At 41.9% G+C, this 115,343-nt stretch carries 109 protein-coding genes, 3 tRNA genes and 1 pseudogene (1 of these 113 running past the window's edge); 56 read left to right on the top strand and 57 right to left on the bottom strand.

Translation table 11 applies throughout. From position 1 onward, the window contains the following. Nucleotides 1-769 carry the 5' portion of a DUF4240 domain-containing protein gene (locus tag HMPREF9331_RS00545; RefSeq protein ID WP_016419250.1) on the bottom strand. Its footprint begins 86 nt before the window's first position, so the window shows 769 of its 855 coding nt (coding positions 1-769); its start codon is at nt 767-769; its stop codon lies off the left edge, out of view. Nucleotides 770-876: 107 nt separating this feature from the next. Next, entirely contained in the window at nt 877-1,326 is a 450-nt protein-coding gene (locus tag HMPREF9331_RS00540) for a hypothetical protein (RefSeq protein WP_115596308.1), read from the bottom strand. Between the two features lie 131 nt (nt 1,327-1,457). Between HMPREF9331_RS00540 and lysA the strand changes: the two genes are divergently transcribed. Next, a complete protein-coding gene (gene lysA, locus HMPREF9331_RS00535; RefSeq protein WP_016419248.1) occupies nt 1,458-2,663 on the top strand; it encodes a diaminopimelate decarboxylase in 1,206 nt (401 codons plus the stop codon). A 64-nt stretch (nt 2,664-2,727) separates the two neighbouring features. On the opposite strand, the gene rplT is transcribed toward lysA, so the two are convergent. From rplT to thrS, 4 genes are all read right to left on the bottom strand, one after another. Beyond that, nucleotides 2,728-3,072, bottom strand: a complete 345-nt coding sequence (gene rplT / locus HMPREF9331_RS00530) for a 50S ribosomal protein L20 (protein ID WP_016419247.1) — start codon at nt 3,070-3,072, stop codon at nt 2,728-2,730. Nucleotides 3,073-3,160: 88 nt separating this feature from the next. Then, the gene (gene rpmI, locus HMPREF9331_RS00525) at nt 3,161-3,358 is read right to left on the bottom strand and encodes a 50S ribosomal protein L35 (protein ID WP_009641953.1); all 198 of its coding nucleotides are present in this window, start codon (nt 3,356-3,358) and stop codon (nt 3,161-3,163) included. A 41-nt stretch (nt 3,359-3,399) separates the two neighbouring features. Then, nucleotides 3,400-3,951, bottom strand: coding sequence for a translation initiation factor IF-3 (gene infC / locus HMPREF9331_RS00520; RefSeq protein ID WP_074698849.1), 552 nt, complete (start codon nt 3,949-3,951; stop codon nt 3,400-3,402). Between the two features lie 17 nt (nt 3,952-3,968). Then, on the bottom strand, nt 3,969-5,918 hold the full coding sequence (gene thrS, locus HMPREF9331_RS00515; protein WP_016419246.1) for a threonine--tRNA ligase: 1,950 nt from the start codon (nt 5,916-5,918) through the stop codon (nt 3,969-3,971). Nucleotides 5,919-6,064: 146 nt separating this feature from the next. Here thrS and HMPREF9331_RS00510 point away from each other — a divergent pair, with 146 nt between their 5' ends. Further along, nucleotides 6,065-6,376, top strand: coding sequence for a DciA family protein (locus HMPREF9331_RS00510; protein WP_016419245.1), 312 nt, complete (start codon nt 6,065-6,067; stop codon nt 6,374-6,376). 16 nt (nt 6,377-6,392) lie between these two features. Then, on the top strand, nt 6,393-7,556 hold the full coding sequence (locus HMPREF9331_RS00505; protein WP_016419244.1) for a MalY/PatB family protein: 1,164 nt from the start codon (nt 6,393-6,395) through the stop codon (nt 7,554-7,556). Here HMPREF9331_RS00505 and mltG read toward each other — a convergent pair. The 4 genes from mltG to HMPREF9331_RS00490 form a co-directional block, all read right to left on the bottom strand. Then, nucleotides 7,546-8,589: an endolytic transglycosylase MltG gene (gene mltG / locus HMPREF9331_RS00500; RefSeq protein ID WP_016419243.1), complete on the bottom strand. Its 1,044-nt coding sequence runs from the start codon at nt 8,587-8,589 to the stop codon at nt 7,546-7,548. The genes HMPREF9331_RS00505 and mltG overlap by 11 nt on opposite strands. Next, complete coding sequence (locus tag HMPREF9331_RS12890; RefSeq protein WP_016419242.1) at nt 8,586-9,062, bottom strand: DUF4421 family protein; 477 nt, start codon at nt 9,060-9,062, stop codon at nt 8,586-8,588. The genes mltG and HMPREF9331_RS12890 overlap by 4 nt, the downstream gene beginning before the upstream one ends. Nucleotides 9,063-9,072: 10 nt before the next feature. Beyond that, nucleotides 9,073-9,237, bottom strand: coding sequence for a hypothetical protein (locus HMPREF9331_RS12885; RefSeq protein WP_155848668.1), 165 nt, complete (start codon nt 9,235-9,237; stop codon nt 9,073-9,075). Nucleotides 9,238-9,579: 342 nt separating this feature from the next. Then, nucleotides 9,580-11,178: a hypothetical protein gene (locus HMPREF9331_RS00490; protein ID WP_016419240.1), complete on the bottom strand. Its 1,599-nt coding sequence runs from the start codon at nt 11,176-11,178 to the stop codon at nt 9,580-9,582. A gap of 164 nt (nt 11,179-11,342) precedes the next feature. Between HMPREF9331_RS00490 and flxA the strand changes: the two genes are divergently transcribed. Next, on the top strand, nt 11,343-12,860 hold the full coding sequence (flxA, locus tag HMPREF9331_RS00485) for a flexirubin biosynthesis tyrosine ammonia-lyase FlxA (protein ID WP_016419239.1): 1,518 nt from the start codon (nt 11,343-11,345) through the stop codon (nt 12,858-12,860). 23 nt (nt 12,861-12,883) lie between these two features. Then, nucleotides 12,884-14,473 carry an apolipoprotein N-acyltransferase gene (gene lnt, locus HMPREF9331_RS00480; RefSeq protein WP_016419238.1) on the top strand — a complete coding sequence of 530 codons (1,590 nt, stop codon included), beginning with the start codon at nt 12,884-12,886 and terminating at the stop codon, nt 14,471-14,473. On the opposite strand, the gene HMPREF9331_RS00475 is transcribed toward lnt, so the two are convergent. The 7 genes from HMPREF9331_RS00475 to HMPREF9331_RS00445 form a co-directional block, all read right to left on the bottom strand. Beyond that, complete coding sequence (locus HMPREF9331_RS00475) at nt 14,474-15,193, bottom strand: head GIN domain-containing protein (protein ID WP_016419237.1); 720 nt, start codon at nt 15,191-15,193, stop codon at nt 14,474-14,476. Nucleotides 15,194-15,215: 22 nt separating this feature from the next. Then, on the bottom strand, nt 15,216-15,491 hold the full coding sequence (locus HMPREF9331_RS00470; protein WP_009641964.1) for a chaperone modulator CbpM: 276 nt from the start codon (nt 15,489-15,491) through the stop codon (nt 15,216-15,218). Further along, nucleotides 15,475-16,389 (bottom strand): DnaJ C-terminal domain-containing protein, encoded by a 915-nt coding sequence (locus tag HMPREF9331_RS00465; RefSeq protein WP_009641965.1) that lies wholly within the window; start codon nt 16,387-16,389, stop codon nt 15,475-15,477. Before HMPREF9331_RS00465 ends, HMPREF9331_RS00470 begins: the two co-directional genes overlap by 17 nt. A gap of 178 nt (nt 16,390-16,567) precedes the next feature. Further along, the gene (locus HMPREF9331_RS00460) at nt 16,568-17,407 is read right to left on the bottom strand and encodes a hypothetical protein (RefSeq protein ID WP_016419236.1); all 840 of its coding nucleotides are present in this window, start codon (nt 17,405-17,407) and stop codon (nt 16,568-16,570) included. 6 nt (nt 17,408-17,413) lie between these two features. Further along, on the bottom strand, nt 17,414-17,803 hold the full coding sequence (locus HMPREF9331_RS00455) for an ExbD/TolR family protein (RefSeq protein ID WP_040356808.1): 390 nt from the start codon (nt 17,801-17,803) through the stop codon (nt 17,414-17,416). A 4-nt stretch (nt 17,804-17,807) separates the two neighbouring features. Next, nucleotides 17,808-18,500, bottom strand: a complete 693-nt coding sequence (locus HMPREF9331_RS00450) for a MotA/TolQ/ExbB proton channel family protein (protein WP_016419234.1) — start codon at nt 18,498-18,500, stop codon at nt 17,808-17,810. A gap of 387 nt (nt 18,501-18,887) precedes the next feature. Continuing rightward, nucleotides 18,888-19,418 (bottom strand): hypothetical protein, encoded by a 531-nt coding sequence (locus HMPREF9331_RS00445; protein ID WP_016419233.1) that lies wholly within the window; start codon nt 19,416-19,418, stop codon nt 18,888-18,890. Nucleotides 19,419-19,638: 220 nt separating this feature from the next. On the opposite strand from HMPREF9331_RS00445, the gene HMPREF9331_RS00440 reads away from it, so the two are divergent. Further along, nucleotides 19,639-19,712: transfer RNA gene (locus tag HMPREF9331_RS00440), tRNA-Met, on the top strand. Nucleotides 19,713-19,872: 160 nt separating this feature from the next. On the opposite strand, the gene HMPREF9331_RS00435 is transcribed toward HMPREF9331_RS00440, so the two are convergent. The 4 genes from HMPREF9331_RS00435 to trpS all read right to left on the bottom strand — a co-directional run bounded on the left by HMPREF9331_RS00435 (nt 19,873) and on the right by trpS (nt 25,852). Continuing rightward, a complete protein-coding gene (locus HMPREF9331_RS00435; RefSeq protein WP_009641962.1) occupies nt 19,873-21,264 on the bottom strand; it encodes a type III PLP-dependent enzyme domain-containing protein in 1,392 nt (463 codons plus the stop codon). A gap of 369 nt (nt 21,265-21,633) precedes the next feature. Then, nucleotides 21,634-22,824, bottom strand: coding sequence for an OmpA family protein (locus tag HMPREF9331_RS00430; protein ID WP_016419231.1), 1,191 nt, complete (start codon nt 22,822-22,824; stop codon nt 21,634-21,636). A gap of 131 nt (nt 22,825-22,955) precedes the next feature. After that, complete coding sequence (locus HMPREF9331_RS00425; protein ID WP_016419230.1) at nt 22,956-24,869, bottom strand: LysM peptidoglycan-binding domain-containing protein; 1,914 nt, start codon at nt 24,867-24,869, stop codon at nt 22,956-22,958. Nucleotides 24,870-24,880: 11 nt separating this feature from the next. Then, complete coding sequence (trpS, locus tag HMPREF9331_RS00420) at nt 24,881-25,852, bottom strand: tryptophan--tRNA ligase (RefSeq protein WP_016419229.1); 972 nt, start codon at nt 25,850-25,852, stop codon at nt 24,881-24,883. A 148-nt stretch (nt 25,853-26,000) separates the two neighbouring features. On the opposite strand from trpS, the gene smpB reads away from it, so the two are divergent. From smpB to HMPREF9331_RS00405, 3 genes are all read left to right on the top strand, one after another. Then, nucleotides 26,001-26,459, top strand: a complete 459-nt coding sequence (gene smpB, locus HMPREF9331_RS00415; RefSeq protein ID WP_009641955.1) for an SsrA-binding protein SmpB — start codon at nt 26,001-26,003, stop codon at nt 26,457-26,459. A gap of 60 nt (nt 26,460-26,519) precedes the next feature. Further along, the gene (locus HMPREF9331_RS00410; protein ID WP_016419228.1) at nt 26,520-27,170 is read left to right on the top strand and encodes a tRNA1(Val) (adenine(37)-N6)-methyltransferase; all 651 of its coding nucleotides are present in this window, start codon (nt 26,520-26,522) and stop codon (nt 27,168-27,170) included. A 247-nt stretch (nt 27,171-27,417) separates the two neighbouring features. Beyond that, nucleotides 27,418-29,523: a TonB-dependent receptor gene (locus HMPREF9331_RS00405; protein WP_016419227.1), complete on the top strand. Its 2,106-nt coding sequence runs from the start codon at nt 27,418-27,420 to the stop codon at nt 29,521-29,523. A gap of 76 nt (nt 29,524-29,599) precedes the next feature. On the opposite strand, the gene HMPREF9331_RS00400 is transcribed toward HMPREF9331_RS00405, so the two are convergent. From HMPREF9331_RS00400 to greA, 3 genes are all read right to left on the bottom strand, one after another. Beyond that, nucleotides 29,600-31,414 (bottom strand): GNAT family N-acyltransferase, encoded by a 1,815-nt coding sequence (locus HMPREF9331_RS00400; protein ID WP_016419226.1) that lies wholly within the window; start codon nt 31,412-31,414, stop codon nt 29,600-29,602. A 194-nt stretch (nt 31,415-31,608) separates the two neighbouring features. After that, the gene (locus tag HMPREF9331_RS00395) at nt 31,609-31,998 is read right to left on the bottom strand and encodes an HIT family protein (RefSeq protein WP_016419225.1); all 390 of its coding nucleotides are present in this window, start codon (nt 31,996-31,998) and stop codon (nt 31,609-31,611) included. 10 nt (nt 31,999-32,008) lie between these two features. After that, nucleotides 32,009-32,479 carry a transcription elongation factor GreA gene (gene greA, locus HMPREF9331_RS00390; protein ID WP_009641959.1) on the bottom strand — a complete coding sequence of 157 codons (471 nt, stop codon included), beginning with the start codon at nt 32,477-32,479 and terminating at the stop codon, nt 32,009-32,011. A 361-nt stretch (nt 32,480-32,840) separates the two neighbouring features. Here greA and HMPREF9331_RS00385 point away from each other — a divergent pair, with 361 nt between their 5' ends. From HMPREF9331_RS00385 to HMPREF9331_RS00375, 3 genes are all read left to right on the top strand, one after another. Then, complete coding sequence (locus HMPREF9331_RS00385) at nt 32,841-33,506, top strand: porin family protein (RefSeq protein ID WP_040356968.1); 666 nt, start codon at nt 32,841-32,843, stop codon at nt 33,504-33,506. Nucleotides 33,507-33,569: 63 nt separating this feature from the next. Then, nucleotides 33,570-35,090, top strand: a complete 1,521-nt coding sequence (locus HMPREF9331_RS00380) for a carbohydrate-binding domain-containing protein (protein ID WP_016419223.1) — start codon at nt 33,570-33,572, stop codon at nt 35,088-35,090. Nucleotides 35,091-35,216: 126 nt separating this feature from the next. Beyond that, nucleotides 35,217-36,194, top strand: coding sequence for a DUF4837 family protein (locus tag HMPREF9331_RS00375; protein ID WP_016419222.1), 978 nt, complete (start codon nt 35,217-35,219; stop codon nt 36,192-36,194). Here HMPREF9331_RS00375 and HMPREF9331_RS00370 read toward each other — a convergent pair. The 5 genes from HMPREF9331_RS00370 to HMPREF9331_RS00350 all read right to left on the bottom strand — a co-directional run bounded on the left by HMPREF9331_RS00370 (nt 36,191) and on the right by HMPREF9331_RS00350 (nt 42,754). After that, nucleotides 36,191-36,868 (bottom strand): SDR family NAD(P)-dependent oxidoreductase, encoded by a 678-nt coding sequence (locus HMPREF9331_RS00370; protein ID WP_016419221.1) that lies wholly within the window; start codon nt 36,866-36,868, stop codon nt 36,191-36,193. The two genes, HMPREF9331_RS00375 and HMPREF9331_RS00370, sit on opposite strands and share 4 nt — an antisense overlap. Nucleotides 36,869-36,872: 4 nt before the next feature. After that, nucleotides 36,873-38,051: a serine hydrolase domain-containing protein gene (locus HMPREF9331_RS00365; RefSeq protein WP_016419220.1), complete on the bottom strand. Its 1,179-nt coding sequence runs from the start codon at nt 38,049-38,051 to the stop codon at nt 36,873-36,875. Between the two features lie 101 nt (nt 38,052-38,152). Next, the gene (locus tag HMPREF9331_RS00360; protein WP_016419219.1) at nt 38,153-40,252 is read right to left on the bottom strand and encodes a carboxy terminal-processing peptidase; all 2,100 of its coding nucleotides are present in this window, start codon (nt 40,250-40,252) and stop codon (nt 38,153-38,155) included. A gap of 361 nt (nt 40,253-40,613) precedes the next feature. Beyond that, entirely contained in the window at nt 40,614-41,384 is a 771-nt protein-coding gene (gene nadE / locus HMPREF9331_RS00355) for an NAD(+) synthase (RefSeq protein WP_016419218.1), read from the bottom strand. A 59-nt stretch (nt 41,385-41,443) separates the two neighbouring features. Further along, nucleotides 41,444-42,754 (bottom strand): class I SAM-dependent methyltransferase, encoded by a 1,311-nt coding sequence (locus tag HMPREF9331_RS00350; protein WP_016419217.1) that lies wholly within the window; start codon nt 42,752-42,754, stop codon nt 41,444-41,446. 156 nt (nt 42,755-42,910) lie between these two features. Here HMPREF9331_RS00350 and rpsU point away from each other — a divergent pair, with 156 nt between their 5' ends. The 3 genes from rpsU (at nt 42,911) to HMPREF9331_RS00335 (ending at nt 44,369) form a co-directional block, all read left to right on the top strand. Further along, nucleotides 42,911-43,105 (top strand): 30S ribosomal protein S21, encoded by a 195-nt coding sequence (rpsU, locus tag HMPREF9331_RS00345; RefSeq protein ID WP_009642001.1) that lies wholly within the window; start codon nt 42,911-42,913, stop codon nt 43,103-43,105. A 63-nt stretch (nt 43,106-43,168) separates the two neighbouring features. After that, on the top strand, nt 43,169-43,666 hold the full coding sequence (locus HMPREF9331_RS00340) for a DUF6452 family protein (RefSeq protein ID WP_016419216.1): 498 nt from the start codon (nt 43,169-43,171) through the stop codon (nt 43,664-43,666). After that, nucleotides 43,632-44,369: a DUF6048 family protein gene (locus HMPREF9331_RS00335; RefSeq protein WP_016419215.1), complete on the top strand. Its 738-nt coding sequence runs from the start codon at nt 43,632-43,634 to the stop codon at nt 44,367-44,369. Before HMPREF9331_RS00340 ends, HMPREF9331_RS00335 begins: the two co-directional genes overlap by 35 nt. A 43-nt stretch (nt 44,370-44,412) precedes the next feature. On the opposite strand, the gene HMPREF9331_RS00330 is transcribed toward HMPREF9331_RS00335, so the two are convergent. The 9 genes and pseudogenes from HMPREF9331_RS00330 to pheT all read right to left on the bottom strand — a co-directional run bounded on the left by HMPREF9331_RS00330 (nt 44,413) and on the right by pheT (nt 57,245). Next, nucleotides 44,413-45,018: a WbqC family protein gene (locus HMPREF9331_RS00330; protein ID WP_016419214.1), complete on the bottom strand. Its 606-nt coding sequence runs from the start codon at nt 45,016-45,018 to the stop codon at nt 44,413-44,415. Then, entirely contained in the window at nt 45,018-46,625 is a 1,608-nt protein-coding gene (lepB, locus tag HMPREF9331_RS00325; protein ID WP_016419213.1) for a signal peptidase I, read from the bottom strand. The genes HMPREF9331_RS00330 and lepB overlap by 1 nt, the downstream gene beginning before the upstream one ends. Before the next feature lie 112 nt (nt 46,626-46,737). Next, nucleotides 46,738-47,466, bottom strand: a complete 729-nt coding sequence (gene ric, locus HMPREF9331_RS00320; RefSeq protein ID WP_009642006.1) for an iron-sulfur cluster repair di-iron protein — start codon at nt 47,464-47,466, stop codon at nt 46,738-46,740. A gap of 349 nt (nt 47,467-47,815) precedes the next feature. Beyond that, nucleotides 47,816-50,602: a 2-oxoglutarate dehydrogenase E1 component gene (locus HMPREF9331_RS00315; RefSeq protein ID WP_016419212.1), complete on the bottom strand. Its 2,787-nt coding sequence runs from the start codon at nt 50,600-50,602 to the stop codon at nt 47,816-47,818. A 378-nt stretch (nt 50,603-50,980) separates the two neighbouring features. Next, the gene (locus tag HMPREF9331_RS00310) at nt 50,981-51,865 is read right to left on the bottom strand and encodes a lysophospholipid acyltransferase family protein (RefSeq protein ID WP_016419211.1); all 885 of its coding nucleotides are present in this window, start codon (nt 51,863-51,865) and stop codon (nt 50,981-50,983) included. A 3-nt stretch (nt 51,866-51,868) separates the two neighbouring features. Further along, nucleotides 51,869-53,326 carry a 2-oxo acid dehydrogenase subunit E2 gene (locus tag HMPREF9331_RS13520; RefSeq protein WP_394360015.1) on the bottom strand — a complete coding sequence of 486 codons (1,458 nt, stop codon included), beginning with the start codon at nt 53,324-53,326 and terminating at the stop codon, nt 51,869-51,871. 102 nt (nt 53,327-53,428) lie between these two features. Beyond that, a pseudogene (locus HMPREF9331_RS13245) lies at nt 53,429-54,040 on the bottom strand (biotin/lipoyl-containing protein); the annotation flags it as partial. 155 nt (nt 54,041-54,195) lie between these two features. Next, complete coding sequence (gene recR / locus HMPREF9331_RS00300) at nt 54,196-54,804, bottom strand: recombination mediator RecR (RefSeq protein ID WP_016419209.1); 609 nt, start codon at nt 54,802-54,804, stop codon at nt 54,196-54,198. Between the two features lie 14 nt (nt 54,805-54,818). Then, nucleotides 54,819-57,245 (bottom strand): phenylalanine--tRNA ligase subunit beta, encoded by a 2,427-nt coding sequence (gene pheT, locus HMPREF9331_RS00295; RefSeq protein WP_016419208.1) that lies wholly within the window; start codon nt 57,243-57,245, stop codon nt 54,819-54,821. Between the two features lie 254 nt (nt 57,246-57,499). Here pheT and dinB point away from each other — a divergent pair, with 254 nt between their 5' ends. From dinB to HMPREF9331_RS00275, 4 genes are all read left to right on the top strand, one after another. Beyond that, entirely contained in the window at nt 57,500-58,600 is a 1,101-nt protein-coding gene (gene dinB / locus HMPREF9331_RS00290; protein WP_016419207.1) for a DNA polymerase IV, read from the top strand. A 67-nt stretch (nt 58,601-58,667) separates the two neighbouring features. After that, the gene (locus HMPREF9331_RS00285; RefSeq protein WP_016419206.1) at nt 58,668-60,215 is read left to right on the top strand and encodes a glycine--tRNA ligase; all 1,548 of its coding nucleotides are present in this window, start codon (nt 58,668-58,670) and stop codon (nt 60,213-60,215) included. A 128-nt stretch (nt 60,216-60,343) separates the two neighbouring features. Beyond that, entirely contained in the window at nt 60,344-60,712 is a 369-nt protein-coding gene (locus HMPREF9331_RS00280) for a CidA/LrgA family protein (RefSeq protein ID WP_016419205.1), read from the top strand. Next, nucleotides 60,699-61,391, top strand: coding sequence for an LrgB family protein (locus HMPREF9331_RS00275; protein WP_040356800.1), 693 nt, complete (start codon nt 60,699-60,701; stop codon nt 61,389-61,391). The genes HMPREF9331_RS00280 and HMPREF9331_RS00275 overlap by 14 nt, the downstream gene beginning before the upstream one ends. Here the strand turns inward: HMPREF9331_RS00275 and lpxB are convergent. After that, nucleotides 61,359-62,495, bottom strand: a complete 1,137-nt coding sequence (gene lpxB / locus HMPREF9331_RS00270; RefSeq protein ID WP_016419203.1) for a lipid-A-disaccharide synthase — start codon at nt 62,493-62,495, stop codon at nt 61,359-61,361. The genes HMPREF9331_RS00275 and lpxB overlap by 33 nt on opposite strands. 180 nt (nt 62,496-62,675) lie before the next feature. On the opposite strand from lpxB, the gene HMPREF9331_RS00265 reads away from it, so the two are divergent. From HMPREF9331_RS00265 to HMPREF9331_RS00250, 4 genes are all read left to right on the top strand, one after another. Continuing rightward, the gene (locus HMPREF9331_RS00265) at nt 62,676-64,301 is read left to right on the top strand and encodes an OstA-like protein (RefSeq protein WP_040356796.1); all 1,626 of its coding nucleotides are present in this window, start codon (nt 62,676-62,678) and stop codon (nt 64,299-64,301) included. Further along, the gene (locus HMPREF9331_RS00260; protein ID WP_016419201.1) at nt 64,301-64,813 is read left to right on the top strand and encodes a hypothetical protein; all 513 of its coding nucleotides are present in this window, start codon (nt 64,301-64,303) and stop codon (nt 64,811-64,813) included. Before HMPREF9331_RS00265 ends, HMPREF9331_RS00260 begins: the two co-directional genes overlap by 1 nt. Nucleotides 64,814-65,120: 307 nt before the next feature. After that, the gene (gene pyrR / locus HMPREF9331_RS00255; protein WP_009642652.1) at nt 65,121-65,666 is read left to right on the top strand and encodes a bifunctional pyr operon transcriptional regulator/uracil phosphoribosyltransferase PyrR; all 546 of its coding nucleotides are present in this window, start codon (nt 65,121-65,123) and stop codon (nt 65,664-65,666) included. A gap of 27 nt (nt 65,667-65,693) precedes the next feature. After that, a complete protein-coding gene (locus HMPREF9331_RS00250; protein ID WP_009642642.1) occupies nt 65,694-66,626 on the top strand; it encodes an aspartate carbamoyltransferase catalytic subunit in 933 nt (310 codons plus the stop codon). Nucleotides 66,627-66,629: 3 nt separating this feature from the next. On the opposite strand, the gene dapA is transcribed toward HMPREF9331_RS00250, so the two are convergent. Continuing rightward, nucleotides 66,630-67,514: a 4-hydroxy-tetrahydrodipicolinate synthase gene (gene dapA, locus HMPREF9331_RS00245; protein ID WP_016419200.1), complete on the bottom strand. Its 885-nt coding sequence runs from the start codon at nt 67,512-67,514 to the stop codon at nt 66,630-66,632. Continuing rightward, nucleotides 67,511-68,023: a DUF6913 domain-containing protein gene (locus HMPREF9331_RS00240; protein WP_040356793.1), complete on the bottom strand. Its 513-nt coding sequence runs from the start codon at nt 68,021-68,023 to the stop codon at nt 67,511-67,513. The genes dapA and HMPREF9331_RS00240 overlap by 4 nt, the downstream gene beginning before the upstream one ends. A gap of 76 nt (nt 68,024-68,099) precedes the next feature. Between HMPREF9331_RS00240 and HMPREF9331_RS00235 the strand changes: the two genes are divergently transcribed. Together HMPREF9331_RS00235 and HMPREF9331_RS00230 are read left to right on the top strand one after the other, a co-directional pair. Next, nucleotides 68,100-68,873: a 5'-nucleotidase C-terminal domain-containing protein gene (locus tag HMPREF9331_RS00235; protein ID WP_016419198.1), complete on the top strand. Its 774-nt coding sequence runs from the start codon at nt 68,100-68,102 to the stop codon at nt 68,871-68,873. 27 nt (nt 68,874-68,900) lie between these two features. Then, the gene (locus HMPREF9331_RS00230; protein ID WP_009642653.1) at nt 68,901-69,824 is read left to right on the top strand and encodes a metallophosphatase; all 924 of its coding nucleotides are present in this window, start codon (nt 68,901-68,903) and stop codon (nt 69,822-69,824) included. Between the two features lie 69 nt (nt 69,825-69,893). Here HMPREF9331_RS00230 and HMPREF9331_RS00225 read toward each other — a convergent pair whose 3' ends face one another. The 4 genes from HMPREF9331_RS00225 to HMPREF9331_RS00210 are packed head-to-tail and all read right to left on the bottom strand — an operon-like array spanning nt 69,894 to nt 76,994. Further along, nucleotides 69,894-71,606 carry a TonB-dependent receptor gene (locus HMPREF9331_RS00225; RefSeq protein WP_016419197.1) on the bottom strand — a complete coding sequence of 571 codons (1,713 nt, stop codon included), beginning with the start codon at nt 71,604-71,606 and terminating at the stop codon, nt 69,894-69,896. Nucleotides 71,607-71,612: 6 nt separating this feature from the next. Next, nucleotides 71,613-74,603 (bottom strand): tetratricopeptide repeat protein, encoded by a 2,991-nt coding sequence (locus tag HMPREF9331_RS00220; protein ID WP_016419196.1) that lies wholly within the window; start codon nt 74,601-74,603, stop codon nt 71,613-71,615. A 10-nt stretch (nt 74,604-74,613) separates the two neighbouring features. After that, complete coding sequence (locus HMPREF9331_RS00215; RefSeq protein ID WP_016419195.1) at nt 74,614-75,639, bottom strand: ferredoxin--NADP reductase; 1,026 nt, start codon at nt 75,637-75,639, stop codon at nt 74,614-74,616. Between the two features lie 17 nt (nt 75,640-75,656). After that, nucleotides 75,657-76,994: a dihydroorotase gene (locus HMPREF9331_RS00210; protein WP_016419194.1), complete on the bottom strand. Its 1,338-nt coding sequence runs from the start codon at nt 76,992-76,994 to the stop codon at nt 75,657-75,659. A 205-nt stretch (nt 76,995-77,199) separates the two neighbouring features. Here HMPREF9331_RS00210 and HMPREF9331_RS00205 point away from each other — a divergent pair, with 205 nt between their 5' ends. The 25 genes from HMPREF9331_RS00205 (at nt 77,200) to HMPREF9331_RS00095 (ending at nt 93,007) form a co-directional block, all read left to right on the top strand. Next, nucleotides 77,200-78,180 carry an HlyD family secretion protein gene (locus HMPREF9331_RS00205; protein ID WP_009642639.1) on the top strand — a complete coding sequence of 327 codons (981 nt, stop codon included), beginning with the start codon at nt 77,200-77,202 and terminating at the stop codon, nt 78,178-78,180. Nucleotides 78,181-78,184: 4 nt separating this feature from the next. Beyond that, nucleotides 78,185-78,646 carry a GNAT family N-acetyltransferase gene (locus HMPREF9331_RS00200; protein WP_040356784.1) on the top strand — a complete coding sequence of 154 codons (462 nt, stop codon included), beginning with the start codon at nt 78,185-78,187 and terminating at the stop codon, nt 78,644-78,646. 32 nt (nt 78,647-78,678) lie between these two features. Further along, nucleotides 78,679-79,062 carry a VOC family protein gene (locus tag HMPREF9331_RS00195; RefSeq protein WP_016419192.1) on the top strand — a complete coding sequence of 128 codons (384 nt, stop codon included), beginning with the start codon at nt 78,679-78,681 and terminating at the stop codon, nt 79,060-79,062. Between the two features lie 49 nt (nt 79,063-79,111). Next, a complete protein-coding gene (locus HMPREF9331_RS00190) occupies nt 79,112-80,560 on the top strand; it encodes a Fic family protein (RefSeq protein WP_016419191.1) in 1,449 nt (482 codons plus the stop codon). A gap of 10 nt (nt 80,561-80,570) precedes the next feature. Then, a complete protein-coding gene (locus HMPREF9331_RS00185; protein ID WP_016419190.1) occupies nt 80,571-80,771 on the top strand; it encodes a hypothetical protein in 201 nt (66 codons plus the stop codon). 26 nt (nt 80,772-80,797) lie between these two features. Continuing rightward, the gene (locus HMPREF9331_RS00180) at nt 80,798-81,295 is read left to right on the top strand and encodes a hypothetical protein (protein WP_016419189.1); all 498 of its coding nucleotides are present in this window, start codon (nt 80,798-80,800) and stop codon (nt 81,293-81,295) included. A 24-nt stretch (nt 81,296-81,319) separates the two neighbouring features. After that, complete coding sequence (locus HMPREF9331_RS00175; RefSeq protein WP_016419188.1) at nt 81,320-81,670, top strand: DUF1016 N-terminal domain-containing protein; 351 nt, start codon at nt 81,320-81,322, stop codon at nt 81,668-81,670. Between the two features lie 135 nt (nt 81,671-81,805). Beyond that, nucleotides 81,806-82,147 (top strand): hypothetical protein, encoded by a 342-nt coding sequence (locus tag HMPREF9331_RS13240; protein WP_016419187.1) that lies wholly within the window; start codon nt 81,806-81,808, stop codon nt 82,145-82,147. A gap of 31 nt (nt 82,148-82,178) precedes the next feature. Then, complete coding sequence (locus tag HMPREF9331_RS13235) at nt 82,179-82,523, top strand: hypothetical protein (protein WP_016419186.1); 345 nt, start codon at nt 82,179-82,181, stop codon at nt 82,521-82,523. Nucleotides 82,524-82,544: 21 nt separating this feature from the next. Beyond that, on the top strand, nt 82,545-83,609 hold the full coding sequence (locus tag HMPREF9331_RS00165; protein WP_016419185.1) for an ankyrin repeat domain-containing protein: 1,065 nt from the start codon (nt 82,545-82,547) through the stop codon (nt 83,607-83,609). A 6-nt stretch (nt 83,610-83,615) separates the two neighbouring features. Then, nucleotides 83,616-84,476 carry a PQQ-binding-like beta-propeller repeat protein gene (locus tag HMPREF9331_RS00160; protein WP_016419184.1) on the top strand — a complete coding sequence of 287 codons (861 nt, stop codon included), beginning with the start codon at nt 83,616-83,618 and terminating at the stop codon, nt 84,474-84,476. 58 nt (nt 84,477-84,534) lie between these two features. Continuing rightward, on the top strand, nt 84,535-84,888 hold the full coding sequence (locus tag HMPREF9331_RS00155; RefSeq protein WP_016419183.1) for an MmcQ/YjbR family DNA-binding protein: 354 nt from the start codon (nt 84,535-84,537) through the stop codon (nt 84,886-84,888). 9 nt (nt 84,889-84,897) lie between these two features. Continuing rightward, nucleotides 84,898-85,392 (top strand): hypothetical protein, encoded by a 495-nt coding sequence (locus HMPREF9331_RS00150; RefSeq protein WP_016419182.1) that lies wholly within the window; start codon nt 84,898-84,900, stop codon nt 85,390-85,392. Nucleotides 85,393-85,408: 16 nt separating this feature from the next. After that, a complete protein-coding gene (locus HMPREF9331_RS00145) occupies nt 85,409-85,828 on the top strand; it encodes a VOC family protein (protein WP_016419181.1) in 420 nt (139 codons plus the stop codon). Nucleotides 85,829-85,833: 5 nt separating this feature from the next. Next, a complete protein-coding gene (locus HMPREF9331_RS00140; RefSeq protein WP_016419180.1) occupies nt 85,834-86,283 on the top strand; it encodes an NTF2 fold immunity protein in 450 nt (149 codons plus the stop codon). A gap of 28 nt (nt 86,284-86,311) precedes the next feature. Beyond that, nucleotides 86,312-87,373, top strand: a complete 1,062-nt coding sequence (locus HMPREF9331_RS00135) for a PDDEXK nuclease domain-containing protein (RefSeq protein WP_016419179.1) — start codon at nt 86,312-86,314, stop codon at nt 87,371-87,373. A gap of 19 nt (nt 87,374-87,392) precedes the next feature. Next, complete coding sequence (locus HMPREF9331_RS13410) at nt 87,393-87,527, top strand: hypothetical protein (RefSeq protein ID WP_016419178.1); 135 nt, start codon at nt 87,393-87,395, stop codon at nt 87,525-87,527. Nucleotides 87,528-87,621: 94 nt separating this feature from the next. Next, a complete protein-coding gene (locus HMPREF9331_RS00130) occupies nt 87,622-88,032 on the top strand; it encodes a hypothetical protein (RefSeq protein WP_016419177.1) in 411 nt (136 codons plus the stop codon). Beyond that, nucleotides 88,029-88,511 carry a hypothetical protein gene (locus HMPREF9331_RS00125; protein ID WP_016419176.1) on the top strand — a complete coding sequence of 161 codons (483 nt, stop codon included), beginning with the start codon at nt 88,029-88,031 and terminating at the stop codon, nt 88,509-88,511. The genes HMPREF9331_RS00130 and HMPREF9331_RS00125 overlap by 4 nt, the downstream gene beginning before the upstream one ends. A gap of 69 nt (nt 88,512-88,580) precedes the next feature. After that, the gene (locus tag HMPREF9331_RS00120; RefSeq protein ID WP_016419175.1) at nt 88,581-89,192 is read left to right on the top strand and encodes a DJ-1/PfpI family protein; all 612 of its coding nucleotides are present in this window, start codon (nt 88,581-88,583) and stop codon (nt 89,190-89,192) included. 15 nt (nt 89,193-89,207) lie between these two features. After that, nucleotides 89,208-90,359 carry an ABC transporter permease gene (locus HMPREF9331_RS00115; protein ID WP_016419174.1) on the top strand — a complete coding sequence of 384 codons (1,152 nt, stop codon included), beginning with the start codon at nt 89,208-89,210 and terminating at the stop codon, nt 90,357-90,359. Continuing rightward, nucleotides 90,346-91,530 (top strand): ABC transporter permease, encoded by a 1,185-nt coding sequence (locus HMPREF9331_RS00110; RefSeq protein WP_016419173.1) that lies wholly within the window; start codon nt 90,346-90,348, stop codon nt 91,528-91,530. Before HMPREF9331_RS00115 ends, HMPREF9331_RS00110 begins: the two co-directional genes overlap by 14 nt. 224 nt (nt 91,531-91,754) lie before the next feature. Continuing rightward, nucleotides 91,755-91,827: transfer RNA gene (locus tag HMPREF9331_RS00105), tRNA-Gly, on the top strand. Between the two features lie 26 nt (nt 91,828-91,853). Further along, nucleotides 91,854-91,939 (top strand) — tRNA-Leu (locus HMPREF9331_RS00100). A 258-nt stretch (nt 91,940-92,197) separates the two neighbouring features. Beyond that, nucleotides 92,198-93,007 (top strand): hypothetical protein, encoded by an 810-nt coding sequence (locus HMPREF9331_RS00095; RefSeq protein ID WP_016419172.1) that lies wholly within the window; start codon nt 92,198-92,200, stop codon nt 93,005-93,007. 46 nt (nt 93,008-93,053) lie between these two features. On the opposite strand, the gene HMPREF9331_RS00090 is transcribed toward HMPREF9331_RS00095, so the two are convergent. The 8 genes from HMPREF9331_RS00090 to HMPREF9331_RS00055 all read right to left on the bottom strand — a co-directional run bounded on the left by HMPREF9331_RS00090 (nt 93,054) and on the right by HMPREF9331_RS00055 (nt 106,961). Next, the gene (locus tag HMPREF9331_RS00090; protein WP_016419171.1) at nt 93,054-94,601 is read right to left on the bottom strand and encodes a RagB/SusD family nutrient uptake outer membrane protein; all 1,548 of its coding nucleotides are present in this window, start codon (nt 94,599-94,601) and stop codon (nt 93,054-93,056) included. Nucleotides 94,602-94,607: 6 nt separating this feature from the next. Continuing rightward, the gene (locus HMPREF9331_RS00085; protein ID WP_016419170.1) at nt 94,608-97,664 is read right to left on the bottom strand and encodes a SusC/RagA family TonB-linked outer membrane protein; all 3,057 of its coding nucleotides are present in this window, start codon (nt 97,662-97,664) and stop codon (nt 94,608-94,610) included. Between the two features lie 200 nt (nt 97,665-97,864). Continuing rightward, on the bottom strand, nt 97,865-98,437 hold the full coding sequence (locus tag HMPREF9331_RS00080) for a hypothetical protein (RefSeq protein ID WP_016419169.1): 573 nt from the start codon (nt 98,435-98,437) through the stop codon (nt 97,865-97,867). 738 nt (nt 98,438-99,175) lie between these two features. Next, the gene (locus HMPREF9331_RS00075; RefSeq protein WP_016419168.1) at nt 99,176-101,305 is read right to left on the bottom strand and encodes a TonB-dependent receptor; all 2,130 of its coding nucleotides are present in this window, start codon (nt 101,303-101,305) and stop codon (nt 99,176-99,178) included. Nucleotides 101,306-101,372: 67 nt separating this feature from the next. Beyond that, nucleotides 101,373-102,254: a hypothetical protein gene (locus HMPREF9331_RS00070; protein WP_016419167.1), complete on the bottom strand. Its 882-nt coding sequence runs from the start codon at nt 102,252-102,254 to the stop codon at nt 101,373-101,375. 24 nt (nt 102,255-102,278) lie between these two features. Further along, complete coding sequence (locus HMPREF9331_RS00065) at nt 102,279-103,964, bottom strand: DKNYY domain-containing protein (RefSeq protein ID WP_016419166.1); 1,686 nt, start codon at nt 103,962-103,964, stop codon at nt 102,279-102,281. Nucleotides 103,965-104,003: 39 nt separating this feature from the next. Then, nucleotides 104,004-105,713: a DKNYY domain-containing protein gene (locus tag HMPREF9331_RS00060; RefSeq protein WP_016419165.1), complete on the bottom strand. Its 1,710-nt coding sequence runs from the start codon at nt 105,711-105,713 to the stop codon at nt 104,004-104,006. A 75-nt stretch (nt 105,714-105,788) separates the two neighbouring features. Next, the gene (locus HMPREF9331_RS00055; protein WP_016419164.1) at nt 105,789-106,961 is read right to left on the bottom strand and encodes a DKNYY domain-containing protein; all 1,173 of its coding nucleotides are present in this window, start codon (nt 106,959-106,961) and stop codon (nt 105,789-105,791) included. A gap of 108 nt (nt 106,962-107,069) precedes the next feature. On the opposite strand from HMPREF9331_RS00055, the gene HMPREF9331_RS00050 reads away from it, so the two are divergent. Together HMPREF9331_RS00050 and HMPREF9331_RS00045 are read left to right on the top strand one after the other, a co-directional pair. Beyond that, nucleotides 107,070-107,894 carry an AraC family transcriptional regulator gene (locus tag HMPREF9331_RS00050; protein WP_016419163.1) on the top strand — a complete coding sequence of 275 codons (825 nt, stop codon included), beginning with the start codon at nt 107,070-107,072 and terminating at the stop codon, nt 107,892-107,894. Between the two features lie 80 nt (nt 107,895-107,974). Then, entirely contained in the window at nt 107,975-108,607 is a 633-nt protein-coding gene (locus HMPREF9331_RS00045) for a DUF417 family protein (protein WP_016419161.1), read from the top strand. A 70-nt stretch (nt 108,608-108,677) separates the two neighbouring features. Here the strand turns inward: HMPREF9331_RS00045 and HMPREF9331_RS00040 are convergent, their stop codons facing one another. From HMPREF9331_RS00040 to HMPREF9331_RS00025, 4 genes are all read right to left on the bottom strand, one after another. Further along, nucleotides 108,678-109,853: an alpha-hydroxy acid oxidase gene (locus HMPREF9331_RS00040; protein ID WP_016419160.1), complete on the bottom strand. Its 1,176-nt coding sequence runs from the start codon at nt 109,851-109,853 to the stop codon at nt 108,678-108,680. A 171-nt stretch (nt 109,854-110,024) separates the two neighbouring features. Further along, nucleotides 110,025-110,861: a hypothetical protein gene (locus HMPREF9331_RS00035; RefSeq protein WP_016419159.1), complete on the bottom strand. Its 837-nt coding sequence runs from the start codon at nt 110,859-110,861 to the stop codon at nt 110,025-110,027. A gap of 36 nt (nt 110,862-110,897) precedes the next feature. Then, nucleotides 110,898-111,848 carry a hypothetical protein gene (locus HMPREF9331_RS00030; RefSeq protein WP_016419158.1) on the bottom strand — a complete coding sequence of 317 codons (951 nt, stop codon included), beginning with the start codon at nt 111,846-111,848 and terminating at the stop codon, nt 110,898-110,900. Then, the gene (locus tag HMPREF9331_RS00025; protein ID WP_016419157.1) at nt 111,845-112,333 is read right to left on the bottom strand and encodes a hypothetical protein; all 489 of its coding nucleotides are present in this window, start codon (nt 112,331-112,333) and stop codon (nt 111,845-111,847) included. The genes HMPREF9331_RS00030 and HMPREF9331_RS00025 overlap by 4 nt, the downstream gene beginning before the upstream one ends. Before the next feature lie 413 nt (nt 112,334-112,746). Here HMPREF9331_RS00025 and HMPREF9331_RS13405 point away from each other — a divergent pair, with 413 nt between their 5' ends. From HMPREF9331_RS13405 to HMPREF9331_RS00005, 4 genes are all read left to right on the top strand, one after another. Then, nucleotides 112,747-113,286, top strand: a complete 540-nt coding sequence (locus HMPREF9331_RS13405; RefSeq protein ID WP_016419156.1) for an RteC domain-containing protein — start codon at nt 112,747-112,749, stop codon at nt 113,284-113,286. A 10-nt stretch (nt 113,287-113,296) separates the two neighbouring features. Then, nucleotides 113,297-113,572 carry an RteC domain-containing protein gene (locus HMPREF9331_RS13400; protein WP_016419155.1) on the top strand — a complete coding sequence of 92 codons (276 nt, stop codon included), beginning with the start codon at nt 113,297-113,299 and terminating at the stop codon, nt 113,570-113,572. Nucleotides 113,573-113,914: 342 nt separating this feature from the next. Continuing rightward, nucleotides 113,915-114,325, top strand: coding sequence for a helix-turn-helix domain-containing protein (locus HMPREF9331_RS00010; protein WP_016419154.1), 411 nt, complete (start codon nt 113,915-113,917; stop codon nt 114,323-114,325). Continuing rightward, nucleotides 114,297-115,343 (top strand): toprim domain-containing protein (locus HMPREF9331_RS00005; protein ID WP_016419153.1); only part of this gene is annotated, 1,047 nt, incomplete at its 3' end. The genes HMPREF9331_RS00010 and HMPREF9331_RS00005, both read left to right, overlap by 29 nt.

Genomic DNA, 115,343 nt, shown 5'->3' with positions numbered 1-115,343 from the left:
ATTCGCCAAAGTCATAATTTAGCTCAGGCCACTTTTCATTTGCTGTATCGCGAATGATATCCTCATCACTATCAGGGCGCGCTTCTTGATTGGCCGCATCGGCTACGTAGAGGAGATCCTCTGCCCAAGTCTCTGCTATATCAAAATGGTATTTGCCTGAGACAAAGGATTCTATATCCTTGGTGATATCCTCATAGAATTCTTTGCCCTTGAGTAGCAGCCAACAACGGAAATAGAGGAAACCATCGTCGGAGATAAAGCCATCAAAGCTATAGGTATCCCCCTCTTTCTCGTACTCGTTGCCAAGAATGATATAGAGTTCGGCTATAGGAGCGGTATAAAGGGAAATTAGTTTCTGTTCTAAGGTTTTTTGAAAGAAAAGTAACTTTTCCTCACTATATTTGGCCAGATAAGTGGTGAGTTTCTCTATATGTTCGTCCAAGTCATAGGCTTCCCAGTCTTTTTTGTTGTATTTGTAGCTCTTTTCTATAGCTTCCCAGAAGAAATAATCGGCTTTTTCTTCTTCGGAGTACTCTTTTCTCTCAGGAGCGGCTTCGCCCTCCTTGAGTTCGGTATAGCCTTTTTTGAGTTTTTGGAGGATTAGCTTTTCGCTTTCTTTGGTGCATTCGTCCGCTGTGGCAAATTCCTTTACGGCTTCTCGCCCTGCGGTACCTGTTTTCCCATAAACAACAGTTTGGGTAATACCCTCAAAATCAATATCCCAAAACTTATCCGATTTGGCATCTTGATAAATAAATCTTCTTTTCATTTGTATAAGTTATTAGTTGTTAGTGATTAGTGGTTAGTGGTTAGTCGTTAGTGGTTAGTGATTAGTGGTTAGTGATTAGTGGTTAGTGATTAGTGATTAGTCACTTGTCATTCGTCATTTGTCACTATTAAAAGGGTTCCTAATAGCAATGCTGTAAAAACAAACAGCCATATACCTTTTCCGCCTATTGTATAGAGAAATACGATCACTTGTGTTATCTCCATACAATAGCGCCTATCATCTTCAGGGCAGAGAACATAAGTAGCACACATCATTGTAAACCAAAAGGTAGTGATGTAAAAAACAAAAATAAGCACTATCCCTAAGATAAAGTTCTTGAGCCTGCTATAAAGATGGCACTTCAGCTTTTGCCCTATAAAATAAGCCAATACAAACGTAGGTATATAAAGGGCTGTAATGACCGAATAGGTACGTATAGCCCCCATTGCTGTAACGTAAGTATTTGACTTTGGGTTTATTACATAGTGCATAAAAAGACAAAAGAGCACAAACTCTACCAACAAAGACAGCAATATATACTTAGTAGAGGTCTTCATAATAGGACTAACTTTGTGCAAATATACGAAATAATGAGCAATGAGTGATGAATAATGATAAAAATTTGTCATTCATCATTTGTTATTATTTTTGTATCTTTGTCCCGATAAACCCATTAACCCCTATTCCTATGGAAGTCAAAGATTTACTTTCTGTAGTACATACCTATGGAAGTCCTGTGTATGTGTACGATGCTAACAAAATCAGCGCTCAGTATGAGCGACTTACCAAGGCTTTTGCCGCTGTGCCCAGCCTTAGAATCAACTATGCGATGAAAGCACTGTCCAATGTCTCTATTCTTAAGCTTATGCGAAAGCTAGGGGCGGGCTTGGATACGGTTTCTATACAGGAAGTCAAGCTAGGCCTCCATGCGGGTTTTGCCCCTGAACAGATTATCTTCACTCCCAATGGGGTCTCTATGGAGGAGATCGAGGAGGCTGCTTCTCTGGGAGTACAGCTCAATATAGACAATCTTTCCATCTTGGAACAATTCGGTAGTAAGCACCCACAGATACCTGTATGTATTCGTATCAATCCACATGTCATGGCTGGGGGCAACTCCAAGATTTCAGTAGGGCATATAGATAGTAAGTTCGGTATCAGTATTCACCAAATACCTCATATTCTGCGTATTGTGGAGAATACTAAGATGCACATCAATGGGATTCACATGCACACAGGTAGCGATATCTTGGATATAGATGTCTTCCTCTACGCTGCTGAAATCCTTTTTGATGCCGCCAAGCACTTTAGGGAACTGAAGTTTATTGACTTTGGTAGTGGCTTTAAGGTGCCCTACAAAGAAGGTGATATTCAGACAGATATAGAGGAACTGGGTGAGAAGCTCAGCCAGCGCTTCTTGGAGTTCTGCAAGCTCTATGGGAGGAACCTGACCTTGGCTTTTGAGCCTGGGAAATTTTTGGTCAGTGAAGCAGGCTTTTTCTTGGTGAAAGTCAATGTCGTCAAGCAAACTACCTCTACTGTTTTTGCACAAATTGATTCGGGTTTCAATCACCTGATTCGCCCTATGTTCTACGGGGCTACTCACTTTATAGAAAACATCTCTAACCCAGAGGGAAAGAAGCGTTTTTACTCGGTGGTGGGCTACATCTGTGAGACAGATACTTTTGCCTCCAACCGACAAATTGCCGAAATCTCTGAGGGGGATATCCTCTGTTTTAGGAATGCAGGCGCCTACTGCTACACTATGGCCAGTAACTACAACTCACGCCCTCGCCCTGCGGAAGTTCTCTGGATAGATGGGCAAGCCAAGCTCATCCGCAAAGCAGAAACCCTTGAGGACTTACTGCGCAACCAAGTAGAGATTGACCTATAATATTAAAAAGGCTATCCCACAAAAGGATAGCCTTTTACTAACAGATATTTCTTTGATTAAACGTTTATTTTACTTTTTCTACAATTGCTTTGAAAGCCTCTGGGTGGTTTAGGGCTAAGTCTGCAAGAACTTTACGATTAAGTTCTATATTATTAGCTTTAAGAGCTCCCATAAACTTAGAATAAGACAATCCATAAGGACGAACCCCAGCATTGATACGAACGATCCACAAGGCGCGGAAGGTTCTTTTCTTATTGCGACGGTCTCTGTAAGCATATACTAACGCTTTTTCAACCGCGTTCTTGGCAACTGTCCAAACGTTCTTTCTGCGGCCAAAGTAACCTTTGGCTTGTTTCATTATTTTTTTTCTACGCGCTCTACGCGCAACTGCGTTTACTGATCTTGGCATAAATTTCTAATTTTTTTTGTAGTAGGCGACTTTACGTTCTTTTTGAGCCATACTCCAAGGTGAGACAATTAATTTACCTTAGAAACAATTATTTTAAACCTAATTGTTTCTTTACGCTTGCCTCGTCATTGGTATGAACAAGGGTAGCGTGTGTAAGAGCTAACTTACGTTTTTTAGCTTTTTTAGTCAAGATGTGACTTTTGAAAGCGTGCTTTCTTTTGATTTTACCAGAGCCCGTTAGTTTGAAACGTTTTTTAGCGCTGGATTTAGTTTTAATCTTTGGCATTTGTTACTTAAAAATTAATGATGAAATATCTGTTATCTTTTTTATTTTTTCTTCACAGGAGCGATGAACATAGTCATACGCTTTCCTTCGAGTTTTGGCATCTGCTCTACCTTTCCGAACTCTTCCAAATCCACTGCCAAGCGTAGCAATAGCTCCTGACCTTGGTCTTTGTAGACGATAGAACGCCCCTTGAAGAACACATAAGCCTTCACCTTAGCCCCCTCTTTGAGGAACTTCTCACCATGTTTCTTTTTGAACTCATAATCATGGTCATCGGTTTGAGGGCCGAAGCGTATTTCCTTGATTTCCACTTTAGTAGCCTTGGCCTTTAACTCCTTGGCACGTTTTTTCTGTTCGTAGAGGAACTTTTTGTAATCTACGATTTTACATACAGGAGGTTGGGCATTGGGAGAGATTTCTACCAAATCCAATTCCAATTCTTCAGCCAGCTTTAAGGCTTCTTTTGTAGGATATACACCTGTTTCCACGTTATCTCCTACCAAACGCACTTCGGGAACGCGTATATCTCGGTTCACGCGGTGTGAGGTCTTTTCGTCACTTGTGCTCTTCGTGTTGGGTACTCTCGTATTAATGGCTATTGTGTTTTAAGTTAAACTTCTGTTGAGAAAGGTTTTATATTCTTGTTGATCTCTTCTTGTATTAGGGTGATGAAATCGGCTATTTTCATAGTACCCAAGTCCTCTCCCCCGTGGCGACGTACCGAAAGGGTGCCATTCTTTTCCTCTTCCTCCCCTACGATAAGCATATAAGGGTATTTTAGAGTTTCTGCTTCGCGTATCTTCTTACCGATGGTCTCGTTGCGGTTATCTACATGAGGACGTAAATCAGCTTCTTGCAAAAGTTGGGCTACCTTTTGGGCATAACCCTCGTATTTCTCGCTAAGAGAAAGGATATTGACCTGCTCTGGTACCAACCAAAGAGGCAAGTTACCAGCGGTGTGTTCGAGCAAAATGGCCACAAAGCGCTCCATACTACCGAATGGTGCTCGGTGAATCATCACAGGGCGGTGTAGCTCGTTATCAGCTCCCTTATACCACAAGTCAAACCGTTCAGGTAGGTTATAATCCACTTGGATGGTTCCTAGTTGCCAGCTTCTACCTATGGCATCCTTGACCATAAAGTCAAGCTTAGGCCCGTAGAAAGCCGCTTCGCCTGTTTCTATCACATAAGTAAGGTTCTTTTCCTTAGCAGCATTAATAATCGCATTCTCAGCCTTTGCCCAATTCTCATCGGAACCTATGTACTTGGAGAGGTTCTCTGGATCGCGCAAGGATACCTGAGCGGTAAAGTTGTCAAAGCCCAAGGAACCAAACACATAGAGTACTAAGTCTATCACATGCTTGAACTCAGCATCAAGCTGTTCTGGTGTACAGAAGATATGCGCATCGTCCTGAGTGAAGCAGCGCACACGAGTGAGTCCATGCAATTCCCCACTCTGCTCGTAGCGGTATACGGTACCAAACTCAGCAAAGCGCTTAGGCAAGTCCTTGTAGCTCCATGGGTGAGAGTTGTAGATCTCACAGTGGTGCGGACAGTTCATCGGTTTGAGCAAATATTCCTCACCTTCGTTCGGGGTAGCTATAGGTTGGAAACTATCCTTACCATATTTTTCCCAGTGGCCTGAAGTTACATATAAGTTCTTATGACCAATATGCGGAGTTACCACTTGCTCGTAACCTGCTTGTTTCTGTGCTTTGCGCAAAAAGGCTTCCAATCGCTCTCTCAGCGCTGCTCCTTTAGGCAACCACAAGGGTAATCCTTGTCCTACCTTGTTGGAGAAAGTAAAGAGTTCCAACTCCTTACCGAGCTTGCGGTGGTCGCGCTTTTTGGCCTCTTCCAAAAGAGTGAGGTATTCGGTCAGATCCTTTTGCTTAGGGAAGGAGATCCCATACACACGGGTCAGCTGTGGATTGTTCTCATTACCACGCCAGTAAGCTCCTGCTACGCTAAGGATTTTTACCGCTTTTACAAAGCCTGTATTGGGCAAGTGCCCTCCCCTACATAGGTCGGTGAAGGTACTATGATCACAGAAAGTGATAGTGCCGTCTTCTAAGGCTTCAATAAGTTCTGTTTTGTATTCGTTCTTTCCCTCATAGTAAGAGAGCGCTTCGGCCTTGCTCACAGGGCGCATCTTGAACTCATGCTTGCCACGAGCAATCTCCAGCATCTTGGCCTCTATGGCAGGGAAATCTTTGTCTGTTATTGTATTTCCGTTGAAATCCACATCATAATAGAACCCATTGGCAATAGCAGGCCCTATGGTAAGCTTGATATTAGGATAAAGTTCCTCCAAAGCTTGGGCTAAGATATGGGCGGAAGAGTGCCAGAAGGCCTTCTTTCCTTCGGGACTGTCCCAAGTATATAACACTAAACTACCATCCGTAGTAAGGGGCGTGGCTGTCTCAATTGTTTTACCATTGAAGCTGGCCGATATTACATTACGTGCCAAGCCTTCACTAATACTTTGAGCTACTTCAGCTGGGGTTGTTCCCTTCTTATATTCCTTGACAGAACCGTCAGGCAGTGTGATTTTTATCATTGGTGTAATAGTTGTTAAAAAACTCGGCAAAAATAAGGCTTTTTTTGGTAGTATCCAAATTTTTTCTCAGTTTTTTCTTGGGCTGTATTTTTCTGTTGTTTTCTTTCCCTTTATCAAAAAATATCACTACCTTTGTAAACAAAAAAATGAGCCATTATACTACAAGATATAATAGTGAAACTTCCTTGAAAGACGTCATCTTGGCGATCTTCAAGCGATACCGCCTGAACTATGGGATTGACAAAGTACGTGTCAAAGAGGCTTGGGTGGAGGTCGTAGGAGCGCCCATTGTGAAATATACCGTGAGTGTACGCCTACAAGGCAGCAAGCTATATGTTACCCTGAACAATACCGGCCTTCGGGAGGATTTAAACTATGGGAAAAGCAAACTGGTGACCATGCTTAACGAATACCTACAGAAGGAGGTAGTCAAGGATATTGTCTTTTTAGTAGCTTAGAAAACATCTTTAACCTATGAAATATAATTTTGATGAGCTTATTGACCGAAGAGGTACCGATGCGCTAAAATTGGAGGCGCTGCTCCCTCGCTGGGGGCGTGAGGACTTGATTCCTATGTGGGTGGCCGATATGGACTTTAGAACCCCGCCTTTCATTGTAGAGGTCATAAAGAAACGTATAGAATGTGAAATCTTTGGCTATACTGAAAAACCCCATGCTTGGTATCAGTCTATCATAGACTGGCAGCAAAGGCGTCACCAGTGGACAATTACCAAAGAGATGATTTCTTTCGTCCCTGGGGTGGTGCCTGCCATCGTAATGGCTGTGGAGGCTTTCACCCAAGTAGGTGACCCTGTACTTATCCAACCTCCTGTGTATTACCCTTTTGCAGCTGCGATCCGCAATACAGGGCGCAAGGTAGTTACCAATCCCCTACTGCTCAAGGACGAACAATATCAGATTGATTTTGAAGACTTTGAAGAAAAAGCAAAGACCTGCAAGCTCTTTATCCTCTGCAATTCTCACAACCCTGGAGGGCGTGTATGGACTAAGGACGAGTTAGAGCGATTGGCCTCTATTTGCCTAAAGCACAAGGTTTTGATGATTTCCGATGAGATTCATGCCGACCTGACACTTCCCCCCTACCAACATACACCTTTGGCGACCCTTTCCAAGGAAGTAGCCGAGAGTTGTGTTACTTTCTCTTCGGCCAGCAAAACTTTCAATATGGCGGGATTGGCCAGCGCTTATGCTGTTATCCCAAATGCTGAAGTAAGAAAGAAATTCTTGGACAAAACAGTAGGCTACATGCTCACCGACGGGAATATATTTGCTTTCCAAACCACGGTAGCAGCCTATGAACAAGGTGAAGAATGGCTCAGTCAGCTCTTGAGCTACATACAAGGAAATATCAACTACCTTACCCAATATATTGACCAACACCTGCCAAAGGTCAAATATATAGTCCCTCAGGCCTCTTACTTGGTGTTCTTGGATTTCAGAGAGTTAGGGCTTTCTCAAAAAGAATTGGTCTCCCTCTGTACCAATCAGGCACACTTGGCCTTGGTAGATGGTAGCGTCTTCGGCAAGGAAGGCACTGGCTTTATGCGTATCAACTTGGCCTCCCCTCGCTCTGTGATTGAAAAAGCAGCACAGCAGTTGTTAGCGGTTAGTCATTAGTCATTAATTTCTTGTCCAGCCACTTCCTATAGGCTTGGCGGTTCTTGTTGTGTTCTTGTAGGGTGCGGGCAAACTTGTGGTAGCCAATACGTGCCGTATCGGCTACAAAAAAAAGATACTCATGCTCCTTGGGGGATAGTACCGCCTCTATAGAGGAGATATCAGGCATAGCGATAGGTGCAGGCGGCAAGCCCTGAATCTGATAAGTGTTGTAGGGCGAGGCTATCTGTGTGTCCTTGATATACACCCGCTTGATGATGGTATCATAGTTGCCTGTAGTCTCCTTAATAGCATAAACCACGGTAGGGTCGGCCTGTAGGGGCATTCGCTCCTTTAGCCTATTGAGATACACCCCGGCTATGGTAGGCCTTTCATCAGTCATATAGGTTTCTTTCTGTACGATAGAGGCCAATATCATCACCTGCTCAGGGGTTAGCCCTTGAGCAGTTGCTTTTTCTCGTCTTTTTTCATTCCAAAAGGCTTTGTATTCCTTCTGCATTCGCTCAGCAAACGCCTTGGCCGAGGTATCCCAATAGAACTCATAGGTATTGGGTATAAAGTGCCCCAATATATTAAGAGAGTCTGTCCCACTTTCGGCAAGGAAAGAAGGATTGAGGAAAGCGTTCATAAGGGAAGTACTATCGGCCTCAATCTCCTTAGAGATACGTTGTGCTAAGAGAGGTAGGCGGTCTTGGTTATTGAAAGAAACTTTCACTGGCTGGCTCAGATTCCTAAGCATACGTACTAGCTGTAGGTTATTCATTCCCTTGCGAATCACATAGCGACCTGCACGTACATGCTCGGTGTATTTCATAGCGCGAGCTACACAATAAAAGGTCGTCGGGTTGGAAAGTCCTGTATAGAGTTTCTCAGAGATATAGGAATAATCACTCCCTGAAGGGATATAGAATACCCTTTGTTGCTCCTGAAAGGAAGTATTGGGGTAAAATAATATGTAATAACCCACTCCTGCAATGGCCAATATGCCTATAAGGAAAGTAATGGCTATTATTTTAAAGATTTTTTTTATCATTTCTTATCAGTTGTTATCTTAATATGTCGAGTAATTGTAAATTGTGTGGTAGGAGCAAGCAAGGCAAAAGATTGTGCACTGGGGGAATAAACTGTTTTGTTATTAAATATCCCTGTAAGGGCAAACGACCAGTCCTCACGATTGTAGTTCAGGGTAAGCCTACCGATACTCGCAGGATAAGCCCTTAGGTTATGCCAGGCTAAAACTTCCGAATTGTTACCAAAATTTACCCCTGCTGATACCATACCCGCGAGCAACCAGCGAGGAGAGACCACCCACGAATAGGCATAGCCTATATTAGCTCCCATTTGGTTGTTATCAAAAGCCTTAGGAAGGCTCTGCTGCTTAGAAGCATCTGGCACAATCTTATGGTAATAGAATCCACTACCTAAGAGTAGACTCCCAGCCGACTTGATCTGCTTCTCACTCTGCTCGAAGGCGGCACGTAAGGAAAATCGTTTGTTACGCAACACATAAGTCCCATCAAGCCCCCACCTTTTTACAGTAAGGTTTGGAAAAAAGGGTATATACTTTCTTTCCGTCTTGTTCCCTCTGGGTAAAAAAGCCTCGGTAATCTTGGTAATAGCCGTCTAAGAGTAGCTTCTTGCCATATTTGTACATTTCGAAATCAGTAATGGAGGAAGACAAATCTGTATCCGTTTTTAAAGGGAATACACTGAAAGATACCTATAGATTCATACCTATAATCTTACGCAAGCCCACCCCTACTCCTATGTTATGAGGATAAGTAGGATTATAGATTTTTTTGTCATGCAAGATCGTAAGCATCTTATTAGGAATAAAAGCCTTTACCTACCACTTATGAGGATATTCTTGTACGTATAGCGTATCCTTATCTTGTGCTATTGCGAAACTTATATTTAATATTACAAAAAAGAATGTGGTTATCTGTATTATTGTATACCTCATTCTATTTTTAAGTAACAATTTGTCCATTTATTGTAAAAATAGGATTAGAGTAAAACGCTCTTAGTGTTCTATGAGAGTACTGTTCTTAGTGTCAAATATATAATTAGGAATCATTACATAAGGATCAAAGTTGTCCTCTGTAATAAAGAATTCTTCTATATGATTGAGATAACGATCCCCAAAATTACTGAAATTAGCATCAAGAGAGATTGTTTTAAGTACTTTTCCGTTAATCATATAATCCATTACAATCTTTTTATCCTTTACTTTGTAGTAATATTCTATACTTTCGTCCCATCTGTTTTTTAGTTTGATACTTCCCTGTTGCAATATTTTATTTTTTATACTTCCTTTATTTATTTCTTTACCATTTTCATATTGTTTGAAATCTATAACAGTATCTTCATCACCTGAATTGGTATTTTTAATTCTTGTAATGGTATATATATAAGATTTTTCGCCTTTTTCATTATATATTTCGGCTTTCATTTGACCATCTTTTTGTTTTTCCTTATAGTACCTAAGTATATTATTCTCGTCTATCTGTTTAAGAGCTACAAATTCTCCAGCCTTGTAGAGTACATAACTATCATTTTCCTCTAAATCATTGTAGAGATATCCACTATAGCAAGCCCCCTCTTTGAAAAGCAATTCTCCCTTGGTTGTTTTATCCTTATTATAATAAGTAATCTTATCTATGTCATGATGGATACTATAGTCGGTTTGCTGTTTGATATTTCCATTTTTATAGTAAACAATACTTTGTTCTATATGCCCCAACTTATACACAATTTTCTCTTCCAATAGTCCCTCTTCGTCCAAGCTATAGGCAGTACCTTGGTAAGGTTCGCCATATTTGTAAGTAAGTTCACTCATTTTTTTTCCTTTTGCATCATAGAAAGTAATTGTTGTATTCTTTTTGTCCTCTTTTCTACGTGAAAATAGCTTTCCTGAGCGATAATATACCTTATCCTCCACAATATTTCCTATTGCATCCCATTGGATAATTGCTTTTACTTGTGCAGGCGCATGATAGTACTCCACTTCTATACCTGCTTGAGCTTCATTTCCTTTTATATAACGAGAGCCTATGAGTTTTCCCCTTTCATCATAGTATTTTAGTAGTACATTATCCTCTCCCTCATAGAAACTCTCTATTCTTGCCTTTTTTAAATCCTCTTCAAACTGTATTCTTTTCTTTACCTTCGCATTTTCCTGATAATACACTACATTAAATTCTTTTTTCCCCTTCACATAAGCATTATCAGCATAATTATAGGTCTCTATATAAGTATCCTCTCTTGTTTTGTTATAGAATGTATTTATACGTCCCTTGGGGTCATACACTTTGTAAGAGAGATTTCCATTTTCCTCCTCTCCTTGTATCTCTATCTTACCATCTTCAAAATAAAAAGAAAACTTCCCTATAAGCTCCTCTATACTTCTAAAGTCCTTTTTAGTAGCATAAGCGTCCATTTGGAGTTTTCCGTCCAAGAAAAAATCCTTTACATGATAGCGTCCGTCCTTTTCAGAGATGACCCGATAAAGTTTGGCCTTGTCCTTAGTTGTAGTATTGCCCTCGCTATCTATATACATCTTTTCCTGTGTCCAAGAACAAAGCGGTAAAAGATATAAAAATAAAAGCCATAGCTTCTTCATTTGGTTACAATTATCCTATTGAAAGGGCAAATGTACAAAAAAGTTTTGAGTGCTGTGTTTGGAAGACTGAGTTTTTTTGTCCCTAAAAATAAATCCTTTACTCCCCTTGCAAAATAGCCTATTATTCCTTAATTTTGCTGCTGTTTGTAAAAGAACTTAAAGCAATGGGACAACATGCCAACTCTTTTGAAGATTTTATCAATGTCATCTTCAACCATAAAAAAGTAGAAATCTCCCCTGAAACTGAAAAAATCGTAAGTGATAGCTATCACTTCCTAAAGGAATTCTCCAAGAATAAGGTTATATATGGAGTAAATACAGGCTTTGGCCCCATGGCACAGTACCGAATAGAGGATAAAGACCAATTGGCCTTACAATATAACATCATTCGCAGCCATTCTTCAGGCATGGGTGCTTATTTCTCTCCCGAAATCGTAAAATCGGCCATTCTATGTAGGCTTCATACGCTTTCATTAGGAAAATCAGGCGTACACCCTTCCCTCATTCACCTAATGAAAGAGCTTATCAATAGGGACATCACCCCCTTAATCTTCCAGCATGGGAGCGTAGGTGCCAGTGGAGACTTGGTACAGTTAGCCCATTTGGCCTTGGTGCTGATCGGTGAAGGAGAGGTCTTCTACAAAGGAAAAAGACGCCCTACCCAAGAGGTTTTTGCCGAAGAAGGACTCTCACCCTTGAAGATTCACCTGCGTGAGGGAATCGCTCTGATGAATGGTACCTCGGTAATGACTGGTATTGCAGCGGTTAATATCCATTATGCACAGCTGCTACTGGACTGGTCTGTCAAGCTCTCTGTGGCCATCAACGAATTAGTACAGACCTATGACGACCATTTTTCCCAAGAGCTTAATGCTGCTAAAAAGCACCATGGGCAACAGCTTATCGCCCAGAGAATGCGTAACTACTTAGTGGACAGTCAGCTAACCAAAAAGCGCAGTGAACACCTATATAAGGGCGAACATAAGGAAACTATCTTCAAGGAAAAGGTACAAGAATACTATTCTCTCAGATGTCTTCCCCAAATCCTAGGGCCTATATATGACACTATTGATTATGCAAAGGAAGTAGTAACCCATGAGTTCAACTCGGCAAGTGATAATCCTATTACCGACCTCAAATCCCAACAAGTATATCATGGAGGAAATTTCCACGGGGATTATATCTCCCTAGAGATGGACAAACTCAAGATAGCTATTACCCGACTGTGTATGCTCTGTGAGCGACAGCTGAACTATCTGCTTAACCCAAAAATCAATGAGATCCTACCTGCCTTTGTCAATGCTGGAAAATTAGGATTCAACTTTGGTATGCAGGGAATACAATTCACCGCTACCTCTACCACTGCTGAAAACCAAACACTTTCTTTCCCTATGTACGTGCATAGTATCCCCAATAACAATGATAATCAAGATATTGTAAGTATGGGTACCAATGCCGCAACTATTACTCACAAGGTCATAGAAAACACCTTTGAAGTGATGACCATAGAAGCCATCACAATAGCACAAGCTATTGATATTCTGGGATATAAAGACAAACTCTCTACCACTACTAAGCTATGGTATGAGCAGCTACGCTCTCTTATCCCCTTCTTCAGGGAGGACATCACGCCCTACCCCTATTTGGAAAAGGTAAAAACATTCCTAAAGTCTCATTCTTAAAAAAGATATTTTTCTCAACTGACATGAAGCATCTCCTTTTAGCCCTTCTTTCAGGGATCTTATTAGCCATCGCTTGGCCTACTTATGGTATTTCCTTGTTTATTTTTGTCGCTTGGGTACCCTTACTGTTAGTAGAATACCAGTTACGCAGCAGGGGAAAAGCGTGCAAGGGAAAGGTGTTCCTCCTCTCGTATCTTAGCTTTCTTCTGTGGAATACTCTCACCACTTGGTGGATATGGAACTCCACAGTGGTGGGGGCGCTCTTTGCCCTTTTGGTCAATAGCCTGCTGATGAGTTTGGTCTTCCTTGTTTATCACTTGGTAGCAAAGCGAAATACGGCAAAAGTAAGTAGTATCTTCCTCATTACCATATGGATAGCCTTTGAGAAATTCCATCACCATTGGGATTTTTCTTGGCCTTGGCTCTCTTTAGGAAATGTCTTTTCTGAAAATATCACTTGGATACAATGGTACGAATATACGGGAATTTTCGGCGGAAGCCTTTGGGTGCTATTGGTCAATATACTACTATTTCACACGCTGCGCCTCTTCTTAGAGACAAAGGATAAAAGATTATTTTACAAGCGTATAGCCAAAATAAGTCTGCTAGTATTACTGCCTATAGCGCTCTCTTGGGGCATATATATTAGTTATAAGGAAAAAGGCACTCCTATAGAGGTGGTTGCTCTGCAACCCAATATAGACCCCTATGAGGAGAAATACAGCCTTTCCAATGAGGAAACTATAGCACTATTGCTTACCCTTGCCAAGGAAGGCGTTACTGAAAACACCCACTTTGTGCTCACTCCTGAGACGGTCATCTCGCAAGGCGTCTACCGATTAGAGGATATATCACAAAGCAAGGAGTTACCCCCCTTACATACATTCTTAGAAGCACATCCACAGCTCAATTGGATAATGGGAGCTGCTATCTACGAGGTAGTTACAGACAAAAGTAAGATAGCCCCACAAACCAACTATAACCCTGTACAGAACTATTGGTTCAATGACTATAATAGTGCCTTTCTGCTCAACTCCTTTGGGATTATGGGCTTTCACCACAAGTCAAAATTAGTTGTTGGGGTAGAGAATATGCCCCTGCAATCTCTCTTAAAACCTATCTTAGGAGATATCATGATAGACCTAGGGGGAACAGTTGCGGTAAAGACTACCCAAAAGACCCCCAGTGTGCTAAGCTCCTTAGCCGAGCAGAAGGTAGCTCCTGTGATTTGTTACGAATCTATCTATGGAGAATATGTAGGCAAATATGTAAAGCAAGGCGCTCAATTCTTAGGCGTCCTAACCAATGATGCTTGGTGGGGGGATACCCAAGGATACAAACAACTGCTAAGCTATACGCGCCTGAGAGCCATAGAGACCCGCAAGAGTATAGCCCGAAGTGCTAATACAGGTATTTCGGCCTTTATCTCCCAGCGTGGGGAAATCATCAGCTCCTTGGGTTATGGAAAAAAAGGTGCGCTAAGGGGTACTGTTTTGGCCAATAATGAGCTGACCACTTATGTACGCTATGGAGATTACATAGCACGCCTTAGTATCTTTGTCAGTGTAGGGATTTTGCTGATTTCCTTTCTAAAGAAGCGAAGTGAGGTGTAGTTATTGGTATCTTACCCTACCACTACCTTTGGTTTGCACATCTATTTTCTTAGGATTTCCTTTGACAGTAATATCCCCAGAGCCTCGGATATCTGCTGAAAGCTGTTCAGTAACAAAGAGATCTACATCGCCAGAGCCTCTAATAGAAGCGGTTGCTTGCTTGGCCTGAAGTGCATCACCGTCAAAGTCGCCACTGCCTGCTATGTCTACACTAAGATCTTGGGTGGTTCCTTTGATTTTCATATCACCACTACCTTTGACAGAAAAAGATAGAGACTCAGCCTGTAAAGAGAGCAGCATATCACCACTGCCCAACACCTTGCAAGAGAGGTTCTTAACCTGCAATTGTTCATGAGAGCTGATATCACCTGAACCATGTACATCAATTTCTGTTAGTGAGTTATCTACAGGAATACAAATCTCCAACTTTTTTGTAAATTGGTATGCGAAATCGGGCGACATTTTCACTGTAAGCACTCCGCTAGACACCTCTGTTATTACATAAGGTGCCATATTCTGAGAGGCCTTAATAGTAATACTCCCTACTTGGCCATGTGTAAGTACTAGATCTGCCCCACATTCCAGCCTGATTTGAGTATAAGCGGGGAGTTTTCTTTCCTCTGAAATAACTAGGCTATCTCCCTTAACCACTGGCAGAGAGCGACCACAGCCTGCTAGTAGTAACAAGCAGGCACATAGAAAAGCGATTTTTTTCATCATTAGATTTTTGGTTTTTGGGTTATTATTTTCTTCTTAGTTTTTGGTTTTCTTCTTGTAAGACCCTTATCCGCTCCAAAAGGCGATGGATAATCTGGATACTAGGGACATTGATCTCAAGGTCATAGTGCCAATTGACAAAGCGCTCAAGTGCTGGTAGCTGGTCATAATGTACATAGGTTACCCTATCAATAACCTCTGTCTTTATCAATCCATTATCCACTAAGGCATTGAAGAAAGACGATTTGATCTTATAGAGCCTAATGACTTTAGTCTTTGATATTTTAAGCGGTTGTTCCATTTGCTTGTAATTTACGCATTTGTTCGAGAAGTTCTTTTTGCTTATCAGTCAACCCTTTAGGGAGTTCTACATTGTAAGTGACGAACAAGTCACCGAAGGTACCTCCTTTGTATACAGGGAAGCCCTTACCCTTGAGCCTTACGGTAGTGCCTGGTTGGGTTTCGGGTTTTACCTTTAGCTTCACTTTTCCCGAAAGGGTGGATACTTGCACCTCTCCTCCGAGAATGGCTGTATACATATCAATAGTAACTTTCGTTTTCAGATCGTTACCTATTCGCTCAAAGGTAGGGTCTGGCAATATCTGGAAGGTGATATACAAATCCCCATTAGGTCCCCCATTGACTCCTTCACCTCCATAGCCTTTGAGTTTTATCTGTTGGTTATTTTGAATACCCGCAGGCAGGGTAATACGAATGGTCTTTCCATTGACTGTAAGGGTTCTGGGTTGAGTAGTTGCGGCATCTCTGAGGGAAAGGGTCAGTTCCGTCTGTAGGTCTTGCCCCTTGAACTTTCCGTAAGCCGAACCATAATTTCCTCTTCCAAAACCAGCCTCTTGGCCAAATATCTCCTTGAAGAAGTCTGAAAAATCACTAGCATTGGTATAAGTAGCGCTTTCAAAACCATTACCGAAAGGGTTTCTGCCCTGTCTTTGAGCATTTTCAAAAGCTTCACTCTGTTGCCAATCCTTACCGTACTTATCGTATTTAGCCCTATTCTTGGAATTACCTAAGACCTCATACGCCTCATTGATCTGCTTGAATCGCTCTTCAGCTGTCTTATCATTAGGATTCATATCAGGGTGGTAGAGGCGGGCAAGTTGCCTATAAGCCTTCTTAATATCTTTAGAAGAAGCGGATTTATCTACGCCTAAAACCTTATAATAATCAATATATGCCATTGGGTTGTAGTGTATTAAACATTCTTTTTACAATGATACAAATGTAATGCAAATTAATGAATTAACCTAAATCAACGTAAAAAAATTAAAAAAGTCTTTTATATGATATATTTACAAAAAAACAAATTGAAACACATAGTCTTTCTAAAATAAAAAACTAAGAAAAACCCTTTTCACTCTATTCTCCTAACTTGAAACGAATAGAGAGAAAACCTATTTGCGTTTGGGGAGCTTTCTCATCGGCATTGAAGCGATAGGTCATAGCCGATTTTCTAGCAGCATCGAGCAGGCATGGAGCCTTGTTAGTTGTACCTTTTTCTCCTGCTTTGGCACGAACGACCTTACCTGAGCGATCCACTTCAATCTGGACAACGACCATGCCTGATTCGTTACAATCTTGGTAGACTTTCTCCCCACTTATGTACTTACGGCCATTAAGTCCCCAGCCCTTACCACTGCCTTGCCCTGAACCCTCGCTACTATCTCCGTAAAAGCTGCTAGCATAGGGATTCCCTTTGGGATCACCCTTGTAGCCTGGTGTGTTATCATCACCCTGAGAGCCATTACCAGTACCTGACTGAGGCTGCTTGGTGGAAGCATTTAAAACACTTGAAAGCGCATCGGTGGTAGAAGCAGCCGGCTTCTGCGGTTTCTTAGGGTTAGGCTTGGTCTCCTTAGGTGTTTCCTTCTTTTTTTTCACCTCTTCCTTGGGTAGCACAACGGTTTCCTCCTCTGTATTGTCCTGAGTAAGTACAGGTTCCTGAGTAGGTGTTTCCTGTGTTTTTGTAGCCTCTTCTACAGGCTGTTCTGCTGCTACGGCCGTCTCGGTAGGCTTAGGAGGATTAATCTCTCCCATCCCCATCTTATCTGTTCCAAAAGTGATGGAAATTCCCTCCTGCTCTTCAGGGATAATAATAGCATTGGTAAGTTTCGCTACAAGTAATACTAAGACAATTAAGATCATAATTACCAGCGTAATAGCGAAAGACTTCTGCTTATGCACTGTGTTTAATATCATAAAATATTACTTAGGTCGTACGGCTAAAATAAGTTTGTACTGATTCTGATTGGCTATATCCATAATAGATACTGCATTTTCTATAGGCACACTCTCCTCGACTCTTAGGATAATGGTAGGGTTTTCCACTCCAGAGAGAGCTGTCTTGAGCTCTGTTTCCATCTGAGAGGGTTCTACTTGTTTGTTATTGACAAAATATTGCAAATCCTTATTGATACTTACCGATACATTCTGAATACTTGAGGATTTGCCATGTGCCTTAGGCAGTAGCATATCCAATACCTTAGGATTGTTAGAGGCAGTAAGCATAAAGAAAATAAGCAATAGAAAGACGATGTCCGTCATAGAGGACATGCTAAATTCGGGAGTTACTTTATTGCTTGACTTGATACTCATTTTACTAAATTGGTTCGTTCAACATGTCCAAGAAATCAACCGTAGTGGCTTCCAGTTTTTGAGTAACATTGTTAATACGCATTACCAAGTGGTTATAAGCCAAATAAGCTATAATTCCCACAATAAGCCCTGCTACGGTGGTGGTCATCGCTGTATAGATCCCGCCTGCCAAGATACTCATATCGGCCTGTCCCCCACTGGTAGCCATAGCATGGAAGGACATGACCATCCCTACTACTGTACCCAAAAAACCTATCATAGGCCCGACCCCAGCAAGGGTGGCTAGCAAAGAAACATTCTTCTCCAACTTATATACCTCCAAAGAACCTGTGTTCTCTATAGCCTTGTGAATATCATCAATAGGCTTTCCAATACGAGAGATTCCCTTGTTCACAAGACGTGCCACTGGGCTATTGTACTGAAGGCAAAGATTCTTGGCGGCTTCTATACGCCCAGAGGAGATGTTGTCACGAATAGCATTCATAAAATTGGCATCTATTCGCTTGGCCGAGCTAATGGCAAAAGTTCTTTCAAAATAGATATAAAGAGCAGTGGCCAACATCAGGAATAAAATCCCTATGATAATCGTATTGGCCAATCCTCCATTGAAAATCAGATCCATAATAGAGAGACTTTTCTCTTGTAGCTCTGAGGTTGTCTGCGCTGTAGTTCCTGTATTTGCTTGTAAAAATAACATATTTCTTTTAAATTGGTTTTAGGGACAAAAGTACATCTTTTCTTTATAAGAAAATTGCTTTTTAATATTTTTATCACTTTACCTTTTCAAAATATAATAGCCTTAACAAATTTACCCCCTTGAAAAAACCTCAAAATATAGCCTCTAATTCCTTGATTTTATTTTTAACATATATTTATATTTGCATCTGCTTGCTATTTCAAAAAATATGCGTAACTTTGCACACGGAATAAGGAAGTAAGTTTCTCATTAGAAACAGCCTTACAAAAGAGACCTAGAGAAAGAGAATTACAAAAAAAGTAATTCGCTTATTAAAGATAATCTTATAATTGTTTAGTTTTTTCACGAAAGTCCGAGCTACGAAAGTACTCGGATTTTTTCTTTATTCTATTTCTCTAATTTGTAAAGTACCATTTTTATCTTACCTCCTGCAAGACTATTTAACGTATATTTTTTAGAATCTTCTGTATAAAATAGACCTATTCCTCCAAGAGCTGTATTAGGACAAAGAAACTCTTGTTGTGCCTCATTTTTTTCTATCTTCCAACTATTCTCTCCAAAAGAAGTAGTTTCTTTCAGCAAAGCAAACTGTACTTCATTAGGTAAATCTGCCGTTCTAAAACAAATATTTACTCTTCTGAAAGGTAAACTAAAAGAAGAATAACCAGCTCCTATGGTATAAGAAACATCGACTAAGGTTGTTGCAATAGTTTTACCTTCATATTGAAATTCCACAATATAAGCAAGAATATTTTCCAACTTATATTTCTTAATCTCATTGTAGTTAAACTCTCCAAATCCTTGGCTTGTTTTCGTTGCTAATACATTTACTTCTTCATCAGTTAGCTTTGTTTGTTTTAGCTGCCCATAACTAAAGGCACTAAAGAATAATACCAAAAAAAATAGGATCTTTCTCATTTGCTTTTAGAATTTTAGTTTTGTTCTATATGTAACTCTTTAATAAGGCAAATATACTACTTCTACCAAGAAACACCAAACAAAAATAGGAGTTTAACAAATATAAAAATTCATTGTAAATCCTTAGTACTAAACGACTTATATTTTTATAAATAAAAATGTTAGATATAATTTTGTATATATCAAAAAAAGTTGTACTTTTGCACCCGCAAACACAAACGGCGAGGTAGCTCAGGTGGTTAGAGCGTTGGATTCATAACCCAAAGGTCACGGGTTCAAATCCCGTCTTCGCTACAAAGTAACAAACCCCGATAAGCGAAAACTTATCGGGGATTTTTTTATTCCCAATCCACTGTACAAAGTGAGTATATCGTTGGATACCAATAAGAAAGAATCTTCTTGCCACACTTGGTAACAAGAAGATTAAAAAATATGAATATATCAGAGACAAGTGCTAATAGCCTAATATCTTAAGCATTTCTTCTGCTTTTTGCTGCTCCATGAAAAGGCGAGAGGTAATCTCCCCGTCCTTATTCTTATCAATAAGAATAATTTTAGGCTGGGGAATCAAGCAGTGCTGCAACCCTCCTACACCTCCTATTGAGTCCTGATAAGCACCAGTATTAAAAAATCCAATATACAAGGGTTTATTCTTGTTATACTTAGGTAGATAAATAGCATTCATATTCTGTTCGCTATTGTAATAATCATCTCCATCACAAGTAAGCCCTCCTAAGAGTACACGCTCATATTCATCATTCCAACGATTGATAGGCAAGAGCACAAACCGCTTATTAATCGCCCAAGTATCGGGAAGGGTCGTGATGAAGGAAGAATTGATCATATTCCATTTTTCACGATCATTCTGCTGTTTTTGGTACATAATCTCATAGATAGCTCCTCCTGCCTCACCTACAGTAAAACTTCCAAATTCAGTAAATATATTAGGCACAGGCACCTTTTCCTGTTCGCAAGCTATTTTTATCTGGCGAATGATTTCATCTACCATATAAGCGTAATCATACTCAAAAGCGAGGGAAGTCTTTATCGGGAAACCTCCCCCTATGTTGAGACTATCAAGCTCAGGGGCTACTTTCTTAAGCTGAATATACACCTTCAAACACTTAAGAAGCTCATTCCAATAGTAAGCATTATCTTTTATCCCCGTATTGATAAAGAAGTGCAACATCTTGAGTGTCACTTTTTTATTATCCTTTATCTCTCTATTATAGAAAGGAACGATATTCTTGTAACCAATTCCCAATCTACTGGTATAGAATTCTGAACGAGGATCTTCCTCGGAGGCTATACGTATTCCTATATTATAGTTTCCCTTTATCTTTTGATCAAAAAGATTAATCTCTTCATAATTATCAATAATGGGCATACACCTATCATATCCCCTATTGACCAAATCGGCTATTCCATCTATATAACCATCACGCTTAAATCCATTGCAGAGGATATAATTCTCTTTGGTAATCAACCCCTCATTAATCAGATTATTGATGATATTAATATCAAAAGCCGAAGAGGTTTCCATATGGATATCATTCTTAAGGGCTTCGACCATCACATGCTTAAAATGGGAACTCTTGGTGCAATAGCAATAATTATAAGCACCTTTGTATTTGTGCTTTTTGATGGCTTTCTCAAACCATTTTTTAGCTTTTTGGATATTCTCTGAAATCTTAGGTAGGTACATGAATTTCAGTGGTGCCCCATAACGGCGTACCAATTCCATGAGGTCTATATCATGGAAACGAAGTTCATCTCCCTCAAGGGTAAATTCGTCCTGAGGGAAATAGTAAGTTTGGTCTATTAAGTCAATATATTTATTTTTCATTTTATTTTCGTATTTATCTTAGTTGTTGGAATGAAGTAGTAAGGAAATAAATAGAAAATAAAACTCAAATTCTCAAAGGAGCATACTTCTTATCCGTCTTCTGTAATATCATTTTAGTAGATAAAGTAGAGAAAAAAGAAAGCACCTTAGCTTTTAGTATAAGCAAAGGGAAGATCAGTACATCATGCACTGAGGGAGGCTCAATAGGTTTATTCATTGATTATCAAACAATTATACACTCAATTTACAAACTTAAATTTTGTTCAATACAATGGGGCAAATATACTACTTTTCTGAGAATATGAAAAAATTTTTTTACAAAAAAAGCCACCTTTTAGAAGGTGGCTTTAAAAATATTATTTTTTAAGATTATTTTACTTCAAAAGTAGCACGACGAGCAAGTTGAAGTGCATTAGGTGATTTTGGATTAACGGTCTTATCTTCACCTTTTCCTTCAAATGAAAGTTGAGAAGCGTTAACACCTCTGTCAGTCAAGAGTTTCTTGATCACTTCAGCACGTTTGTTAGACAATTTTTGATTGTAGTTAGCAGTTCCTTTTTCGTCAGCATAACCAACTACTTTCACACTAGCACCTGAATTTTGTTTCAAGTAGTTAGCTACGAAATCAACAGCCCACAAAGAAGATTTTTGAGGAGCAGAAGAGTTGAAATCAAAGTATACATTGATGTAACCTTTCTCGATAAGCTCACGAGCAGCTTCTCCTGAATAGTTGGTAGGAGCTACAGCCTGAGTTTGGTTTGAAGCTAAGCTACCGTATTTTTCATTGATGTAGTTTTCAACTTCATCAGGTACACGGTTGCCATTGGTATCGACCATCTTGTCTTCCTTGTTGTCAAGTCTCTTAGCAAGTTCAGCTACGCTGTTTTCAGCTTTAGCTACACGCTCAGCAAGTTGGCCATCAGCAGCTGCTTGGCTGTACCAGTCTGCATGAACGAGGTTCTTTCCTAAGGCTACTTGCAAACCAACAGTACCTGTAAAGTTTATTCCTTCGAAACCACGTCTGGTTGTTGCTGAAAGACCATCAAATGTTCTATTTTGTTTTGCATAGAAGTATACAGATCCATCTACTAGCAAAGATACACGGTTGCTAAGACGCACTTGTGGAGTAAGACCTGCAGTAACGAAACCAATGTTATCTGCTTTGCTAATATAGTCTCCTTTGAGTTGTCCTATACCAAAACCTGCGTGTGCTAATAAGCCTAGATCACGAGTCCAATCTTCAAATGAAAGTACGCGGCCTAAGTTAGCCACTCCTTGTAAGTTAACATTCCAAATATTGGAATTAAATTCAGGAGATTTTTTTCCTTCTACGAACTTGTCATAGCCACCTCCTAATCTCAAACCGAATTTGTTATTGAACATATAACGAACGCCTCCATTAAGTGTCCAAAAACTTGGTGTCTTTGTCGCATATCCTGATGTAAATCCTACAGTTGGTTTGTTAGCACCAAAATTTACATCTACCGACCATTTGTTGTATTCTTGAGCATTCGCACCCAAGGCTACAAGAGCTGTCAAAGCTAGAATTTGCTTTCTCATAAATGTGATTTTTAATTCTAATTAAATTTCATTAACGTGGGAGCAAAGGTAAAACATTTTTTGATTTCCACAAAGAAAAAACGAACCTTTTTACTAATCCGTTGTTTTTTTATGATTTTATTAATTGTTTTCTAATAAATTTCACTTATCTGCAAATCTTCATAACGAAGTATATACACGGCTCGGTTTTCATACCCTCCTCCTTTGGACGGATTCTTTATGTATTGAAACTTATTCTCTTGGTAAGAGGTTTCTCCTATATTGGCCTCTTTTAAGAAATTCCCATTGAGACTGGTTCTTAGTACTGCATCCATGGTAAGGTCAAACCCTCGAAAGGCATACTTACTAGGGGATATTTTATAAGTTTTGAAATATTTGCTTATAAAGGTATTCGTCTCCCCTGCATACCTATTGGCCGCAGGATAGGTGAATTTCAGAGCGGAGAGTTGGCTATTGGAAATACTATTATGGTCATAGGCTTCCCCCTTATCCAAGGTTGCCATGATGATGTTGTAGTTCTTATTCTTGGCCGATATGCCTGCCGTATTGTATAGGATACGGATCACATCGGAGAGGAAAACGACATCGTCGGAGGAGACAAAAACGATATTGGTAGCTCCCTTGACCAAGGCACTTTGTATACCTTGTATATTATCTACACTCTTGGCTTGCAAGAAGGATGATTGCAATTTCTCATTCATGTCCTTACTCTTGGCATCTGAAAGTAATATGATATTGGCATCAGGGTATTTCTGATATATGAAACTAATCATGCTGTTCTGTTGTACTTCTATAGTAGGTACTGTTTGGAACACATTGGGGCGCAACTCTATATTCTTATTGGAGAGCGGTGCCAATATAGCGGTATTATCATCGGTGATTACCTCTGAAAGGGCATTGAAAGCCGAAGGGGCAAAAGGCCCTATGATCACTTGTGAGTTCTTCAGTGCTTCACTGGAGGAAATCGCCTTCACGCCTTGTACACTTCCGTTGCTATCATATACATTGACAGTAAGAGAAAAACCCATTTTCTGCAAAGAATCCAAAGCAACCAAAGCTCCTGAATAAAAGTCGGCAGCCACAGCAGTCATCCTTTCTTTTTGTAGTTTCCCTTTGATATCAGCTATGTTACCTGCTTGGATACTATTGACTCTAAAGGGCAATACGAAGGACACTCTTTTGGTATTGGCTGGCTGCATACCTGCTTTTACTTTGGGATTGGCATCGGTATTGTTGGCCATCCCTATCTGTGAAAGTCCTGCGGTGGCTACATAATCTAAGAAATTACTCTTAGGAATCCAGATTTGTGCTTCGAGCTTGATCCCATCCTTAAGTTCTGGGTTGAGTTTCTCTAATTCTTTTTGAGAAAGGCCGAACTTGCGTTCCAAGCTCATGAAGCCTTCTCCTTTCTCTACTTGGTAGAGAACCAAGGCCTTATCGGTAGTTACCTGTGGCACTCCCGTTACCCCTGCTGGCACCCATATCTCCATACCTTCTTTTAGCGGATTGGGTAGGTTAGGGTTGAGCTTCTCCAAAGCCTCCTGAGTGATTCCATAGTTCTGGGCTATGCGCCATATCCCCTCCCCTGGTTTTACCACATACTTAGTAAGACCTTCTTTGCCCTTGGTAATCTCCTTGGCAGCTTCTTTATAGACAGGTATGGTCAACTCCTGTCCTTTGCGTAATTCTTTCTTATATAGCACTATATTGTAGCGCCGCAAATCGTCCTGAGTAACGCCATACTTCTGTGCCAGTCCGTAGAGGGTTTCTTTGTCTTTCACCTCATGAGTCTGAAATCCTGAGGGTTGCTTTTTATTAAAATAGCTCACTTCTTCCCCTGGCAACAGCAGAATCATTCCCTTTTGTAGTCCTTTTTCTGCTAAGGCAGGATTTAGTGACTTTATATCATTAGGCGAAAGGCGATAGACTTTCGCTATATTCTCCAAGGTATCTCCTTCTTTGACCGTATAGCTAATGTGCTGCTTGGTCTGTGCCAAAAGAGGTATACCTATAAGAATTGATAACAATAGTAATATTTTTCTCATCTTATTGCTTTTTACAAATAACCTAATTTTTCTCTGACTCTTCTGAGTGTCTGCTCAGCTACCTTTGTAGCTTTTTCTGCACCTTGCTTTAGAATCTCATCTACCTTAGAGAGGTGCTCCATATAGTAGGCAAATTTCTGACGCGGCTCAGCAAATTTTTCTAATATAAGCTCATAGAGTGCTGTTTTAGCATGTCCGAATCCATAATTCCCTGCTCTATAATTCTCAGCCATCTGTGCAACCTGCGCCTGAGAAGCCAAAAGCTTATAAAGACTAAAGACGTTACAATGTTCTGGATCTTTAGGTGCCTCCAAGGGGGTGCTATCGGTCTGTATAGACATGATTTGCTTTTTGAGTTCCTTCTCTGGCAGAAAGATATTAATATAGTTACGGCGGGATTTGCTCATTTTCTCTCCATCGGTACCTGGAATAATCATGATATCTTCTCGGATGCTCTCCTTCGGTAGGACAAAGGTCTCACCCATTTGGTAATTAAATCGAGAGGCTACATCGCGGGTAAACTCCAAGTGCTGTAATTGATCTTTGCCTACGGGTACGACCTCCGCATCATAGAGCAGTATATCGGCAGCCATAAGCATAGGATAGGTGAACAGCCCTGTATTGACATCCTCCAAGCGATCGGCCTTGTCCTTGAACGAATGGGCTAAGGTCAGGCGCTGGTAGGGAAAGAAACAAGACAAGTACCAAGCCAGCTCAGTGGTATGGGGCACATCGCTCTGTCTGTAGAAGGTTACACGCTCATAGTCTAAGCCAAAGGCAAGCCAAGTGGCAGCCACTTCATAGGTGTTTTGTCTTAGCTGCTTTCCGTCCTTTATCTGAGTGAGTGAATGCAAGTCGGCTATAAACAAAAAAGACTCATTACGAGTGTCTTGTGCCATTTGCAAGGCGGGTAATATTGCCCCTAATAAATTCCCTAAGTGTGGGGTGCCTGTGCTTTGAATACCAGTAAGTACACGTGCCATAGATCTATTTCCTAAAAGAATAACATTTTTTTAATGGTGCAAAAATACAACTTTTAATTCACATAGAAGCGTTTTTACATAAAAATAACGTATCTTTGCCCCTCTATTTAGGAGGGTGTTTTATTATGCTCTCCCTATTGCTTTAACTATGCAAAACAACGTCAATATACAAAACAAACGCGCGCGTTTCGAATACGAAATCTTAGACAAATATATAGCGGGTATCGTCCTAAGAGGTACCGAGATTAAGTCCATACGCTTGGGAAAGGCTTCCATTGCGGAGAGCTTCTGCGAGTTCAACGAAAAAAGCGAACTCTTTGTCATCAATATGACTATAGAGGAATACGCTTGGGGTACTTATTATAACCATAAGCCTAAAAGTGAACGCAAACTACTACTGAAGAAGAAGGAACTCCGCAAACTACACAAGGAAGTGAAGAATACAGGACTTACAATAGTCCCCTTGCGCGTCTTTTTAAGTGAAAAGGGATTTGCTAAGATGGAAATTGCTTTGGTTCGTGGTAAAAAACTACACGACAAACGCGAAACGATCAAGGACAGGGATAACAAGCGCCAAATGGATCGCATCAAGAAGGCTTACCAATAGTTTATCACCTTGAGTATCTTCCGATTCAAACAGTTTTCAGTATCGCAGGAGCACTCCCCTATGAAAGTAGGTACCGATAGTGTGCTCTTAGGAGCTTGGACACCTGCCAAGACGCCCTCTCATATATTGGATATAGGAGCAGGTACAGGGGTCTTATCCCTGATGATGGCGCAGCGATTCCCTGAGGCTCAGATATGGGCAATAGAGTGCCATAAGCAGGCCGCTCAAGAGTGCCAAGAGAATGTTTCTCTCTCTCCTTGGCCGCATATCAGGGTCGTTACAGCGGATATACGCCACTGGGAAGCGCCTGAAAAGTACGACCTTATCATCAGTAATCCGCCTTTCTTCTCTGAAAAAACGCTCTCTCCCAATAGAGAGCGTGCTCGTGCTCGCTCCAGTGAGCACCTGCCTTTCTCTGACCTACTTCATTGTGTAGCAAGACTACTTTCCCCTATAGGAGTATTCTCTGTGGTTATTCCTTATAAGGAAGCAACTGCTTTTATACAAATCGCCGCGCCTATGGGACTATATCCCATGCGTATACTACAGGTACAGGGTACCCCTGAGGCACCTATCAAGCGTAGCTTACTGCTTTTTTCTTTCCAAAAAACAGCCAATCCTCTTATAGAAACCCTTGTTATAGAAAAAGAGCGACACCAATATACACAAGAGTATCAAGAACTTACCAAAAATTTTTACTTAAAGTTCTAAACAGATTGTTAAACTATATCTTCTATTCAAAAACAATTCGTAATTTTGCGCTCGTCTCAAGGGGTGCTGTAAAAAGCTGAGATTATACCCATAGAACTTAGGCTGGTAATGCAGTCAAAGGAAAGAAAAATAAACTATCTGATTACTATATAATTTAAGTGGCTTATTTTTGCACCTGGGTAGCAAAAATAAGCCTTTTTTTAATCTGACAAATGATGCCCCTTCGTTTGTAAAAACATTTTTTACAATGAAAAAAGAATGGTTGTGTGGGGCGTTATTTCTCTCTCTTCACACATGGGCTCAAGAAGTCCCCGATGACAAACTTACTCCTAAGGAGCAAGCCTACACACTGGATGAAGTTGTTGTTCAGGCAGTCCGTGCTAAGAAGACAACTCCTGTTGCCTTCTCCAATGTATCTAAAAAAGAGATCCAACAGAAAAATGTAGGACAGCAGATTCCACTGCTTTTAGACCACCTGCCCAATGTGGTCTCATCGGCCGAAGATGGCATCGGCTATGGAGATACCCATATCTACATCCGAGGCAATGACAACTATCGTATCAATATGACGATCAATGGGGTTCCTTATAACGATGCCGAGTCTCAAGGGATTTTCTTCTCCAATTTATCAGACTTGGCCACTTCTGCCGAGAGTATTCAGGTACAACGTGGGGCAGGTACCTCTACCAATGGAGCTGGATCCTTCGGGGCAAGTCTCAATGTGATGACGGAGGCTTTCTCCGATAAGGCTTACGCACAGATCGCCAACTATTTAGGTTCCTACAATACACATAGGCATACGGTAAAGCTCTCCACTGGAAAGCTCAATGACCACTTCGAAGTCAAAGGAAACTTCTCCAAAGTCAATTCCGATGGTTATATAGATCGTGCTTTCTCCAACCTCAAGTCGTATTTCCTACAAGGCGCCTATCAGGATGAGCATACTCTGATCAAAGGACTTATTTTTGGGGGAAAAGTGAAAAGCTACCTCACTTACAAGGGTATTACTGCCCAGCAATTGGAAAAGGATAGAAAATACAATCCTGCCGGAAAATATGTTAAAGACGGACAAACCCTTTTCTATGACAACGATGTCAACGTCTATCAGCAGGACAATGCACAACTCCATTGGACTGAAAAATGGAACTCTTATTGGAATAGCACCTTATCTTTCCATTATACCAAAGGCCGTGGTTATTGGGAAGAAATGGACAATTGGGGATCTGGCAATTTCATCATTCGCTATCTGCTGGACAATGACTTCTATGGTACCGTCTTTTCTACCAATTATCGTAAAAATAGCATCGACCTAGTCTTAGGGGGATCTGCCAATGTATATGAAGGCAATCACTTTGATGAGTATCTTTGGAAGGAGACCGCTGGCTATTCTTACAAAGAACCGATGGGTAAGAATGTCTATGGAAATAAGAAAGAAGGATCTGCCTTTGCCAAACTCACTTGGCAGGTGGCTCCTAAGCTCAGCCTATTCGGAGATGTACAATACCGATATACCCATTTCAAATCATTCCTACAAAAAGTAGATTTTAACGAAATTCACTCCGCAATCAATCCTAAAGCTGGGCTTAACTACTATTTCGATCCTGAAAACACTATTTATTTCTCATTCGCACATATAACCAAAGAGCCCAATCGAAATGACTATAAGAATTACGCTAAAAGTAGAAAAAGTGGTGCTATATTCCCTAAGCCTGAGAAACTTAATGACTTCGAATTGGGCTGGCGATACGATACCGATAAGGTAAAACTCAATGCCAACTTATACTATATGCTATACAAAGACCAACTGGTTCCCACTGGAGACCTTAATGACAAAGGTTATCCTATCCGTCGTAATAGTGATGGCTATCGTGCTGGTATAGAAGTAGATGCCAAGGTACGCCTTAGCTCTAAGTGGCAATGGTCTCCCAATGTATCCTATAGCCAAAATAAAAATATTGACTACAAGATCAAAGACCCTAACCATCCTAACGAACTCTTAAGCTTAGGAAATACCCAAATTTCTTTCTCTCCTAGCTGGGTGGCAGGTAATACCTTTACTTTTATACCCGTGGAAAACTTCCAAATAAACCTCATTTCTAAGTATGTAGGTGAACAATATCTTAGCAATGAAAATCAAGAAAATGCTAAGCTGGACAACTACTTAGTACATTCGCTTCAGCTATCCTACGAGCTATTACCTAAGAAAGTATGCAAATCCATCCTGTTCTCTGCAACGGGTAACAATCTCTTAAATAAGAAATATATCCCCAATGCTAGATATGAAGATAATGTTCCTCTATATTATCCTGCGGCTGAGGCCAACGGTATCATAGGGGTTACCTTCTCTTTCTAAGTGTTCATAGTCCCTCTCATAAATGAAAAAGTCGTGCCTATAATCGGCACGACTTTTTGCTTTTACACCTTAGAGGCTAATCCTTAGGATCTATTTCTCCTCGCTCTATCTGGGATTGAAATTCTTCTATAGCAGGCTTTATGGTACTCTCCGGCAGGTCATCTATACGAATGTACATAAGACCGTCTATGGCATTGTTAAACAAGGGATCTACATTGAAGGCAATGACCTTGGCATTTTGCTTGATGTACTTCTTAATCAGCACAGGCAAGCGCAAGTTCCCTGGTTCCAACTCATCTATGATTTTGTCAAACTTGTTCAGGTCGGACTGGGTTTCATCGAGAATAAAGTCCTTATCGGCATCCTTGAGCCGTACCTTGTATTCTTTCTTTGGCTTTACATACTGAGCAATGTAGGGGTCGTAGAAGTTGGACTTCATGAACTCTATCATCAATGATTTGGAGAAATCCGAAAACTGATTGGAGATACTGACCCCCCCGAGCAGGTACTTATGTTCTGGGAAGTGTAAGGTGGTCAGCGCAATCCCTTTCCATAATAGGAATAAGGGCATAGGCTTCTGCTGGTACTCACTCACGACAAAGGCGCGCCCCATTTCTATCGTTTGTCGCAGCATGGTATTAAGTTCTGGGTCAAACCTAAAAAGGCTGTGGGTATAGAACCCATTGACACCATAGAGATCAAAGAAATCACTCCCCAAGCCCATACGATAGGCTCCTATGATGCGCTTGGTATCACTTTCCCAAAGGAAAAGATGACGATAATAGGCATCATATTCGTCTAAGTCTATTGAGAGATTGGTGCCCTCGCCTACCTCGCGGAAGGTAAGTTCTCTAAGTCTCCCAATCTCTTGGAGTATATGGGGAATATCTTCAGCCTTGGCTAAAAAGATTTCATATTCCCTATGTTGTAATAAGCGAGTGCCATGCTGAGTGCGCAAGGTAGCTATTTCTCTCTCCAATACCTCTGGCTCCTGTGCTGGGACTATCTCCTGTGGGTCTTTGTTATCTCTGACCCTTATCATGGAAGCAAAGCTCTTAAATAGTTTCTTCTGATCGTAAGTATTTGATAATAAGTAGGTCTTCTTTCTCAGGAAGTTTGAGAACTCATAGAGATCTTCCATCTCTTCCTGTGTCTTGGGGGATATAGGTCGTCCTATACGTATGCCTATAGTCTTGTTCTTTTGGGAGAGTAACTCCGAAGGGAGCTTAGCGGTACGCAGCGTATCACTCTGCTTGGCCAATTGGTAGAACAGCGAGCTGTTCTTGGCATGAAAGTAGATCGGCACTATAGGAACATTGGCTTTTTTGATGAGCTTCATGGCCGACTTGTCCCAGGTCTTATCCACATAGATATTCCCACTGGGTTGAGTGGAGACTTCTCCCGCTGGGAATATCCCCAAGGGGAATCCTTCCTTAAGATGTGCCAGCGCTTGCTTGAAGCCCATAAGGCTGGAAGAAACCTCTTTGTGATTCTCAAAGGGATTTACTTGAATGATGTAAGGGGCTAATGGCGCTATACGTGTCAATAGAAAATTAGCCATTATCTTATAGTCTGGGCGCTGTTCCAAAAGGATTTTAAGCAATAATATCCCATCCAAGCCGCCTAAGGGGTGGTTGGAAATAGTGATAAAAGGGCCTTCCTTGGGGATCTTTCGCAAGTCCTCTTCCCCTACCTCATAATGCACCTTAAACTCCTTGAGCAAAGCATCTAAGAATGCTAGACCCTCTAAGTGCTTATTCCTATCATATATCCTATTGAGAGGTGCCAAACGCAACAGATGCAATAGCCCCCAGCCTGCAAAGGTGCCCACAAATCCAAATCGGTCTAACTTAGCTGCTTTTGCTAATTCCTTTGCCGTAATCAGTCCCATAAGTTATTGTAAATCATTATATTAATTACTCAAACCTCATCTCTGAGGCCTGATGATTTTATCTATTTTTTCAAAATGCAAATATAAGAATTTTTTTGGAAAAAACATGCTTATTCTTTATCTTTCTCCTGATAAGAAAAAACTTTGCCAAAGAGACTCTGGCAAAGTTTGTCAATAAACTATGATGACAGTTCTTACAAATAGGCTTTCACCTTATCGGCTACCTCTTGAAATTCTTCAGGGGTAAGCGCTACTTTTTCTTGGAAGGTCATCTCGCTCATCTGGCTGATTGGGATCAGGTGTATATGAGCATGATGTACCTCAAGTCCTACCACAGCCATACCTACACGCTCGCAGGGGACAGCCTTCTCTAGGGCGATAGCTATCTTGCGGGCAAACTCTAATAGTTCATGGTAACGCTCCTTGGGTAGGTCAAAGAGCTTATCCACTTCCTGTTTAGGAATACAAAGGGTATGCCCTATAGCATTGGGATTTATGTCCAAAAAGGCAAAACAGTGCTCGTCCTCTGCTATCTTATAGCAAGGGATTTCACCTTGGATAATTTTGGTAAAGATGGATGCCATATCTTAGTTTTTATCGGGTTATTTCTATAATTTCCATCTGTAGGGTGCCATTAGGTACCTTTATTTCGGCTATATCTCCTACGGATTTGCCTAGCAGGCCTCGTCCTATAGGGGAGCTTACCGAGATCTTACCACTCTTAAGGTCAGCCTCACTCTCGGCCACTAGTGTATAGGTCATCACGGCATTGTTGGCCTTGTTCTTGAGCTTTACAGTGGAGAGGATTAGCACCTTGGAGGTATCCAATTGGGATTCATCTATCACACGGGCACTGGCTACCAGCTCTTCCAATTTTGCTATCTTCAGTTCCAAGAGACCTTGTGCCTCCTTGGCTGCATCATATTCTGCATTCTCTGAAAGGTCTCCCTTATCTCTGGCTTCAGCAATCGCTTGGGACGCACGAGGACGCTCTACATCGCGGAGTTGATCCAGTTCTGCCTTCAGTGCACGTAACCCTTCTTCGGTGTAATAAGCTACTTTCATGTTCTTTTTATGCTTTTTAGGTTGATTGATTAATAAAAAAATAACACCCCAGCAAAGTTCAATTAAGCTCACACTAATTTTCTCTCAACTGGAATGACGTGACTATTGATAATCAGCCGTATAACACTAAGCTATACAAACTGCTTACATAGGGGCAAAGATACAAACTTAATTCTATATCACAAGCAAAATCCCAAAAAAATTTTGTTTCGCTATTTCCCTCCTGATTAACTTTTATTCTTATTCTTTAACTTATGCCCCCGTGAATATCTTTTTTTAGAAACTACCCCTTTGAGTGTATATCGTTTTTATTTTTTTACTACTTTTGCACATTATTTTATTAATGACCAATATATTTCATATGAAAAGAAATATCTTATGTGTCCTTCTCTTCTTCTTTACGCTACTCTGCTCTGCTCAGGAGTTTGATGTAGGGGTCAAGGGAGGGCTTAGCTATGTAAATCTCAGGGGTACCACTTCCGATATCTCTACCTTCAAGGGCAAATGGGGTGTCTATGTAGGAGCCTACGGGGAACTCTTCTTAGGACGTATCTTCTCTCTACAGCCCGAAGTACTCTTTTCCCGACAGGGCGCCCGCTGGGAACGAGAAGGACTCCTGCCCAATGGTGAACTGTATAAGGCGTCTCTGAATACTGATTATGTGAATGTGCCTATACTGAGTGGTATCAAGCTCCATGAGAAGTTCTCCCTACAGGTAGGGGCACAGTTCGGTTTTCTAGCTGTAAAACCTGAAATAGGCTCAGAGGAACCTATTTTCTACAATGGAGCAAACTTCCTTGACAAGGGAATCTACCGTACTTTTGACTTTGCTGTCATTGTGGGCTGTAAGGTACACATCACAGAGGACTTGGCCGCTGAACTACGCTATGTCAATTCCTTAACCAACTTATTTGACAAAGAGCACCCGGCCCTGAATACTACTGAGTTCGGCAATACCAATGTCTTCAGACACTCCTACCTCTCCATAGGAGTAGAATACCGATTAAAACAACTAACAATATTCTAATGTATCAAGGAGACAATTGTCTCATTAGCCAATTGTCTCCTTGACGAATTAAACTATTTTAGCATGAAAAAACACTTACTTTTTTTACTAACTGTTTTATTTTTAACCACTTATGTCTCTTGTAGTGATGATGTAGATGACCGAATTCCCAAACGACGCCCTACCCCTCCTACCCCTTCCACTGAAAAGGAAATTCGCATTACACCCCTAACCGACTCTGCCGCTGACCCCCAAGGGGGGCGACAAAGAGGAGAAGACGCCAGCGACCTTCTCAGCAGCTATTCCTTTAACCAACAAGTACTAATTACCTTCTCAGAGGGCAATGTACAGGTAGAAGGTGCGGCCGATATCACCATAAGTAAGCAACAAGCACACCTGAGTATAACCTCCGCTGCTGAGCACATAGAGTATGTACTTTCTGGGACTGCCCACAACGGGAGCTTTAGCCTCTCCAGCTCACACCCCTACAAACTCACCTTGCAAAACCTATCACTAACCAATGATAATACGGTAATCAAACTTACTAGTAATAGCAAGGCTTTCCTGAATATTCCTTCAGGAACGACAAACACTCTTACCAATACTATCACCCCCAACGAGGGTGACGATGCTACTGTGCTCTATAACTTAGGCGCAGTTGTCCTCACCGGAGAAGGCAGTCTTTCCCTAAAGGGAGAAAAAAGTTCTGGCATCATTTGCCAAAGTAGCTTGCGTACAGCACTCGCTGCCCAAGGTAAGCTCTCTGTTGAAGCTAGAAAGGATGGTATCCGCAGCAAAACGGCCTACATAGGTGATGGAGGTACCATAATGGTAGATACCCAAGACAATGATGGACTGGGCAATGCTATTGTAGTTACCAACGGTCATGTGATTATCAATGACGGAGACTATACGCTCAAGGCTAAGAACAATGCGCTCATGGCTTCCCTCACCCAAAGAGAGACTGACCCTTTTATCACGATCAACGGGGGGACACTCTCCATTAGCGCTTGGGCTAAAGGAATCGTCTCTGCCAGCATAGTTACTTTCTCCAATGCCTACATCAACGTGAACTCTATAGAGACTGGAGTGCAAGGCAGCAAGGGTATCTATATCAACAAAGGTCGCTACCTCTTGGAATCTACCTCTGGCAATACCTTAGAGAGTGAGCAATCATTTACCCTAACCGCAGGCCGTACGTTCCTTAGAAGTAGAGGCTCACAAACCCCTATCAATGTGCCTGCAACAGGTACCTTTGAAATCACTGGAGGAACACTCATTGCCACAGGAGGAAAACCCCAACAGAAGGCCTCCCTCAAGGAAGGCTCCCAGCCCGCCTTTGTTTTCTTTAAGAACTTTACTGCTCAAACGCTCCTACACCTGAGAGAGGGCGAACGTGAAGTCTTTACCTATCGTACTCCTATATCCATTGCTTACCTACTCTTTACCAGTGAAAAGCTCCAGGCCAACAAGAAATACCATTTCTACAAAGGAGGTATCATAAGAGAAGGGCAAGAGGAAAACAACCTCTACCACAATGGCTGGTATTCCAAACCTGATTCTTTGGTTACTTATTTCACAGCTAATAAAACGGTTAATCCTTAAAATCACATACTGTCAATTGTTATTAACGCTTTATCAAACCGAGTGTGTGTTAAATAAATAATAAATCTGAAGAAATTTTTATTTTTGGAACAATATTAGCTGTCACTAAGTGTTCAAACACTTCTTATGAAAAAATGTATCTTTGCGATTCTTATCTGTAGTCTTTTGTGGGGCTGCAAACAACAGAAAAAACAGTACTTGCCCGATTCGGTAGGGAGTATCAACTCCCTTACCATCGTCATGGATCCCCAGCTCTGGAATGGTATTGTAGGGGATAGCCTACGCAACTATTTTGCCTCTCCTGTGGAGGAGATTGCAGGGGCGAGAGAACCTATCTTTGATATCCAGCAAATCCCCGAAGATGTCTTTCAGGGCATGACCCGTGCAGGGAGAAATATCTTAGTGGTCTCCACTGATCACAAAAATCGTTTCCATATCAAGGATTCACTCTATGCCAAAGGCCAAAAAGTAGCCTTTCTCACAGGACAAACTACCGATGACCTTATCAGTGAAATACAACAATATGCACCCGTAATTATCCTCTCCTTCAAGGAGAATGAGATGCGTGAGGTAGAAAATCGTTTTAAGCAAACACTCAACAAAACCAAAGCTATAGAAGAGCGCTTAGGTATACAATTGACATTCCCTTCTCTCTATCATATCGTAAAACAAGAAGGAGATTTCTTTTGGTTAGAAAGAAAGGTAAAAAATGGTACCGCCGATATTCTTATTTATGAGATGCCCAAAGGAAAAATTTGTTCCTCCGATAAGGATTGTACAAGTGCTATTATCCAGATGAGAGACTCCATTGGTAAGCGCTATATACCTGGCCCTGAGGAAGGTATGTATATGATTACCAGCCCTGCCTTTGCCCCCACGTATAAGAGAATTCAAATAGGCCACTATCCTGCTATAGAAAGCAAAGGCTTATGGGAAGTGAAGGACTTCTTACTCGGCGGCCCTTTTAGCAACTACATTATAGAAGATCCCAAGCGAGACCGCTGCGTTGTGATAGAGGGCTTTATCGCCGCCCCTGGCACCTCCAAGCGTGACCTCCTTTTTGAATTAGAGACCATTATCAAGTCTGTAAAGTTTTTAAACTAAGGTGTTGTAGAAGCAACTTGTAAAAGTTTCCCATTAAAATACGGATATTGGTGCAGTGCAAAATCCTTAATGTACTGCGCCATTTCTTTTGCCGTAACAGGAGCTTTATAATCAGCAAAGGCCTCCGAGAGCATCTCCGTCTGTACAGCTCCCAAAGCCAAACAATTGAAGTGCCATTGGGTATCTTCTTTGTATTCTTCAGCTAATAATTCTGTCAGGGCTATAAGGGCAGCCTTGGAAGAGGTGTAGGCGGAAAGTCCAGCAAACTTCATAGCGCCCTGTACCCCGCCCATACTGCTAATGGTAACTATATGTGCCTGAGTTTGGAGCAAAGGAAGCAAACACTGTATAAGCCTAAAGACGCCCAAGACATTCACCTCATACACCGCTTGTAGGTCTTTGACAGAAATGGCCGCAAAAGGGGCATTGATGAGCTTGCCTGCATTGCTCACCACTATATCAAGACGTATGTTTTCCCTCTGCAAATAGGCTACCAGTTGTTGTAGGTCTGCCTCTTGGGTAATATCAAAGGGGATATAGGTAGTCCTCCCCTCTTTATACATTTTAGGATAGCTGCGAGAGAGGGCAAGCACGCTATGGCCTTCTGCTTCAAAGGCTTTGACAAGGGCTGCCCCTATCCCTCTGCTGGTTCCTGTAATCAAAACGGTCTTCATAGCTTTATTCTCTAACAGCTGTAACGTCAGCTTCTTTTACTTTGCGGATTACAGGATAGTTGGTAGTGGTGTATTGCTTATATTCCGCCCCCTTGAGGATACAATCCATGATACGGTGCATATATTCGTCTATAGAAGGGTTGGTAGTGTTGAACAGAAATGCAAAAACTACTTCCTCCTTTGGATAGACATAGAACCATGCATATCCGCCTATACCATTGCCTATATGGCCGTAGTAGGTACGTCCTTGCCAATCGGGTGCCGACTGCCAACCTATACCATAGCCTGTATAATCTCCATTATTAAGCCTTTGAGAGGTGAGCATCTGCTCTTGGTATTCGGGCTTTAGAAAGGCCTTACCTAGTACCGCCTGCCCTATCAGATTTACATCATAGGCTGTGGAGAGAAACCCTCCTCCACCGAGCTTAAAGAAGTTATTGACCTCGCTAGTTCTTTTGAATTGCTTCTTCTTATCTGTCATATAGGGAATAGTCTGGTTGGGAGAAAGTCCTCCCATATCAGGGAAGGTATGATACATACCCAAAGGTTCCAATACATTGTGGGTTACATACCACTCAAAGGGCTCTTTTATGGCCTCTTGCATAGCCAAAGAAATCAAGTTAAAATCATAACTATTGTAGAAATACTTCGTACCTGGCTCAAAGAGCAAGGGATCTTGGTCAAATACACTGATACCTTCCTTGATACTCATAAAGCGGTTGAGCAATACCTCTTTGCCCTTGTAGGCACGTATACCTGCCAAGTGGCCGGCCAACTGCTTCACGGTGAAGTCATAGGCTTTCTTAGGGAAATAAGGCACATAGTCATAGAGTGAGCAATCCCAGTCTATCCAGCCTTGCTCCTGCATCTTGGTAAGAGAAAGCCCTGTGAGTGTCTTGGAGACACTGGCAATCCTATAGAGGGTCTCTCTGGTATTGACAGGTGTTTTTTGTTCTATATCGGCATAGCCATAACCACGCTCCCATATAGGAAAACCACGCTTAGTCACACAGACAGCGATACTAGGGCTATAGTGCTCCTGAAGTAAGTAGTTGATCACCAATTCGGATTGCTGTATAGCTTTCTCTAGTGAGGTGATTTTGGATACATCTTCTGCAAAAATCTGTTTTTTGGTAATAGGTTGGGCAAATAGTTGCTGAAAAAATGTAAAAATAGACATCATTAAGGCGATTTTTATTTTCATAGCGCTTTTTTCCTCAAAAAAACGCTCCAAAGAGAACTCTTTAAAGCGTTAAATTAAAATCTAAATATTTAAAATTATGTTTACTTCACCAAATCGTTAAGTACTGATACTGCTTCCTCTACATACACGTCCTTCTGAAGGCTTTCATGCCAACGATCACGACGAATTTTTACATCTTCATTGGTTTTGGCTTTCTCTTCTTCGGCAGGGAGAGAGGCAAATTGTAAAGCTGATTTGTACTCAGTTAGCTCCTTAAACTTCTTAATCATGGCCTCACTCTCATCCACTTGTTTCTTATAGGCATTGTATTCGAGCGAATAGGTATTTTCATCTTTTTGCTTTTGTACCCAGCGTGCATTCTCATCTATGAGCTTGAATAGCGGGCTAACCTCTATACGCTTTTTGCTATTAGCTATAGCGGTAGCAAAGTTTTGGTTTTGCTTCCATGGCGTGAAAGTTACCTTGTGTATCTCGTCCCATGGCAGTGGGTTTTCTAGTTCTCGTTCCCCTACCTTGATATATTGATAACGGTCTGGAATCACTATATCACTATTTACCCCCTTAAGCTGGGTAGAACCACCATTGATACGGTAGAACTTCTGTCGGGTGAGCTTCACCGCTCCCATATCACCCAAAAGGTTATTGCGCACCTCACGGTTTAGGTCTATAAGCTCCTGTACAGTTCCTTTGCCAAAAGACTGCTTGCTACCAAGGATAATTGCTCGACCATAGTCCTGCATAGCAGCGGCTAAAATCTCAGAGGCTGAAGCTGATAGCTCGTTGATAAGTATAATAAGAGGCTTGTCCCATTGTACAATCCCATCACTATCTTCCAATACTTGCATACTGTTGTTGGCACTGCGCACCTGTACGATAGGCCCTTCCTTGATAAAGAGACCACCTATCTCTACTACTTTGGAGAGTGACCCCCCACCATTGTTACGCAAATCCAAGATGATACCTTCTGCATTGGCCTTCTTAAGCTTTTCTATCTCCAAGGCCATATCGGAAGCCGAGTTGCGCTCACGAGAGTTATTGAAATTGATATAGAACGAAGGCAAGTTAATCACTCCATAAGTATGTTGGCCGTCCTTAACAAGAGCTGATTTAGCAAAGGTTTCTTCTATCTCTACCACATCGCGCTTGATAGGTACCACCTGTATGCTACCGTCCATACGCTTTACAGTAAGGCGTACCTCTGTACCTTTCTTTCCCTTGATGAGCTTTACAGCATCCTCCAATCGCATCCCGATGACATCCACAGGATCATCACTTCCTTGTCCTACCTTAAGGATCAAATCACCTACTTCCAAGAGCTTGCCTTTCCATACAGGCCCTCCCATGATAATGTCGGAGATACGTATCCCATCGGATTTCTTTTGAAGTACAGCACCGATCCCCTCGAATTTGCCTGAGATATCGCGGTCAAAACGTTCTTTGATGTCTGGGGCCATATAGCTCGAATGTGGGTCGGTAGCCTCCATATAGCTATTGAGGTAGATACCAAACCAATCGTCCTGAGTAAGGTCTTTGTAAGAAAGAAACATCTCCTCAAAGGACTTCTGGGTTGCCTCCAATGCTTCCTTTTTAAGGGTTTCACTATCCTTGACTACATATTTGGCATCCTTTTCTTTTTTATCCTGCTCTTCTTTCTCTTTAATAAGTATATTGGAGAGAATAGAATACTTAATCAGTTTGCGCCAACGTTCTCTAAGGGCTTTTTTATCCTTGGTATAAGGAATTTTCTCATAGTCTAAGTCTACCGTCTCATCTTTGGAAAACTCATAAGGCTGTTTGAGAAGTTCTTCAGCGAGCTTATTGGCCTCCTCTATCCTTTCCTTCAGGCGGGTATAGGTAAGGGTAAAGAAAGAGATGTCCTTATTCTTAAGGTCATCATCTAGTTTTGTTTCACTTTTCTTAAACTCATTGATATCCGATTGAACAAAATAGCGCTTCTGTGGGTCTAAGTACTGCAAATACGCCTTATAGACACGCTTAGAATAAGCATCGTCCAAGGTTCTTTGGCTAAAGTGTCCTCTTGAGATGAGGTATTCAATCACATCCATTAGGTAACGCTCTCTATCTCCCTCACCTGTAAGTTCCACTTTTTTACCTGTAAAACTACAAGAAGCAAAGGAGATGAGTCCTAAGAAGAAAAGAATAAAAATATTTTTTTTCATTGGTTGATTTAATAATCCGCAAAGGTACTACTTTATTGTGAGAATAAAATGTTTTTTATATTCTTTAACGATTCAACCTTCAGTCTTCAGTGGTCAGTAGTCAGTGGTTAGTGGTTAGAAATTAGTAATGCGAATCAATAGTTAAAAATATCTGTATAATCTAATTCGTTAAGACGCAATAAATTGCGTCTCTACGGATAACTACGCTCATCAGGAGTTGTCTTAGCCAGCGTTAGGGTAGAGACGTAATTTATTGCTTCTTAGAAAGTTAGCAAATAATATTTTAACTATTGATTCGAATTAGTAGTTAGAGAACTGATAACTAATAACTGACTACTGACTACTGACAACTGACTGCTGACTACCGAATCTTACAAACGGGTATCGGCTGCATTTTATGTTGGTTAGCCTTGTTCAGTCGCTTAAAGATGGAGAGCACTTGTGCTTGGCGTGGGGTGAGACCTTCCTCCTTGTGGCCTTCCTCTACAAAGGTCATTGCCCATTCCAGTTCGGGATAGGAAGCCCCCAGCTGGTCTTCGTCGGTACGATCGTCACCAAAAAGGCCGTCGGTAGGGGGCGCCTGACGTATCTCAGGGATAATCTCCAAGTAGTCGGCCAGCTCATACACCTCACTCTTCATAAGGTCAGCTATGGGGCTGACATCTACCCCGCCATCGCCATATTTGGTAAAGAAGCCCACCCCGAAATCCTCTATCTTGTTGCCCGTACCCACAACCATATAGCCATATAAGCCCGCAAAGTAGTAGAGCATAGTCATTCTAAGGCGAGAACGTGTATTGGCCAATGCTAAGGCATTATCCGTTTCAGCTGGAGGAATTTGCCCTACAAAGGTATCAAACACAGGGGTGAGATCCACCTCTAAGCTGCTTACATTGGGGTAGCGCTCTTTAAGAAAGTCTATATGAGCACGTCCTCGGCTCACTTGGTTTGGGGCTTGGTGTATGGGCATTTCCAAGCACAATACGGGCTTACCCGTTTGGGCACATAGAGTGGAGACCACAGCGGAGTCTATCCCCCCAGAGATCCCTATAATCATGCCCTTGATGCCTGTTTGTTGGAGGTAGTCTGAGAGCCACCCCACTATATGCTGTGTTACAGCTTGTGTATTCATAACAATAGAATTAAAGTACAAAAATAAGAATTATTATCAAATCTTACAAGCAAATAATCTTATTTCCGAGTGATAACCACCGCTTGTGTAGGTGTTACCCCATTGATCCTATCCCCTATTCCATAGAAAGTATAAGCAAATGGCTGTGCTCCTACACATTCTTTGATAAAAGACTGAAATTCTGTGTCCGTCCATTCAAAATGATGATCCTCATGTCGTCTGCTTTCCTCCCCTTCCTCAAAGTAATAGGAGTTAAAACGGCTATCAGGCGTGGTGATGACAAGCTTATGGAAGTTCAGCGATAGGCACTTCTTAACCAAAGCAGCTGCTTGGGCTGGGGTATTATGTTCTATAACCTCTGTGAGTATGATATTTACAGGCTCTTTGTACTGAAAATCGTCCCATGAGGTAAAGAAATAGAGGTTATCGGCTTCCATACGTTCCTTGAGAATGGTCACATGAGCCGCCACTTCTGGATCGGTATCTGTAGCAAAATAAGGGTGCTGATAGTTATAGTTCCTTCGCATAAAACGACGGTAGTACTTCAGCTCTCCACAACCGATGTCCAAGATAGGGTAATCCATACCCAGCTCATTGACAATAAAGTTCATACGGCTTCCGTGGGTATCGGCAAACTGGAAATCTATATCCATACCGCGCTGCTTGAAATAGGCTTCAAATAGGGGCTTGATCTCAGCAAACTGGCGTTCACTCTTTATAGCCCTTTTGATAAAAAGATAGAATACAAAGTAAGGCACCTGTTCTATATTGGTTAGAATACGTGCATATTTCTGGGCAAAATGGTCATCTATATAGGTGTATTCCCCATAGGTATTGGTAATATGAGTAGCCACTGCTACAAAACTCAAAAGGTTCATAGCCTCAAATACGTTCTTGCCCTCTATTGTCAGCGAAAGGTTGTTCCCTATTAGGGGTGTTGCATGTATATTCTTGAAATAACGCTCCAGTAGAAAATGTCCTTGAGCATACCAATTAGAATTAGCATATAGATTCTTGACCTCTATCCTACAAGGGTAGGTATCCACTTCACCGCGGGACTTACCTAACCACTTGATTTCCTGCTGCAAGTAGGTCTGCCGCTCTTGTAGGAGTTCCTTGAAAAACTCATTACAGATATGCAGCACCACCAAGGGGGTGCTATAGCTTTGAAAATCAATCTGGTTACTTTCCTCTGGCAAATAGCTATAGCGGGTATCTTGGAAAAGTACATCGTACTGATGAGCGGAAACGGCATTACCCACAAGTTGGCCATTGCGCAAGGCCTTGGCATAGATCCCAAAGTTGGTATGTGGGTTCTTATTGAGCAAGTCCAAAAGTTGGGGATTTTCAGAGTGTATTTGTAAAATCATAGGACAATTATTTCTGTTTTGCTTTGCAAAGGTACTTATTAATTGCGCAATGTTTTTGCGTGATGAAAAATTTTATCGTTTTTTTCACAATAGCGCTTGTGGGTACAAAAAATTGTTGTATCTTTGCCCCCGTAAACGAAAGGAGGTGTTATTACTATGCTTATTATACCAGTAAAAGAAGGAGAAAATATAGACAGAGCCCTTAAGCGCTACAAAAGAAAATTTGACCGCGTAGGGATTGTAAAGGAGCTTCGTGCACGTCAGCACTTTAGTAAGCCTTCTGTGCTTCGCCGTAATGTAATCCAAAGAGCGGAGTTCATCCAACGTCTAAGAGATGCAGAAGAAATATAATATTCTTCCTCTAAAAGAAAAGTCCCTGTTTTGCAGGGATTTTTTCGTATAATTTGAACTGATATGAAAAATATTTTATACTTATTGTTAGTGCTCTTCCTTGCAGGCTGCGAGAATGACGACATCTGTGCCGATGAGGTGCTCACCCCGCGTCTTATCATTCGGGTGCATGACAAGACTACCCCACGCCGTACCAAAATGGTCAATAATCTTCTGGTCATGGGCAAAGACCGCTACCAAATCATTCAGCCCATCGCCACTACTGATTCCCTTGTATTGCCCCTGAAACTAACCTCTGGTGAGACTTCCTTCCTCTTGGCTAAGGACGCGGTCATTGATAGCACGGGCGTCTTAGTCAGTGGAAGCGTGAGCGAACTGAAAATCACAGCTACTCCCTCTCAAGAGTTCCTCAGTAAGGGGTGTGGCTATAGGGTTACCTATAATGACCTCTCCGCTACTTTCTCCTCCGTAGATGGCTATACCTCTTGGGTAGAGCGCGTACATGTACTTTTTAGAAAATTAGACAATGAAAAGAAAGCCAGTATTCATATTTTTTATTAGCCTGCTGCTCCCTATCTGTGGCTTTGCGCAAGAGCAAAAGCCTCAAGAGAAAGCCGCCACAACTCCTACCCAAGCCAGCCAAAAACACTACCAGCACTATGGCTTGCGTATAGGGGCTGATATATCCAAACTCGTACGTACCTTTACCGATAAGAACTATGAAGGACTGGAACTAGTGGGTGACTACCGCTTGAATGATCGCTATTATATAGCTGGAGAAATAGGCAAGGAATACAAGAATAGCACCACCAACTACTTTGATTTTGCTACCCGTGGCGAATATATCAAATTGGGATTCGATTATAATTCCTATACCAACTGGTATGGAATGGAGAATATGATCTACTTCGGGGCACGCTATGGCTTTTCTTCTTTTAGTCAAGAGGTATCTCGCTATAACCTGCATACCCTATACAATATCTATTGGAATGAATCGCTCAGTGGCAGCCAAAGCGACCTGCTGACTACCTACCACGGACGTACTGCCCACTGGTTAGAGGGTATTTTAGGAATCAAAGTAGAACTCTTCAAACACTTCTATGCAGGGGCTTCTGTGCGCTTTAGCCTACTGCTCTACAACAAGAAAAGCGACCAATTCCCAAACTTCTGGATTCCAGGGATACAACGTGTATGGGAAGGTAGCTCCTTTGGTATCAACTACAACTACACCCTAACCTATATGATTCCACTCTTTAAAAAGTGACTAACGACTAGTGACTAGTGACAAATAGTTCATTAGTCACTTGTCACTTGTCACTTGTCATTGATCTATTTCCTTCATGGAAAAGCAAGTCCAATATACTAAGATTGGGGATAAAACCATGTTTATCTGAGAATATCTGATAATAAGGCTCTTGATTTACCTCATAGGACGCTTTGGCATTGGTCAAATAGCGATAGTCAGTCACCCCTTCGTAGGTTGGCTGATAAATTGTGGTTTGCTCCCAACTCACGTCTATATGGAGGCAATCCAGTACCGCCTCTATAGTACGGAGGTTTAAGTCCAAAAGGAATGTGTGCTTTTGGGTAAATATAGGGACGATCTTATCTTCATAGTACTCAAAGTAAGGAGAGGTGCGATAAGCCGTCTGTAGGGTCTTCCAATGTAGTTTCTGCCAAGCCACTTGGTTATCCACCCGCACGTCCTTATAGAGTTGACGCCCTGTCTCCCCACCTGTATGTAGGATAGGCACCGTGAGTATCTGCTTGCCATTAGCCCCATAGATATAGGTGCGATTGCGGTAGGTCTGCTTCTGGTAGTTGTCCGATACCTCCAAGAGGCAAGGCTCCTTTGCCAAAAGCGAAAAAGAGGCAATCGTTGGGAAATAAGTAGGGTGTAATAATGCCTTCATTATGATTTCTTTACCTTTGCTTTTCCTTTATATTTCTTCTTATAGACCTCGTAACCAATATAGCCAAGTACTCCTAAGCCCAATACCCAATAGAAGTAAGAAACAGGCTCTCCTTCCCCATTGACGGTAGTAAAGAGGCGACTCCAGCGGATTTTATTAAACCCTGAGGCATTGCTATCCCAGCTCATCCATACCAATACAGGTTTGCCCACCACATGGTCAAAAGGCACAAAGCCCCAGTAGCGGCTGTCCTCGGAGTTATGGCGGTTATCCCCCATCATCCAGTAGTAATCTTGGCGGAAGGTATAGGAAGTGGCTTTTTGTCCATTGATAAGGATATCATTACCTTGTTTTTGTAGTGTATTTCCTTCGTATTCAGCTATGATACGTTGGTATAGAGGAAGGTTTTCTTGGGTAAGTTGTACGGTTTTGCCTTCCGCTGGGATTTCCACTGGACCAAAATTATCCTCACTCCATGCAAAACGCTCGTTATGTGGGAAAATAGCCTTATTATACTGCTTCGGTGCTACTATTTTGGTTACTTTCTCTATATGTGGGAGTTGTCCTATCTTCTGAGCTACCTCTTCTGTAGCTGATTGTACCACAAATTGGTTATCCGCACTAAAACCAGAGGCATCAGTAATGGCAAAGTTCTGGAATAAAAAGACGGGCAATAGCTGTTCAGGGGTGTATTGGCTGCCATAAAGGCTTACCAAATAGCTCCTAAACTCGGCATCGGTATCTACTGTATAAGAGGTTTGCAACTTAGCTCTTACGGGATAAACCTCCTTCTTGCCATTGATATAGACATCTCCATCTCGTATCTCAAAAGTATCTCCTGCCACAGCTACAGCTCTTTTCACATAGTGGGATTTCTTATCCACCGGTTTATAGGCATGGATTCCTGAAGGATCACGGAAGAAACGTACCGTATCGGTAGGCCAGTTGAAGACCACTATATCATTGCGCTTGATTTTCTGTAAGGCGGGTAAGCGCAAGTAGGGCAACTGAAGCTTAGAGTAGTAAGACTTCACCCCTGCCAAAGGAATGGTATCATGCACCATAGGAGCTGCCATAGGCGTCATAGGCAAGCGTGCCCCATAGTGAAACTTACTTACAAAAAGGAAATCCCCTACCAAAAGGGTCTTTTCGAGCGAAGAGGTCGGTATGGTATAAGGCTGAATAAAATATGCATGTATGGTAGAGGCTGCCACCACTGCATAGATGATTCCACTAAGCCAAGAGGGCACATTGTCGGCAATCACCGCCTCACTCTTGCCTATATATTGGGTTTTAGGCTGATACATCACATAGGCAACAAAAAGCCCTAAAGTAACTACTGCCAGAAGGGTATAGCGTTTTTGGCGATAGCCAAATACATGTAACCACTCATAGGCCAAGACAATGGCCATAATATTGCCTATCACTGGTAGATACACCAAGAAAATCCACCACCAAGGACGCTCAATAATCTTCAGCAGAATCAGCATATTCCATACAGGAACAAAGGCTTGCCACCCTTTGTAGCCTGCCTTCTGATAACCCTTCCATAAAAAAAGTCCTTGCAGGAGTTGAACTCCTAAAAACACTATAAGATAAGTCAACATACAATATTTGTTTTTAGCGCACAAAGATAGTATTATTTATGCTCTTACGCAAAAAAACTACTTAGAAATTTTCCAAGTAGTTTTTTTCCTTAAATTAAATTGCTATGAGTTATTAAGCGGTTTTTTCTCTCAATTTCTTCTCTAAAGCAATAGCTTTAGGGAATAACACATTGTTTTCCAAGTGGATATGACGATGTAAGTCATTCTCAAACTCTTCTAGCATAGCCAAAGTAACTCTGTAGGTGTTGCATGCATCGGCAGGAGGGGTATAGCCGTCGGTAAGAGCAGCAATCTTAGCAAAGCGGTCTCCCTCTATGGTGTGGTCATGCTTCATCATCTCAATAGGGTTCTCCACGGTACCGAAGTGAGTGGGTTCAAGTGGTTCGCCTGTTTGTGAAGCCTTTACGAGCTTTTCTATAAAGGGGAACAATACGCGTTCTTCTTTTTGGAAATGCTCTGCTAAGTCATGAGCGCTTTCGTTAAAGAGTTGGTTTACTTCAAAGAGTTCAGGGTGTCTATCACCATGTACCTTACATAGCTTATCCAAAAACTGGATCAAAGTAGGGGTTTTCTCCCTTACATATTCGTGATGTATTTTCACAATATAGTTAGCCAATAAGTCCAAAGGCCAGCTACTTACATCTACCGCATCACCTTTGCCTGAAGGGAGGGAAGAAAGCTCTTCAATAAGTTCTTTCTTAGTTACATCCTTCTTTTCGCAGGCTTCATCTATAGTTCTACCTCCGCGGCAGCAGAAGTCAATTCCGTGTTTTTTAAAGATAGCAGCAGTACGAAAGTCATCTGCTACGATCTCTCCAATTGTTTTATTAGTAAAATCCATTATTTAATTTTTTTCTGAGTGCAAAGATATAAATTATTTTCGAACAATCATGCTAAAAAATATTTAAAAGTCTTTTTTTAACTTTTCATGCAACGGAAAATAAATATAATTACATGATAACAAATAAAATACAAAAATAACAACTATCAAACTTTAACTTATAATAACAGGATTATTCGTTGTTTGAAATAAAATAAATACGAACAAGAGCAGAAGTCAGTGGACAAGGGGGGTAAAAAGTAAAAGGTAAAAAATAAAAAGTAAAAGGTCTGAGCAGTACTCTTACCTTTTACTTTTTACTTTATCAAGTACCATTATTAGTCACTTGTCACTATTGACTTGTCATTTGTCACTTATTAAAGACTTTGTCAATAGCCTCTTGGTGACGAGCTTTATGGCGCTTAGGACTACCTGGGGCTGGAGCGGAGTAGGCATTCATAGCCGCCAATCTCCATGGCACTAAGTCAAAGTTCATAAGCATATAGCCATAAGCACCCATGTTCTTAGGATCTTCTTGTGCCCATACATAGTCAGTTACTTTAGGATAACGAGCTATCACCTCTTTGAGTTGTTCTACAGGAAGCGGGAAGAGCTGCTCGATACGCACTAGAGCTACATCTTTTCTACCTAATTTCTCACGTTCTGCAAGCAAATCATAATAGAAACGTCCTGAACAGAATACAAGGGTAGTTACCTCTTCTGGATTTACATGAGTGTCATCCAAAACTTCTTGGAAATGACCACTAACCAATTCGTCCACAGAAGAAATCACCAAGGGGTGACGAAGCAAGCTCTTAGGAGAAAGGGCAATAAGCGGCTTTCTAAATGGTGCCTTGAGCTGGCGACGTAGCAAGTGATATATGTTGGCTGGTGTAGTACAGTTGGTTACATACATATTCTGGGTAGCACATAGCTGTAAGTAGCGTTCTAAGCGAGCAGAGGAGTGCTCGGCTCCTTGGCCTTCATATCCGTGAGGCAAGAGCATCACCAATCCACTCTGGTTCTTCCACTTATCTTCCCCACAACAGATATACTGATCCATCATAATCTGCCCTCCATTGGCAAAATCACCAAATTGTGCTTCCCAAATGGTCAAGGTCTTAGGTGCTGTAAGAGAATAGCCGTACTCAAATCCCAATACACCATATTCGGAAAGTAAGGAGTTATATACATGGAGTTTGCCTCCTCCCTGTGCAGTAATATAAGTAAGTGGTAGGATTTCCTCTTCGGTCTCTTCTGCCTTTACTACCGCATGACGATGAGAGAAAGTACCACGGCCTACATCTTCGCCAGAGAGGCGTACATTATACCCCTCGGAAAGGAGGGTGGCAAAAGCCAAGTGCTCGGCCAATCCCCAATCTACTTTCTGTTGTTCAAAATAGATGCTTTGGCGATCCTTGATAATCTTAGAAATCTTATTGATAAACTTCTTATCCTCTGGTAGTGCAGTAATTAGCGCTGCTAATTCGTCCAATTTGTTTTTATCAAAAGAGGTATCTACCCTTTGAAGCATCTCTTGAGCAGAGGCAATATGGTCAAAGCCTTGCCATTCGTTCTGCATAATTGGCTGAATAATAGTCAATTCTTTCTTGCGTGATGCTTCCAATTCTCCGTCCAAGTAGTTGCGGTATTGTTCTTCGTAGGCCTCTATTTCCTTGGCAGTAACAACTCCTTCTTGGACGAGCTTCTCGGTATAGATAACTGTAGGGTTGTGGTGACTTCCTATAAGTTTATACAATACAGGTTGGGTAAAGCGTGGTTCGTCTCCCTCATTATGACCATATTTGCGGTAACCTACCAAATCCAAGAATACATCATGACCGAAAGCCATACGATATTCTAAAGCTAAAAGTACTGCATGTACCACGGCCTCAGTATCATCGGAATTAACATGTATAATAGGTGCTTGAAAGCCTTTGGCTATATCAGTACAATAAGTAGTAGAACGAGAGTCAAAAGGATTGGTAGTAAAACCTATTTGGTTGTTAATCACTATATGAATAGTTCCCGCTGTCCTATAACCACGTAGGCGCTCCATTTGCATCACCTCATATACAATACCTTGTCCTGCCACAGCTGCATCCCCATGCATTACGATAGGCAATACTTGAGATGGATTTTGGGCATAATGGTTATCCTGCTTAGCGCGGGTAATTCCTTGTAAAACAGCACTCACGGTTTCCAAGTGAGAAGGGTTAGGCGCCAAGTTAAGCAATACTTCCTGCCCTTTGGCTGTTTTGCGCAAGGTAGTAAGTCCCAAGTGGTACTTCACATCTCCGTCAAACTCAGGGTTAGGGTAATCCTTACCGTCAAACTCAGAGAAAACATCCTGAAGGTTCTTGCCCAAGATATTCACCAGTACATTAAGACGACCCCTATGTGCCATACCTATTACAACCTCCTTGACGCCTTTGCGGTCAGCCGCTGTTTCTATCAGGGCATCCAAAGCAGGGATTAAGGCCTCATTCCCCTCCAAGGAGAAACGTTTTTGGCCTACATATTTATTATGGAAAAAGTTCTCTAAAGCAGTAGATTCCGCTAATTTCTGTAAGATACGTACTTTTTCTTCCTTAGAGAAAGTAGCAGTATAGTCGCCTGTATATATTTTTTCTTGGAACCATTTTTTAGCCTCTGTATTGTCTAGATGCTCAAACTCTATACCTACATTCTTGGTAAAGGTATCCTCTAATTTTTTAAGAATAACAGAAAGTGGAGAAGCTGGTAAGTACAACTCCTTGGCTGCCTCAAAGACTGTAGAAAGGTCTGACTGAGAAAGACCAAATTTCTCTAAAGGGAAAGCCACCTGAGCGTTGCGTACCCTAAGGGGATCTATCTGAGCCAAGAGGTGTCCTTGTTGTTGGTAGGCCTTAATAAGGTTCAACACTCTCAATTCTTTCTCTACCTTATCCGATACAGGCACAGAAACCACTTGGGGGGTAGCCACCTGAGGGGCTGGCTCAGAAGAGAGGGTTACTTCCTCAAAGAAATCCTCCCCATAGCTCTCACGAGCAAAATCAAATCCTTGGAAAAACGCACGCCAACTGGCCTCTACCGAGTCGGGATTCTCCAAATACTGGTCATACAAATCTGCAAAAAACTGAGTGTTTGCAGCATTAAGAAAAGAATATTTATCCATAAAGAATATCAATTTTATGATGAAAATTTCTATCGTTGATATTATGGACAAAGATACAAAAAAATAATGAGAAAACCAGTATTTTTCATTAGTTTTTTTTCTCTGGCAAGTGACGAGTAACGATAACGACTAGTGACTAGTGATTAGTCCCATATGCTGGCGCGAGCTTGCAGCTCGTGCCATCCGAAGATTGTATAATTCAATTCATTAATACGCAATAAATTGCGTATTAGAAAGTTAGTAAATAATATCTTAACTATTGGTTCGCATTTTTCATTTTTCACTTTTCACTCTTCACTCTTCACTCTTCACTCTTCACTCTTCACTTTTCACTCTTCACTCTTCACTCTTCACTCTTCACTTTTCACTCTTCACTCTTCACTTTTCACTCTTCACTTCCTTCGCGTGCTTGAATCGATTATGTGTCCATAGGTAATACTCTGGGGCACGGCGTATCTGGGCTTCAAGTAGTTGGGTAAAGGTATCGGTGATTTCATGAGCTATAGTATCGGCAGGGGCTTCGGTGATCGGAATAAAAGTAGCTACATAATACCCTCTTCGTTTTTTCTGTATATCACAGAATACCACGGGGATATTGAACTGCTTGGCAATACGCTCTGCTCCTGTAAATACAGGTACTTCCACCCCCATAAAGGTACGCCAATAAGCCTTGGTTGGCGAGGGTGACTGGTCACTAGCTAGACCATAAGCACAGCGCACTCCCTCATGCTGTAAGCGGCGAATTTCCTCTATAGCCTTGTAGCGGGAGATGAGATAGCTGTGGAACTTCTCCCTGAGCCTACGTACAAAACGGTCAAAATACTTATTGGTAATAGGCGTATAGAGCGCATAGGAAGTATGAGGAATCTGAGCGGCCAAGGAAAGCAGCCATTCATAGCTGTTGTAGTGTCCACACATGATGATGACACTTTGTCCCTTATGGTAATAGCCCTCCAACAGCTCCTTGTTGGTATAGGTCATGCGCTCTTGCATTTGCGCCTGGGAGAGTCCCATAGTTCTTACCATTTCCAAGAAAATATCACAGAAATGATGATAGAAAGCCGCCTCTATTTGCTTGATTTCAGCAAGAGGTTTTTCAGGGAAGGCCAAGCAAAGGTTACGCCTTACCACCTTTTTGCGATAGCCTATCAGTCTATAAATAAGAAAGCATATCCCATCCGATAGCCCATAGAGCAACCTATCGGGTAGGTGTGCTATAAGCCATAGGAAGGGATAGGCTACATAAAATACAACGCCTTGCATGGGCTATATTTCTCGGTTGACATCCCACTGTTCGAGGTACTTGGCTACTCGCTGTACAAACATGCCTCCGAGTGCTCCATTGACCACTCTATGGTCAAAGCTGTGGGAGAGCATAAGCTTATAACGAATCGCAATCACATCACCTTCGGGTGTTTCTACCACCGCAGGCACCTTCTGTATGGCACCGATGGCCAAGATACCCACTTGAGGTTGGTTAAGAATAGGCGTACCAAAGAGATTGCCAAAAGCCCCTATATTGGTTACTGTGTAAGTACCCTCTTTCACCTCATCAGGCTTAAGCTTGTTCTCACGAGCACGCTTGGCCAAGTCATTCACATTCTTGGCTAGGCCTACCAAACTAAGTTGATCTGCGTTCTTAATCACAGGGACAATAAGGTCTCCATTGGGCAAAGCGGTAGCCATACCTATATTGATTTGTTTCTTCTTGAAGATACGCTCACCGTCGGTAGAGATGTTCATCAGAGGGAAATCACGCAAGGCTTTAGCCACTGCCTCAATAAAGATAGGGGTAAAGGTGAGTTTCTCTCCTTCACGAGATTCGAAAGCCTTTTTGTGCTTATTACGCCAGTTCCAAATACGGGTAACATCTACCTCTATGAAGCTGGTAGCATGGGCAGATACGCGCTTGCTCTCAATCATATAGTTAGCGATGAGCTTGCCCATACGGGTCATCTCGATCACCTCTACATTCTTATCCACTGGCGAAGGCGTATAGGTAGTGCTTGCCACCACTGGTTTTTCCTCTGGCTTGTCCTGAGGCACTTCCAAGGTGATGGGTGTAGGTTCTATAGTAATAGGTTGCGGTTGTTTTTCAGGTGTTTCTTCAGTCACTGGTTTTTCAGCCGCAGGAGTTTCTTTAGGGTGTGTTGCCTCAAAGTTTTTGATAAAGTCAGAGATATCAGGATATTTCACTTCCTGTACTTCTGTCTTTTCTTGTTGTGCTGCTGGCGCAGGGGCTTCTTCTTGTGCTACTACTGGCGCAGGCGCTTCTTCTTGTGCTACTATTGGCGCAGGCGCTTCTTCTTGTGCTACTACTGGCGCAGGAACTTCTTCTTGCGCTACTACTGGCGCAGGCGCTTCTTCTTGTGCCACTACTGGCGCAGGTGCTTCTTCTTGTGCCACTACTGGCGCAGGTGCTTCTTCTTGTGCCACTACTGGCGCAGGAGTTGGCTCTTGGGAGTCTTTTTTAGCAGCTTCTTTCTGTTGTATAAGGAGTTCTACGGCAGAAAGTCCTTCAGCTGGCTGTGATTCAACCACTGGAGCAGACTGTGACTCGGCTACTGGAGCAGGCTGAGATTCAACTACAGCAGCCACTGAGAAAGGAGATCCTCCGAGTTTGTTATCTATAAGTGCTACATCAGTAATCTGAGTAGTTAGCTCGGTTGTCGTAGGCAAAGCCAAAGAGGTTGCTTCCGTTGTAGCAACGGTTGGCTCAGACATAGGTGTAGGTGCAGATGCTGTTGGTGTAGGTGTAGAGGCAACTACTGACACGGGAGTAGTAGCTGTTTTATTTCTTCTTTCCAAATAGCGCAATAGGTCATGCTTAGTTACGCGGCCATCTATGCCTGAGCCTTCAATAGCGGCCAACTCGTCCATAGAGATATTTTCCTCCTTGGCAATGGTCTTTACCAGCGGAGAATAGAATGGTTCGTTTGTTTCCTCTTGGGAAGTTTCAGGCAGTACCACTGGCGTTTGTGGTACATAAGGCACCTGAGCGGCAACGGTTTCCTCCTCTTCAGGGAGCGCTGGTTCCTTTTCTGTAGGGGTTGCTGACACCTCTTCTGTAGGGAGCGCTGGTACCTCTTGGATAGGAGGTACAGCGGGTACTGTCACTATAGGTTGTGGAGGGAGTTCCAACTCTATAGGTTGTGAAGGTATCTCTTCTATAGGGAGGATAGGTTGTGGTGTTTCACTGAGGAGTTCTACTTGGATTTCGTCCTGCTGCTCTGTCTCTATAATAGCCATGACTTGGCCTACCTTCACCACTGATTTTACTGGGGTCAAGATTTCCTTAATTACTCCCGATACTTCACTGGGAATCTCGGAATCCACCTTATCAGTAGCTACTTCTACCAAGATATCATCTACTTTAATGGTATCTCCTACGTTTTTGAGCCAAGAAGAGACTATTGCCTCCTCTACACTTTCTCCCATTTGAGGTAATTTCAGTTCGTATCTTGCCATTTTTTTAATTGTTATTGGTTAGTGATTGTTGTTAGTGGTTAGTGATTAGTGGTTAGTGGTTATTGATTGTTGTTAGTGGTTAGTGATTAGTGATTAGTAACTAGCTGCTGACTACCGACTACTGACTATTGTACTTGAAACGGTATGCGATGGAGGATACTTCTTCCGAGGGTTACCTCATCGGTATATTCCAGTTCGTCTCCTACGGAGATCCCCCGCGCAATGGTAGAGGTAGTAACGTCCAATCCTTCTAATTGCCTATATATATAAAAGTTGGTCGTATCCCCTTCCATGGTATTGCTTAGCGCAAAGATAATTTCCTTGACGCCTCCTTCCTTTACTTTCTTAACTAAGGAAGCTATATTTAGCTGGTTCGGCCCTACTCCGTCTATAGGAGAAATCTTTCCCCCTAGGACATGATAGAGGCCATTATATTGTCCTGTATGTTCTATGGCCATCACATCGCGTACATCTTCCACTACACAGAGCAGCGAGGCATCACGATGGATATTGGCACAGATGTCACAAATCTCGGTATCGGATATGTTATGACAATTTTTACAATAAGTAACCTCATTACGCAGCTTGAGTAAAGCGCTCGCCAAGTGCTCCGTCTGAGCATTGGGTTGCTTGAGCAAATGGAGTGCCAAGCGCAAGGCTGTTCGCTTGCCTATGCCTGGGAGCAGTGCGATCTCATAGACCGCATTTTCCAATAATTTGGAAGAAAAATCCATATAGTTTTACTCTTTTAAGAACGTAACTGAGCGCCTGTTTGCTTCTTGAAAGCCTCTACCAGAGCCGCCATTGTCTTATCTATCTGCTTGTCGGTAAGGGTCTTATTGTTGTCTTGTAATATAAAGCTCATCGCATAGCTCTTCTTGCCCTTAGGCAGCTTATCCCCTTGATATACGTCAAAAAGGGCTACCTTTTTGAGCAACTCTTTTTCTGTCTGCAAGGCAATGCTATGGAGTGTCTCAAAAGACACTTCACTATCCAAGAGCAAAGCCAAATCGCGGCGTACCTCTGGATACTTAGGAATCTCTCGGTATTTCACCTCTTTGGAGAGGTTGGCCAAGAGGTGATCCCACAGAATATCGGCATAGAACACCTGTTGTTTTATATCAAAATGCTGTAATATGTTGCTTTTCACTACTCCTAAGGATGCCACAGGTGTTTGACCGAGCCATAAGGTAATTCCTTCCTGATAGATAGCCTCCTGGGAAGGTGTTTCCTTGAGTTCAGTGATCCCTAAGCGGTCAAATATTGCCTTGACATAGCCCTTTAGGTAGTAGAAATTGGTCTTTTCTTGTGGTGCATTCCATGTCTCTGGATATATATTCCCTGATAGGAAAAGGCTTAGATGCTTAGGTTCGGTATAGCTCTCCCCTATCTTGTGGTAGGTCTTGCCAAACTCAAACAAAGACAAGTCCGTACGCTTGCGGTTGTTGTTGTAAGCGATGGTTTCCAATCCTGAAAAGAGCATACTCTGTCGCATCACGGCCAAGTCTTGGCTCAGTGGATTGAGTATTTGCACTGTCTGAGCTGCACTGATATCAGCTGATAGCTCCTGATAAGCTACCGAAGTAAGGCTGTTGTTCATCATCTCATAGAAACCTTGTCCCACCAGCTGGTTAGCAATCACATTCTGTACATTGAAGTCCTCATATCGGCTAGCGTGTGCCATGGAGGCGCTCACCTTGGAGGAGAACTCTATATTGTTATAGCCATACACACGGAGGATTTCCTCAATCACGTCCACATCACGCTCTACATCCACCCTATAAGACGGTACGGTAAGCCCCATACCTATCTCAGTAAGGCTGTTGATTTGGATATCCAAGGAGTGTAATATACTCTTAATCACATCGCGTGGAATCACCTGACCGATGAGGCTATCTATCTTCTCGTAGGTGAGGAATACCTGAAAATCCTCTTGCTTTTTAGGATACCAATCCACCACATCGGAAGAGATTTCACCTCCCGCTATCTTCTTGATCATGATAGCAGCCCTTAGCAACGCATACTTACAATCATCTATATTGATACCACGTTCAAAACGGAAAGACGCATCAGTAGAGATACCATGTCGCTTAGCTGTCTTACGTATGGCTACTGGATTAAAATAAGCACTCTCTAAGAAAATATGAGTGGTGTCCTGTCCCACCCCTGAGTTAGTGCCTCCCAATACCCCTGCCAAGCATAGGGGTTTGTCTGTATCACAGATAACTAAGTCCTCTGCCGAGAGGCTGCGATCTACACCGTCCAAGGTTTGGAATTTCTCTCCTTCAGCGGCATTGCGTACAATAATCTTCTTGCCAGCGATACGCAAGGCATCAAAGGCATGTAGCGGCTGTCCCAAGTCATGGAGTACATAGTTGGTAATATCCACTACATTGTTCTTAGGGGTAATGCCTATTGCTCTGAGTCTTTGCTGTAGCCAATCAGGCGAAGGCGCTACCTTGACATTGGAGATGCTCACCCCACAATAGCGAGGCGCTAACTCCTTGTTATCCACCAGTACATCTATCTTAAGCAAGCGGTTATCCACGAAGAAATCCGTTACCGAAGGGGTAATAATCTCCTTGTTGATTCCCTGTTGCAACAATCCTGCTCTAAGGTCTCGAGCTACCCCTAAGTGGCTCATGGCATCGGCTCGGTTGGGGGTAAGGCCTATTTCAAAGACCGTATCGGATACCACACTGAATACCTCACTACAAGGCTTACCTACAGGCAAAGCGCTGCCCAAGACCATGATTCCCTCATGAGAGTTGCCCAAGCCAAGTTCATCTTCGGCACAAATCATCCCATGACTCTCCTCTCCGCGGATTTTGCCTTTCTTAATCTTAAAGGGTTCACCCTCTTTGTCATAAAGGGTTGTCCCAATAGTTGCCACGGCCACTTTCTGACCTTTGGCTACATTGGGCGCCCCGCATACGATAGGCAGGACGACTCCCTCTCCTACTTGAACCTTGGTAAGGCTGAGTTTGTCCGCATTGGGGTGCTTGGTACATTCGAGTACCTCGCCTACAACGACCCCTTTTAGACCTCCTTTTACACTCTCGTAAGCGGAGATACCTTCCACCTCTAAGCCTAAATCTGTAAGGAGTTCGCCTACTTTTTCTGCCGGTAAGTCTATCCTGAGAAAGTCTTTAATCCAATTATATGAGATTTTCATAAGATGATTGCTGTGTTTTGAAGTTGCAAAATTACTATATTTTATTGTAATGAGAAAATTTTTTTTGAAGAAGTTACCTTTGAGATAGGTAATAGGGGTAACGCACAGGCTTAACCTCTCAAAAAAGGACACCTTTTTTCTTGGTCAGGCATGAGGTTATTTCATTTCTTGCCCTGCAAAGATACGATTTTCAAAGAATAAAGTCAATAGAAAATGAGCGGAAAATCTAACAAAAAATCACTACCTTTGCCCTTGTGGAACGCAAGATTATTCATATTGATATGGATGCTTTCTTTGCCTCGGTAGAGCAGCATGACGACCCTTGGCTCAAGGGGAAGGCGATTGCCGTGGGGGGCGAAGGAGCACGCGGGGTAGTGGCTGCCGCTAGCTATGAGGCGCGCCGCTATGGGGTGCATAGTGCTATGGCGGGGGCTACAGCGCGACAGTTGTGTCCGCAGCTTATCTTTGTCAAGCCGCGCTTTGAGCGGTATCGGGAGATTTCTATGCAGATTCGCACTATCTTCTACGAATATACCGACCTAGTGGAACCGCTTTCCTTGGACGAGGCTTACCTCGATGTCACCACCAACAAGATGGATATGCCCTCGGCTACCCTTATCGCCCAGCAAATACGCACTAAAATATTTGAACAAACGGGACTTACCGCCTCAGCTGGTATCTCCATCAATAAGTTCATTGCTAAGATCGCCAGCGATTATAACAAACCTAATGGCCAGAAGACGGTACCTCCGGAGGAGGTGCTGGACTTCTTAGCCCAATTGGACATCAAAAAGTTCTATGGTATAGGCAAGGTAACCGCCCAAAAGATGTACCAAAAAGGAATCTTTACAGGTGCTGACCTGCGCGCCAAGACTCTTGAGGAGCTACAGGAATATTTTGGTAACAATGGCGAATACTTTTACCAAATAGCCCGCGGCATACACCTAAGCCCGGTACAACCTTTCCGCTTGGTCAAGTCCATCGGAGTGGAACATACTTTTGAGACAAATATCTCCAGTGAGGTCTTTATGGAGGAACCTCTTAAGAAACTATGTGAGGAGGTCGCCCAGCGATTGGCTAAGAAGCAACTACTGGCCAAGACCGTTACACTCAAGCTCAAGTACAGTGATTTCAAGCAACAAACCCGCAGCCGTACCCTTATTGACTTTGTGGGGGATAGTGCCACTATCTATCAGGTGATCAGCGAGCTGCTCTATCAGGAGCGATTACGGGAATCAGTACGGCTCTTAGGGGTGTCACTCAGCCACTTCAACTATCCTTCTGAAGAAGGACAACCCCAGTGGGTACAGCTACAATTTGAGTTTCCTCCTTGGGAGCAGTACCCTAAGCGATAATTTATTTTTCAAAAAATAAAGAACTAACGATATTTTTTACTATTTTTGCACTCATTAATTCAGAACTATGGCAAATCAAGAAGACATTTTCAAGAAAGTAATCTCCCACGCCAAGGAATATGGTTATATTTTTCCTTCTAGTGAAATATATGACGGACTTAGTGCCGTATATGATTATGCACAAAATGGCGTGGAACTGAAGAAGAACCTCCGCGAATACTGGTGGAAAGCGATGGTACAGCTACATGAGAACATCGTAGGGATCGATGCGGCTATATTCATGCACCCCACCACTTGGAAGGCATCAGGACACGTGGATGCCTTCAATGACCCCCTTATTGACAACAAGGATTCTAAAAAACGCTACCGTGCTGATACCTTGGTAGAGGACTATGTAGCAAAAATAGAAGATAAAATAGAAAAAGAGGTTGCCAAAGCCCAAAAACGCTTTGGAGAGGCCTTCGACAAGGAGCAATTCCTCTCTACCAATCCTAAGGTGATTGAATACAAAGAGCGAGCCGAGGCTATCCTACACCGCTTAGGTAAATCCCTTGAGCGCGAGGACTTGGCCGATGTAAAGGCACTTATCGAGGAATTGGAGATCGTCTGCCCTATCTCTGGCACCAAGAATTGGACAGAGGTAAAGCAGTTCAACCTAATGTTCGGCACCAAGCTCGGCGCTACTTCCGAAGGAGCCATGGACTTATACCTACGTCCTGAAACAGCTCAGGGTATCTTTGTCAATTTCTCCAATGTACAAAAAACAGGCCGTATGAAAATTCCTTTTGGGATTGCCCAGACAGGAAAGGCTTTCCGCAACGAGATCGTAGCACGCCAGTTTATCTTCCGTATGCGTGAGTTCGAACAAATGGAAATGCAGTTCTTTATCAAACCGGGTACCCAACAGGAGTGGTATGAGCACTGGAAAAAGACCCGTCTTAAGTGGCACCTCTCTTTGGGATTGGGCGAGGAGAACTACCGCTTCCATGACCATGAGAAGCTCGCCCACTATGCCGATGCTGCTTGTGATATAGAGTTTCGCTTCCCCTTCGGCTTCAAGGAGTTAGAGGGTATCCACTCCCGTACCGATTTCGATTTGGGCAACCATGAAAAGTATTCTGGTAAGAAACTACAATATTTTGATCCTGAGGAAAACAGAAGTTATGTCCCCTATGTATTGGAGACATCTGTGGGGCTTGACCGCTTGTTCTTGGCCATCTTCTCCCATAGCCTACAAGAGGAAACTCTTGAGGATGGGGAAACTCGCACAGTGCTACGCTTGCCTTTCGTACTAGCCCCTACCAAAGTGGCTGTATTGCCTTTGCTCAAGAAAGACGAGCTACCTGAGCTTGCCTTGCAGATCTTCAATGATCTAAAATATGATTTCAATGTCGCTTATGATGAGAAAGATGCCATAGGCCGCCGCTATCGTAGGCAGGATGCCGTTGGTACTCCTTTCTGTATTACCGTGGATCACCAGTCCAAGGAGGACAACACCGTCACCCTACGCCACCGCGATACCATGGAGCAACAACGTGTGCCTATCTCCGCCCTAAGAGAGCTTATCCTCAAAGAGGTAGATATGAACCAGTGGCTTAGAAGAATCAGTAAATAAGGTCATATTCTAAGTAGCAGAGACTGTCTTTTCGGACAGTCTCTTTTATTGTGGAAAATATTTGCTTTTTGTTCTTGGTCTTTTGTTATTAAAAATTGTAACTTTGCCCCCGTTTTAATCACTTTTGTATGTTAATCAGATATTGTGCTATTATCTTTGGTTGTTTAGCCCTAGGAGAGTTAATCGTTCATCTCACTGGTATTCACTTTCCCTCTAGTATTATAGGAATGATACTGCTGACCCTTTTTCTACACTTAGGCTGGATCAAGCTGCACTGGGTCAAGGCTTTTTCCGATATGTTGATCTCTCACTTGGGATTGTTTTTCGTACCTCCCAGCGTGGCTATATTGGCTTATTTTGACCTTATTGCCAAGAATTTTTGGTCTATCAGTGTGGCTATTGTTGTCAGTACCCTTATCGTTATGGTCGTAACAGGCCATGTGTATCAATTTGTCCGTAAAAGAACCAAACATCATCACGAAAATGAAAATATTTGAAAATCCTTTAGTCCTTTTAGCCATTACCTTTGGCGTTTATTACGGAGTGCTCATGCTCCAACAGAAATACAAATCAGTCTTCCTCAATCCTGTAATGCTGGCCGTATGTGTGCTGATAGGTTATTTGATCATCTTCAATATCTCCTATGAGACCTATGAGCGTAATGCTGGTATGTATATAGACTTTTGGCTCAAGCCCTCCATTGTAGCCATGGGTGTTCCCTTATACCAACAACTCTCCAAGATCAGAAAACAACTCTTACCGCTGTTGCTCTCCCAGTTTGTCGGTAGCCTAGTGGGTATTCTCTCGGTATGTTATATAGCCAAGGCTCTAGGCGCAGAAGAAAACATCATTCGTTCCCTAGCCCCTAAGTCAGTTACCACTCCTATCGCCCTTGAGGTGTCCAAGACCCTACATGGGATTACCTCCCTTACTGTAGCCGCTGTGATTGTAACAGGGATTTTGGGCTCCATCTTAGGCTTCAAGGTACTCCAATGGACAGGAATCAAAAGTCCTATGGGGCGTGGTATCTCCCTGGGTACAGCCTCCCATGCTTTGGGGATTATGGCCGCCTTCAATCTTAGTGAAAAACACGCCATCTACGCCAGCTTAGGGATGATCTTCAACGGAATCTTTACCGCTGTTTTAGCTCCTATCGTTATGCCTTTTATCTTGTAAGGAATTGTAGATAGCCTGCGCTGTCCTTCGGCTAGCCCCTTCGTTACCTAATCTCTCGCGCAGGGCTTGGTAATCCCTCTGGAGTTTGTCCCTATAGGCAGGATCTAAGAGTTTGTCCAATTCCACTTTGAGGTTTCGGGTATTGAGGTCTCCTTGGATAAGCTCTGTAACTACAGGGGCATCCATAATCAGGTTAACCAAAGAGATATACTTGAGACTAATCACCCGCTTGGCTATCTGGTAGGAAATCCAGTTGCCCCGGTAGCAAACCACTTCAGGGACACGGAATAAGGCGGTCTCTAAGGTAGCTGTACCGCTGGTTACCAAGGCTGCATGCGCATGAGAGAGCAGGTCATAGGTCTTCCCACTGACAAAATGTACGTTCTCTTCCCTTATAAACTGTCTATAGAAATCATATCCTAAAGAAGGCGCTCCTGCAATAACAAACTGATAGGGGTGATAACTTCCCACCACCGAGAGCATCACCGAGAGCATCTTGGCAATTTCTTGCTTGCGGCTACCTGGTAGCAAAGCTATGATAGGGCGCTCATCTAAGCCATTTTCTCTCTTGAACACCTCCATACTTACTTCTCGGCGTGCAGCAATGGCATCCAAGAGCGGATGACCGACAAAGTGTACGGGATACTGGTGCTTGCCCTCATAGAAATCCTTCTCAAAAGGCAGGATTACATACATGGCATCTACATCTCTTCTGATGGCCTTGATACGGTTCTCTTTCCAAGCCCAAATCTGTGGAGAGATGTAATAATGGGTAGGAATCCCCTGCCGCTTAGCCCACTTGGCTATACGCATATTAAAACCTGGATAGTCAATGAAGATAAGCGCATCGGGCTGATAGGCTGTGATATCGGCTTTACAGAGATCTATATTGCGAAGAATGGTGCGCAGGTTCGTAACCACTTCCCAAAAGCCCATAAAGGCCAAATCTCGGTAGTGCTTGATGAGCTTTCCCCCGACAGCTTCCATGCGATCTCCTCCCCAGAAGCGAAACTGAGCTTGTGGGTCTATCTCTGCAAGTGCCCGCATCAGGTTTGCTCCATGTAAGTCACCGGAGGCTTCTCCTGCAATAAGGTAGTATTTCATAGCGATGAATATTTTTGCAAAGATAGTATTTTTCCAAAAATAATTGTATCTTTGTCTTGGGATTATTTATAATGTGTAGTATCCAATGCATAAAGTAAAAAATCTTCGCTTTTCACTTTTCATTTTTCAGTGAAATATGTATCTTTGCACAAAATTCTTATGGATAGGACAAGACCCTTTATGTCAAAAATATATTACCTATTTGCCTGCTTTTTCCTCTTATTCTCAGTGGTGTATGCTCAGGATAGCACCTCCAAGAAGATAGAGATTGTCTACGCTGGTACCCTCACTATTGACAATGATAAGTACCCTGGGGCTACAATCTTCAATTCCGATGAGGAGCGCAAGGTACAGTTCCGCCATCAGGGAATGGACATCTGGTGCGATGTGGCTGTACTCTACCAACAGACGAACCAGGTGAAGGCCTTCGGAGAGGTATTTATCCAACAAGGAGACTCACTGAAGATGAATAGCGAGTTTATAGAATACAATGGAGATACAAAAATAGCGCTTGCCAAGAACAATGTCAAGCTACGCAATGAGAAAATGACCCTTGAGACAGAGGAGCTGTTCTTTGACCGCAATACCCAAGAGGCTTATTACCTGAACTATGGCAAAATCTCTGACGAAGAGAATGTGCTCACCAGCCGAGAAGGCCGCTACTTTGTCGCCCCAAGAAAGAGTCAATTTACCACCCAAGTGAAGGTTACCAATGTCAACTTTGAGGTCAATTCCCTTACACTGGATTACTATCATGCTTCAGGACATATCTACATGTTTGGCCCCACAACCATCACTGGAAAGGATTACATCGCCTACGGAGAGAAAGGCTACTACGACACCAAGGCGGAAAAGGGCTACTTCATGGACAAGGCTCGTATAGACTATGACAACAAGCGCCTTACGGGGGATAGCCTCTACTTCGACAAATTCCGAAGTTTCGCCTCGGCAACCAACAATATTATTATCCGAGATACCATCAACAAGACCTTAGTCAAAGGACACTATGGCGAGGTATATAAGGCACAGGACTCCATGTTCATCACCAAAAAAGCCCTAATTAGCAGTGAGGTAGAAAAAGGCAAAGACTCCATTTACATCCATGCCAAGCGGATCATGGTAACAGGCAAGACGGGCGCACGCGTGGTGAGGGCTTACACTGGAGCTCGTATCTACAAGACCGATATTCAGGGCAAATGTGATTCTATCCACTCCAGCCAAGCCACAGGCCTTACCAAGCTGATCGGAAAACCTATTATATGGAGTGGCAAAAGCCAAATGACAGGAGACAATATCCATATTCTGGCCAATACCCAAACCGAAAAACTTGATACCCTCAAAGTCTTTGACAACGCTTTCCTGATCGAAAAGGACACCCTAGGTACAGGCTTTAACCAAGTAAAAGGAAAAATTTTAAAGGGAAAATTCCTCGAAAACAAATTAAATAACGTAAATTTGTATCAGAATACCGAGGTGATTTATTACGTATATAACGACCAAAATCAGCCTGTGGGGATTAATAAGTCCAAATGTAGCCAAATCCGTATAGATTTTGCTCCCAACCAACAGATAGAGACTATTGTCTTCTACAAAAATATAGATGGCGGTATCTATCCTGAGAATAAAATCAGCAAAGAAGAACTACGCTTCCCCAATTTTAATTGGCGCGGAGACGAAATGATTCTAAGCAAGAATGATATTTTCCCAGAAGACGAAAAAAACATACAACTAACCCCTATTCACGGTATTAAAGCTGATGAAATAGACCTTATAGAAGAAAAACTCATACCTAAAACAGAAAACTGATGCCCTTGTGGAAGAAATATTTGCTTTTCCTTTGGAAATCAACCAACCAGCATGGCGTACATTCTCCCTTTGTATTCCGATTGGTTACCCAGTGCTTTTACTCGCGTGATAAAATCCCTTGTTCGCACTACCCTAAAGGTATCTCCAAAAGAAAAGGACAGTTTTTGCTTCGATTGGTAAAATATTTTGCTCCCAAGAGTATAAAAATATATAGTGATCGTAAGGATTTCACCTCGTTCTTTCCCGCTCCGCTTACAGAGGTTTCCAAGCAGCAGCAGGATATGATCATCCTTTACCAACAAGAGAACAAACCGACTCAGGAGGAGCTTATAGGACAAATGCACAACGATAGTTTGCTACTTGTAGTGGCTCCACATCAGAGGGAAAACGAGGATTTTTTTAAACAATTAGCCGAAAATAAGGCTTTCACTGTGGTGATAGACACTTTTTCCTTTGCTCTGTTCTTCATCAGAAGCGAACAAGAAAGAGAATGCTTTGTCATACGAACTTAATCGTTAATTGTCAATTATCAATTGTTAATCACAAAAGACTGTACGCATCAGAAATTGTCTTAATCAGCATCTTTGTAGAGACGCAATTTATGGCACCTTAAAAAGTTTGCAAATAACATTTTAACTATTGATTCTAGTCATTAATCATTAGTCATTAATCATTAATCATTAATCATTAGTCATTAATCATTAATCATTAGTCATTAGTCATTAGTCATTAGTCATTAGTCATTAATCATTAGTCATTAATCATTAGTCATTAGTCATTGGTCATTAATCATTGGTCATTAATCATTATTTAAGGATTATGGAAAGAAAACAATTATTAACCTCCCAAGAGTTAGATGTCATTCTACATCGCTTGGCCTGTCAGCTTATAGAGAACCATACCGATTTCTCCGATACGGTACTCATAGGCTTGCAACCTCGTGGGGTATTCTTAGCCCAGCGCTTAGTGGCAATGCTTCGTCAGGAGTATCAGGTTGCGGGCATACAATATGGCGCCTTGGACATCACCTTCTTCCGCGATGATTTCCGAAGAGGTGAAAAGCCTCTGGCGGCCAACACCACCGATATTCCTTTCTTGGTAGAGGACAAAAAAGTGGTCTTCATAGACGATGTCCTCTATACAGGCCGTAGCATTCGTGCTGCTCTCACTGCCTTGCAGTCCTTTGGACGTCCCAGCAAAGTAGAACTATTGGTACTGATAGACCGCCGCTTCAGCCGTGACCTACCTATACAGCCCGATTATATTGGCAAGGCCGTAGATGCTATCAACAAAGAACGCGTAGTGGTCAATTGGGCTTCACAAGACGGAGAAGATGCCGTCTATCTCGTAGAAAAACAAGCATAAAACAACCCTACCCATAAAACACACACTATGAACCAGTTAAGTGTCAATCACCTATTAGGTATCAAGTACCTCACCCCTGAGGACTTAGAGCTTATCTTCACCACAGCCGACCAATTCAAGGAGGTGATCAACCGCCCTATCAAAAAGGTGCCTTCCTTGAGGGATATTACCATTGCCAATCTGTTTTTCGAGAATAGTACACGTACCCGCCTGTCCTTTGAGTTGGCCGAAAAACGCCTCTCTGCCGATGTGATCAACTTCTCGGCTGCACAATCCTCTGTAAAGAAAGGAGAAACCCTCATCGATACAGTCAATAACATCTTGGCTATGAAAGTGGATATGGTTGTTATGCGCCACCCCAACCCTGGAGCAGGGGTCTTCCTCTCTCAGCATGTGAAAGTGCCCATTGTCAATGCTGGTGATGGTGCCCATGAGCACCCCACCCAAGCCCTCTTGGACTCCTATACCATACGCGAGCGATTGGGAAGTGTTGCGGGTAAGAAAGTAGTGATTGTAGGGGATATCCTACACTCACGCGTAGCCCTCTCCAATATATTTGCCCTACACATGCAAGGTGCTGAAGTAGCCGTATGTGGCCCTAAAACCCTTATTCCTAAGTATATACATGAGCTAGGGGTACATGTGGAAACTGATCTGAAGAAAGCGCTCCAATGGTGCGATGTGGCCAATATGCTACGTATCCAGAACGAACGCTTGGATATTCCTTACTTCCCCTCCACACGGGAGTATGTACAGCAGTATGGCCTTACCAAGGAGATTCTAGACGAGATAGGTAAGGAGATCATCATTATGCACCCTGGCCCTATCAACCGAGGGGTAGAACTCACCAGCGAAGTAGCCGACTGCCCGCAATCAGTTATCCTTGATCAGGTTGAAAACGGGGTAGCTATTCGCATGGCAGTCATTTACCTACTGGCTTCACAGATAAAAATGCAGTAAATATTATTTTTTCATATACTCTAAGTACGTCTTCAGTTCTCTTTGTAGCCCCTCTGTAGCACTCACCAAAGGAAGGCGTACTTTAGGGGTATTGATTATTTCCAAAAGGGTAAGCAAGGCCTTGATTCCTACAGGGTTTCCTTCTTTGAAAATTAGCTCCATCACTTCTAAGAGCTGATACTGAATAGTGTTGGCCTGCTTATAGTTTCCCTCCAAGCCCTGACGTATCATTCGGCTATAGCGCTCAGGAAAGGCCTGTCCTAATACCGAGATGGTACCATCACCGCCCAAAAGCACCGTAGGTAAGGCCGTAGCATCATCGCCTGAGATAACCAAAAAATTATCAGGACGCCCTTGCAAAAGGTGCATAATCTGGACTATATTGCCCGATGCCTCTTTAATCCCTATGATAGTGGGCACCTCTTTGGCCAGGCGTAGGGTAGTGCGATAGTCCATATTAACCCCTGTGCGAGAGGGTACATTGTAGAGTAGAATGGGCAGTTCCGTAGCCTCGGCCACCGCCTTATAGTGCTGGTAAAGTCCTTCTTGTGAAGGCTTGTTATAGTAGGGCGTTACCGAAAGTATGGCTGTGTAGTCCTCAGAAGATACCTCACGTACTTGTTCTACAATTGTTTGGGTGTTATTCCCCCCTACTCCCAAGACCATGGGCAGTCTGCCTTTGTTAGCCTTCTTAACTGTCATTTTGACCAATTCCTTTTCTTCGGTAGATAGGGTAGGTGTTTCGGCAGTGGTACCCAAAACAACCAAATAATCTATACCATTTTCCACTTGGGTATGTACCAAGCGTTCAAGAGCGGGTACATCTACGCCCCCCTCTTTATTAAAAGGGGTTACCAGTGCGACCCCTGTTCCTTGTAAAGTCTTCATTGTAGTGTTTTTATTATTTTTTTAGCTTCTTGAATAAAAGTACTCCCATCGGCCAAGGGAGCCTCAATAATCACATCGTTGAAAGCGGGATCTATACCACTTACCCCTATGCGTAGCTTGGCTTTCACTCCCGATGAAAGCAATAGCAGTGGAAGCTTGGGTGTGGAAAAACAGTTGATCAGCAGGTCATATTCCAGTTCCCAAAGCCTATCGGCATGATAGTTGCGGATGCCCCCCGAATAGTTGATATCCTTCCAGGCGAAGAGTGGAATCCCTTCTATCTGTATATCTATCCCCTTCTCTTCATAGCCCAAAATCACATAATTTTCCGAATTGATACCGTACTCTTTGATGAAGTTCTTGAGGAAATCCACCTTATCCACTTCCTCTATATCCACAATACATCCTACCTTATGTATTTGTAACTTATTACCATTCAGATAATTAGCTCTCTTTTTAAGGTTCTTCTGTATCCGATTTTTAATCGCTATATTTTTAAATATTTTCAAAATAAAAATTATAAAGATTTCACTGCAAATGTAATGAATATTTATTAATTTTGCGCCCTGAAAGAAAAACATTTTTATGAGAAAAAATTTATTTGCTTTTCTGGCACTATTTTTGCTTATAGTCTCTTGTAAATCAAAGAGCTATTTCACCCAAGCTATAGAAGGGGAACAGATGCCCATTACCAAAGATACAGAAGAAGACGAAGATATCAAGGACTATCTTTCGCCTTTTCGCTATCACTTGAACAAGTATTTGGACAATGTGCTTTCTCACAACAATGCTACTATGGTCAAGGATATCAAAACCTTAGAAGATGGTGAGATGAACATGCCTATTGGTAACTTCTTTGCCGATGCGCTCTGTGAGCAATCCGATGGCTATTTCTACAAGAAAAAGAAACGCCATGTGGATTTTGCCCTATTTAACTGGGGAGGAATCCGTTCGGAATTACCCGAAGGAAGTATTACCACCCGTATGGTCTACCAGCTAATGCCCTTTGAAAACTATCTAGTAGTAGCTGAGGTTACAGGTGCACAGCTTTATGACATGGCCAAATATCTTTATGATAGTAAGCTCCCCCACCCAATCTCTAACCAAGTACAGCTCATCATGAGTCCACGTGGAGAGGTCGTGAGTTTTCTTATCAATAAAAAACCTGTTCTACGCAAAAAGCGCTATTTTGTCTGCACTTTTGACTATCTATACAATGGGGGCGATAAGATGAATTTCTTTAAAAACTCCATAGATGTTACCAACATCAGTTACAATGCCAGAGAAGCGCTGATTGATTACCTAAGAAAAACAAACCCTATAGATTTTAAGTCCGACGGACGATTCAAAATAAAATAATTATCAAACTATAAAACACAATTTTATATGGAAAGAAGAAATTTCGTAAGAAACATCGGGGCTGGCGCCCTGTTTTTAGGGCTGGGAGGCGTTTCCTATGCCTTTGACAGAGATAAAAACAAGGATAAGCTCAAAAAACATAAGAAACATATCACCATACTCCATACCAATGACACCCATAGTCATATAGACCCTATGCCTACTGACGACCCTCACTATCCTGATAAGGGAGGAGTGGCACGTCGTGCGGTCTTGATAGAGCAAGTACGCAAGGAAAACCCCAATACGCTACTCTTTGATGCTGGGGATATCTTTCAGGGTACTCCTTATTTCAACTATTACGGGGGCGAATTGGAATTCCGCCTAATGTCCATGCTCAAGTACGATGCAGCTACTTTCGGAAACCATGATTTTGACAATGGAATAGAGGGTCTCCTCTTCCAGATGCCACATGCCAAATTTGATTTCATTTCTTCCAATTACGACTTTACCAATACCGTATTAGAAGGAAAAACAAAGCCTTACAAAGTATTTGAAGTAGATGAAGTACGTATAGGTGTCTATGGCTTAGGCGTAGAGCTTAAAGGATTGGTTACCAAGGAACTCTACAGAGAAACCAAATACCTTGATCCTGTGGAAATTGCCATAGATATGGAGAAGAAACTCAGAAAGACAGAGAACTGCGACATTGTCATCTGTCTCTCTCACTTGGGATTCCAGTATCGTACCGATAAGGTATGCGACCTTACCATTGCTAAAAAGACCTCCGAAACTGACCTTATCATAGGCGGCCATACCCATACTTTCATGAGCGAACCTGTCATTGTCAAGAATAAGGCCAATCGCGAAATCCTCATCAACCAAGTAGGCTGCTATGGAATCAACTTAGGCCGTATCGATTTTTACTTAGATAACAAAATCACCACCAGCGGGGTACAAATATTAGTTTAATTTTCTCAAATCATATCCAACAATTAAAAAGAGGTTGTTCTTTGGCGAACAACCTCTTGCCTTTTCTCCCTATTTCACATTGAAACGATACTTCACCCCTACGAGGAATTGGAAACCTTGTACAGGGTAGGACGTCCATCGTTGGTAGTGCTGTCCTGTTACATTACTCAAATCCACAAAAGCTGTCCAGCGCTTAAGGAAGGTATAGTCGGTTGAGAAGTTAAGATCAAAAAAGCCATCAAGGGTCAGTTCCTTAGCCTCTAAAGTAGGTAGCGTATGGGCTATATCCTTTCGCTCTCCTACATAGTAGAAAGAAGTCCCTACATTCCACTGGGGAAGAATGCGGTAACTTGCCGAAAGGGCGGAGGTAAATAGCGGTAAGTTTCTTTCCTTCGCTTTCAGTGCATCAAAGGAATAGGCATTGACCTTGGCAAAGGCATCTATATAGAAACGATCCGAGAACTTACCCCTGATAGTTGCTTTTGCCCCAAAGGACATAGCATCCTCATAGACGATGCTATAGGAATTATCATAGTGATAAGGCTTACGATCGGCAAGGGTATATTTTTCATTGGCCTGATACATAGGCATCTGTACTATACGTGTATAGAAAGCCTTGAAATCATAAGAGAATCCTTGGAAAAGTGCGCCTCTAATCCCTGCAAATATATCATAAGGGGTATAGGTAGGGTGTAGGTGCTGGGTCGGAGACAGATAGGGGTTCTCCAAGGATTGTTCTCGGTAGGTGAGCTGTTCCAATCCTCCTGTAATCCCTCCATAACCTATAAGTGCTTTTCCTGCTGCATTCCAAGAGAGTTCCACATCGGGAAACACCTTAACACTCCCTCCTTCTCCATTGTTCTCCTTAGCATAATAAGCCCCTAATCCGAGCCTTACCCTATAGTTGCCCGAAGTACGTACATACGCTGGCCTTAGCCCCAAGAAAGCCGACTTATAGGTAATCCCGAGCAAACTGGAAAAGCCTCTATCAAAACTCCCTTGCAAATAATCCACATCAGCTTTTACCTGTAATGCCTGCCCTTCCTTAAAGGCGTATTTGAATGAAGGGCGTAACTTAAGCTGCACTTCCCCACTGCCAAAATCATCTTTGCCTCCTTGTACAAAGAAATCCACCCCTTCGAGTACACCCTTAGTCATAGAAAGCTCCCCTGCTATGCCTCCTGTAAGGTACTGCTGCTTAAGGGACTGGGAGATGGGTAGCAAACTCTTATCCTCTACACCATACCAGTGGGAAAGCCTATGGGCTACATTGGCCGAAAGGCTATACTGGTAGGTTTGCCCCCATTGGTTATAAGTCGCCTGCGCTTGGGTATGCGAAAAATTGCTATCGGTCTCTACCTCTTTGACATTGTCCTGAGAGGAATGATGGGTGAAGTCCACCGACAAATCCGAAGTAAGGCTAAAAGGTACTGAAATGAAGGCATCCCCATATAGGGAAGTATAATTGCCCCCTGCCAAGGCTACATAAGAGTGGTAAAGACTATCCTGAGTTGTCACTATAGGGATACGTACCGCCTTCCCCTTTTCAGGTACAAAGGTAGAAGCTACAGGGATAGACTCAGAGGAATAGGTAACCTGCTTTTTGGCTACCGCTATGGTATCCTTCTTAGGTGTCTGCTCCGCTGGCTTTTGTACATCGGCTATGGTAGGGGTATAGGGTTTTACAATATCCACCGAGATAGTGCCCAACTTATCCTGTGCTTGTACCCCTGCGGCAAAAAGGGTAAGTGAGAGTACTGATATATTATATAATACTTTCATTATCAATTATTTGTTAGATTTCTTTTCGTTTGTCTTTATCAATTTCATCGCCTCCTGTGCCTCTTGGATTACCTCTGGATAGTCCTTGAAGTTCTCTAATACACTGCTTAGAATATAGTTGGCTTGATACAAGTCCTTCAGTCCATAGAAGTTCTTAGCCATTAAGACCAAGCCTTTGGCTGAAAACTCCTTATAGCCCCCATATTCCTTGGCCAACTTCTGTACCACTTCGTTGGACTTCTTGTACTGCTTGGCTTTGTTCTTAAAATAAGCATCGTAATAGAGTGCTTCGGCCATAAGTGCGTCGGTAGCACTCTTGCGCAATAGGGCGTATTCCTTTTCTGCTTCTGCCTCGGCACCTGTAGCCATATAGGCACGTGCCAAAATCACATGGGCATCACTCTTAAGGCGTTCCTCAACAGCTTTCTCGGCCAAGATCTTTTGGGCATAAGCTATCGCTTCAGGATAATTCTTTTGCTTGTAGAAACAACTCATTAGGTTAGAACGGGCAAAGATCACATTCTGTAATACCGGAGACGTTTTTTCCAATTCCTTGAGCAAGGGAAGCACCTTTTCTGTCTCGTCTTTCTCTAAGTAGATATGGCTAAGCCTGAGCAACACCTGTTCGGAGTATTCATTGCGGCCGTCCTCCAATACCTTTTCATAAAGTGGGCGTGCCTGAGCCTTTTGGTTGTCCTCAAAATAAAGCTGTGCCAAATAGAAGCGTGCTTGAGCCGCATTAGCTCCCTTAGGGAAATCCTTTAGGTATTTCTCCAAGGCTGGCTTGGCCTCTTGCTTTTTATGCTGTACATAGAGGCGTTCGGCTGCCTCAAAGGCCGCACTATCCAGTTCGCTATCGGATACCTTCACATAGCCCAAGCCCTTAGCCCAAGCGGCATATTCCTCCATCTTTCCTTGTTCGGCATAGATATTCTTAGCCGTACTTACCGCCTGCAAGGCCTCTGGAGAAGAAGGATATTTCTTGGTAATCTCCTTGAAAAGAGCCAACGCCTTCTCATTTTCATTCTTGTTATAAAGCATAAGTCCTTCTCGGAGCATAGCTCGCACTGTATAGGTTCCATCCTTATATTGGGTTTTCAAGGTATTATACAACTCTGAAGCCTTTTCTGGTTTTCCTTGATTTACATAGGTATTGGCCAGTTCATAGAGCGCGTCCTCTCTGAGATTGGACTGGGGATAATCTTGGATAAAAGCCGTAAGTGCTTCTATTTTCTTAGGCACTCTATCCACTATACCATAGCTGATGGCCTTTTGGAATGCTGCATAATCAGTATTGGTCGCTTTAGCGGCGATTACCTTGTCATACGCCTCCATAGCAGGCCAATACTTCCCTGTGGCAAAGTTGCAATCTCCCAAGCGCAAGTATGCATCGGAGAGGCGTAGGGCTTCTGGATGGGTCTGGGCATATTTGGCAAAATATTCTGCTGCTTCGGCATATTTTTTCTGATTAAAGAGCGCATAAGCCAGCCCATAGAGCGCCTTAGGATATTCCACAAGAGAAGTGTGCCCCCCCTGAAGGAAAGCGGAAAAATCCTTTTGAGCCTCTGGGTAAAGGTGCAACTGATAAGCTGTCTCTCCACTCCAATAAGTAGCTCTTGCCTGAAACTCGGCATCGGCTTGGCTCTTTTTTGCTTGCTCAAAATAAGGCAACGCTTCCTTGAATTTGGCATCACCATAGAGCTGCATGGCATAGAGAAAAGCCACCTTCTGGCGTATCTTAGGATCTGCCGTAGCGGATTTCTCTAACAAATCCAAGGCCTCACGATAGCCTCCTGAAGTGATATAGGAATCCACCAAGAGTCCTTTAAGCTCTTCGGTATGGCTATTGGGATAGGTGTCCATATAGGACTGTATTACTTTAGGAGTAGACTCATAGGCATTGCCTATATCATAACTCAGGCGGGCGTAGTTCAGGTGTGCATCCTGCTTTATGGCTGGGACAAAATTCATCTGATAGGCGTTGCGAAAGGCATTGAGTGCCTGCTGTTTTTGGTCTGTTTTCAGGTAACACTGTGCCAAGTGGTAATACGCATTCTGTGCTACCTCATTCTTTCCGTTGATAATCCGATTGAACTGACCTATAGCCTTTTGGTACTCCCCTTGCTTATAGTAGGCAAAGCCTAAGTAATAGAGGTCGGTATTGGTATAAGCACCATTCTTCCCCTTGTAAGCCTCCAAGTAAGGAATGGCCTTGGTATACTCCTTGAGGTTGAAATAGCTCTCCCCTATGATCTTGTTAATCTCAGAACGGTATTGGGGGTTATTGGTCTTTTCCAACTGTAGAAGCCCCTCCTGCAAGGCTTTTTGAAAATTACCTTGCTTAAAGTTCATATCTGCCTGATAATAAGACAGATTCTTATTGAGTTCCTTCTCCTCACCCACTTGTTGGAAAAAGTCATTGGCCTTTTGATAATCATCGGCATCATAGGCTATATATCCTAAATAGTAGGCTGCTTTCTTTCCATATTCTTTGGAGTTCTTCACCTGAGAAAGGTATTGCTGAGCGGTCTCCTTGTCTCCGTGAGCAAAAAGGGCATATCCATATTGGAAGTCAAATTTTTCCTTTTGCTTGGTTGAGAGAGTAGGTATTTCTACCTTGTCATACCATAAAATGGCCGTTTTGGTATCTCCTTTGTCAAAATAGTAATCCCCTACCTCAAGGTTGGCTTGGGCTGCATAGGAAGAAGTGGGATAGTCCTTTAGGTACTGCGTCATGAGCTTATCGGCTCCTTGTTGCCTTAGGCGAATAGCTGCCGAAGCAATATAGTAGCTACACAATTCCTTATCGGCCAAGGTATTGGCCTTGAAAAGTTCTTGCTTGAAAAGGTGTTGGGCGGCCTTATATTGCTCTTGTTGGTAGAGCGAGCGAGCTTTCTTCAGGCGAGCGTCCCTATCCGTATAGCGAGCAGTACGCTGTGCCCATAGGGGACTTGAAAGCAGTAGCAAGGCCAAAAGAATCCAGTTTCTATGTTTCATGGTCTGTATTTTAGTAATTAAATTCTAATCTCATATGATCACAAGTGGGGTGCGCTTGACAGGTGAGTATCTTGCCTTCTTTGACCTCTCGTTCTATTAGTATTTGGTTGTTGTCCATCTCGGCACTGCCCTCAGTTACCTTGCCTATACAGCTGCTACAAGCCCCTGTAAGGCAGGAATAAGATACGTCCAAGCCCTTGGCAAGCAATTCGCTGAGTATGTTTTGTTTCCGCTCTATGGTAAAGGTCTTTTCCTCTCCACCTATGCGTACCGTTATCTCGGTAGTTCCTGTGTACTGCTTCTTGCTATCAGTTACGGTAAATAGTTCGGTATGGATTTTCTTCTTATCATAATCCTTCTGCAGACGATCCCTTACAGCCTCCACCATGGCCTGTGGCCCACAGATATAGAAGCGACCAAAATTCACCTCTTTATAGGTTTCCTTAAGCAATTGCTCGACCATAGGCGGGTCTATATGTCCTGAAAGCGCCCCCTCCTGCTGAGTCTTGCTATAGACATATTGTACCAGAAGCCTATCGGGATACTGTGCCTTAAGTGCTTCAATATCAGAAAGAAACATAGTCGTTTCAGGGGTTCTATTGCCATAGACCAAAAGAATCTTGCATTGGGTCTTCTCCAGTGCTACCTTGATAATGCTCAGCATAGGGGTAATACCACTCCCTGCGGCAAAAAGCCCCAAGTTCTCTGGGGAGATCTCAGGAATATAGGCAAACTTCCCCTCTGGAGGAAAGACCTCCAATTGGTCTCCCTCCTTGAGCTGTTGGCAGGCAAAGGTAGAGAAACGCCCCCCTGGTATCTGCTTGATACCCACACTAAGCAGTGGCTCATATGGCGACGAACAGATAGAATAGGCACGCCTTACCTGCTCTCCATTTATCTCCTGTTGCAGGGCTACAAACTGTCCTGCAAAAAAATCAAACGAAAAACGATCCTTCTGAGGAATCTCAAAAGATATTTTTACCGACTCAGCTGTCAAACGTTCTATCTGTGAGACGGTTAAAGAAACTGATTTCATTCTTAATTCTTAATTGTTTAATTATCAAACAACACTCTTTTTCCTTTTTCTTGGGATAAGATAGTTCCCTTATCATATACCAAATGACCATTGACAAAAGTATAAGCTACTTTATAGTCAAAGGTAGTGCCTTCCAAAGGCGACCAACCACACTTATAGAGGATATTCTCCTTCGACACCTGCCAAGGAGTATGCTCCGCTACACAAGCTATATCGGCATAATAGCCCTCACGGAGGTAACCCCTATCTTGTATTCTAAAGAGAATAGCAGGGTTATGGCACATCTTCTCTACCAATCGCTCCAGAGGAAGACCTCTCTGTTGGAACATGGTCAGGGCTGCTACCAAGGCGTGTTGTACCAAGGGTGCCCCTGAGGGGATTTTTTGGTATTCCTTCGCTGCTTTTTCCTCCAAGGTATGGGGAGCATGGTCAGTGGCTATCACATCTATACGATTGTCCAAAAGTGCCTGCCAAATAGCCTCTCGGTCTTCCAAGGTCTTGACCGCAGGATTCCACTTAATCAGTACGCCCTTTTGGTCATAATCTTGGTCAGTAAACCAAAGGTGATGGATACAAGCCTCGGCGGTAATCTTCTTTTGGTCAAGTGGCAAGCTGTTGTCCAAGAGTTCTGTTTCCTTGGCAGTGGATAAGTGGAAAACGTGGAAGCGTGCGCCCGTTTGCTTAGCCAGAGCAATAGCTCGTGAGGAGGAGAGATAGCAAGCCTCCGCACTGCGAATCAGTGGGTGACACTTTACAGGAATTTCTGCTCCATAGAGAGAGAGGTAATGCTCCAAGTTGCGGCGGATCGTTTGTTCGTCCTCACAATGTGCGGCAATAAGGGTAGATACATTCCTGAATATCGTCTCAATTGTCTTCTCGTTATCCACTAGCATATTCCCTGTGGAAGAACCTAAGAAGAGCTTCACCCCCGCGGTATTCTTTGGATTAATGCGCTTGAGCTCCTCTATATTGTCATTGGTACCCCCTAGCAAGAAAGAGAAATTGGCCAATGAGGTACGAGCTGCTGTGGCAAACTTGTCCTCTAGGGCTGCAATGGTCGTAGTCTGGGGAATTGTATTGGGCTGGTCAAAGAAAGTAGTAGTACCCCCCGCCACTGCGGCCGCACTTTCTGTAGCAATGGTCGCCTTATGGGTAAGACCAGGTTCACGAAAATGCACTTGGTCGTCAATCACCCCTGGGAGTACCAGCATACCCTCCAGGTCAATTACCTTTTGGGCTTCTTTGGCCGAGATATCCGAGGCTATCTTAGCAATGCGTTCATTCTCAATAAGTAAGTCGGCTTCTTGAATACGATGATCCGAGATTAATTTGCCGTTTTTTAGAAGTGTTTTCATAATTATCACGATTTCAGTCGTTATAGAACAAGATAACGACGATGCAAAGATACATATTTAAGTGAAAAACGAAAAGTGAAAACTTTGTTATTTTCCAAGGCCTATGATAGAGCTGCGTTTTTAATCTATCTTAAAAATCTTTTTAGGCAAAAGTCCTCCTATATGGTAAATCTTCCCTAATTTTGCAGCATTAATTTTTTATTCCATGAAAAAGAAAAATATCACTGGACTTCTAGTTACCATTGCTGTATTTGCAGCTGTTATCTCTCTTTCTATCTACTTCTTTAGCAATAGCGAACCTACCTATTTGCAAGGACAAGTAGAGGCCAAACAGATCAATGTTGCTCCCAAAGTACCCGGTAGGGTGAAGGCCATCTATAAGCAAGAAGGCGACGCGGTACATAAGGGCGACCTCCTTTTAGAACTTGAAAGCACTGAGCTTGATGCCAAACTCTCCCAAGCCGAAGCCGCGCGCCTAGCTGCCCAAGCCCAAAGCGACAAAGCTCAACGTGGTGCCCGCACAGAACAAATACAAGGTGCCTACAACGTATGGCAACAAGCCCAAGCCGCCGCTGAACTGGCCGAAAAAACCTATCAGCGTGTAAGCAACCTCTACAACGACAAGGTGTTGCCTGCTCAAAAGAAAGACGAAGCTTATACCCAAATGGTCGCCCTACAGAAACAAGCTGAAGCCGCCAAATCACAATACGAAATGGCCAAAAATGGTGCACGTGTAGAAGACAAAACCGCCGCCCAAGCCCTTGTCGCTCAAGCCCAAGGAGTCATCACCGAAGTGAATGCCTATAAGGACGGTGCTAAGGTATTTGCTCCTGCCGATGCCGAGATACAGACCATTATCCCCAACGAAGGCGAGATTGTCAATGCGGGTTATCCTGTAATGAACCTTATTGATACTCAGGACGAATGGGTAGTGTTCAACATTCGTGAGGACAAAATGGCTGACTTCAAGATTGGTACCAAGTTCAAAGGTATTGTACCTGCTCTTGGTAATCAGCAGATAGAAATGGAAGTAAAACACATAGCCGTACAAGCCGATTTTGCCACTTGGACTGCTACTAAAAGTAAAGGCGATTTTGACAAGAAGACTTTCGCTATCAAGGCCTACCCTACTGAGAAAGTAAAGGATCTAAGACCTGGAATGTCCGTATTAGTGAGTGAAAAGTAAAAAAATGAGAATAACTGAAGGATTATTGCCTGAAGACAAGCAGGCTATCATACACTGGACAAATAGCAAAGAGGCTGATTTCTTGCAACAATGGGCAGGAGATACTTTGCCGTATCCTCTTACCATAGAAGCGCTCAATGCTTTGTCTCATTGCTTTCGCATTGAGGCAGAGGATAGTTTTATAGGAATGATTCAGCAAATAAGGGTTGAAGGGAGCAATGTACATATTGGCAGATTCCTTATCAATCCTTCCCTTACAGGAAAAGGATTAGGCACTAAGGCTATGCACTTATTTATTGCAATGCTTTTTGAGGATAAAAGTGTTCATTCTATTAGCCTAAATGTATTTGATGACAACCCCGTAGCTAAAGGTCTTTATACAAAACTCGGTTTTGAAGTAGTGGCCACTATTGAAGGAGAAAGGAAGAAATACAAGATGGTGAAGAGTAATTCAGCAATTGATTAATTTTCCAATTAGCTCATTAATAATTTACCACTATGAAAATAGATCATATTGCATTGTATGTAAAAGACTTAGAAGTTTCTAAGTCTTTTTATGAAACTTATTTTGGTGCGAAACCAAACCAGTTATACCACAACCCTAAAACAGGCCTACATACCTATTTTCTAAGTTTTGACAGTGGTACCCGCTTGGAGATTATGTGGCGTCCCAATCTTAGCAAACGTTTGGACAGAGTGATGAATGAAGGCCTTATACATTTTGCCTTTAGTGTAGGAAGCAAAGAAGCGGTTGATACACTTACTCAGAAAATCATAGCCGCAGGTTACAAGTGTTTTAGTGCTCCTCGCACCACAGGTGACGGTTATTATGAGAGTGTTGTCCTTGACCCTGATGGTAATATGGTAGAGATTACAGTTTAATAATTGGTAAATTATCACTATCTTTGCCCTATAAAAACCTCATTTTACAATGATTGAATCCAAAAACATAGAATACAAGCGACAAGTTACCCCTGAATTAGAAAAGGAAGTCGTTGCTTTTCTCAATACAAATGAAGGTGGTTTTATCTATATCGGCATTGATAAAACAGGAAAAACCATTGGTGTTCCTAACCCCGATGCTGTACAATTAGAACTCAAAGACCGCTTTAAAAATAATATTCTCCCCTCGTGTATGGGGTTATTTGATATTCTTTTGGAAAAACGCAATGATAAGAATATTGTTAAAATCATTGTAGCAGGAGGATATGAAAAGCCTTATTACATCAAGAAATATGGGCTTTCAGAAAAAGGGGCTTTCATCCGTATAGGCAGTGCTTCAGAACCTATGCCCTCCCGACAAATAGAAGAGTTATTTACCAAGCGTACACGTTATTCAATAGGTAAAATAAAGTCTCCTAAGAAAGATTTACGCTTCCAGCAGTTGCAAATCTATTACCAATCGATGGGTAAAACCCTCAACGAGCAATTTGCAAGAAATTTAGAACTTTTGAATGAAGATGGCGATTACAACTATGTAGCTTACTTAATGAACGATATCAATAATATATCGGTGAGAGTAGCACGCTATGCAGGGATTGACCAAGTTGATTTGGTACAGAATGAAGAGTACGGACACGAATCTCTTATCAAAGCAACCCAGCAGGTATTAGACAAACTCAATCTTGAGAACCGAACTTTTACCAAGATAACCTACAAACAGCGTTTAGAACGTCGCCTTTGGAATCCTGTTGCCCTTCGTGAGGCTGTGATTAATGCCTTTGTTCACAACGATTATACCTATGAAGTAGCACCTAAGTTCGAGATTTTTAAAGACCGATTGGTCATTACCTCTTGTGGCGGACTCCCTTATGGTATTTCGCAAGAAGAATTCTTCTCAGGCACTTCTATACCCCGCAACAAAGAGTTGATGCGCATCTTCCGTGATGTAGAGTTAGTAGAACATTTAGGTTCTGGTATTCCACGTATTTTGCAGAGTTATCCTAAAGAATCTTTTAGGTTTATGGAAAACACCTTGCGAGTAATCTTTCCTATAGATGAAGATTTACAAGCACTTATGGAAGAAGAAGCCCAAGCTACCGCGCAAGACACCATGCAAGTACCCCCCAAGTACCAGGCAAGTACCAGGCAAGTTACCGCACAAGATACCCCCCAAGTACCCCCCAAGTACCCCCCAAGTACCCCCCAAGTTACCCCCCAAGTCAAAGAACTTTTAAAGGTATTTGAGGGTTTACATAATAGAGAAGAAATTCAAAATCGTTTAGAATTGGCTGATAGGAAATATTTTAGAGTGAACTATCTCAACCCTGCTATAGAACAAGGTTTTGTAGCTCTTACCATTCCTGATAAGCCCACAAGTAGCAAGCAACAATACTACCTTACTGATAAAGGCAAGGAATTTTTAAAAACATTAAAATAACCCTTAAAAAATGAATTTCAAACGTATTGATTCTCGTTGTTATGCTGCTGTAATCACCGAAGATGGTCAGTGGCAAAAAGGTGAAGTCTATACCTGCAAAACTACCTATCGCTATGATAATCACGGCAATTGGATAGAGAAACGCATCGAATATTCTAAACGTTATACCAACCTGATTGTAGAACAAACCATTGAATACGCTAATGAATAAGAAACACTTATTTGCTAATTATCTCTATGACCTACGACGAATTTTACAACTGTATAGAACAGCTTCCTAAAGAAGTAACCAACAGAGATTTGGAGACCTATCTCTTGGCTTTGTATAGAATAATGACCCCACACGAAAACACACCCTTCTCTCCTACTCTTTGCCTTGAACTGCTTAAGGAGGCATTCAGTGCAAAGACTGCTACTTATGAGGAGGAGTGGACAACTATTCTTACAATGCCTGAGGCAGAAGATGAACATCTCTCTGCCTTTGCTTATACGCAAGCAGTAATCGCCTTTCAGATAGCTGAACTCCATCGTATGAAAGACAAAGAACTTAATAACGAAATGCGTTCCTTTGGCATCACTTCCGAAACGGGCTATGATTGGTACAATTTCAATCCTTTAGACCTCTTGGAGTGTGGCGCACAAGGCTTATGTGATTATATAGGCGAAGATGAAACCATCCCTAACGACTGGCATTTCTTAGGACATCTGTTAGATTTAGGAAGGTATTATGAATAATGAGCCAATTAACAAACTAATACTATGAAAAAAAAACAAGTTAACAAAAACGAACAATTTTATACAGAAATCCGTCAGATTATTGAAACGGCGCGTACTAATGCGATACGAAGTATTGATTTCAGCAGGGTGCAAATGTATTGGCTCTTAGGTAAACGCATCTTTGAAGAAGAGCAACAAGGCAAAGACCGTGCCGACTATGGGACTTACCTTATCCGTAACTTAGCTGAAGAACTAATGCCTACATATGGCAGTGGTTTTTCAGTAAGACAACTAAAATTTTGTAGGCAGTTCTATCGAATGTATCCAATTGGGAACGCAGTGCGTTCCCAATTGAACTGGACGCAGTACAGACTGCTCATTCAAAAAAAGTAGATTTTTCAAATTGTCTCAACACTGTCGAGACAATTGAGTTAGTCACTGAGCTCCCCTCACGAGCCCTCCTGCACCAACAATTACAGAAAATAATAGCAGAACGCCAAGCATTTTTGTAACATAAAAATTATCAATATGAACCCATTACAAAAAATAGAACAAACTTATGGCTTTCAGTACCCCAAGCTATATCACCGGCTTTGGGAAGATGGGATGCTGAATGTTCTTTGGCAATGGGAGGAAGTATTTCCAGAGCTAAAAAAGAATCCTCCGTTACTTTTATTTAGGGATCAATTTACGGCATTGGATGATGCAGAAGATATTATAAATAGAATAAAAAATAATAAATCTCAACGAGGAATCAAAACTGAATATCTTTTGGTGCCTTTTGCTTCAGAATGTGAAGGAGAGGTTTGTTTTTTCTATGATAGAGAAAAACCAGAGCAACCTCCTGTTATCGTAAAAGGACTGGTATGATTTTGATGCTGCTGAAATTATAGCAGATAACTTGCAGAATTTTATTTTCTATGGCTTGCTATCAATTGTATATAGCATTTATGCAAAAGCATCTTCCTTAAGTGATTTTTATGAGAATATTGCCAATATATACCGTACCCATCATCCTTACCTAAGTGAAGAACAAGCTCAGGTAATTAAAGAAATTTACAACAGAAAACTTACAAACTTTCCTTGTTCCGCAAACAAAGAAGAAAATAGATATTCATCCTATCTTATAGCAAAACATCGCAGTGATTATACTGCCTTACTCTCTGATGAAGAGTATATTGATTTATTAAATAAGTACAATCCTATCTCTACCCCAGAGGATGATAGGGAATTTTTTATAATCTAAAGCATACAAACAAATTATAATATGGAAGAAAGAAACATCTTTGCCCAGAAAAAAGCACCTTTTAAATGCCCTGAAATCGTAACCCTCTTGCGTAAGGAAAACTTTTCTGCCTTGGAAGCTGAACTTGCCAAAGGCTGGGATATCAACCAAGAAGTCCGTGTACACGAACGCTATTCTCAAACACCTTTTGACTTTGCCTTGTCCAGTCGCAAAAAGAAACTATTAGAGTTTTTAGTCGATAAGGGGGCTCATATAAACAAAACAGCGATTATTCATGTTTGTAATAGTGGGAATAGCGACCCTGAGTTGATAAAATGGCTGATTGAACAAGGTGCCGATGTAAATTCTCGTACCCATCTTACGGCTTTGCAGGCTACTATCTATAACAAAAATGAAGAAATAGCTTTTCTGCTGATAGAAAACGGTTTCAAACTCACTCCCGATGGTACAACCCTGAGAATGGTAGCTTCGGAAGGTATGTGTAAACTGGCTGACTACCTTATCGCTCACGGATTTGATGTAAACTATTGTGAGCCTAATATGGTATATCCTTACAATGCCTCACCCTTACAAATAGCTGCCTCAAAAGGTAACCTTGCCTTGGTAAAACGACTCATTGAGCTGGGTGCCGACCTTTCCTACAAGGATAAATACGGCGAGCGTGCCTATCATTACGCCTTGCGCAACAAGCAGAAAGCGGTCGCTGAGTATATCAAATCGGTAGAGCCTGCCCAGTGGCACGACGAGGAAGAGCGCTTGCGAGCCTTAAAAGCCTACAAACTTCCCGAAGGACTCATTGCCCGAATGCGCGCTACCGATAGGCGTATTCCATTGCCCGAATGCAAATATACCAGCTTTGTGGAGTTTGCCCCGCTGAGTGATGTCAAGGAAGTAAAGTGGAAAAATAGGAAATTCCTTGATCTGCTATCCGATGCGGATAAGTATGGCGCTGAAGGCTTTTTGGTATGGTATCCTAAGAACAAAAAACTCGCCTTTGCCGATTACGAACACGGAACTTTTACCGAACTTTGTACCTTTGACGAGTTTATGGCAAACCCTTCCGCACAAATTGATAAGATTTTTTAGTAATATATGACAAGCTACCATACCTTAAACACCTTTAACAACCCTTTTCGCCATTATAGGGTGATAGATATCGTCCCTTTTCAGGAGAAAATAGCTGTATTGCAATTTACCTCAGCTGATGTTTCTAAAAAGATAATGAAAAACGGAGTGTATGTAGATCGTCATATTCTTGTAGATATCTTTTCAGAAGATTTTACATCACAAAAACGACTTTCTTTCTCCTTTGAGGAAGATGAACCTTGTTATAGAAGTGATGCTTACTATTATCGGGAAGGTGAACGACTTTTTATACTCATTGAATACTATAAACTCGACAACATTTTTGTAACTAATAAGGTATTTGAAATTACTGAAAATGAAGTAATAGAACTGTCTTTCTGCTGTATTCCTCAAAAGCGAATTTTCAATGATGCGAAAGTCTATTCTTTTGGAGATAAAGAAGTTTTTATGCAATCTCCCTTTATGATGAGCTGCCGAGATAAACAGAACCAAAAAACACTTTGGAAATACAAACTCTCTGCTTATCTTTACACTGAAGTAGAGGAATATAACGATATCTTATACTTTGGTACAGCAGGTAAAGGAGGCTATTTTTATGGGGTTTCACTAAATAACGGACAAACTGTATTTAGTTATAATACAGGACAAACCGTACACTTTGTACGAAGTGGAGAATGTATCATTATAAGTGATAAAAAACAAAAGCCTATGCTTATAAATGCCTTAACTGGAGAGATCATTCATTCATTAGACATTGGCAAATACACTATTGATTACGAGCAACAGATGCTTTGGTATAAAGAACGTTTCTATAGCATTGTCCGCAATAAGGAAAAAGACTTATCTGTAATGTGTGTGAATATATAGGAGTTTTATATGATCTGAAACCTAATAACTAATTACTGAAATCTTTTATCTAAATAAAATGAACTTAGAAGAACTTAGAGACAGTTGTCTTTCTATGCCTTTCGCTACGGAGGATATGCCTTTTGGCGAGGGTTTCTTGGTATTCCGCATTTGTAATCGTATATTTGCCCTTACCAATCTGGAGCGTTTCCCTGTAAGTGTGAGCCTCAAGTGCGACCCCGAGCGCGCGATAGAACTCCGCGAGCAATACCCCGACAAGATTATAGCGGGCTACCACCTCAACAAAAAACATTGGAATACTGTGCTTTTAGAAGGCTTACCCCCTACCCTTATCAAGGAGATGATACAGCACTCTTACGACCAAGTACTTGCCAAAGTCCCCAAGAAAGAAAGAGAAGTGTTAATTAGTTAATTCAAGATTATGTTCTCAAAGCTCAAAGATTTCTTTTGTAAAACCTATCCCATTTTTGGGTATGACTTCTTTATCCCTGTAGCCCTCTATAAGCGTATAGAAGCAGTCGAAGGGGAGGTCAGCCCCAAAAGTATTAGGCATTTCTTTAGCGAAGCGCCTTATTCCCTTAGTAAAGGACAGCTACAAATAACCCAAGAAGCCGATAAACTCCTTTTTGTACAAATAGCATTCTATGAAGAAGACAAAAGAGAGATTTTTAAGAAGGAAATAGAGGAGTATAAAGAAGTATTTCCGTTTTGGACAGTCTTCCCTCATAGTTTTTATGGAGCTCCTCGCTGGAATCAAGGCTATGAGCAGCATTATAGAGACACTTTTTTGGAATATTGGCACTCTTTAAGCATAGAAGAACAAGAAAAGTATATGGATACCTATCATTGTCCCGATGATTGGCGGCTTTGGCTTAAGGAATATCACCTATGGTGCAAAGAAAAAGGAACTTTATAAAGAAAAATATTAAAAAATGAGACAGAAATTTACACTTATCACTTTAGGTGTCCGCGACTTTAAGAAAGCTCTTGCCTTTTACGAGAACTTAGGCTGGCAAAAATCAGACAAAAGTATGGAGGAGTATGCTCTTTTCCCTTTGGGAGGAATTGTATTAGGATTATATCCTTTACAAGAACTCTCCGAAGATACTACACTACCTTATCAGTCAAGTACATTTGCAGGAATAACAATTAGTTATAATGCCAAATCAGAAGCGGAAGTAGATGCTGTTTTATCCAAAGTCTGTGAATTAGGAGCAACTATTGTCAAGCCAGCTCAAAAAGTATTTTGGGGAGGATATAGTGGCTATTTCAAGGACTTGGACGGTTACCTCTTTGAAGTTGCTTATAATCCTTTTTGGGAGTTTGACGAAAATGACAATTTAAAATTATAATCAAGATGACAGAAACAGAACAAACCCTGCGCCAGCGTTTCACTGCCTTCTTGCAAGCAATGTACGACTGGGAAACAGAAGCCAACAGAGTTGACGAAGAAGAAGTGGAGAAAAAGAAAACCCTCTCTTGGGAAGACTTTTGTAAGCAACAAACAGAGCTGCGTATCCCTATTTATAAGGAATACATCACCGAACGCGAACGCAAATATGGCGGAGCTCAGTACACCAGTCACGTCTTTCCTCCTAACTACGACCCTTCTAAAGAAAGCATTACCGAAGTGCAAATCACGGGTAAAAAAGCCTCTATATTTACCGATAGAGAGTACGCAAAAATGAATTACAAGCGCGAATACAAATACAAACTTGTAGAGGCTCGCTGGCTATTAGACACTATCAAAGAACAGTATTTGCCTGAAAGCAGAGATCCCGAAAAGTGGAAGAGTGTAATTATATAAACTTATCAAAATTCTTAAAACAACCACAATGAAAGAAGCCCCTACTTTTACCTTTGGAGCACAAAACCTCCCCAATAAAGAATATCACCAATGGCTGATAGAAATCAAACAACGATTCCAGCAATCGCAAATCAAAACAGCCATAAAGGTGAATACTGCCCTTTTAGAGTTCTACTGGAGCTTGGGTAGTGATATCGTAAAAATGCAAACCGAAAAGGCTTGGGGTAGTGGTTTTATCAACCAACTAAGTTTGGATTTGAAAGAAGCTTTCCCTGAAGCTACTGGTTTTTCAACTACCAACATCAAATATATAAGAAGATGGTATTTGTTTTATTATCAAGAGCTTACAAAAAGTCACCAAGTTGGTAACTTTTTAGAGATGCCTAAAGATTTTGGTTTAATACCTTGGAGGCATCACATTGAAATGATATCAAAATGCAATTCTATCTCTGAGGCTCTATTCTATATCAAGCAGACGATCATTCATAATTGGAGCAGGGTACAATTAGTGCATACCATAGAGAGTAACCTCTTTGAACGACAAGGGAAAGCTATTAGCAATTTTGACACTCAATTGCCTATCCCTCAAGCTAATTTGGCTACCGAAATTCTCAAAGACCCTTATAATTTCGATTTTCTTTCCCTTGCCAAAGACTATTCCGAACGAGAGCTTGAAGAGGCTTTGATGCAAAACATTACTCGCTTTTTGTTGGAATTAGGACAAGGATTCGCTTTTGTTGGGCGACAAATGGAATTGCGTATGCCCGAAGGACAGAGCTTTTTCCCCGACCTCATTTTTTACCATATTCCGATGAAGTGCTATGTAGTGGTAGAACTCAAAGTAACACTTTTCGTTCCTGAATATATCGGAAAATTGAATTTCTATGTAACTGCCGTTGATAAACTCTTGCGTGGAGAAGGCGACAATCCTACCATTGGGCTACTCATCTGTAAAGATAAAGACGAATTGCTGGTAGAATGGTCTCTCACCGATGTAAACAAGCCGCTGGGCATTGCCTCTTATCAGCTCAAAGAAATTATTGATAACACTATCGCTGAATTTGAAAAAAACAAACATAAAACCCTATAAACATATAACAATTAGCGGAATGAGCATATCAAGTTATACCACCAAGTTTGGCACTCTTACTTTCAAAGAAAAAGTCGAAGATGCGTATTTTGGGGAGGCCTCATTCCAGTGGGAGAGTGATTTCTATAAAGAAACCTTAGAACTTCCTTGTTGATGAAGAAGTTGTGAAATCAAAGAACAATACTTGCCTGAAAACAGAGACCCTGAAAAAAGGAATGTTTGAAATTTAAAAATACAATTTTACTCTTGTGAATTACAATATACTTGCCCCTCTATTAATAGCTCTTTTGGTTTGGACGTTTATATTCATTTGGTTCTCCAAGAAAAAGAAACAAGAAAAAATGAAAAGACAACAGCTTTTAACCCAAATAAAAGAACAGCTCCCTATCTCATCTTTTAAAGAGTTGTTACAAACTTTAGAAAACCTAAACTACGACCCTTCTTGGTGCTATTTCAAGACTGATACTTTTGAGAGTGGCAGCCTAGCTGTGGATAACACTTGTTTTCTGCAACGAGAAAACCAATGGGTCGTATGCCTTGCCGATTGGCATAGTTTCTCTGATGAACAGTCTTTTGATAACGAACAAGAAGCCTGCGAATATTTTGTATATAAGTATTTTCATCTTAGTAAAGAAGAAATTAATTGGTTAAAGCAATGAACATATCAAGTTATATCACCAAGTTTGGCACTCTTACTTTCAAAGAAAAAGTAGAAGATGCGTATTTTTGGGAGGCTTCATATCAGTGGAAAAGTGATTTCTACAAAGAAACCTTAGAGCTTCCTTTTTCTGTGTTTAGCAAAAGTGAAACTATCACCCCTAATACTATTGCTTTTATTGAACAAATCCTTGATAGCGCAGATAAGTTGGTTGCCAAGGCACTTTCTTATTTTCAAGAACAACTACTAATAAGCTCAGATGGCTTTCATCTTTCAGAAGAAGAAAAGCGATTGCTAAGCGTTCCCTTACAGGAAGTTCCTTTTGAAAGTCCGCAGTTCCTATTCTATGACAACAAAGAATGGATATTGCATTTTGCTGAAGGAGGTTTCAGCTTTTGCGAGCCTTATGGCGTTTCTTTTCACTTTGAAGAAGAAACCCCTATCCTAATAGAAAACTTAGAAGACGCTGAAGAAATATAATTAAATTATAATCAACAACTTACAAAAAGCCATCAAGTTGGTGACTTTTTAAAACTCATATAACATCGTATGAAAAAAATAGTATTCATCATTTTAGACAAGTTTGCCAATTGGGAACTGGCTTATCTTTCTGCTGCCCTTGGCGATAAACAATTAGGTACAGCACAATACACTGTTTTGTATGCTTCAATCGATAAAGAAGTGAAAACCTCTATCGGCAATCTCAAAGCCTTACCCGACCTTAGTATCTGGGAAGTTCCCGAAGATATTTCGGCTCTCATATTTATTGGGGCAGAAGGCTCGTGGCGTAATCTTTCTAAGGAGCAAACCGCTCAGCTGGTAACCCTTGCCCAAAAGATAAAAGCCAATGGCAAAGTGTTAGGAGCTATTTGTGATAGTGCACGCTTTTGTGCTGTGAATGGCTTGCTGAACGATGTGAAACATACCGTCAATACTTTTGATGAGATAAAAGATGCTTCTCTCTATACCAATGGCGATAAATTCGTACTTACCGCCAATGAAGCTGTATGTGATCATAAGGTAGTAACCGCCAAAGGGGATAGTGCTTTGCATTTTGCGGTAAGCGTACTACGTACTTTAGGCGATGTCCCCGAAGAGAATATACAGTTTTTCTATACCCTACACACCGAAGGCTTTCTCAAAGCAATACAAATGAACTAATTTGCTAATTATACTATGAAATATTTTAAAACCGAATGCAAGAACCTATTCCTATCACCTAAACGGCTATTTTACGTTTTGGTGTTTCCCCTTATCATTTTTGGTTTCTTTGCAGCTGTATTCTACAAAGGGGTACCCCGCGACCTGCCTATGGCGTATATCAATTACGACCAAAGTCAGCTATCCGAGAACCTTTTGCGTATGCTTGACGCCACGCCTAACATAGCTCTTACTACCAAGCTAAGCGATGAACAAGAAGCCCAACGCCTTATCCAGCAACAGCAGATCATGGGCTTTATCGTCATTCCTCAAGACTTCCAACAAAAACTCTTCAAGGGCGAAAACCAATCGGTGATCTGCTATACCAATAACCAGTTTATGCTCGGTGCAGGCCTTATCCAAAAAGATTTCCAAACCACTATAGGCATGTTCTCAGCTGGTCTTGTGATGAAAAAGAAAATGCAAAAAGGACAACAAACCGAGAGGGTACATGCCGAAGCCCAATCCGTAAAGGTAGATGATCACGGTCTGTTTAACCCTTACTCTAACTATGCCTTTTACCTGCTCACAGCACTGCTGCCCATGATGCTTCAAATGATTGTGATGATGGTAACGGTCTATGTATTGGGAGTAGAGCTGCGCTATCATCAGGGTAAGCATTGGCTCAAGCAAGCAGATGGCAGCCCTCTGAAAGCCTTGGTTGGCAAACTTCTGCCTTATACCTTAGTACTTTTCTTTGTAGCGTGGTGGATGAATTACCTACTCTTTGGGCTTATAGGTACGCCCCTGCACATTCCGATGTTCAATGTGGTACTCATTACCTTTGCCTTGGTTGTTATCTATCAGATCATAGGGATTGCTATCGTATCCTTTGCCCCCGATTTCCGCTTAGCACTTACGGTAGGTAGTGGTTTTACCGCCATTGCTTTCTCCTTTGCCGCTTATACCTTTCCTATGGAAGGACTCCCAAGGAGTATGCAGTACTTGGCACAGATATTCCCCTATGCTCATTTTATGAAATACTATGTCAATCGCGCTATCAAGGGCATTCCTATGGAGATGACATGGCAACCACTTTTGGCCTTGCTCCTCTTTGGTTTGCTGCTTATAGTGGCTTACCCTATGTTTGTAAAAAAAATAAAATCAGGTGGTTATGAAAAAGTTTAAACAGTATATTTATCAAAGTTCAGCTGACTTCACCCGTGCAATGCTCTGGGAAGCCAAATATATATTCCGTGATAGGGCGGTGTTCTTTTCATTTGTGATAGTAGCCGTATTGGTCTCCTTTCTCTATACCTACCTCTATTCGGAAGAGACCTTACAAGAACTCCCCATTGGGGTGGTTGATGATGACCATACCTCCCAAAGCCGACAGCTACTACGTATGATTGATGCTAATAGTGGCGTGGCCATTTACAGTAGTTACCTGAACCTCTCTGAAGCGAAAAAGGCCTTTCAGCAAGAGCAAATACGCGGAATTATTACCATTCCCAGCAGCTTTTCCCGTGACCTACAACGTGGTGAGCAACCCTCTATTTCTGTATATGCTGATGCCTCCTATATGCTCTATTACAAGCAGATACTCACCGCAGCTAAAGTCTCTGCTACCTACCTTAATGCTGGGGTAGAGATGAAGCGCACTTCTGCACAGGGCAAACTCCCCTCTCAAGTTCGTGATGAGGCGATGCCCGTAAGTGCCAAAGTGGTAAGCCTATACAACCCTTCTTCGGGGTATGCTACTTTCCTCATTCCTGTGGTCTTGGTCATTATCTTCCAGACGACAATCCTTACCGCTGTGGGTATCTTGGGCGGAACGATGAGAGAGAGTAACAAGCTGCGCAAAATATATCCTAATTCCAATAGTTTCTGGGGGGCACTCCCTATTGTCATGGGTAAAGCCACCACCTATTTGGCACTCTCTATGGCTATCTTGCTCATTATCTTGGGTATTGTAATGCCTCTGTTTGGTATCCCTGTGCGCAGTTCCATTCTCAGCACAATGGTATTCATGGTACCTTTTGTTCTCTCTATTGTGTTTATGGGGCTTTGCTTGCTGGGCTTTCTTCGCCGTAGGGAAGATGCCATCATGCTCATCATGTACACTTCGTTGCCTTCGGTGATGCTCACTGGTTTTTCATGGCCTACGGTAGCCATGCCAGAGTGGTTACATGCCTTTTCTTATATAGTTCCTACCACCTTAGGGGCTAAAGGCTTTGTTTCTATCACCCAAATGGGCGCCAGCCTCTCCACCATATTCCCCTACTGGGCAGGTATGTGGGGGTTATGTATCCTCTATCTTATTCTTAGTGCTTTTACCATGAAAAAAATACTTAAATAGTGACAAATGACTAATGACTAGTGACGAGTGACGAGTGACTAATGACAAGTGACGAGTGACTAATGACAAGTGATGATTTATAAGCTCGTAAAAAAACAATATATAATACACTAGTAATCATATACTTATAAAAAACATCTCATTTTTTCAAAAAAAATTTCATTTTTTCTTTGTCGGTTTGGAAAAAAGTAGTATCTTTGCACCGTCTTAGAAAGATATGAATTGCGAAAATAGCTCAGTTGGTAGAGCGCAACCTTGCCAAGGTTGAGGTCGCGGGTTCGAATCCCGTTTTTCGCTCTTTTTTTTATGTCTATATCCCAAAGGCTCGGATGGTGGAATCGGTAGACACGCTGGACTTAAAATCCAGTGGGCAGCAATGCCTGTGCGGGTTCAAGTCCCGCTCCGAGTACGACTACAATCACTACTATAGGTAGTGATTTTTTTGTTTTCTTCCTATAACACTTCCTTTTAGAAATGTGAATACCCTGATACAGTGACTGATCGGCTGGCAACTAAATATGGAATTACCCGGTAGGTGTAACCCAAAAGAATGCTGAAACTTAAGCTTCAAGTTTAACAAATAGACATTAACAATTAACCATTGACCATTAATAATTAATAATTATCTTTCGTACCTTTGCCCTTCATAAAAATTAATTTTCAAAAAATGAAGAAATTAGGAATTATTCTGCTTTTGGCAGGTACAGTCGCTTTCGGACAGAACAAGAAAACAGGTTGGGACGCGGCCAAACTTAAAGGAAAAGTAAAGACATATCGTATATTGGACTATCGCTTTGACGAACAAGGCAAACCCTTTAGAGGTAATTCGGAACTGCTAACGGAGTTCAACCCTAAGGGACGCACTACTAAGATGCAAGTCAATAACAATGGGGTACTGATGTCCTACCATGATACCTATAACGACCAAGGTTACCTAATAGAGTCCGTCTCCAAAGATGAGGAAAACAAGACACTCTCCACTAACCTCTATGAGTATGACGCACAGGGTAATCGCATCCGCCATGACCTCTTGACCGACAAAGGAGATATCTTTATGAGTACTTTCTCCAAATATAATGATAAACAACAGCTTATAGAGAAATCCAACTGTGTAGGAGGGGTGTGTGATGATAAAAGTGTTTTTACCTATGATGACAAAGGCTACCTTATCCGCGAGGACAAGTATAAGAAAGACAGCCTTACCTCCAAGACCCTTTACAAGAACGATGAAAAAGGAAATCCATTAGAACGCCTTACTTATGATGCTACTGACAAACTCATAAAGAAAGTAACTTCTACTTATGACAAGGAAGGCAATGAAACGGAAAATGTAGTCTATAAAGAAGATGGTACTATTGCCCAGAAAAAGAACTACACCTACCAGTATGATAAGAAAAAGAACTGGATCAAAAAGACGGAAAGCGAAAATGGGGAACCTTACCTTATTATAGAACAGAAATTTGAATATTATAAATAGTAATAATCGGCGGTACTGTGGTACCGCCGATTTTGTTTTATAGTTATTACCAGCCTGGGTTTTGACTCCAGCGACCTTTTTCAAAATTGATGTCGGCGGCAGGGAGTGGCCAAGTGAGTTTGTAATTGCCAGCAGGGATATTAAGCTGATAATACTCCTGAGCTGGAGAGGAGAAAATCGCCTCTACATTCTGGGGGGTGCCTCTGACTACGCCTAAGCCCCAACGCTTGATGTCGTGTAAGCGGAAGCCCTCAAAGGCTAATTCGCGGTTGCGCTCATTCTGTATCTCTGTCAGTAGTGCCTGACCTGTAGCGGTAACAGAGGTAGCTCTTAAGATACGTGCTCTTCGGAGTGCATTGAGATATACCTTGGCATTAGCCTCATCGCCATTGTGGTAAGCCGCTTCAGCTGCAATGAGGTATTGCTCGGCTATACGGAACAATTTTGGTTTGTGCATATAGGTAGGCAGTCCTGAAGAACTGGTTTTTAGGTTATTGTTATCTGGATATTTGGTAACCAAATAAATATTCCTATAGGCGGTACTTCCGTAATCTACAAAGAGTTTTTGGAGAAAAACTTTTTTCCTATAATCGGTATCTTGAAATAAATCCACGAAAGCCTGTGTAGGGATATAGCTCGGATTATAGAGGAAACGACGCTGACGACGGTCATAGTTATTAGCTCCTATATAGATATCATTAGCCTTAGGAAGCTCATCACTTCCGCCCAAGGTAAAACTTGCAGGTGCTTTGGCAAAAAGCTGAGTGATACTCTCTTTGTCATCATCTTCTTTCCAAATAGCCATTAAGTCATCTTGTGTGGTAGCCAGTGGGTATTTTCCTCCATCTATAAGGGATTTTGCCGTAGTATAAGCCTCTTGCCATGCCCCTTGGTAGAGTAGCACACGTGCCTTGAGCGCTTTGGCAGCATCTGCGGTAAAGGTAGGAGCTCCTACTGTTCCTGAGGTTTCGGACAAAAGTTCTTCGGCACGAGCGATGTCCTCCAAGATAAACTCATAGGTTTCTTTCAGTGTACTGGGTGCGGGAAAATTGGACACCTTGAACTCTCTTAGGATTGGCAATCCATAAGAGGAAGAGGCATCGTAAGCCCCACAGAAGTGCGTTACCAAATAAGTATAATAGTAGGCACGTCCTAAGTGGAGTTCGCCCAAGTTACGCTGAATTTGGGCACGCTCAGTACGTTCTCTCTCTTGGGCTATGGGCACCTTAGGAATCCCATTGAGCGCTATATTAATATCCTGAATCGCTCTGTAATGAGCCATCCAAATGGCAGCGGTGGTGCTATTGGAAGAAGTAAAGTCCGTCCATCGGTGCAATTCGGGGAGGATTTCGTTGTTACGACGAACGGCATTGAGGAAATCGGCCTGTACATCGGAGCTATACATGGTATTTCCATAAGTATTATCACGCAGTCCGTCATACATTCCATTGACCCAATACTGAGCGTCCTCCACATTGAGGAATGATTTCTGCTCACTCAGCTCATTGAAGGGCTCTTGCTCTAACTTGACACAGCTCTGCAAGGAGAGCGCCGCAAGGGTATATAGTGGTAATTTGTTAAGTATCTTTTTCATTGCTTTTTAAAATTTAAGTTCAACCCCGAAAGAAAACTGACGAGAAGGTGGATAACCTCCCAAGGATATAGGATTAGAGAACTCAGGGTCTGCTCCTTCGTAATTGGTGAGAGTAAAGATGTTACGTGCGGTACCATAGAGACGTACTCCGCCAAAGAAACCTATCTGCTCGATCACCTCCTTAGGTAGGTTGTAGCTCAAGGATATACTTTTTAGGCGTAAGAAATCGGCCTTCTGTATCAGGCGAGCATCTCCTGAATAGATAAAGGTAGCTTCGGTAATCTTAGGATGGCGGGTATTGTCTCCAGCATTTTTCCAATAATCGAAAGCCTTACGGCTGATATTACCAGAGGCAAAGGAACCAGGGTTTTCGCTATAGCGCATATCATTATTCACTTTCCAGTTACCCACAGTGAAAGAGAAATTCATATCCAAGCTAAAGGCACGATAAGTAACTGTCCAACCGAAACCTCCATTGAGTGGGGCATGCATCTTCTTACCTGTGGTCTGTGCCAATTTAGAATTATAGGTAGTGGTTATCTGGTTATCATCGGTTTGGGTTTCCATTTTATCTTCACCAGGGAGGTACCACTGTGTAAGTCCTGTATTGGGATCTACCCCCTTGCGCAATACAGCGGTATATTCCAAGGCACGACCTACCTTAAAGCCCAAGTTGCTATTGAGACTCACGAGGGATTCGCGTCCTTCGAAGATCTCGGTAATCTTCTGCTGGTTATAGTTCATATTGAAGTAAGGGCGTACGCTTAGGTTGTTACCCTCATCATAATACACACGAGAGGAGATACTTACATCAATCCCTTGGTTTTGCATTCCTCCAGAGTTTCCATAGAGTTGGGTACGTCCGCTAGTAGAGTTATTATCTCGGTAAGCCAATACATCGTAGGTACGACGGTGGTAGTACTCCACATTGAGTGAGGTATTATGTAGAATCACCGCATTGAGTCCTACACTTGTTTTCTTTTGTTCCTCCCAACGAATATCAGGGTTTCCTATACGGCTAAGGGTATAACCTATCTCAGAATTATATAGTTGAGAAGGGCTTACTACGTTGATATTGCTGTAGTTAAGTCCGCCTGCATTTCCAGAAATCCCTGTACTAAAGCGTAAGTTAAGATCGGTAAGCCATTTTACATTTTCAAGGAAAGCCTCTTTTTTGAGTTTCCACATAGCCCCTACTGCCCAGAAGTTGGCATAGCGGTTGTTCTCTCCAAAGTTAGACGAACCATCACGACGACCAGAAAGGTCTAAGAAATAACGATTCAGGTAATCATATTCCAATCGTGCAAAATAGGAGTTGAAAGTGCTTACTGTCTTGCTATCACCTGTTGCCACTTCCTTAGTCCCATGAGAGAGCATAGAAAGCCCATCGGAAGGCTGTCCTGTGGTACGAGATTCCAAGGCCTTATAGATATTCTCAATAGACTCCTGTCCTAAAAGGGCGGTAAAGCTATGAGCGTTGCCCAGCATAAACTTGTATTCCAAGGTATTGGTAAAGGTCTTTCTATACGACTTATCATAAGAAACCTGAGTGGAGGCCGTGTTCTCATAGCCAAATTGGTAATCGGTAAAGGAACGCAAGTGCTTTTGCTGAGATTCTCCATCGCTGTATTGTACCCCTGCTTGGGTCTTGAATACCAACTTCTTGATAGGCTCAATTGTCAAATACCCTATAGGCATCACATCGGTTCCATAGGAAGCTGAAGGATTTTTTTCAGCCTCATACTCAGGGTGATAGAATCCAGTGGCTCGTCCTGTAAGTCCTCTGATAAAGTTCTTACGAGTACCATCGGGATTGGTAGGGCTATACAGAGGTAAGGCCAATACCCTTGCCCCTGAAGTAGTAGAGCGTCCGCCCTCTCTTTCGCTATAGCCTACAGAGAGTGATAGTCCTGCTTTAAGCCAACTGTTGATACGGGTATCCACATTGGTGTTGAGATTATAGCGGTGATAATCCACAGAAGGAGCGGTAGATCCTTCCTGCTTTAGGTAACCTGCCGAAAGGTAATAGGTAGTAGAGGCTGTTCCTCCAGAGACAGAGACATCGGTACGGGTAGTAGGTACGAAGTCACGGAAGAAGATTTTGTCCCAACGTGTATTATAAGGATTCTCGGCCAAGATCTTCTCAATAGCTGCCTGAGTCTGTGCGGGTGTATTTCCTGACACTCCAGCGGCAGAGCGGATAGCGGCAGGGTCACGCTGTGCCCAGAAATCCAAGTATTCACGAGGGGTCATCATATCATCGAAGAAGCGGCGGCTGGCACTGGTTATGGCATTGAACCCCACTTGGTGGCTTACACTGATGTGGGTTTGCTCATTGTATTTACCACGCTTGGTAGTGATGAGAATCACCCCATTGGCAGCACGAGACCCATAGATAGAGGTAGAGGCTGCATCCTTGAGTACGGTGACACTCTCTATATCATTGGGGTTGAGGTCAGTCATAATCCCTGAGCTTACCTGCATTCCATCGACAATATAAAGCGGTGTCTGGTTAGATACACTTCCTTTAAGCGCTGACTGGAAGTTGTTAAACCCGTGAATCAGTACACTGGAAGCATCGCCTGGTCGTCCTGAGCCTGTGGTAACGACCATCCCCGCTACACGTCCTGCGAGTGCATCCATGGCATTGGCATCGGGGGTACGAGCGATTTCCTGCCCTTGTACTGTTGCCACTGAAGCCACGGTCTTGCTCCCTACCTTAGGCGCTCCATAGCCAGTGAAGACAAGGCCTGTGTCTATTTCTTGTACATCGTCCTGAAGCACCACATTGATCACCGTATTCTTTTTGGTCACGGGTTTCTCTACAGGCTTCATCCCCAAGAAAGAGTAGTAGAGCACATCGCCCACATTGGCCTCAATCGTATAAGCTCCCTTATCGTTGGTTGTAGCCCCACGGCTGGTGCCTTTGATAAGGATATAAGTACCCAAGATAGGTTCGCCTTGGGCATCCTTTACCGTCCCTGTGACGGTAACTTTTTGCGCTAAAGCCGCTTGCACAGCTATGATAAACAACGCAAATACATAGAAAAACTTTAATCTCATTTCTGTAGTTTTGAGGGGGGCAAATATCCTAAAATAAAACGAAATTTCCAAATTTTTTTTGGGGTTTCATCCATTTGCCTATGTGTTAATTTGCCTATGAGAGCATAAAACAACCCCTCTTATAAGATGCTATAAATTGTTTCTCTACTACGCTGCCAAAGACGACTCTTAAATAGCTTCATGTTTTCACTCTTCTCTTTTCACTTTTCACTTATAATGGGTGGCGGTCGTGAGCTTATCAGCAGCTTTCTGTAGTCATTATGGTACCTACCTGCTGCATAGTGCCGTATCATAGGCGACCCAATCAAGGTGGTGTCCTTGTACAAATGAGCTGTGATATAGGGGCACGGGTGACAAACCTTACGGGGCTTGGTCGCTTGGTTGCAGTTCCTATTAGCGTCCTTGACACAAGGGCGCTGACGACAAACCTTACGGGGTTTGGTCGTATGATAGGAAGGTTTTATAATTGTATGGTTTAGCTCTTGCTGAAAAGGCTTCTCCTTTTTCTTCCAAGGAGAAGGGGTTACTAAAAAGGCTGGGGTATCTATTTGGGATTGTGGGGATTGTGGGGATTGTGGGGATTGTGGGGATTGTGGGGATTGAGGTTGAGCAGGCGCTGGACGAGCTTCACGCTTCTGAAGCCAACCTTCTAAGCGCATAATCAGACGAATAGCCGCGATGCTTTGGCTAATGGTAGCCACTACGGTCTTCCCATTGCTCTCTATCGCCTCACGACGGGCATATTTCCAAAGTATTGATAAAGCCTCTTCCATAACAACTACTTAAGTAAAAAGTAAAAGGTAAAAAGTAAAAAGTAAAAAGTGAACCATCTGCTAATCTTTGTAACGTGAGTTCAACGTAAGCAAATTATATTTTTTCTCCCACAGATTCCACGGATTTTCACGGAGAGAATGATACAACAACTAAGCGTAATGTTGTAATTTCCACGGATAAATAAGGCCTTTGGCCTTATAAAAATCTGTGTAAATCGCAACAGCACAATTACACAAACATAGAAAATCTGCGAAATCCGTGAAAATCTGTGGGAACTTTCGTTATATCGAACTTACGTTAAATTATTGATTAGTGCCAATGATTAACAACTACTAATACGCTGCAAAATTACAACATTTAGAATAGGAAAGTCAAGGAAAAGAGGGGCGAGAAGTAAGAATTTATACAATAAAAAATAATGTTAAGTATTTAACAGAAGTCAGTGGTCAGCCTTTTATCAGAAGTCAGTGGTCAGAAGTCAGTGGTCAGTCTATTGCGACTAACCTCTGACATCTGACCACTGAAAACTGTTGTCTGACTACTGTCGTCTGTCGTCTGACTACTGATAACTGTCATCTGACCACTGAAAACTGACATCTGACGACTGAAAACTGGTGTCTGACTACTGATAACTGACATCTGACGACTGAAAACTGGTGTCTGACCACTGAAAACTGTCGTCTGACTACTGAAAACTGACGTCTGACTACTGAAAACTGACGTCTGACTACTGACGCCTAGTATCTGTAAGTAAGATTTAGGTTGAAGTAGCGGCCGTTGCCACGAGCATATTCGGCATCGCGGGCTACGAGCATGGAGGCGGGGGTATAATACACCTTATCGGCGAGGTTCTCTACCCCTAAGCCCAAGGATAGATTCTTGTTGAAGGTATAACCTGCACTGAGAGAGAAGAGGTCTATAGGGAAAACAACCCCTTCGCCTTCGGTGTATACCCCTTTGTTATCTGGAGTAAAGCGATCTCGGCTGCCTGTGTGTAGGTAATTGACCTGAAGGTAGCTCTTAGCCGTTGGGGTAACCCTTACATAAGCGCTTGCCTTAGGCGCAGGAATGGAAGTGCCACTCATATAACCGTCCCAAGGGCCATCTTCGGAGGATTTCTTTTCTCCCTCAAAGGAGATAAAGCTACCGCCAAGGGTAAGCCAATCGGTAGGGAAGATATCCGCATTGACCTCAAAACCATATATCTTTTGGGGACTTCTATCCACTACCCAAAAACCACTTACCGACTTGAGGTCGCTACCGAGTTTGGAGTAAGTGTAGAAGTAAGAGCCACTTAGGTGTACATATTTACCTATTTCGGAATAAGCCCCTATCTCATAATTATCCGTTTTGACAGGTTCTGTGTTGATCTTAGAAAGCACATCGGCCTTAGCTGCACGGAGAGTACGACCTAAGTCAAAGATAGAAAATCCTTGAGAATAGGAAGCAAAAGGCTGGAAGTACTTGATTTGGTTGTAAGCAATCCCCACATTGGGAGAGAGGTTGTTATAGGAAAGTTCTCCGCCTTTTACATAGACACGAGGATCGGTGTTTTTAAGTCTAAGCACCTGATAGTCTGGCACTGCCACGTCTATATAGTCATAGCGAAGTCCTGCCTTGAGTACATAGTGGGTGAAGAAAGTGGTTTTGGTTTGCAAGAAAGGAGCTGAGTTATAGGAGGTCAGTTCAGGCATCCAGTAGCGTCCGTCTACAAGGGGCTGACTGGTCTTGTCAATCAAGGCATCTACCCCATAGAGCAGCTGGGTAAAAATGTTTTCCCCAAAGAGCAATTTGGTAGTAAGTTGGGTACGGATTCCATATTTCTCACCTTTTACGGTTGCTTGCCCGCTGGAGCTTTCCCAACGTGGACTCTTGGCGTTATGCTTGCGATAGTCAAAGATGGCGTACTGGTGTTGGGTAAAGGCGGAGAGTTCTAGGTCGGTATGAGCGAAGATATTATTGGAATTGAACTTCACATAAGCATTATGATTATAGCGCATACCCTCATCTTCGGCGGCAGGGTCTTTGCTACCATAGACTCCTATACGCGGCTGTTGTAGATATTTCCCTCCAGAGGCGACCAAAGGAGTATGTTGCAAACTCTGATAGAAGTTGTACATAGCCTCCACTTTGTTATCCTCATCAAACTGGTAGCCGAGCTTTATAAGACCATTATAGGTACGAACATCACCCAAGCCATAGCGCGGAGAGATGTACTCCCCTGCCCCATCCACAGCCGAACCCGTTTGTGTAAGGGTGCCGTCAAGTAAGTAAGAAAAGCCTTTGTAGTTACCTGAGAACTGCTGATTGAAGCGGTAGCCAAAGCCTCTGTTTTCCTTGAAAGAGTCTCTGGCTGAAGCCCCTAAGGAGGTCTGCCCACTGAAAGCTACCCCTTTAGGTGCTTTCTTGGTTACAATATTCATAATCCCCCCGATAGCACCATTCCCATAAATAGCGGTAGAACCTTTCACGATCTCAATTCGCTCTACTGCCGCAGGGTCTATAGAGCGTATATCACGGTCGGTAGAGCGCAAGGGCGTAGATTGGGGAATCCCATCAATAAGCACTAAGAGTGCACGCCCGCGTAAGTTCTGATAGCGGTTGTTAGTCGTATTGGTAGAGAGTGCCATGGCTGGCTCAATCATTCCAATAAGGTGCGACATATCGGGCGCGATCTTAATAAACTGTTGCAGTTTCTTTTGGTCAATAATCGTTACATTGGCTACCGCATCGGTTTTTTTCTCCTCTATACGATTAGCCGTAATGACTACCTCTTCCAAGCCTAAGGTATCACGCTCCATACTACTGGGCTGCTGTGCATAGCCCGTAAATGTTAAGCCCAAGGCCATAATTACCATTTTCTTCATAAAAAGAATTTATAAATTTGGCCGCAAAGATATAAATTATTTAGAAATAAAACAAATAAATATAGCATTAAGGGATAGGAGAATAATAATATTGATGCTTATATACAGGTTTGTATGCTCCATTGCTTGTAGGACGGTACACTTCTTTTAGAAGAATAGCGTTATGAGGTGTTCTATTTTTATCATTTTCTTGCCATTTGTCTACAACTTCTTCGTTTAAGATATTGGGATCATACGTATATACCCGCTTTTCCCATCTTTTAAACTCTCCTTTTTCATCTTTTCCTTCATAGAGTTCAAGGATTTCTATATCTCCTGAATTATTATAGGTGAATCTTTTTTTCTCACTAACAAAACTATTTTCATATATTCTTTCTATTAGCTGTCCTTTTTCATTATATTTTTTTTCTGTAGGCGCATTCTTCTTATATATCCTTCCTTCTACACTGTAATAATACCATTCTCTATAAGGTTCGTAAGTATTTACGTCCCATTCTTCTATATTATTACTCTTATATTCATCCTTTTTCAAATATAATTTACCATTTATTTTCTCCAAATGAAAAATTCTAGAAATCTTCCACTCTTCTTCGTCCAATGTATATATTTTTTTCTTTATTTCATTTGAAGAATACTCATAAACTATTTTTTCTATTTCTTTCCAATCCTTTTTACTTTTATTATATATATATTGGGTTTCACTTATAAGACTATCTTGTTTGTTATATTTACAAATATACATATAATCACTACTATAAGGACTCTTTTTGTCATCTATTTTAGTAACTATTCTTCTCTTAGGGTTATAGGACTGATGGAGTGTCTTATATACATATTCCATCTTGTCAGAATAGAACTGGATTTGCTGAATGCTATCCAATTGCCAGCGCTTCTGCTGTGCTTGTAAGGAAAGGCAAAACAATAGAGAGATTATTGAAACTAGCTTCATAAGAATTTGAGTTTCGAGTTGCTATTATTGGTTTAATAATTTACTGGCTTGCTCATTGGTCAATGGACACATTGCCCCCTCTCCGCTTAATTCGGCCAACCAATACCCCTGGGCATTCTTAAAGAGATAGAAATTAGGACTAGGGGCGGGATCCATACCCCAGCCTTTCTCATAGCCCTCATAGATAGCCAAAAGCTCCACGTCCTTGTTTTGGAACAGCCTTGTGGTATCATAATACCAATAATTTTTATCAGCTAAAAAACCGTTGAAAACTGCCTTTAGAGAGGCATTGTCATAGCCTTTTACAACTACATATCGGTGCTCACTCCTCCAATCATGTTGGTCACTATCATACCACTCCTTATAAATCAAATGATAAATCTGCCCCTGGTGTCTCCAAAAGGGATAGGAAAGCTGCTCAAAGCCTGTGGTGTCTATTTCTTTATTCTTTTGTTTATCGTCTTGGGAAGGGAATAATTCCCTTAGGGGAGTATTTCCTTCTTTGAGCAGCGATAACTGCTGGGGGGTGAGGTGAGGCACATAGAGACTATCATTATAAGCCCTGTAATAAGCCTGATCCTCATAGACAAATAGGCTCTGATTATCCATATAGAAAAAGTTTTTCCCATACTCAGGGCGGTTTGTATAGTGGAAAGGCAGCTTTTTACTCCAATTATATATCCCATTCTTGTCATACTGATAGTAATAATGCCCTGGAACAATCCCAAAAGTCACTGCATCATAGCCAGAGAGTGGCTTTTTTCCTCTGTACACCTTGTTTCCATCGGTCACCAAAACCTCAAACAGCTTTATTTTACTCAAATTCTCCTTGGGTATGGGTACTCTAAGGTCTTCGTCCCCTAACGGATAGCTATTTTCATCATAATAGAGGTGGTTTTTATCTATCAAATAGAAATCATTCAGCCTTCGTAAGGTAGGAATATCAAAATAATCAGGGAGCTCTATAAAGTAATCCTCCGCCCTCTCTTTATCGTATTCTGCATTATAACGCAATACATGGGTAGCGGTTTTGTATATATTATTCGATACCTGCTGTACCCGCTCCCCTTTGTAGATAAAGGGCTTCCCTCGGTAATAGGTATTGTCCTTGTCGGAGACAAATTCCTCATCTGCCAATTCCTTCTGAAGGGTAGCCACATCAGCTCCCTCCACCTTTTGGTCATAATAGTATAGATAGTTTTTGTCCTTGAAATAACAAGTGGTAACCGACTCGAAGGTGGCAGGATCGGAGATAGCAATCGGTTTTGTTCCCCTAAAAGCCTGCTTATAAGTTCGCCAAATAGGTTCTTCCCAATAATAGTCAGACTGCTTGTCATAATGGCTTATAACGCCCACTACTCTAAAGCCTGTGATATCAATCTTTATTAAATCCCCTTGGTAATAGATCCCATTTTTGTCTTTGGCTAATCGCGATACATCAAGGCGCGCGAAACTCGCCATATCAGGTTTTATGATCTTGCGGGTATCTTTTTCTTGGTAGATGACATAATCCTGATTGATGATATAGCCCTCCACATAGGGGCGCTTATATTCCCAAAAGGAACGCCATAGGGAATCTGTACGATGGATATCGGATACAGTTATAGTATCTTGTACCACTACCTCCTTTTCGGCTGTAGTAGGGAGTTGCTCCACAGGCTTCTGCTTGCAAGCAACGAGTAATAAAGTAAGAAGTAAGAGACGATTCATGATAGTTTTGAGTTTCGAGTTTCGAGTTTCGAGTTGCTATTATTGGTTTAATAATTTACTGGCTTGCTCATTGGTCAATGGACACATTGCCCCCTCTCTGCTTAATTCGGCCAACCAATACCCCTGGGCATTCTTAAAGAGGTAGAAATTAGGAGTAGGGGCGGGATCCATACCCCAGCCTTTCTCATAGCCCTCATAGATAGCCAAAAGCTCCACGTCCTTGCTTGGGAACAACCTTGTAGTACCATCATACCAATAATCTTTATCGGCTAAGAAACCATTGGGAACTACCTTTAGCGAGGCGTTGTCATAACCCTTTACTACTACATATCTATGTTCGCTCCTCCAATCATGTTGGTTATTATCATACCACTCCTTATAGAGCAGATGATAAACTTGCCCTTGGTGTCTCCAAAAGGGATAGGAAAGCTGCTCAAAGCCTGTGGTGTCTATTTCTTTATTCTTTTGTTTATCGTCTTGGGAAGGGAATAATTCCCTTAGGGGAGTATTTCCTTCTTTGAGCAGCGATAACTGCTGGGGGGTGAGGTGAGATACATAAAGGCTATCGTCATAAGCCTTATAATAAGCCTGATCCTCATAGACAAATAGGTCCTGATTATCCATATAGAAAAAGTTTTTCCCATACTCAGGGCGGTTTGTATAGTGGAAAGGCAGCTTTTTACGCCAATTATATATCCCATTCTTGTCATACTGATAGTAATAATGCCCTGGAACAATCCCAAAAGTCACTGCATCATAGCCAGAGATTGGTTCTCTCCCTTCGTAGAGCTTGTTTCCATCGGTTACCAAAACCTCAAATAGCTTTATTTTACTCAAATTCTCCTTGGGAATAGGCACTCTAAGGTCTTTGTCCCTTAACGGATAGGTATTTTCATCATAATAGAGGTGGTTTTTATCTATCAAATAGAGATCATTCAGCCCTTTTAAGGTAGGAATATCAAAATAATCAGGGAGTTCCACAAAATAATCCTTCTCCTTTTCCTTATCATCATCTCCTCCATTATAGCGCAATACATGGGTAGTGGTTTTGTATATATTATTCGATACCTGCTGTACCCGCTCTCCTTTGTAGATAAAGGGCTTCCCTCGGTAATAGGTATTGTTCTTGTCGGAGACAAATTCCTCATCTGCCAATTCCTTCTGAAGGGTAGCCACATCAGCTCCCTCCACCTTTTGGTCATAATAGTATAGATAGTTTTTGTCCTTGAAATAACAAGTGGTAACCGACTCGAAGGTGGCAGGATCGGAGATAGCAATCGGCTTTGTTCCCCTAAAAGCCTTCTTATAAGTTCGCCAAATAGGTTCTTCCCAATAGTCAGACGGCTTGTCATGATGGCTTATAACGCCCACTACTCTAAAGCCTGTGGTATCAATCTTTATAAAATCCCCTTGGTAATAGATCCCATTTTTGTCTTTGGCAAAAATCAGGATTATGTCAGCTGCCAATCCCGATACATTGAGGATTGCAAAGCTCGCCATATCAGGTTTTATGATCTTGCGGGTATCTTTTTCTTGGTAGATGACATAATCCTGATTGATGATATAGCCCTCCACATAGGGACGCTTGTATTCCCAAAAGGAACTCCATAGAGAATCCGTGCGATGGATATCAGATACAGCTATAGTATCTTGTACCACAGCCTCCTTTTCGGCTGTAGTAGGGAGTTGCTCTATAGGCTTTTGCTTACAAGCAACGAGTAATAAAGTAAGAAGTAAGAGACGATTCATAAGAGTTTTGAGTTTTGAGTTATAGGGTTTTAGATAATGACAAGTAAGTAGTCACTTGTCATTAGTCACTAGTCACTATTCATTAGTTGTTGGTTTATTGGTCATCCATTGCCATCGTTTACTAATATCATAAGTTTGTTGCTCATAGATGATAACCTTCTCGTCTTCTAAGAAAGCATTTTTGCCCCATACGATCGGAGTGGTATATTTGAAAGGGAGTTTTTCTCCATCCATGTAAATACCATTTTTGTCATAAACAAGATCTCCAGGGTACTCTGGCACTATCCCAAAAGTATGAGCATCGTAGGGTGTAGGGTCGCTCCCATGATAAATAGTCTTACCATCGGAGATATAAGAATAGGTTCCAAAAGTTTGTATCTTGTCAAAATCTCTTTTTTTGATAGGGAGTACTTTTTCTCTAAAGAACACATGGTTTTTGTCCATAAGATAATCTGAAGAAGCGCCTGAAAGGCTATCAATAAAAAGTCCCTTAAGGGTGGCAACATCCATATAGGGTACTTCCTTCCAATAAGGAGCGTCATCTCCCCCAACGTCCAATGTTAAAGCAAGTATATACCGAGAGGTCTTGAAAAAATCCTCTGTCACGAGCTCTACAGGCTCTCCCTTATAAGTGAGGATTTTATCCTTGTAATAAGTATGGTTTTTATCCGCTACTGCATAGGTAATACCAGATAATCTTATATATTGGCTATCAGAACCTTCTATCTTTTTCTCACAGAAATACAAAAACTCCTTGTCCTTGAAGTAATAACATGGAATATAATAATCATACGCCATTTCAAAGGATTCTGGGTGGGCTACATCCATAGGTTGCGTACCTAAGAACACTTTCTTATTGGTTTTCCAAATAGGCGTATTTTCCTCACTTAGAGGAATATCCTTTACCCCAACTATTTTAAAACCTGTGGTATCCATTGGGAAGAAATAGCCACGGTAATAGATGCCGTTTTTGTCCATGGCAAACCCGTCTCCTTTCCCCTTGAAAGTAGCCATATCAGGGCTAAGGCGCAGTGTGGCTTTCTTGCCCTGATAGAGCACATAATCCTCATAGACAACATATTCTTCACTATAGCTATTACCATATTGGTCAGAGAAATAGCCTTTATAGTCATCTGGGTCAGTTATGGACACTATATGAGTGGTTAGTCCCTTTGGGTAATCTTTCTGCTCCGCAGGCTTTTGCTTGCAAGCGACGAGTAACAAAGTACAAAGTAAAAGACGGTTCATAATAGTTTTAAATTGGTTATTAGCTAATTAACTCATTGGCTAATTAGCTTATTAGATTGCAAATATACTCTTTTTTTCTTAATTTTGTACCCTGATAGCTGATTATTTATGACTTACCAGAATATTCATATCAACAATGCTACCCCTGAGGATTTTGCCCAAGGAGCACACACGACCCTATATTATATCTTTCTCTTACAGGGGGATAGCCGCTTTAGTGTGGATTTCAACGACTATACTTCCCAAGGGCATTCCCTGCTGTTCCTCTCCCCTTACCAGTATTTCCAATGGAAAGAAACGGCCCCCAAAATGGACTTTATCGCCTTCCATGGGGATTTCTATTGTATAGAGTACCACAAAAAGGAAGTAGCCTGTAACGGCCTATTATTCAATAATATATACCAACAACCCCACTTTGAGGTCTCTCAGGCGGTTTTTGGAGAATTAGAGACTCTCTTGAAAAAGATGCAAGCCATTGCTTCAGACTCCAATCCTTATCAAATTGCAGTGCTTAAGAGCTATTTGCAACTGATCTTGGCCATCGGAAGCCGAGAAAAACAGCATTTTTTGAGCCACTTGAAAGAAGAAAACCCTTTGCAAAACCCCGTGGCCAATTTCCAAGAGCTTTTGGAGGCCAACTTTCTCAAGGAAAAGGACATCAGCTTCTATGCCGAGGCCTATCACCTTTCAATCAGTGCTTTCTCCAAGCGTATCAAGCAGTATTATGGGAAGACCCCTTCGGCGCTGCTAAGGGAGCGCTTGGTTTTGGAGGCTAAAAAGCTACTGCACCTTACCCATAAGTCGGTCAAGGAAATCGCCTTTGAACTCTGCTTTGAGGACGTTTTTTATTTTAGTCGTTACTTCAAAAGGGAAGTAGGGGTTTCTCCTAAACAGTTTAGGGAAAGTGTAGGCATCTCCATTGCGGCAAAATAATCTATGTTTGTGGCAAAAAAGTCCATTCTTATTTGGAAAATGCTTTGTACTTTTGCATCCTGAAAATAATACATAGTCATATGCAACAATTATTAGAAAAATTGGCTGGATTACAGTCACAGTTTATCAACTTTATTCGCATTGCGATTTTTATCGTAATGGCGTGGATTGGAGGCCTCAAAGTATGTCAATACGAAGCCGATGGGATTGTTCCCTTTGTTACCAATAGCCCTTTTATGAGTTTCTTCTATGCCAACTCAGGTAAAACCGCTATCGATGAGAACGGTGTTACAGGTGAGGCTAACAAAGGTAAAGAAGTAGCAGAATACAAATTACACAAAAACCCAGAGGGGAAAATGGTAGCTGCCAATATAGAATGGCATAAGCAAAACAACACCTATACTTTCTCTTATGGCTTAGGAGCGTTTATCTGCCTAATTGGTTTGCTTACGCTTTTGGGTATTTGGTCTCCTAAAATAGGACTTATCGGGGGATTACTTACTTTTGGTATGTCTATCGTTACCCTTTCGTTCCTTATCACTACCCCAGAGGTATATGTACCTAACTTAGGGGGTGATATGCCTACCCCTAACTATGGCTTCCCTTACCTATCAGGAGCAGGACGCTTGGTACTGAAAGACATTATAATGTCGGCTGGCGGACTTATTGCCGCTTCTGATGCAGCAAGACGCCTGTTAGCAAAGAACAAATAAAGAACCATTAAGAAATAAATAGCCCCAAACCGAGTGGTTTGGGGCTATTCTTATTTAATATATTATGGTGTTATTTTCTGGTAGGTAGTGGATAAGTACCCTCTACAAGAATGCTCTTATCTACATCTTGGATATTGCGATGACCAGAGAAAGCCATAGTGGTATCCATTTCATCATAGAGGATTTGTAGGGCACGAGTTACCCCCTCTTCTCCATAAGCACCCAATCCGTATACAGGAGCACGGCCGAGCATGATACCCTTGGCTCCCAATGCCCATGCCTTAAGCATGTTCTGTCCTGTATAGAAACCAGAGTCTATCCATACCTCTGTTTGGCTACCTACAGCACTTACGATATCTGGTAAGGCTTTGATAGAAGAAATAGTATCGTCCATTTGGCGACCACCATGGTTGGAAACGATGATGGCATCAGCTCCATATTTTACAGCCTCTTGTGCATCTTCTGGGGTCATGATCCCCTTGAGGATAATAGGGCCTCCCCAAAGTTCCTTAATCTCAGCTATATCCTTCCAGCTAAGGCTTGGGTCAAACTGTTCTTTTGTCCAAGAAGAAAGTGAAGAAAGGTCTGATACGTTCTTAGCGTGACCTGCAATATTGCGGAAAGTCCAGCGACGGCTACCGAATATATAGCGTAGACCCCAAGGAATTTTAGTTGAAAGGTTTATCATATTAGGAATGGTAAACTTCGGAGGGGTAGAAAGACCATTCTTAATATCGCGATGGCGGTTTCCGAGCACTTGCAAGTCTACCGTTACCATAAGGGCAGAACACTTAGCTTCTTTGGCTCGACGAATGAGGTCTTTCATGAACTCACGATCGCGCATCACATAGAGCTGAAACCAAAAAGGTTCTACACCTGCCTCCACCAAATCCTCAATAGAGCAGATGGACATAGTAGAAAGAGTGAAAGGAATACCGAACTTCTGAGCAGCTTTGGCCATATGGATTTCCCCATCAGCCCACATCATTCCCATAAAGCCTACAGGAGCGGTCATGGCAGGGAATTTCACCTTTTGTCCTAAGAGCGTAGTCTCAAGGGTACGGTTGTCCATATCCACCAAAATTTTCTGCTTGAACTTGATAGGGCTGAAGTCAGAAACATTCTCGCGGTAAGTGGATTGTGTCCAAGAGCCTGTATCTACATACTCATAGAACATCTTAGGTACATTGCGCTTACATACCACACGTAAGTCCTCAATGTTAGTCATTTTTGTTAAATCTCTCATTCTAAAAATTTTTATATGATTGTATCAGAGACGAATGAATGCTGAAAAAACAAGGGCTTGCTTTTTCGCTGCAAATATAATAAATTATTTTGATATATGTCATATTTAGTGATTTGTTTTTAGTTTTTATTTTTAGTTTGTTGTAGAGGCAATTCTCCCTTCATGATAAGGTTAATAATCCTTGCGATAGGTAGTCTTCCGCCTTTGCTTGAGAGGGTCTCTGACTTTGGAGCGGAACATAGAGCGTAAAATCTGTATAATGACCGGAAGAAGTGACAACGCAAAAAATATACAAATGACTTCCCACCATAGGGATAATTCTTGGGTAAGCACCGCAAAGATAAATCCCGCACATAGCCCCATGGTCATAGTGAGAATGATTCCATAGAGCACCCCGTAGGCCAGATAGTTGCCGTAATTCTTCATAGGCTTGTCGGTAAGATAGCCGTAAATCCACCAATAAGCGAAAACTGCAATGACGAAAAATATAATCACCCCAATGGTTTTCACTACAATATATACATCTGTAACGATTAGCTCGTTTGTAGATACCTTATAACGAATGTTATAAGAGGATTCACTATTTAGCTCAGTAGCAAAAGGCAGTGTCCGCTCCAGCTCCTTCCCTGACTCTAAAGTAAAAGTAACCACAGGGGTACCCATTTCTACATATTCGGTATAGTATGTTTTACCACTCTTGCGTTCGAATCTTTCTGTATGAATATTCTCATACCTTACCACCTGAGCGGTATAGGGCTTAAAGGCACTATCAAAAGATAGCTGATAGAGTTCCTTTGCGGTTCCTACGCCTAAGCCCAGCATAAAAGGCGTAAACATTACCAATAGGGATATAGGCATCCAGATAAAGATAGCTGTGAGACAACCTGCTTTATCTTTGCCTTTATCCTTAGCCTTGCTATTGAGTTTTCTGAGAATCAAGTAAGTAAGCCCTACTGAAACAACAAGAAACAGTAAGACAATGATTCTATTGACAGCTATTTCATCCATAAGCGATAATTATTGATATATCCTTCTTTTAGAAGGTCATTCACACTCGGAGACAAAGATGGTTTTAGGCTCCACTTTGAGCTGCTTAGGGTCTGTGATACTTCCCTGTGTCTTGACCTGCAAGTATAGCCTAACTTCTTCATCTTCAAAAGGTTTTGAAGTATAACTACCCCCCACTACTCTCCCATCTTTTTTTAGGACAAGAAGTGCCGTAGGAGGCTCTATGTTCTCTGCATAAAGGAAAGAGATAGACTCCTGACTTATATCTTTTGATTTTTCTTTAGGAACAAAAAACCTTTTGAGATCCCCTTTAGGTACTTCCTTCAATCTTTCCTTAACCATTTTTAGTTCCTCCTCTGGCCATTTCCCTCTATGAAAAAAAGCCCCATTTTCCCCGTCTAACTCCATAGGTACGAGCACTACATTTGCCTTCTCACGACTAAGTTTATCATAAGAAATCAAGAAATCATTATACGCTCCCAAGTCAAATTGCAATGTGTTCTTAATCCCCTCTCCCTCAAATAAATAAGACACCTCTCCATCATAGTATCCTATATGATGTATGAGGGTGAGTGTACTACCTACTTCCTTCCTATCAAAGGTATGTATATACTCGTGAGAAAAACAGTTAGGGTGATCATTGAACACACTATAGATCTTCCCATTCTCATACTGAATATAGTTCTTTCCCTCTTCAAAATTGGCAAAACGGATACGCACCTTATCCTTCCCAATGGAATCATTATGATATCCATATACTAAGAACAAAGGTTCCCGTTGAGGCTTTAATAAGTACACCCCATCGGGTCTCTTTTGGTAATAGCCACGAATAACTGTCATATAAGTCCAAGCGGCAAAAGTCTTATTCGGGAAAAGCATAATGCCCGATTCGGGTTGCTTATAGCTTTCTATTAGTTTTCTATCCTGAGCTAAAAGGTTATTGGCTACAAAAAAGAAAGCCAGCAATAAAAGTGTTTTTGTTCTCATAAAAGTAAAGGATAACTAAGCAATCGAATATCGGTAATTATAGAAAGGGTAAATCCCTTAAAAAGAGGTGCTTTCGCCCAAGGAATGGCATAGCCAGCATCTACCCGTAACAAATTAAAGAAAGACAGTCCTACACGTGGAGTAATCGCCTCAGTGGAAAGAGAGACCCCATAGCCCAGCAACAGGTGATAGAACTCAGCCCCCACCTCAGGGACTACTCTATGAGAATCCCTACCCGCAAAATGAACTCCTGCATAGAAGCCCCCGCCACAAGCAATACAATCATTGTGAAGCATCAGCCCTGCAAAGTGTGAACTCTTAGCATCGGCATAGGTGTAAGCCAGCCTTGGGGTCAGGTTAATTATTCCCTGAAAACAATCGCACGAAGGCGGATACCTCCTTGGTCGAGTAATAGCAAGGCTATCGCTCTGAGCAAACCCCACATAAGAGCAAAGAGTAAAGAAGAGGAGAAACAAATTTCTCATAAAATCAACTTTAAAAGTTCCCTTTCTATAACGCGACAAATATAACGAATTTTCTGCAAAAATTGAAACTACTTTTATAATCTATTCAAAATAAAGAAGATATAGGAATTACAATAAGAGTAGGTAACGATTTAGTAATGGTTCTTATTTCATTTGATTATACCTATTTTCTCAGTAACTTCTGGGTGCAAAGGTACAACATCTTGACAATATAAACAAAAAATTTTACCTTTGCACCCGCAAACGTGCGCTGCTGCATAGGCTTCTACAGAAGCCTATGCAGCAGCGCACGTTTGCGTGGAGCTAATTGTAAATCTCCTAAAAACCAGTTGTTTAAAAAATGAAGATTTTTTTAAGTTTGCGTATATCATTGTTTTTTCGTAATATAGCGCAATAAATTTAATATTTAATTTATGTTTCAACAAATTTTGAATCAGTTGGCTGTAAGAGAACGCCAAATCACGCTGGAAAGATCCGCCGTGGTTAAAGAATCTTTAGAAATGGTACAATTCCTAAAAGACCTTTTAAGGAAGGTCAAGGAAGAGGTACTGCAACGAGGTTTTACGGACCAAGCAGAAGAGATACATTTCTTCCGTGAGGTACAACCTCAAATGGTTAGCAGACTCATTTTCTACAATGAGATCTACCAAATAGAAAGTAAAGCAACTTTACTCTCTACTGAGGCAGCTAAAAAGCTTCTAAAAGACAAAGAAGCCCAATGGTTTAAAGAGTCAGAGACTTTAGAAACTACCGATTTCTTCAGCTACATTGCTTTAGGAAGAACTAATCGCGATGTAGAGTATTTTACTCGCAATTATGATTACCTTCCTCAAAGCAATGAGGTGTATTTGTTTTCTTTTGATGGAGCCTTTTCTACTTGTCGTAGCTTTGAAGTTGCTAGGATAGGGGCTGCCAAGAAACTCTCCGATTATCTTTTTTTTTCGCACTCGTGAGGAAGAAGATATGCCTTTAGAAATTCTAAATCTCTTAGAATGGACAGGGCAAAAGACCGAGCTCATAGAGCTAATCTATGGTTTGTATGCTACCAATCGTATTTCATCAGGAAAAGTTTCTATCAAGAAGCTAACTGCGGTATTTGAAAAGCTCTTCAAGGTAGAATTGGGAGATCTGTATCACACTTTTCATCGTATGAAAGGACGCTCAAAAAACCTTACACCTTTCCTCGATGCTTTAAAAGCGGCTTTACTAGATCATATAAACAACTCCGATCAAAAGTAGTTTTGCTAACTTCAAATAAAAACGTTTAAACATTGTTTAATCAGTTTTTTAGGGAAATAGACAGTTTCCCTTTTTTAGGGAGAAGGATTTATAATCAAATATTATATTCATTATTTTCAATTATATTTATTATTTTCAATTTAACTCTTCTATATAAACTCCCTACACACTTTTACCTCCATTTCTAAAAAAAAGCCCATTATAGCCCATTGGCATTTTTTAGACATTTCTTCCTATAAAAGTAGTTTATACTCCAAAAATACGTTACAATTATCTTGTAATACACTCATAACCAATAAAATAAATAAAAATCACTTCAACTGCGTTAAAATGCACATTTCAATGGGTAGTACTTGGCAGTTTATGTTTTGTATTTGTCAGAACTTTGCCGCCGAGAATTTAACCCTATACGCAATGAATTTAATCACCATTGAAGAATCTGCTTGGAAAGCCCTTATGGAGCAACTCCAATGCATTGAAAACCGACTCAAGCAAGAGCCTATTGAGTGGGATAGTTTGTGGCTTAACCAAAAAGAAATTTGTCAATATCTCCACCTAAGTGAGAAAACCCTATGGCGAATGCGCAAACGCAATGAAATCACCTACTCCAAAATCTATGGACAGTATTTCTATACCTTGGGAAGCATTCGCAAACTCCTTATCAGTCAATCGGTAGAAAACACTGAAAGCTACCTGCAATCCCTTACTCAAAAAGCCAAAGGTTATGTTGAAAAAGCAAGATATTTTAAGTAGAACCGAAGGAGGACTACAGGTCTTTCAGCACTATCTACAAGGCAGCTGGCGGGTAGGTAAAAACTTTAAAAACCCTTTCTATGACGATAAAAATGCTTCCTGCAATATCTATAAGGACAGACAGGGGATTTATAAGATGAAAGACTTTGGCAACGATACTTTCAGGGGTGACTGTTTTTTCTTAGTAGGTTACCTCTATCAATTGGATTGCCGAAATGCCTCTGATTTTATCGAAATCCTAAAAATTATCAATAGAGATTTACATCTGGGTTTAGAGGAATCCACCTCTATAATTACACAAAAACCTCAAATACCACCTACTATCACCATAGAAAGCACTCAAGTAGAAAGCAAAAAACCTATCTCTTACCAATTCACCCAAAAACCTTTCACCCAAGAAGAATTAGCCTATTGGCAGCAATACGGCATCACCCAAGAAATCCTGAGCAAATACAACGTGATCTCTCTGCAAAGCTATTCAAGCACCAATAAAGACGGCAAACCTTACACTATCACCTCCACCTATAATGAGTGGATGTTTGCTTACCTTTTTAAAAAGCATTTAAAGGTCTATCGTCCCTTTTCTAAACTGCGCTTTCTCTATGGAGGTAATCCCGAAAACTATTGTTTTGGTGAGTCACAGCTACCTCTACAAGGCGACATCCTCTTTATCACCGCAGGCGAAAAGGACGTGATGAGCTTAGCCAGTAGAGGCTTTTCGGCTATCTGTTTCAATAGCGAAACAGCCCACATTCCTTTACAAAAACTCCAAAAGCTAAAAATGCGATTCCGACATTTAGTCCTTTTGTTCGACAGCGACGAAACAGGCAAAAGAGCCTCTTTAGAGCAACAAGCCCAATTAGCACCTTTAGAAGTATTTCGTTTGGTCTTACCTCTTTCAGGTACTAAAAAGGATAAAGATATATCTGATTATTTTGCACAAGGTAAAACGGGTAGAGACCTATTACAACTCTTTTATCAGACCCTTAGCAAACACTATGAAGAAAGCTTATCGCTA

Origin of the sequence: Capnocytophaga granulosa ATCC 51502 (assembly GCF_000411115.1) — a bacterium.
Taxonomy (GTDB): domain Bacteria; phylum Bacteroidota; class Bacteroidia; order Flavobacteriales; family Flavobacteriaceae; genus Capnocytophaga; species Capnocytophaga granulosa.
Note: the sequence above shows the minus strand (reverse complement) of the source record. Positions and strands in the feature narration are given on the sequence as shown.

Coding starts and splice junctions, on each gene's coding strand:
- HMPREF9331_RS00540 (WP_115596308.1), bottom strand. CDS start 1,326: ATGAAGACCTCTACTAAGTATATATTGCTGTCTTTGTTGGTAGAGTTT.
- lysA (WP_016419248.1), top strand. CDS start 1,458: ATGGAAGTCAAAGATTTACTTTCTGTAGTACATACCTATGGAAGTCCT.
- rplT (WP_016419247.1), bottom strand. CDS start 3,072: ATGCCAAGATCAGTAAACGCAGTTGCGCGTAGAGCGCGTAGAAAAAAA.
- rpmI (WP_009641953.1), bottom strand. CDS start 3,358: ATGCCAAAGATTAAAACTAAATCCAGCGCTAAAAAACGTTTCAAACTA.
- thrS (WP_016419246.1), bottom strand. CDS start 5,918: ATGATAAAAATCACACTGCCTGACGGTTCTGTCAAGGAATATAAGAAG.
- HMPREF9331_RS00510 (WP_016419245.1), top strand. CDS start 6,065: ATGAGCCATTATACTACAAGATATAATAGTGAAACTTCCTTGAAAGAC.
- HMPREF9331_RS00505 (WP_016419244.1), top strand. CDS start 6,393: ATGAAATATAATTTTGATGAGCTTATTGACCGAAGAGGTACCGATGCG.
- mltG (WP_016419243.1), bottom strand. CDS start 8,589: ATGATAAAAAAAATCTTTAAAATAATAGCCATTACTTTCCTTATAGGC.
- HMPREF9331_RS00490 (WP_016419240.1), bottom strand. CDS start 11,178: ATGAAGAAGCTATGGCTTTTATTTTTATATCTTTTACCGCTTTGTTCT.
- flxA (WP_016419239.1), top strand. CDS start 11,343: ATGGGACAACATGCCAACTCTTTTGAAGATTTTATCAATGTCATCTTC.
- lnt (WP_016419238.1), top strand. CDS start 12,884: ATGAAGCATCTCCTTTTAGCCCTTCTTTCAGGGATCTTATTAGCCATC.
- HMPREF9331_RS00475 (WP_016419237.1), bottom strand. CDS start 15,193: ATGATGAAAAAAATCGCTTTTCTATGTGCCTGCTTGTTACTACTAGCA.
- HMPREF9331_RS00470 (WP_009641964.1), bottom strand. CDS start 15,491: ATGGAACAACCGCTTAAAATATCAAAGACTAAAGTCATTAGGCTCTAT.
- HMPREF9331_RS00465 (WP_009641965.1), bottom strand. CDS start 16,389: ATGGCATATATTGATTATTATAAGGTTTTAGGCGTAGATAAATCCGCT.
- HMPREF9331_RS00460 (WP_016419236.1), bottom strand. CDS start 17,407: ATGATATTAAACACAGTGCATAAGCAGAAGTCTTTCGCTATTACGCTG.
- HMPREF9331_RS00455 (WP_040356808.1), bottom strand. CDS start 17,803: ATGAGTATCAAGTCAAGCAATAAAGTAACTCCCGAATTTAGCATGTCC.
- HMPREF9331_RS00450 (WP_016419234.1), bottom strand. CDS start 18,500: ATGTTATTTTTACAAGCAAATACAGGAACTACAGCGCAGACAACCTCA.
- HMPREF9331_RS00445 (WP_016419233.1), bottom strand. CDS start 19,418: ATGAGAAAGATCCTATTTTTTTTGGTATTATTCTTTAGTGCCTTTAGT.
- HMPREF9331_RS00435 (WP_009641962.1), bottom strand. CDS start 21,264: ATGAAAAATAAATATATTGACTTAATAGACCAAACTTACTATTTCCCT.
- HMPREF9331_RS00430 (WP_016419231.1), bottom strand. CDS start 22,824: ATGAGAAAGCAAATTCTAGCTTTGACAGCTCTTGTAGCCTTGGGTGCG.
- HMPREF9331_RS00425 (WP_016419230.1), bottom strand. CDS start 24,869: ATGAGAAAAATATTACTATTGTTATCAATTCTTATAGGTATACCTCTT.
- trpS (WP_016419229.1), bottom strand. CDS start 25,852: ATGGCACGTGTACTTACTGGTATTCAAAGCACAGGCACCCCACACTTA.
- smpB (WP_009641955.1), top strand. CDS start 26,001: ATGCAAAACAACGTCAATATACAAAACAAACGCGCGCGTTTCGAATAC.
- HMPREF9331_RS00410 (WP_016419228.1), top strand. CDS start 26,520: ATGAAAGTAGGTACCGATAGTGTGCTCTTAGGAGCTTGGACACCTGCC.
- HMPREF9331_RS00405 (WP_016419227.1), top strand. CDS start 27,418: ATGAAAAAAGAATGGTTGTGTGGGGCGTTATTTCTCTCTCTTCACACA.
- HMPREF9331_RS00400 (WP_016419226.1), bottom strand. CDS start 31,414: ATGGGACTGATTACGGCAAAGGAATTAGCAAAAGCAGCTAAGTTAGAC.
- HMPREF9331_RS00395 (WP_016419225.1), bottom strand. CDS start 31,998: ATGGCATCCATCTTTACCAAAATTATCCAAGGTGAAATCCCTTGCTAT.
- greA (WP_009641959.1), bottom strand. CDS start 32,479: ATGAAAGTAGCTTATTACACCGAAGAAGGGTTACGTGCACTGAAGGCA.
- HMPREF9331_RS00385 (WP_040356968.1), top strand. CDS start 32,841: ATGAAAAGAAATATCTTATGTGTCCTTCTCTTCTTCTTTACGCTACTC.
- HMPREF9331_RS00380 (WP_016419223.1), top strand. CDS start 33,570: ATGAAAAAACACTTACTTTTTTTACTAACTGTTTTATTTTTAACCACT.
- HMPREF9331_RS00375 (WP_016419222.1), top strand. CDS start 35,217: ATGAAAAAATGTATCTTTGCGATTCTTATCTGTAGTCTTTTGTGGGGC.
- HMPREF9331_RS00370 (WP_016419221.1), bottom strand. CDS start 36,868: ATGAAGACCGTTTTGATTACAGGAACCAGCAGAGGGATAGGGGCAGCC.
- HMPREF9331_RS00365 (WP_016419220.1), bottom strand. CDS start 38,051: ATGATGTCTATTTTTACATTTTTTCAGCAACTATTTGCCCAACCTATT.
- HMPREF9331_RS00360 (WP_016419219.1), bottom strand. CDS start 40,252: ATGAAAAAAAATATTTTTATTCTTTTCTTCTTAGGACTCATCTCCTTT.
- nadE (WP_016419218.1), bottom strand. CDS start 41,384: ATGAATACACAAGCTGTAACACAGCATATAGTGGGGTGGCTCTCAGAC.
- HMPREF9331_RS00350 (WP_016419217.1), bottom strand. CDS start 42,754: ATGATTTTACAAATACACTCTGAAAATCCCCAACTTTTGGACTTGCTC.
- rpsU (WP_009642001.1), top strand. CDS start 42,911: ATGCTTATTATACCAGTAAAAGAAGGAGAAAATATAGACAGAGCCCTT.
- HMPREF9331_RS00340 (WP_016419216.1), top strand. CDS start 43,169: ATGAAAAATATTTTATACTTATTGTTAGTGCTCTTCCTTGCAGGCTGC.
- HMPREF9331_RS00335 (WP_016419215.1), top strand. CDS start 43,632: ATGAAAAGAAAGCCAGTATTCATATTTTTTATTAGCCTGCTGCTCCCT.
- HMPREF9331_RS00330 (WP_016419214.1), bottom strand. CDS start 45,018: ATGAAGGCATTATTACACCCTACTTATTTCCCAACGATTGCCTCTTTT.
- lepB (WP_016419213.1), bottom strand. CDS start 46,625: ATGTTGACTTATCTTATAGTGTTTTTAGGAGTTCAACTCCTGCAAGGA.
- ric (WP_009642006.1), bottom strand. CDS start 47,466: ATGGATTTTACTAATAAAACAATTGGAGAGATCGTAGCAGATGACTTT.
- HMPREF9331_RS00315 (WP_016419212.1), bottom strand. CDS start 50,602: ATGGATAAATATTCTTTTCTTAATGCTGCAAACACTCAGTTTTTTGCA.
- HMPREF9331_RS00310 (WP_016419211.1), bottom strand. CDS start 51,865: ATGCAAGGCGTTGTATTTTATGTAGCCTATCCCTTCCTATGGCTTATA.
- HMPREF9331_RS13520 (WP_394360015.1), bottom strand. CDS start 53,326: ATGTCTGAGCCAACCGTTGCTACAACGGAAGCAACCTCTTTGGCTTTG.
- recR (WP_016419209.1), bottom strand. CDS start 54,804: ATGGATTTTTCTTCCAAATTATTGGAAAATGCGGTCTATGAGATCGCA.
- pheT (WP_016419208.1), bottom strand. CDS start 57,245: ATGAAAATCTCATATAATTGGATTAAAGACTTTCTCAGGATAGACTTA.
- HMPREF9331_RS00285 (WP_016419206.1), top strand. CDS start 58,668: ATGGCAAATCAAGAAGACATTTTCAAGAAAGTAATCTCCCACGCCAAG.
- HMPREF9331_RS00280 (WP_016419205.1), top strand. CDS start 60,344: ATGTTAATCAGATATTGTGCTATTATCTTTGGTTGTTTAGCCCTAGGA.
- HMPREF9331_RS00275 (WP_040356800.1), top strand. CDS start 60,699: ATGAAAATATTTGAAAATCCTTTAGTCCTTTTAGCCATTACCTTTGGC.
- lpxB (WP_016419203.1), bottom strand. CDS start 62,495: ATGAAATACTACCTTATTGCAGGAGAAGCCTCCGGTGACTTACATGGA.
- HMPREF9331_RS00265 (WP_040356796.1), top strand. CDS start 62,676: ATGTCAAAAATATATTACCTATTTGCCTGCTTTTTCCTCTTATTCTCA.
- HMPREF9331_RS00260 (WP_016419201.1), top strand. CDS start 64,301: ATGCCCTTGTGGAAGAAATATTTGCTTTTCCTTTGGAAATCAACCAAC.
- pyrR (WP_009642652.1), top strand. CDS start 65,121: ATGGAAAGAAAACAATTATTAACCTCCCAAGAGTTAGATGTCATTCTA.
- HMPREF9331_RS00250 (WP_009642642.1), top strand. CDS start 65,694: ATGAACCAGTTAAGTGTCAATCACCTATTAGGTATCAAGTACCTCACC.
- dapA (WP_016419200.1), bottom strand. CDS start 67,514: ATGAAGACTTTACAAGGAACAGGGGTCGCACTGGTAACCCCTTTTAAT.
- HMPREF9331_RS00235 (WP_016419198.1), top strand. CDS start 68,100: ATGAGAAAAAATTTATTTGCTTTTCTGGCACTATTTTTGCTTATAGTC.
- HMPREF9331_RS00230 (WP_009642653.1), top strand. CDS start 68,901: ATGGAAAGAAGAAATTTCGTAAGAAACATCGGGGCTGGCGCCCTGTTT.
- HMPREF9331_RS00225 (WP_016419197.1), bottom strand. CDS start 71,606: ATGAAAGTATTATATAATATATCAGTACTCTCACTTACCCTTTTTGCC.
- HMPREF9331_RS00220 (WP_016419196.1), bottom strand. CDS start 74,603: ATGAAACATAGAAACTGGATTCTTTTGGCCTTGCTACTGCTTTCAAGT.
- HMPREF9331_RS00215 (WP_016419195.1), bottom strand. CDS start 75,639: ATGAAATCAGTTTCTTTAACCGTCTCACAGATAGAACGTTTGACAGCT.
- HMPREF9331_RS00210 (WP_016419194.1), bottom strand. CDS start 76,994: ATGAAAACACTTCTAAAAAACGGCAAATTAATCTCGGATCATCGTATT.
- HMPREF9331_RS00205 (WP_009642639.1), top strand. CDS start 77,200: ATGAAAAAGAAAAATATCACTGGACTTCTAGTTACCATTGCTGTATTT.
- HMPREF9331_RS00200 (WP_040356784.1), top strand. CDS start 78,185: ATGAGAATAACTGAAGGATTATTGCCTGAAGACAAGCAGGCTATCATA.
- HMPREF9331_RS00195 (WP_016419192.1), top strand. CDS start 78,679: ATGAAAATAGATCATATTGCATTGTATGTAAAAGACTTAGAAGTTTCT.
- HMPREF9331_RS00190 (WP_016419191.1), top strand. CDS start 79,112: ATGATTGAATCCAAAAACATAGAATACAAGCGACAAGTTACCCCTGAA.
- HMPREF9331_RS00185 (WP_016419190.1), top strand. CDS start 80,571: ATGAATTTCAAACGTATTGATTCTCGTTGTTATGCTGCTGTAATCACC.
- HMPREF9331_RS00180 (WP_016419189.1), top strand. CDS start 80,798: ATGACCTACGACGAATTTTACAACTGTATAGAACAGCTTCCTAAAGAA.
- HMPREF9331_RS00175 (WP_016419188.1), top strand. CDS start 81,320: ATGAAAAAAAAACAAGTTAACAAAAACGAACAATTTTATACAGAAATC.
- HMPREF9331_RS13240 (WP_016419187.1), top strand. CDS start 81,806: ATGAACCCATTACAAAAAATAGAACAAACTTATGGCTTTCAGTACCCC.
- HMPREF9331_RS00165 (WP_016419185.1), top strand. CDS start 82,545: ATGGAAGAAAGAAACATCTTTGCCCAGAAAAAAGCACCTTTTAAATGC.
- HMPREF9331_RS00160 (WP_016419184.1), top strand. CDS start 83,616: ATGACAAGCTACCATACCTTAAACACCTTTAACAACCCTTTTCGCCAT.
- HMPREF9331_RS00155 (WP_016419183.1), top strand. CDS start 84,535: ATGAACTTAGAAGAACTTAGAGACAGTTGTCTTTCTATGCCTTTCGCT.
- HMPREF9331_RS00150 (WP_016419182.1), top strand. CDS start 84,898: ATGTTCTCAAAGCTCAAAGATTTCTTTTGTAAAACCTATCCCATTTTT.
- HMPREF9331_RS00145 (WP_016419181.1), top strand. CDS start 85,409: ATGAGACAGAAATTTACACTTATCACTTTAGGTGTCCGCGACTTTAAG.
- HMPREF9331_RS00140 (WP_016419180.1), top strand. CDS start 85,834: ATGACAGAAACAGAACAAACCCTGCGCCAGCGTTTCACTGCCTTCTTG.
- HMPREF9331_RS00135 (WP_016419179.1), top strand. CDS start 86,312: ATGAAAGAAGCCCCTACTTTTACCTTTGGAGCACAAAACCTCCCCAAT.
- HMPREF9331_RS13410 (WP_016419178.1), top strand. CDS start 87,393: ATGAGCATATCAAGTTATACCACCAAGTTTGGCACTCTTACTTTCAAA.
- HMPREF9331_RS00125 (WP_016419176.1), top strand. CDS start 88,029: ATGAACATATCAAGTTATATCACCAAGTTTGGCACTCTTACTTTCAAA.
- HMPREF9331_RS00120 (WP_016419175.1), top strand. CDS start 88,581: ATGAAAAAAATAGTATTCATCATTTTAGACAAGTTTGCCAATTGGGAA.
- HMPREF9331_RS00115 (WP_016419174.1), top strand. CDS start 89,208: ATGAAATATTTTAAAACCGAATGCAAGAACCTATTCCTATCACCTAAA.
- HMPREF9331_RS00110 (WP_016419173.1), top strand. CDS start 90,346: ATGAAAAAGTTTAAACAGTATATTTATCAAAGTTCAGCTGACTTCACC.
- HMPREF9331_RS00095 (WP_016419172.1), top strand. CDS start 92,198: ATGAAGAAATTAGGAATTATTCTGCTTTTGGCAGGTACAGTCGCTTTC.
- HMPREF9331_RS00090 (WP_016419171.1), bottom strand. CDS start 94,601: ATGAAAAAGATACTTAACAAATTACCACTATATACCCTTGCGGCGCTC.
- HMPREF9331_RS00085 (WP_016419170.1), bottom strand. CDS start 97,664: ATGAGATTAAAGTTTTTCTATGTATTTGCGTTGTTTATCATAGCTGTG.
- HMPREF9331_RS00080 (WP_016419169.1), bottom strand. CDS start 98,437: ATGGAAGAGGCTTTATCAATACTTTGGAAATATGCCCGTCGTGAGGCG.
- HMPREF9331_RS00075 (WP_016419168.1), bottom strand. CDS start 101,305: ATGAAGAAAATGGTAATTATGGCCTTGGGCTTAACATTTACGGGCTAT.
- HMPREF9331_RS00070 (WP_016419167.1), bottom strand. CDS start 102,254: ATGAAGCTAGTTTCAATAATCTCTCTATTGTTTTGCCTTTCCTTACAA.
- HMPREF9331_RS00065 (WP_016419166.1), bottom strand. CDS start 103,964: ATGAATCGTCTCTTACTTCTTACTTTATTACTCGTTGCTTGCAAGCAG.
- HMPREF9331_RS00060 (WP_016419165.1), bottom strand. CDS start 105,713: ATGAATCGTCTCTTACTTCTTACTTTATTACTCGTTGCTTGTAAGCAA.
- HMPREF9331_RS00055 (WP_016419164.1), bottom strand. CDS start 106,961: ATGAACCGTCTTTTACTTTGTACTTTGTTACTCGTCGCTTGCAAGCAA.
- HMPREF9331_RS00050 (WP_016419163.1), top strand. CDS start 107,070: ATGACTTACCAGAATATTCATATCAACAATGCTACCCCTGAGGATTTT.
- HMPREF9331_RS00045 (WP_016419161.1), top strand. CDS start 107,975: ATGCAACAATTATTAGAAAAATTGGCTGGATTACAGTCACAGTTTATC.
- HMPREF9331_RS00040 (WP_016419160.1), bottom strand. CDS start 109,853: ATGAGAGATTTAACAAAAATGACTAACATTGAGGACTTACGTGTGGTA.
- HMPREF9331_RS00035 (WP_016419159.1), bottom strand. CDS start 110,861: ATGGATGAAATAGCTGTCAATAGAATCATTGTCTTACTGTTTCTTGTT.
- HMPREF9331_RS00030 (WP_016419158.1), bottom strand. CDS start 111,848: ATGAGAACAAAAACACTTTTATTGCTGGCTTTCTTTTTTGTAGCCAAT.
- HMPREF9331_RS00025 (WP_016419157.1), bottom strand. CDS start 112,333: ATGAGAAATTTGTTTCTCCTCTTCTTTACTCTTTGCTCTTATGTGGGG.
- HMPREF9331_RS13405 (WP_016419156.1), top strand. CDS start 112,747: ATGTTTCAACAAATTTTGAATCAGTTGGCTGTAAGAGAACGCCAAATC.
- HMPREF9331_RS13400 (WP_016419155.1), top strand. CDS start 113,297: ATGCCTTTAGAAATTCTAAATCTCTTAGAATGGACAGGGCAAAAGACC.
- HMPREF9331_RS00010 (WP_016419154.1), top strand. CDS start 113,915: ATGGGTAGTACTTGGCAGTTTATGTTTTGTATTTGTCAGAACTTTGCC.